Raw genomic sequence first — 92,143 nt, 5'->3', positions numbered from 1 at the left:
CAGCAGCATCGAGGGAGGCCCGCCCTTCTCGGCGGAGCCACACGGGTGGGGAATTTCGATGAGCGGCAGTGGGGAATTTCAGCGAGCGCGGTCACTGCAGTCAGCAGAGCCCGTTTCGTGACGGTACGCACGCCCCGCTGTCCGCAGCTGAACTCGCAATCCTTACCGCCGGCCCCATGGTCGGCGACCGTCACGGGAGGACTGGCGTCGTTCCGAACACCCATTCTCGGGCGACAATGGACCGCGGACAACCGTCGGGATCTACGGGCGTCGGGCTTTAGGACCGTTCTCGGTGTCTCGAGGTCACATGAACCTGCCGGCGTTGCGCGGACGGACTGCTGAGTTGAAGCGCGGTCGCGGTGCTGGATCGGACGGTGGCCTCGGGTCAGGGCGCCCTACTGGTCGTGTCGGGTGGGGCCGGCATCGGGAAGTCGGCCCTGATGTCGGAGATCTGCCGGGGAGCTGTGCATCGCGGCTACGGGGTCGGTGTCGGCAAGGCCGAGGAGTCCGATCAGATCGCCTCGATGGCGCCGTTGTTGCTGGCGAAATCAACCGACTCCGCCGCCGGCGCGGCATCCAGGACCTCGAAAAAGCCGACTTCACAATGGAGTCGGCAGCAGGTCCCGTCGTTCCTATCGGGTCGTGAGGATCCGAAGCGACACTGCGGCTGCAGACCGACATCGTGCGCACGCGGCGGGCAGGGTGGCTTATTGGCCTGCGGCTACCGACCGATACATCGTCATCGCGTGCGCTGACCGCTGTGTGACGTAGCCCAAGGCACGGCTCATATCCGCGGAAAGTGGATGGCCGGCATCAGACGCTTTTCCGAAGCACTGAGATTGCGGTGCGGATCTCAGCGGCATTGACGCATCCGTATCCGATGACCAACGCGGGACGAGCGAGGTCTGGAATCGTGCGGAACTCGTCGAGATCAGCGATGCGCAGACCCAGACGGCCCACCTTTTCGACGAGCCCGCCCGCACTGATGTTTGGATCGAGCCGCACGACGACGTGTAAGCCCGCATCGATGCCCTCGATCGCTGCCACAGCGTCGATCTGTGAGAGTTCACGAAGCAAGACTTCTCGTCGATCCGCGTATACCTTGCGTGCTCTGGCGATGTGACGTGTCAACGCACCACTGGTGAGAAGGTTCTCGGCTACGTGCTGAACAGGGGTGGCCACGGTGCAACCTAGCGCTTGTCGCACACGTGTCATGCGATCCACCAGTTGTGGCGGGACGCGAACATAGGCGAGACGTAGGCCGGGATCCATCGTCTTGGACATGGTGCCGACGTACACGGTGTCGGCCGTATCGTCCATCCCAGCCATGCTCGGAAGGGGGGCCACGCCGAATCGAAATTCGCTGTCGTAGTCGTCTTCAACGATCGCAATGCCGGTATCCGCGGCCCAGTCGAGGATGCGGCGTCGAGTCTCGAGATCGATGCGGTGCCCCAAAGGGTACTGATGACTAGGAGTCAGATACACCGCTGCCACACGCGAACCTAGTTGCGCCAGTAGGTCGGGCAACATGGTCGGACAGGAGCTGTCAAACGGCGTCCACTTGATGTCCGCGACTTCGAGGGTTCGACGGACGGGCGCATACCCAGGATCTTCGACTGCGACGGTACGACCCCGCCAGTTCAGCGCCAGCCCAGCCATGAGGATCGCCTCCGACGTGCCCGCACACAGGAGGATCTGCTCTGCAGAGCACGCCAGCCCGCGCGCGTTTCCGAGATAGGAGGCTAGCGCCGCACGCAGCGCGGGGGATCCTTCGGGCGGAAGAGGCTCATTGCTGGGCCTGACGTTTCTCCAAGCGCTGCGCCATAGAGTCGACCGCACGATCTCCGGATCGGGGACTCCCGGACGCATGTCGAGTACTGCCGGCGGATCCACGTCACGAAGTGACGCATTCTGATGACCGCTTCGACTGGATGAGTCGGACGAATAAGTGCTCGGTCGTTGAGATACGAACGTGCCTGCGCCTTGCACCGTCTCGATCCATCCTTCGCCTTCAAGTTCGAGATACACCGATGTCACCGTTGTCCGCGATGTTCCCAGTGACTTGGCCAGACTGCGTGTGGAGGGCATGGGGAAGCCAACAGGAAGCAGACGTCGGCCAATCGCGTCACGAAGCTGGGTTACCAGCTGACGCCGAATCGGAACCAGGCTTGCTGCGTCAAGTGATATCGGAATGTCGAGGCCGTCCATCATCACAGTTTGCGGTCACCAAGCGTTGTGCCAAAAATCGGGCGCTTAGCGTTACCGCAATGTTGCCGAGGTTTCCAGACATGTAACAAACTGGTCTAGTGCCAACCGTGCGCCGTGGCCTTTCCGTGACGGGTGCTCCCAGCCAGGATTCAGGGTATGACGACAAGCGATGTCGCGGCCGAATCCGCGCACGACGACGACAAGCTTCCCGATAAGCCGCACTTGCAGGTTCAGCGATACAAGCAGTTGCAGAGAGGCCGGGTGGCCGACTTGTACGACGTCCTCGACTGCGGCCTCATTGCCCACGTTGGATTCTCTGGCAACGCCGGAAAGCCGATGGTCATCCCCATGGCGTACGCCCGAGACGGTGACGCGATGCTCATGCATGGTTCGACCGGTGCGGGTCTCAGCCGGTCGTCCGGCGAGTCGCTACCCCTTACCGCGACTGTATCGATCTTCGACGGTCTGGTGTACGCGGAGTCGCTATTCGACTCCACCGTGAACTACCGGTGTGCGATGGTCTTCGGTTCTGCCGACCCCGTACCAGATGATGAACGCTTGGAATGTGTCAAGAAGATCTCCGATCATCTAATGCCGGGGCGCTGGAACGAAGTTCGGCCACCGACCAAACGCGAGCTGGCCGCGACCTATGTTCTTCGACTGCCTCTAGACAACGCCAGTGTGAAGATTCGTGCCGGCGCGCCGACCGGCGCACCTGTTCCGGGCCTATGGACGGGATACGTGCCGTTCAGCACCTCGATGGCATCCGCGGTGACGCAGGACGGAGTTGACGCGCCTCTTGCGGCATCGGTCGAGGTGTCACGCCAGTCCTGGGGTGGGCGACTGTCTCACGTGGGCCTGGCCAGCCGCTACCTGTCAACTGATTGAACGGAGCGCGAGGTCATCGACGGGGGAACTCAGTCTGAAAACGGTACTGCACTGCCGGCCGCTGCTCTCTGACGAACCAATGTCGTCAAGAGTCGGGCGGCGTCACACGATGTCGTGCATAGGCGCGATCGTTGAACCAGACCGATCTGTATTGGCGAGCGAAACGGACATAAACCCTTATTACTTCTCGAACCCTTCAACACGGCGAGCGTTACATATCAGTAATGCGCCGGACCGGGAATCCGCGAACCCTCGAGATAATTGAGATGGCTACTGGCTGAGCCGAACGGCGGATCCACTGTTCAGCCCCTGACCGCACCTCAAGGAGAAGCGATGACCAAGCCGGTACTGGTCTTTCAACACGCCGATGTCGAGCCCCCCGGGGCGTATCTACCTGCATTGGCATCGTTGGGCTCCGTACAGACGGTGCGGGCAGGCATAGACCCATTTCCCACTGGCACCGATTACTCCGCTGTGGTGTCCATGGGCGGCCCCATGGGTGTGGGTGACCGCCACCGGATCCTTTGGCTCGATGAAGAAATCGACTACATCCGTGCCGCGGTGCACGCCAGCGTCCCCGTCTGGGGAGTGTGCCTGGGCGCCCAGATTCTTGCTGCTGCGCTCGGCGCCACCGTTTACACCGGTGCGGCTCCTGAAGTCGGTATTCAACATGTCGAGCTGACCGAAGCTGGTCAAGTCGACCCCGTGTGGTCGGCGTCGCCGAGCGCGTCCAAACTTGAAGTTCTCCAGTGGCATTCGGACACATATACCCTGCCCGAGGGAGCCGCGCTGCTGGCATCCTCGCCCGCATACCCGAATCAGCTCTTCCGGTACGGTCGCTGCTACGGCGTGCAGTTTCACATTGAGGCCACTTCGGCGCTCGCGAAGGACTGGCTGACTCTCGAGGAGTACCGTGCGTCTTTGGCGATCGCTGCGGGCCCAGCGGCCGAGGAAGAGTTCCTTCATGAATTGGCGCTATCCGAACACCGTTTGACGGGATTGGCCGCCGTAGTGATGCGGCGTTGGATCGAAGACGTCGTTGCGCCGCCATGCACGCCACGCGCGTGAGTTTGGACGCCTCGCGATGAGCGTATTGCTTGCGCAGCAATACCGCTCGGCAGCTCCGCTGAATCCCTCTCTTGGAGGCTGCGGACCGCGCAAAGGTACATGTCGCCTTCGCCGCACGTCATGTAGGTGATGTCGGAACTCCACACGGCGTCGGGCCGGCCCTGATCGAATTGGCGCTCGACCAGATCAGCCGGGAACGATGCGGTGGATCGACGATGGTGGTGCGCACTTTGAACGTGCGCGGGCTGATCCCTGCGAGCCAGATCTCGGACATGATCTTGGCGACCGTCTTGTCCGACACACTCTCACCGGCAGCGCGAAGGTCAGCGGTGATCCGGGGCGAGCCGTACACCCCACCCGAGTCGCGATGATGGTCGATGATGTTCACGGTCAGGTCGGCCTTCCGTTGCCCTCGATCGCTTAATTCTGTTGTTGCCGAACGGTTCGCACGCTCGTAGTAGCCGGAGGTGACACCTCCAGCAGTCGTGCCATTCGGGCGATCGCGGTGGTCGCGCACTCTGCGGCCATCAGCTCGAACCGATCTACTTCGGTTGGCCGGCGGCAAAGTACGCGGAGGCTTTTGTCAGGAACGCGATGTCCTTCTCCCGCTCGGCGACCTGCTTGCGCAGACGCGCCAACTCGGTGCGCTCCGCCGGGGTTAACGGCTCGTCGTTACGGGCTGCCGCGGCCTCGACGCGGCGTCGCTCGTCGGCGACCCACCGTCCGAGCAGGCCCTCATTCACACCAAGCTCGCGGGCGACTTCGCCGATCGTGCGCCCGGAATCGATCACCCGATGAGCGGCCTCAACCTTGTACTCGGTCGCGAAAGACCGGCGGGTTCGGGACATGGTGACATCCTTCCAGCGGGACCATTCATCCCGCTATCTCGATGTCCACCGTTGGGGGGAGCCTCACTAGTGCCCTTGAGCACGGCGGAGGAGCATCTCTACGAGAACGTCATACCGTCGAGTTCTTCATACGAGCTACCAGTAACGGACCGCACCGCGCTCCTATACTCCTCCGGTGGGCAGTGAGAAACGCATCCAGTCGGTCGGCAACGCCACTCGACTATTGAAAGTATTGACCGAGGCCGGCGGTCCCCTTCGACTCAACGACCTGAGCTTCCGCCTAAATATGACTAAGAGCTCTGTCCACCTGCTGCTCGCGACACTAGCGGACGCTGGTTTCGTGGAACAGACGACTGAAGGTACATACCGGCTCGGCCTGGGCATCTTCGAGGTCGGCACTGCGGCGCTGCAGCAGTTAGGTCTTGGTGCGGTTCTCTCGCCTCCCCTGGAAGCATTAGCCGAGCGGACGCGTGAGGCAGTGACGTTGGGTGTACTGCATCGCAATGAAGTGCTCATGGTGCAGCGATTCGAGAGCGACCAGGTGCTTCGGGCGTCGATCCGAGTGGGACGTCGAATGCCGGTGCACAGCTCTGCCAGCGGAAGAGCCTTGTTGGCCTTCCTGCCTAAGGAGGATCGAGACGCACTGCTGGCGGCATCTGAGATCAGTGCGGCAGAGTTGCGCCGCGTGGTCCGCAGATTGCGTGACATCCGCGACGCGGGATATGAGATCCAGCGAGACGAGTGGGCAGCCGGCATTTCATCCATCGCAGCACCAGTGTTTGGAGTTACAGGCGCGCCAGTGGCCGCCGTCAGCATTTCATCTCCTTCGAGCCGATTCGACCCGCAGCCCTTAATCGAGCCGTTGCTGCACATCGCAAATGAGTTAGGACGCTTGCTGCTTCAGGTACAAGCGGGGCCGGGGCATCTAGCGCGAATGGCGCACTGATTCAGCGGCTCACTGTCAGCAGGAAGGCTCGGGCAAGCCGAACACCGATCTTGCGGCTAATGGCTTTCACTGAGCTCTCGCAGCATGCGCCGAACAAGCGTTAGTTAGCGGGCGGGAGCGGACTCTGGCGGGAATGTTCTATCGGGTCCCCCGATCGGACTTCTGATGGTTAGTGGAACTTGGCCGTCTGGAGCAGACCTTCCCATCACGGGTTGACAACGTGAGGTCATACTGCCCGCGCATATCTACCTGAGCGCAGGGAGCAACTCGTCCGCAATCAGGCGCAGCTGGTCTTGCTCGGTGCTCACCGGCGTGAGTACCAGACACTCGACGCCTGCTTCGCGGATCACGGCAAGACGATCTCTGATTTCATCCACAGTGCCGAACAGGTACGCCGCCTGTAGTTCGTCGGGGTCTCTACCCGACCACATCATGCGCCCAAAGGCGCGCAGCTGCTCCTCAACGATCGAATCCCGCTTTCCGGTAGGGACGACGTGCACGAACTGCGTGTGGCCGAACGTTATCTCCGATGGGTCTCGTCCTGCCCGCTCGGCTGCCTCCCGAATCGTCGCCCAATCGCTTCGTACGCCTTCCAGCGACCGGCCACTGGATCCGGACAGCCATCCGTCCGACTTGATGATCCGCTGCAGCACTGCGTTCGGCATGGTGCGCGCGCCCGCATCCGCCGTCGTTGCCGCCCCCCCGGCAACCCAGATCGGCGGTGCCGGCATCGTCGGCTGCAGAGATACGTTTGAGAATCGCGTGAATTGCCCGTCGAAGCTCGCGTTCGGCTCGGACCACAGCGTCTTCATCACGTCGAGGTGTTCGTCGGTTCGACGACCGCGCTCGCGCTTAGGGACGCCGAGCGCCTCGAACTCCGGCTCGTACCAGCCCGGTGCGACGCCGAGGATGATCCGGCCGTGCGACATCACCGACAGCGATGACACCTGCTTCGCGAGCATCACCGGGTCGCGATGAGGAAGGATGACGATCCCGGTCCCGAGCTTCACTCTGGTGGTGACCGCGGCAGCGTAGGCAAGCACCTCGAGTGGGTCGAGCCACGACGCGCTGTAGATGGGAGGCGCCACCAGGAGGTGCTCCAGCGTCCAGAGCGAATCGAAGCCGAGGCTTTCGATGTCTTCGATGTACGAACGAAGCCCACTGACCTCCGTGTCAGTCAGGTCAGAGTAGGTTGGAACACGAATTCCGACGTCCATGTGCGTCCTTTCTTTCTGGCCGGTTCGGCACCGCAGTGCAAGATGCAGGGAACCTAATCTGGTTCCCGCCCTTGGGAAGTGCCGCTACGGCCTCGACGTCTTGGTCAAGGCTCAGTAGGAGATGATCAGATTTCCTTGGGCGTCCTGCAACACTTTCTGTTCCGGGTAGATCACCGCGGTGGACCCCTCGCCCAGAATGACCGCTGGGCCGACAACCGTCTCGGGTAGCCTGCGATTGCCGGTCAACCGCCACAACTCACACGATTCGAGTTCGGGCTTGTCAAACGATGCCTGCCAGGGCTCCGATGTGGCCACCTGGTGACCGACCGTCGCCACTTGCAGACCGATCTGGTTCGTTCGTTTGGTCATGACGACGCGCAGATTCTCGATCTCCGAAGGGTGGTCCTCGAGCACGTACCCGTAGACGTCCTGGTACTCCTTCAGGAAGTCGCCGTGCGCGCGCTCGGTGAAGTCCTCGTCGTCGAAGCCGTGCAACGTGATTGGCAACGTCGAGCCCTGTCCAACGAAGCGCATATCCGCCCTGACCTTCGTGTCGAAAGCGCTGTGATCCGCTCCGTTCACAGGACTCAACGCCTTGCTGCACAGCTGTGCGACCAGACCGGACAGCGCGACGCCGTCGATTCGCGCGGTGAGGGTGAGCAACGAAAGGGATGATTCGTAGCGCTCTGGCGACCACACCGCACCCATGGCGCACAGCGCTCCTGCGAAGCGCGGAATGATCGTTCGGCGAACCCCGAGACTCCGACCGATGCTCGCGGCATGGAGTGGGCCTGCGCCTCCGAAGCCGATCAAGTCGAAGTCACGCGGGTCCAGACCGCGACGAACCGTGATCGACTCCAGCGCCTGCTGCATGGCGGCGTCAGCAATCTGCAGCACGCCCCTGGCCGCTGCCAAGACGGTGATGCCGAGCGGAGTCGCAAGGTTCTTCTCGATCGCTTCGGTCGCTGCTGTGACATCGATGGCGATGGTGCCACCAAGAGGCTCGTCGGCAACGAGGTGGCCCAAGACGACGTGAGCATCGGTGATGGTCGGCTCCTGACCACCATTGCCGTAGCACGCCGGCCCTGGGCTCGAGCCCGTGCTGCGGGGACCAACCCGCAACAGCCCCGCGCGATCGACCCACGCGACGGTACCCCCGCCGGCCCCAATCGAATTGACGTCGACAGCCGACAAGATGAAGCGAAAATCGGCCACCGCCACGACCGATGTTGTCTCCGGGACGCCGCCCCGGATGACGGTTACGTCGCAGCTGGTGCCGCCCATGTCCATCGCCAGCAGCCGATCGGCATCGGGTTGCTCCCGGCTCAGGGCCGCGGCTCCCGCGACTCCGGCGGCCGGACCCGACATCACAGTTAGCACCGGACGACGCCCGGCCGCACGCGCGGTAACGGCCCCACCGGTCGAGTCGGTGATGCGTACGGCGGCCGAGGGCAGGATGCTGGCTAGTGTGCGCTCCAACTGCTCGAGATAGTGCAGCATCGTCGGTCCGACGTAGGCGTTGATGCAGGTGACCAGGGTGCGCTCGTACTCTCGATACTGCTGCACGACATCGCAGGAGGCCGACACGTAGAGTTCGGGCAGTTGGTCACAGAGGTACTGTTTGAGCAGCCGCTCGTGACTCGGCTCGATGAAGGAATTGATGAGGCAGATTGCAACTGCCTCGGCTCGACACTCGCGCAGCTGGGCCACCAGCGTCGGGCCCTGCGTCTCCAGATCGGGTGCCGTCTCCACCGATCCGTCACTGAGGATTCGTTCGGTGATCTCGAACCGGCGAGAGCGCGGCACCAACAGCTTCGGGCTGGGCTGGTCGAGGTCGTACAGCTTCGCGCGGCTTTCCCTACCGATCTCCAGAACGTCACGGAAGCCCTCGGTCGTGACCAGGGCGGTGCGACTGCCCCGCCCCTCGATCACCGCGTTGAGCGCCAGTGTCGATCCCACCGTGATCTCCGAGATGTCCTGTCTCCCTGTGTCCGTCAGCTGTGCGAGGAGGCGGTCGATGACCGCAACGATCCCCTCGGTCGGATCCGGTCTCGTGGTTGGGCTCTTGGCGGACACCTGCTCACCGCTCACGGGAGAATGGAAGAAGCCGTCGGTGAAGGTGCCGCCGACGTCGATGCCGATGACGGCCATCGTGAGCCTCGCTTTCGTGCGCGCGCGTGCGCTAGTTGGTGGTGTAGCCCTGTTCGATGTCGAACGCGAGGGCGCCGGGTGTTCTCTCAGTGGGATCGCCATATCCGCCACCACCGGCCGTCTCGGCCACAAGGCGGTCTCCTACGCTGACGTCGACGACGCACTTGCTCGGTAGGCTTTGTCGCGAACCGTCACTGCGGACGATCTGATGAGCTGAACCGGCGGCCTCGCCGCCGCCCATCAGGCCCCAGGGCCGATTCACCGCTCGATCCGAGAGGATCGCAAGGGTTCCGGGCTCCCGGAATTCGTACTCCTTACGCATACCCAGGCCACCTCGGTACCGTCCCTGGCCGCCCGACCCGGGCCTGACCGCGACGGAGCGGACGATGATCGGACTCTCCCGCTCGATGACCTCTACGGGCCGGTTGGGGGTATTCATGAGGTTGGTTCGGCGCACCGAGATCCCGTCGTCGGTGGGCCTGGCACCTGAGCCACCGGAGAGGTTCTCACTGACGACGTAACGGGATCCGTCTCGGCGGATTCCGCCGATGGCGATGGTGTTGTGCGAGCCCATGCCTGCAGCCGGGATCCGTTCGGGCAGAAGTTGCGCGAAGGCGCCGAACAGCGTGTCGACGATACGTTGCGCTGTCTCCAGCGATCCACCCGCTACGGGAGCGGGATAGGCTGCACTGACAATCGAACCCGGCGGCGCAGACAATGAGATCTGGTCAAAGCAGCTCGAGGTCGTGGGAATCGATTCGTCGATGAGGCAGCGGACGACGAAGAACAGCGCGGACAGCGTCACGGCTTGCGACGCGTTGACGGGCGCGGGCAACTGCGGGTGCGTCCCCGCGAAATCCGCCCGGACGGTCCCGTCTTCCACCGTGAGCTTGACATGAATCGGCAACGGTCCATGGCCTTTGCCGTCGTCATCCATGACGTCCTCGAACTCCACGACGCCCGAGGGCAATTCGTGCAGCGCCAACCGGGTCAGCTCGGCAGAGTAGTCGAGGATGTCCTGACACATCTCGTGGAACTCGGCGTTCCCCAGTTCGGTGCTCAGCACGCGGATTGCACGCTCCCCTGCCCGCAGCGCCGCCACTTGAGCGAAGAGATCGGCTTCGAACTCGGTGCCGAGCCGGACGTTGGCCTTCAGCAGCGCCATGACTTCTGCGTTGAGCTCTCCGTCGCGGTAGAGCTTCAGCGGGGGAATGATGATGCCTTCCTGCAGCAGGTCGTCGGTGAGATGTCCGACGCCACCGGGACTGGCTCCTCCGATGTCGCCGTGATGGGCGATGACGGCGCAGTAGCCCAGAAGCTCGTCGCCCGCGGTGTCGTAGATGGCGGAGATCGCCGTGACGTCGGGTAGATGGGAGCCGCCGACGTAGGGGTCGTTGTGCAGACACACCTCACCGGGAAGCAGCGGTGAGCCCAGGTGCCGCAGTGCTGCGGGCACGATATTGACGAGCAGTGCGAGGTGAATCGGTAGGTGCTCAGCCTGTGCGACGAGCTTGAGATCACGGTTGAAGATGGCGCACGATCGGTCGTCGCGTTCCTTGATCATCGGCGACAGCGCAGCCCGGCGCATGACTTCGCCCATGTCCGTTGCCACGCCCTGCAGCCGATGCCTGAAGACTTCGAGTGCGATCGGGTCCGATGTGCGAGACATCAGGCGCCGCCGGCCTCGGCGATGACGTCGATCTCGACCATGTAGGCGTTGTTCAGCGCCACCTGCATTGCCACCCGCATCGGCGGCTGCGCTTGCGAGACGAACTTCTCGTAAAGAGTGTTGAACTCTGCCCAGTTCTGGATATCCCCGAGATAGACGTTCACTTTGACGAGCTTCTCCACCGACGTTCCTGCGGCCCCGAGCGCCGAGCTCAGATTGGCGAAGGTGAGTTCCACCTGTTCCCGAAACGTCTCCGGGATCCGGAGGGTCTCTGGCTCACGCGGAATGGCCGCCGTAAAGACGAAACCTCCTGACTCCACGACCGGAGAGATGAACGCAAGATAATTCGAGACCGGGTGGATCTTCACTGCTACCCCTCACAGGTGTTGGCGAGGGCCGCGGGTGCGACCCCCCTTGTGCCGCTTTCGTATTGAAGTGTCGAGCCCCTCCAGGCGGGCTCAAGTGAATGTGCTCCGTCGTCATCTCGCCCGGAACGCCGGCCCGACGACGGTATTACTATATCGAACATCATTCTACTCTGCCGAACTCTGCTCGGGCCTGTCAAGGTCTCCAATCGCAGGGCGGGCTGTCGCGTGCTCGACGGACTGGCCCTCAGAGCAGCCTCCGGCACGACCAGCGCCCTGCGGGTCGGTGGTACATGTCGACGAAGTACGCCAGAGTCGCGCCGCGCAGCGCGTTACCGCTCTGCCGTCGTTCGCGCCTCGATCCGGTCGCGATTTTCCGAGTGGTCATGATTACCCTTCCACGCCACGCTGGTTCGACATAGGCGAATTGTGTACGACATTATCCTCACCCGAAGGTGACGCAACCGTGAGGCGTTGTCAATGACCAGACGCCGCAGCGGCACTTCGACATGTGGCTTTGGCCGCCGCGGTGTCGTCGGTTCGTCGGGGGCGAGGAGAACAGATTCGACTGCGGCGCAGCACATTATCGATTTGTTGATACTCCGCGACAGGCAGCCGCGCCGAGGTGCCGGGGTCAAGCCGGTCGACGCGGAATCGATTGCAGTAAGGAGCTAACGCTGGCGGTCCGCCAGTTGATCTGCGATCTCGCAAAGTGCCTGCCGTAGCGCTCCCCGGCTGGCTTCGAGCTTCCATCGATTCCGGGGCAACGGGTGAGCGATCGCTTCCAGCTGGGCGACCAGAGCGCGGTCAGCGACGTCGGACAGCCGTTCAGCAGTCACTCCCTCGATGGCGTCCTCGACAAGCCCAAGGCGCACTGGCGTCGGTGCCATGCCTCCGAGTACGACGCGGGGGTCTCTGACGCGGCCTCCCTCGAGATCGGCGGTGATGGCCACCGAGCAGATGGCGAAGTCCCCTTGCCACAGCGCGAGCTTCTTGAACGACCCGCTTCGCCCGGACGCGGCTGGTGGCAGCCGCACCTGGATCATGACCGCGCCGGTCGGCAGTGTGTTCTCCCCGGGCCCGACGAAGAAGTCGTCGACGGAGACGCGAACCGGTTCACCTCGCTGTGGCACGTATTCGACCTGGGCGTCCAACGCCAGAAGGGTGGTGGCCAGGTCCGACGGTGTCACCGCCTGGCAACGGTGTGCTCCGATGGCGGCGTGTTGGAATCGGTGGTCTCCGGTGATCGCATAACAGGGGCTCAAGGTGCCGCCACGCTTGTAGCACTGGAACCCGTTGCGATAGAACCAGCACCGCTTCTCTTGCAGCAGATTGCCACCGAGAGTCGCGAGTTCCCGGACTAGCGGTGTCGCGATGTCTCGTGCCGTCTGGCTGAGCACGTGCGGGATGTCCTGTCCGCCCTCAGCCAGTTCGCTAAGTGTCAGGGCTGCCCCGAGCTCGGTCCAACCGTCGTCAGGGTTCGTCCTGCAGTTCCGCAGTTCCCGTACCTGCGAGAGCGACACCAACACCGGTGCATCGTTGAGGGCTTGCTGTCGTCGGGGCAGCAGATCTGTTCCGCCGGCCAGGAAGGCTGTCTCGTCGCTCGCCAGACTGCGTGCCTGCTCCAACGTCTCGGCGGTCCTGAATTCGGTGCTGGTGGGCACGGATCGCTTGCGGGAGAACTGCGAGGTGATCATCAGGGCGCGCTTGAGTCCCAGCGGGTAGAGCCGGCGGAATGCGTCGACCTGCCAGCGGGACGGGCGGCGCCAAATCTTGGGTCGGATCGAGCCGTTGCGTTGCAAAGCCTCGATGATTTTGTCCGGGGTGATCGGGAGCTCTCGGAACCTGATCCCGATGGCGTCGAACACCGCGTTCGCGACTGCGGGACCGGGAGGAAGGATCGGGATCTCACCGACGCTTTTCGCGCCGTAGGGACCGGCACCGTCCTCACCGTCGACGATGATCGCTCGCACCGCGGGTGCTTCGACGCTGCGGAACAGGGGGTAGTTGAGGAACGTCGGGTTGACCGGGCGCCCTCCCTCGTAGAGCACCTCCTCGCCGAGCGCTGCGCCCAGCCCTTGTATGGCACCGCCGCAGATCTGTCCCTCGACCATGGTTGGGTTTATTGCCCGTCCCACGTCATGCGCCGCAACATAACTCAAGATCTCGATGTGGCCCGTGGAAGGGTCGACCTCGACTTCGACTGCGTGTGCCGCGAAGCAGTAGCTGGCCGAGTAGTTGGCTCCTTCACCGATTCGCTCCATGCGGGGGTCGGTGTAGGTGGAGGTGTGCTCGTATTCGTCGGCAATCCCGAGGAGCGGCACGAGATCGCCGATGTCGACGAAGTCCTCGCCCGCCCAGGCGCGCCCATCGCGCAACTCGACGACGTCCGGTGTGGTCGCGAGCTTGACGGCGGCCTCGGCGCGGACCGCGTCCGCCACCTCGCTGCCGGCCTGACGGGCGGCATGCAGGCTCATGTGGGTACCGCGGGAGCCCCATGCACCGTAGTCGAAGGTCTCGGTGCTGTTCATGATCACACGAACGTCGGCCAGATCAAGGCCGAGTTCGTGAGCCAAGGCCTGGGTGATGATCGTGCGTTGTCCCGTTCCGGCGTCGGCTCCCCCGAATGTGGCGGTGGCGGTCCCGTCGGAGTGAAGGACGACCTTCATCTCGCTCTCGTTACCCCGGTCGTAGGCGTGGGTTCCACTGCCGTGGATGGCCGCGGCTACGCCGACTCCGCGAAACGGGGTGTGCTGTTTGCGTTTCGAGGTCCAGTCGATCTCGTCACGGACACGCTCGAGGCACTCCTTGAGGCGGGCGCTGCCAACCCGGATTCCGGAGCGAGCCGTCGTTTCAGGCTGGTTCGCGTTGGCGATGCGGAACTCGAGCGGATCGATGCCGAGCTTGTATGCGAGTTCATCGACGGCGCTCTCCAGCGCGAATGTCGTCTGGGTGCCGCCGTAGCCACGGAATTGGCCGCCCGGTGGCAGGGCTGTGTCGACGAGCCTGCCTTCCCACCGGACGCAGTCGGTGCGGTACATCGCCGCAAACTTGCCCAGGCCCCGCATGAGCACTGAGGGGCCGTAGTGGTTGTAGGCGCCGTTGTCGGCATCCACGTTCGCGTCGATGAGGTTGATGCGATTCGCGCTGTCGGCGTGGATCTCCACGTCCATGTAGAACGCATGGCGAGGTTTGGTGGCCCCGAACTCTTCCTCGCGAGTCAGTTGCAGCCGCACGGGCCGGCCGGCCTTATGCGCCAATAATGCCGCAATGACCTCGTGCTCACTGACGTGAGACTTTGAACCGAATCCTCCGCCAGTCGACACGTCGTGGCAGATCACCCAGTCCTGGGGAATGGCTAATGCGTTCGCGACCTCTTCTGCGACGAACCAGGGCGACTGGGACGACGTCCACAGGTGTAGCCGCCCGTTCTCGTCCCAGGCTGCGGTGGTCGCGTTAGTCTCCATCGGTGCGTGGCCCACCCGCGGGTAGACGTAGTGCTCGCGTACGTTTGCGGCGCTGGCGGCACGAGTCGACTCGTAGTCGCCCAGAACCGTGGAGCTCTTGAATGCGACGTTGTGCTCTCCCGTGGGTCGTGTGTGCAGCGGCCGGGAGCGGAGGTCGAGTGCGTCGGCGACCGTGAGGGGAGCGCGCTTCCTCCGGTATCGCACGGAGAGGGCTTGTGCGCCTTGACGTGCGAGGTCGGGGGTCTCTCCGGCGACTGCGGCGACCTCTTCGCCGACGTACCGCACGACGCCTCTGGCCAGGTGGGGGCGGTCTCGTAGGTCGCCGCCGCTGTGGATGTAGCTCTTCTGTCCGGGGATGTCGTCCGCAGTCACGATAGCGACGACGCCTGGGACGGCCAACGCGGGTTTCGCGTCGATCCCGCGAATCGTCGCGTATGGGTAGGGGGATCGGACGATGGCTCCGTGGAGGAGACCGTCCAACTGGACGTCTCCGGCGTATCGCTCGACTCCGAGTGTCTTGGATTCCCAATCCACTGGGCGCGCGCGGGTGCCGACCCAGTTCACTGATGCTCCCTCCTGTGGCGTTCGTTCGCGACTCGCGTGATCGCCGCCATGATTTGCGAGTAGCCGGTGCAGCGGCAGACGTTCCCCTGCATCTCGAATCTGATCGAGGTGTCGCTGTCCGCCTTGCCTGCTCGCAGGCAGGCCTCGGCCGCAACCAGTTGTCCTGGCGTGCAGTAGCCGCATTGGAACGCGCCGAGGTCGGCAAAGGCGGCACGTATGTCCGTGATGTCCTCAGCCAGCCCTTCGATGGTCGTGACCTCGCCTTGGATGTTGGCGGTCAGGGTCAGACACGATGGTTTTGCTCGGCCATCGACGAGTACCGCGCACGCGCCGCATTCGCCGCGGTCGCATCCGTGCTTGGCCCCGGTGAGGTGGAGTTCGTCCCTTAGGTAGTCGAGCAGGGTGCGGGCATCTGATGCGGCAATCGTATGATCGATTCCGTTGACGACCACTGTCTTGCAGGCCGTGTGGCCGTCGTGCATTGGCGGTTGGGACTTGGTCATTACTCGGGGAATACCAACGGCTTGATGCCTTCTCGGGCTGCTTGGCGCATGTTCTCCAGGTACTGCTTAATGTTGGCTTCGACGTCGTAAGGCTCCGGGGGGCCGCACGCCACCAAGACTGACTTCATCTGGTCTCCTCGTGGTTCGTCGCGGCCGCCTTGGCGGTGCTCGCCGACGTGGGCTCGACCGCGGCGAGCCGGGCGGCCTCGTTGGTCCCCGTGGCCCGTCGGTCGAGCACCAGCTCGCGCCAGAAGGCGATTGTGAGCCCGGCGATGATGACTAAGAAGGGCGCCGAGGTCACGATCACGGTGTTCTGCAGGGCGTTCAGTCCGCCTGCGAACATCAGCACCACGGCGGTGACGCCGGTGAGCACACCCCACAGGATGAGCACGGCCCGCCGCGGATTGAGGGTGCCGTCGCAGCTCATCATGCCGAGCACATAGGTGTTGGCGTCGGCGCCCGACACGAAGAACATCACCACCAGGATGATCGCGACCGCAGACGTCACCGTGGCCAGCGGGAAGTGATCCAGCGTGGCGAAGAACGCGCTGTTGATGTCGGCGGCGGTGCGCTTGGCGATGTCGCCGCCTTCGAACATGTCGACGTGGATGGCGGTGCCGCCGAAGACCGTGAACCAGCTGAAGAACACGACGCTGGGCACGACGAGCACGCCGACGATGAAGCCACGGATGGTCCGGCCCTTGGAGATGCGGGCCAGGAACACCCCGACGAAGGCACCCCAGGACACCCACCAGGCCAGCATGAAGTAGGTCCACCACTGCATCCACTCCAGGCCACCGAATGCGGTGCCCTGCAGGCTCATCCGGAAAAAGTCCGTGGCCCAGGTGCCGAGCGACTCGATGTAGAGGTTGGCGATGAAGACCGTCGGGCCGACCACGAGCATGAACACGAACAGCGCGGCGGCCAGCGCTGCGCTGCCCTGGCTGAGGAACTTGATGCCCTTGCTCACCCCGGTCACCGCGGACAAGGTGAAGATCGCGGTCACGGCGGCGATGATCAGCACCTGCGTGACGTTGGTGACCGGAACACCGAACAGCGACGCCAGCCCGTTGTTGACCTGCAGCGCACCGAGCCCCAGCGACGTCGTGGTACCGAACAGCGTGGCGAACACAGCCAGCACGTCGATGATCTTGCCGATCGGCCCGTTCACCCGGTCGCCGAGCAGCGGCACGAACAGCTGGCTGACCAGCGTGCGCCGGCCCTTGCGATAGGTCGAGTACGCGATGGCCAGGCCGAAGACCGCGAAGATCGCCCACGCGTGCAGGCCCCAGTCGAAGTAAGAGTACTGCAGGGCGCGCACCGCGGCCTGCGGCGTGTTCGGTTGGGCCACGCCGTGCGGCGGCTGCGCCAGATGCGAGATCGGCTCGGCGACACCGTAGGACACCAGTCCGATGCCCATCACGGCGCTCAGGATCATCGCCAACCATGAGATGGTGCCGAATTCCGGCCGGTCGGTGTCCTTGCCCAGACGGGTGTCTCCCAAGGGGCTGAAGGCGAGGAAGACCAGGGAGATCAAGATGCCGAGGGTGATCACCAGGTAGCCCCAGCCGAAGCTGGCGGTCAGCCAGTTCAGCGACCTCGTGGTGACGGTGTTGAGGTTCTCGGTGAAGACGACCGCCCACGCCACGAAGAGCGCGCAGACGCCGACCGAGGCGTAGAAGACCGTGCCCAGGCGGCCCTTAGACTGGTCACCGGCACTCTCGGGCATCGGCATGGTCGCCGGCTCGGGCGGGTGGTGTGCGGACGCGCCGGAGGCGTCGGGGCTGTCCAGGACGTCGGAGTCCGGACGCTCGTTCAAGTGGCTGGACATGTCACTCCTGGTACTCGGGGCGCCTGGTAGTCGGGACGCTGCGGTCGCGTCGCCTGGTCTGCAAGATGTCCGGGATGCGGATGCCGGCGTGGGTCTTAAAGCGCCGGTTGAAGCTGATCAGGTCGGTGGTCAGCACCTCGACTTGGTGCGCATTGCGGAGCTTGCCGCTGTAGAACCTGCGCGCCCCGGGGATGACACCGGTGAGGTTCTGCACCGGGTCGCAGGCCTCGCGGTCGTCACCCTCGCCGAGCACAAGAGATTCGGTATCGACCCCGGGGTCCTCGAGCTTGACCGCCGAGGCGTTGTGGAAGGCGGCGACCACTGTCGAGTCGCGCAGTAGCGCGGCCGCCTGTTGGGCGGCCGCCGACCCCTTCTCGACCTCGAGCACGAACGCCCCCCGCGTGTCGAAACCGGGAGGGTTGACACAGTCGATGGGGACCTTGCCCGCCAGGGCGTCGCCCAGCGAGCACAGCAGCTCGTCATCACTGTCCCAGGGCGCGGCCACGCTCACGACTGGGAGTCCGCCGTCGGCGAAGCGGCGAGCGAGCCCCCGTCCCTGGGGTCGGGTCCCGAGGACGGTGCCTCTCGAGTTTTGAAGTGACGGTGGCAAAAAGCCTGGCTGGTTCATATTGGCAACTCCCGCATGGTCTGATCGGCATGTCGAAACTCCCACCCTCGCGTGATGCTGGTCCTCACCTCTTGAGGCACGAGTAGCCGGCTCCGGCGGTCCATCGGTTCTGAGGATTCGACTTTGTCAAACAAGGTTCGACATGGTGCTTACCATGATGCGGCCGCAGCCGGCAAGGGGGAAATCACTTCGGTCAAGTCCCCTGTGGCCTCTCTGCAACTGCTTGTATCGCTGAACCTGCAAGTGCGGCTTATCGGGAAGCTTGTCGTCGTCGTGCGCGGATTCGGCCGCGACATCGCTTGTCGTCATACCCTGAATCCTGGCTGGGAGCACCCGTCACGGAAAGGCCACGGCGCACGGTTGGCACCAGACCAGTTTGTTACGTGTCTGGAAACCTCGGCAACATTGCCGTAACGCTAACCGCCCGATTTTTGGCACAACGCTTGGTGACCGCAAACTGTGATGATGGACGGCCCGGGATCGACACCTGGAACGACAACCCGCGACCCTACGTCTGGACCAAGACCGCCGACCAAATACTCGCCAGCATCGGCAGCTACTGCACCCGAATTAACGACTCAGGACACTGATATGAGGAGTGTCCCGAGCCTGAAATTCTTGCCATATATTTGGCGAGGGAGTCGAGGATCTCGTCGGCGGTTTTGGTCCAGCGGAAGGGTTTTGGGTCCGGGTACGCGGCGCGGCTGGAGCGGTTCGAGACCACGCTGCGGGCACTGCCGGAGAAGCAGCGCAACGCGTCACTCATCCCGCTGCTGCACAACTACCAGAAGCCCGACAACCCGATCAACGGGTCCCTCGCGCCGGCCGATCACTTCCGGGCGGCCGTGCAGGAAGCCAAGATTGGGCCCGACAAGGACATCCCGCACATCTCCGCACCGGTGATCGTCAAGTACGCCACCGATCTGGAGCTGCTCGGCTTGCTCTGAGCCCCACCCAAACCGCCCACCTCCGCGCGCGACCTCCACTCATCGCTCGGAGGTGGGCTCTTGGGCGGGTAGCAATCCCCGCGGGTCCACTGGTTCAACCACCGCCGCCTCTACTAGTACCGCGGTGCCATCCCACCGGCCGCTCTGGAGGTGCCCCACCACGCTCAACGCCGGAGGCCAGCCGTCGGCTGAGTCCTCAAATCAGAACTCACCGGGGCGGCTCACGTTTGTCTCACGAAAGTGGCGAATGTTCAGCCGCCCGCTGTGGTCGCGCTTATCGCCCCGCCACGTTCAGCAGGATCTTGCCGCCACGGAGGAGATGTTGCACCGCGTCCTGGATGTGGTCGAGGGGGTACACGCCCGCCACGGGGACGACGAGGGCGCCGTCGGCTACTAGCGGTGCCGCCTCACGAATGACAGGCACCACCTTGTCGCGGTAGTCGAAGTCGCCGACAAAGAAGCCGCGGACGGTGAGGTGCTTGCCGACTAGTGTCGCGGTGTCGACCCACATGGGTTCGTCCCTGGCCCAGGAATAGCTGACCAACCGTCCACCGTCGGACAGCAATTCGAGCAGCCGCGTCACACCTGGACCACCGACGGCGTCCACTGCCAGCGCCACTCGCGCGTCGCCGATCACTGCTCGAACATCGCCGACCGCGTCGGGGGCATCGACATGGACCACGTCGGCCCCGGCTGCTGTGAGCTCGGCGAACGTTGCGTCGTCACGGGCCAGGTTGATCGTCTTCAGGCCACGAAGTTTGGCTAGCGCGATCAACGACCGCCCCACACCGGAGTTCGCGGCGTTCTGAACCACCCAGTCACCGGGTTGTAGGGAGGCGTATTCACTGAGCATCAATCCTGCCGTCGGCGGGTTGCTGCCCAGCATCGAGTACTGCTCGATGTTGCCGGCGGCGGGTAGTGCGAATAGGCCGTCGGCGGGCACGACGAGCCGCTCACGCCACGCACCGGCATACAGGGGTAGCACCACCAGATCGCCGACTTGAAGTCCATCGACCTCGGCGCCAGTGGCAAGCACGCGGGCGACCCCCTCTGCGCCGGGTATGTGGGGCAGGGGTGGTCGCGTCAGCATGCCGGTGACAACCAGTAGGTCGTGTTTATTCAAGGGCGAGAGCTCAACGCTCACCAGAACCTCATGCGGGCCCGGTGGCGGCGGCTCCTCGATGTCGACGACGCGGATCACCTGTGCGGGGTTGCCGAACTGTTCAATCTGGATGGCGCGCATATCAATTCCTCTCCGTCGAAGGTTAGGCAGTTGTGTGATCCTGCCTAACGGATCCGTGATATTGGCTGGGCTGGTTTAGTTTTGACAGCGGTTATCGCCGAATTTCGGCGTCGCTGCGTGTCTCGATGGGTTTGACGCTGTGAACGAACGCCTTCCGTAATACGCCCTTGCCGATCGTTCCGAGTACGGCCGTCGGAAGCAGCTCCGAACGGCCCGGTCCGAAGTCGGTGAGCCCGGCGATGAACTGCTCCGGGGTAGATACTGTCGACCGGTGGAAATGAATCGTGGGCATCGCGTCCTCCTTACTTGATCGAGTTGATCTCTCGTCCACGGGAAGCGAATCGCCACCGATCGGAATTCCTGCTTGGACCGCGGCGGGCAGGCCCTGTTGATCCTGGTGTTACGAGGGACAGCCTTGAGATCGGGCAATGTTGACGACGGGCGCTGCTCGCTGAGATTAGCGTCGACTACTACCTGCGACTCGAGCAAGGCCGCGACCGGCACCCGTCCGCACAGGTGCTCGATGCGCTCGCCCGGGCGCTGCGACTAGACGTCAAAGCCACAGAACATCTGCATCGGCCGGCGGGCGGCGCATAGCCCTCGACCTATTGCAGAGACGGCGGCTGACGGTCTGGATCAATTGATTGACCAGATCTCGCTTCCCGCGATCGTCACCAACCGATAGCAGGATGTGTTGGCCGCCAAAGCGATTGATGTTAGTGACGTGTTCGTTGAGCACCGAAGCGGTGATCGACGGTCGTACTTTGCCCACTGGCTCTGAGCCGGGCCGCGGGCGTTGGGTCTTCCCTCGCTTGGCGAAGTAGTACGCGACTTGTGGGTGCTGGGCGGATTGCCGACGTCACCGAGTGGCACGAGCCGCAGCTCGGCGCGGGGTCACTTTCGGTGCGCGCCGCCTGGTGGCCTTCGGTGCCACCTTGACGACCGTCGTCCCGGATTGCTGCTGATCTTTGAGTTCGATGACCCCCTCGGCGTCACTCCCGACGGGTTTGGCGGCGCCTTCGAGCACCTCGCCGACCACGCGCACCGCCTTGGGCAGGGCGGTGTTGGTCATCGACTTGAAGACGGGTACGGCGGCGATGAACAGCGCCAACGGCGGCTCGATCATGCCAACCGCGACGGCGACCGCCAGGCCACCGAAATACCCCACCGACCTCGGCACGTCGACCTCCACCGTGCCGACCTGAACCTCCAGCACATTGCCTGGCACACCAAACCGAACCTGCACCACATTGTCGGAAGCCATCAGACCCTCCATATTTGGTACCGTTCCGCGTTGCCGGACTCCGGCAGGTGGCACCGCACGCCGGATCCGTTGGTGCCCGCTTGCGTACCCTCTGTTTCGAAACGCCAATCATTCGGTACTCCAAGGCGTTAGCGCAGCTGACTAGATGGATAACATGCAAAATCCATCACTCAACGAGCAGTGTCTTGCTGTGGGCGCGCGCTCATCGAAACGTACTGTGCCACTGCGGGAGTACTTGCCGGGGGCAGATGGCGCTATGACCACTAGGGACACATCAGCGCGATGTCACAGGCCGACTGCTCACGGTTTCAACGCTCGGGATCGCAGTAGGTCGGTGCGGGTGGACGGCATGCCGCTGTGACCGCGTGCATCGCACTTGACTGCCAGAATCTGGTTGACCCCGAGCCGGTTCGCCGTAAACCCTAGCGCTGAGCCGGCCATGAACAGGCGCCATACCCGTGCCCGGCCAGCGCTGCTGAGTGCGACCGCCTCCTCCCAGTTACCTTGCAGATTCGCCACCCAGGCGCGCAGTGTCAGCGCATAGTGTTCGCGAAGCGACTCGACGTCGCGTATCTCGAGACCGGCCCCCTCGAGCGCTTCTACCATCGTCGCCATCGGTTCAATTTCTCCGTCGGGGAAAACATAGCGATCGATGAACGACGTCTTGGAGAATCCCGCACGGTTGCCCGGTCTCCGCGAGATCGCATGGTTGAGCAACCGTCCCTGCGGACGCAGCAGCGCGCAGAGGTGGGCGGCGTACGTCGGCAACATCGCGACCCCTACGTGCTCGGCCATGCCGATACTCGAGATCGCGTCGAACGGCCCGTCGGCGACGTCGCGGTAGTCCTGCACTCGGATCTCGACCAGCTCACTCAAGCCTTCGACGACCATCCGTTTACTCGCGAACTCAGCCTGCTCGTGCGACAAAGTGACGCCCACGACATGAGCCCCGTAGTTGCGTGCGGCGTGCAGGGCGAAGGTCCCCCACCCGCACCCGACGTCGAGCACCCGCATGCCCGCGGTGAGGCCGAGCTTGCGCGCCACGAGATCGCATTTAGCGTACTGAGCCGCGGCCAGGTCGTCGCTGGGTTGAGCCCAGTACCCGCACGAGTAGGTCATCGACTCACCCAGCACGAGTCGGTAGAAGTCGTTGCCGACGTCGTAATGGTGGCTGATCGCGGTGGCGTCGCGCCGCTTCTCGTGCCGGTGCCCCCGCGCTAGTTTCGCCTCCTCCGTTGGCGGCTTGGGTGGCAGCCCGATAATCCCCAGCCGCAGCACCGCTTTGGCCAGCGCCTTCTTCGTCTCGGCGTCGATGCGCACACCCGGACCGCGGCTCGGGTCCGACATCTGCTCCAACACATCGAGCCCGGCGAGCAGGTCTCCCTCGATGTCGATGTCGCCGGATACATAGGCTCGTGCGAAGCCGAGTTCGTTCGGCGCCCACAGCAGCCGCCGCAGACCCCGCCGATTGACGAAGTTCAACTGCCACTGCGCGGACGCAGGTCCCGACCGGCTACCGTCCCAGCATCTGATCGTGACCCGCACATCCGGGCCCACAGCCGCGCGAACCAATGGCGCTAGTGTTTCAGCGATCGTCATTGCAGAGACCTCCGTGCACAACCTGACACCCGTCAGTATGGGCTAATCAGGTCCAGTTTAGTGCCGGTGCAGGCCAGAGCCGCTCTCGGTAGCGGCGCGGCGGGTAGCGAACGTGCGAACGATCTCGATTGGCCTCTGCGGCCTCGCCGACAAGTCAATTCGTCTGCCCCGCAACAGGATCGCGCACTCGCGTATGCGGGTCATGCCGATCGGGCAACGGTACCCGCGGGTGCGTGCAGGAATCGATTCGCAGGGCCGACTGAGGTTGCACTGCGCAGTCCTGCCGCGTCGCACAAGCGGCTACGACTTGCTCGATTTCTTGCCACCTTGCGACCCGCAGCCTTCTTCTGTGCCGTGTCGCCGCCGCTTCCGCTCCCGGAACTCTTGCTGCTCTGACTGCTTCCCGAACTCTTCCCGCCCCTGCTCGAGGCATCCGGGGAGTTGGAGATGGCCGCCGCCCGCGACTTGCTCATGCCCTTCTTCCGCAGGCCCTCGTATTGCTTGTCCTTCTTCACGCTCGATCCGTGATCCTTGGTCATCGTCGTTCCTCCTCCGGTACGTACGGCGTGAATACCCGGCGTGCCCTCCAAAGACACCTCATCCTTTACGCGTACGCAGCCACTTCACCGTGGCCAACTGGAAACTGAAAAACACGTACTGCGGGATTGGCCCGTCCCCCGGCGGACACCTCGCTGATCGTGTCGGTCAGGTGACGACTCGGAAGTGGTGCATCTTCGGATCGCTCGGATCCGGCAGCGTCATGCCGGCATCGGCTCCCGACCGCAGGTAGTCGATCACGGCGTCGTTCAGTTCCTCTCCCGGTACGACGGCGGGAACGCCCGACGGATACGGCGTGATCTGCTCGGCGGAAACCCGGCCCGCTGCCTGCTCGGCAGGAACCATCTCGGCGGCACCGAAGAAGGAGTCGCGGGGAAGTATGACGGTATCCAACTCGAGTTCGCCGGGGGACGGCAGCTCGATCCGGGGCGGCCTCTCGAACTCGCGAGCGGCCTGGCGCCAATCGCTCAGCGCAGTGATCAGTCGCTCCACCGTGTGGTCGTCATCGGCGAACGAGATCGTCGCCACCATCCGGCGGTGGTTCCTGACGTGCAGGTCGAGCTGGCGGTGCTCACGGATCCAGTCCACCCCCTGGTAGCCGGACGTACCGGTGGTTTCGATGTCCATGACGATCTGCAGGCGATCAAGGTCATGAGAGGCGTGCTCTCCCAACGGTTCTCGGTCGAGCACCTCGACGTCCGGGATTTCCTCGATGCGTTCGCGGACATCGTGTGTACGTGTCAGTGCAACATCCAACAGGTCGTGGCCTCGCTCGACCATCCGTCGACGCCACGCGTCCAGTGCGGCGTAGACCATCATCGAGTGGCCCATCGCGCTGGCAATCGCCGCCGGCCACGCCCTGGTGCAGAACCAGCACAACCGCGTCGCGCAGGAGTTCGGCGAGGCACTCGAAGACGCCTGATCAGCCTTGGCGCGCGACTACTTCGCCGCCCGACGGACACGCAACGCTGCGCAGGTTGATGCCCCACTTGTTCTTGACGATCGTCCCCTAGGCGATCAGGAGCAAGCCCAGGCCGAAAGCCGCGAGAAACGCAGTGTTGGCGTACTTTTCAACTTCCGATGCGATGTGTGCGTACTTTTCGGAGCTTCGAGCGGTCTCCCGGACTGGCTCCGCTGCCTAGTCACGGGTCGCCCGCCCGACTGCGAGCGGATGGACGATCGCCGGCATCCCACGCCACACGACTTCGTCGGCCTCGACCATGAAGCCGCAGGCGCGCATCAGCTCGAGAGTCGGACGGTTGCACACGCACCCGCCTGCGAAGCCACGCCATGGTCGCAGGAGTTTGTCTTGGCAGGCCGCGAGGAACGGCGAGCTTGCCCGGACATGTTCGATGAACAACAACTGACCATCCGGGCGGAGTACGCGCGCGATTTCGCGTAGCGCGCCTTCGGGGTCGGCCACGGTGCAGAGGACCAGCGTCGAAACCACGGTGTCCACGGACGAGTCGGCCAACGGAAGGCGCTCCGCGGGCGCGTCGATGATCCGGGCGACGCGTGCGTGTCGCTCGAGACGGCGAGCAAGTTTGCGTCGCATTCCGGGTTCGGGCTCGGTGAGGATGAGTTCGTCGACCGCGTCGGAATAGTGGGCGACGTTCAGTCCGGTACCAGCGCCGATTTCGACGACGAACCCATGTGCTTGGGTGACCAAAGTGCGCCGCCGGCACCGCATGCCGGCGACCTCGCCCAGCCACACAAACGGGTCGTACAGCACGGCCATCGCCTGCAACCACGCCGCATACGCCGATTTGGCCTGCGGCTCACTGCTTGTTTCGGCACGCGCGATCTCAGTCATGCCGCGAACATACGAGCGAGCGGCCAAGGAGCGCATCGCTCAGCACGGCCATCTTCCGCTGATGGCCCTTTTCGGCCATGTCACAGGACGGCTATGTCACAGGAGTCCGAGACGCGTGGCCTCGGCGACGGCGGCGGTCCGAGACGGGCTACCGAGCTTGCGGCGGATGTTCGCGACGTGGCGGTGCACGGTATGCGGACTCAGGAGCAGTTGCTCTGCGATCTCGCGATCGCCGAGACCGCGCGCCACGCTGGCGAGGATCTCGCACTCGCGACGTGACAACGGGACCGGCTGCAGCTCGTCCGGCTCGTAGGGAGACGACTGCTGCGGCGCTAGCGCCTGGCGGCACGCTCGAACGACGGAATCGACGTCGCCGTGCCACGGAAAGTGCGAACTGCCTTGCAACGGAATGAATGTCGCGCCGGGAATCGCCGCGGCGACCTCGCGCCCAAGCCGGTAGGGCACGGCACGGTCGTCGCGACGATGCACGACCGTCGCCGGTGCGCGGACGAGCGGAAGGTGGGCGCGGACATCGAGCCGATAGACGAGGCGCAGCAGGGCAGCGGCGGTCTCCGCGGTGGCCGACTCGCGCTGCAGCCGAGCGAAGCGCTCGTGTTCTGTCGCGTCGGCACCACCGAGGAAGATGTCGCTGAGCATCCGCGCACCGAGCCCCCAATGCGCATGGACCGCCGACACGATCGCGTCGGCCACGCCCGGAGGTGTCAGTTCATCGCCCTGTCGGTACGAGCCGTACAGCACCAGACGCTCGACGCGCTCGGGAAACGTCGCGGCGAATGCGACGGCCGTGCAGGTGCCGGACGAGCCGCCGACCAGTGACACGCGATCGAGCTGGAGTTCGTCGAGAAGTGCGCGCAGCATCGCGACCTCGCCGTCGAGCGTCAGATCGGAGTCGTGCACCGTGCGGTCCGACAAGCCCACACCGAGCCGGTCGTACCGGATCAGTGTGCGGTTCTCGGCGACGCCGTCCCAGAAACGCCGAACGCCCGGGTTCTCCCAGTCGAGTTCGAGGTGACTCACCCACCACGCAGGCGCGACGAGTGGTGGACCGTCCCCGCGCACCTCGTACGCCAAGCGACGGGCGCCAAGGGGCAGGAATCGGATCTCGGACGTGCCAGACATCGCCCTGAGCGTACGACGGCCCGAGCAGCAGCGGGAGCGCTCGGGCAAGGCATCCGCCCACCCGCTACGCGGACGGGCCAGGCACCGAATGCTGGATGTCTTCGATCCGACGGTCTCGACGCCGCAGACTGCGGCGACGGCTGATCGCGACGCCACCGAGCGCCAACGCGCCGCCAACGAAGCCGAGCAAGGTCGGCACTTCGCCGAGAAACATCCACGACAACAGGATGGCGATGGCCGTCGGCCCGACGCCCAGGTGAGCTCTCGGGTTGGTACTCATGGCGCCACTGCGGAAGCGATCTATCCGACGTCGCTGAATCTGCGGGCCTCGGGTTCGAGCGGTAGCAGCAGCGAGTTCACCAGATAACTCACGGTCCGGTACGTGCCGGCCAGCATCAGCAGCTCCATGATGGCCTCCTCGCCGTAGTGGCCACTGAGCTCTGCCCACAGATCGTCATCGACGTTGCAGCGACGTTGCAGGCTGTCGCAGAGCCGGATGAGGATACGGTCGGCGTCGCTCCAGCACGCGTCGTCGGCCCCGCCGAACGTCAACGACGCGATCTGGTCCTCGCTCAAACCGGCCTTGGCCGCGTACGTGGCTACATGGACTCCCCACTCGTACTCCGCGCCGCACGTCGCGGTGACCCGATCGATGACGATCTCGCGCTGCCGGATGGTGAGCTGACCGCGATCCAATAGACCGGAACTGAAGAATTTGAAGAACAGCCGGCGGTCACGGGCCATCGTGGTGAACAGGACGAGCGGCGGTTTGCCGCGCATGATCCCGTCGATGGCCTGTTGGACGTCGACGGGCAGCGGCCCGGATGCCGGGGCAATGCGGGCGCTATGATTTTTATAGCTAGTCATATTGGCACATTACCGCGTCATGCTACAAAATGTGAAGCATGGCGACACCGCGGATCGGATCGCCCGTACGGGGATCGGATTCCGGGCGGCCCATCATGGTCGCCCTCGATGGTTTGGGCCGCCGCGGAGCGCTGCGCGTGTTGTGGGAACTTCGCGGTGAGCCGTTGACGTTCCGCGCCCTGCAGGCGGCAAGTGACATGAATCCTGGCTCTCTCAACACGCGGATCAAGGAACTGCGGGCGATGCGCATCGTCGACCGTTCCGCCGCCGGCTATCACCTGACCGCGCATGGGCGGTCACTGACGGATGCCCTCGAACCGTTGCAGGCGTGGGCAGAAGATTGGGCACGCGACGCCGACCTCTGACATCACAGATCGCCGGGAATGCGGTTGCTCTCCACCTTCGACACGGATGGCCCTACCGTTGAGGTCATGACAGAACAGTCACCGGCGGTCTACCCCTCTCATCCACCCGAAGCGATGCTGCGTGTCGTCAGCCCGATCCTGGGATTCCTCCTGCGCACGCCGCTCACGGGTTCCGCGCTCAAGGCCTTCCTGGTGTTGCGGTTCAAGGGACGCAAGACGGGGCGGCAGTTCGCACTGACGTTGAGCGCGCATCGGATCGACGACGATCTCTACGTCCTTAGCGGCACACCGTGGCGGCTGAACTTCCGCGGCGGTGCACCCGCCGAGGTCGTGCATGCCGGGAAGACGACGACGATGCGCGGCGAACTCATCGAAGACGCGCCGGTCGTCGCAGATCTGTCCAAGCGCTTGGCCGAGTCATACGGCGTGAAGGCAGCACAGCGGGTGATGGGATTGAAGTTCCGCGATCCGCGAATCCCCACACTCGAGGAGTTCACCGAAGCCGTCGAGACGAATCACCTCGCCGCAATCCGGTTGACCCCCACCAAGTAGCAGTCACCTGGAGCTGCTCGGCGTGCTCTGAGCCCGAACGACACACGGCCCTCCCGGCAGGTTTCGCCGGGAGGACTGGTGCAGCAGCCAGGACGTCTGCAGATGGGGCCACTCAAGCGACCAAATCAAAACAAGGACTAGACACCTTCCAATGTCGCTCGGAGACGGGCACTTTGGTGCCACCCCGTGGCGAGGCGTGCTACCCCACGGGTTCGCGGTCTCGAGGCCGCAGGCTGCGGCGTCGGCTGATCGCGACGCCACCGAGCGCCAACGCGCCGCCAACGAAGCCGAGCAAGGTCGGCACCTCCCCGAGAAACATCCACGACAGCAGGATCGCGATGGCCGGTACCGCCAACGTGGTGGCGGCCATCTTCCCCGCGTCCGTGCGGTTCAGCGCATAGGCCCACGTGAGGAACGCGATCGCCGTCGGCCCGACGCCCAGAAAGACGACCCCGGCCAACGCAGTGGGCGGAGCCTTGGCGACCTCGTCGACGGCCTGACCGGCGAACGGCGCCGTGGCCACCAGGCCGACCGCACACCCGACCCAGGTAGCGGCGATGGCGTTCACCGTGCGCAGCGCGACCTTCTGCAGCAGCACACCGGCGGCGTAGAGCACCGCGGCCAGCAAGCCCAGTGCCACGCCGAGGAAGTCATTGACACCGACACCGGATCCGCCGAGCGCGATCAGCACCACTCCGGTGAACGCGATCACCAGGCCGACCACCAGCGGCCGGGGAAACCCCTCACCGAGGAAGAGTCCCGCGAACACGGCGACCAGGATCGGCGCGAAGTTGACCAAGAGCGCGGCCGTGCCGGCGTCGAGGTGCTGCTCCGCCCAGTTCAGCACCACGGTATAGGCGGCAAACCACAGCAGGCCGTAGCCGATGACCAGCGCCAGGCCACGTCCCCGCGGCCATGGTGGCCGATAGATCGCCACGACGGTGGTCAGGGCAATCGTGCCGACGCTCAGTCGGATGAACGCCAGTGCGCCTGGGCTGAATTCAGCGCCGCAGAAGCGGATCACGACGAACGCCGACGCCCACAGGAGAACCGTGATCGCCGCCGCGAGTACCGCGAGGCGATCGGGATGCGCCGATTTCACCGACCCAGTCTTCGGGGTGCCGCCTGCCGCAGGCAAGCGGATTTACGACACGGAGGTCGCAGATGCTGCCAATCTTGGTCGCCGGTGGCTCTAGTCTTCGCCGTACTCGAGCGCCGGCTCCGACGAGTCGACGTGCCCGTTGCTCAGGATGGTCAGCTCGTCGGGCCGCACTTGATAGTGGGCGCCGTCGGCCGGGTTCGTGGCGTCGAAGCCACCGTCGGTGGGCACCGCGTTGGCCAGCTGCACGTTGGCACCGTCGCGCAGGCGTTCACCGTGGTAGTAGTAGCTGCCCGGCGCCGTCTCGCACACCACCGCCAGTGACGACACGGTGCGGATCGCCGCCGTCAGCGTGCTCCCCGCATCGCAGCGCGCTGCATGACCGACGAAGCCCTGCGTGTCGACGTCCGAGAGGCCGGCGATGACGGCCGCGCTCGTGGACGTCGTGGTCGATGGCGTCGTGGTCGATGGCGTCGTGGTCGAATTCTCCGTGGGCGGCGCCGTCGTCGTCACGGTCGTCGTCGATGGAGGCGGCGCGGCGAGCGGGCTCGCAGGCCCCGTGCCGCTACTGCCGCCGCTGAACACCACCACCGCGGCCAGCACCCCCGCGAGCGCGAACATGCCGATCGTCCCGGCCAGCAACGCGACCTGCGCCTTGCTGAAGCGCGCCCTCTTGGCCGGCGCCACGGGCGGCGGGTACGGCACGTAGCCCGTCGCCGCAGGCCTCGGCTCCATCACCGGGAACTGCCGCGTGCTCGGCGGCGGGACGGGGGCAGGCGCGGGCCGTGCATGGGCGGCCGCCGCGGCGGCCCTGGCCAGCGCGCCCGCCGACGCATACCGGTCGGCGGGATCCTTAGCCATGCCCTTCGCGACGACGTCGTCGAACGCGGGATTGATCCCCCGGCGCATGGCGCTCGGCTGCGGCGGCGCCGAGAACACGTGCGCAATCATGACTTCCTGCAGGTCACCGCCCTCGAACGGCGCCCGACCCGTCAGGCATTCGTACAGCAGACACGTCAACGAGTACACGTCCGACGCCGGGCCACCGGCCTGGCCGCTCAGCCGTTCCGGGGCCATGTAGGCGCACGAGCCGATGATCAGCCCGGTCTTCGTCACGGTGGCCTCGCCTCCGCCGTGGGCGATGCCGAAGTCGACCAGGTAGGCGAAGTCATCGGGCGTCAGCAGCACGTTCTCCGGCTTGATGTCGCGGTGCACCAGTCCAGCGGCGTGCGCAGCGTCCAGCGCGGCCGCGACCTGGGCGATGATCGACATCGTCCGCGCCACCGGGAGTGCGCGGTCGACGCGCAGCTCGTCCTTCACGCTGGTGCCCTCGACCAGGCGCATGTCGATGTAGAGGACGCCGTCGATCTCGCCGAAGTCGTGCACCGGGATGACGTGCGGTTCCTGCAGCCGTGCGGCCACGCGCGACTCGCGCCGGAAGCGGTCCTGGAAGATGGGGTCCGCCGCCAGATCGGTCCGCAGCACCTTGATGGCCACCATCCGCTCCCGCACGGTGTCGTGTGCGCGGTAGACCTCGCCCATTCCGCCCATGCCGATCAGCGACTGCAGCTCATACGGTCCGAATCGCGTGCCCAAACGAGTGCCGCCGTTCGGGGAGCCCATATGCGTTCCTTCCGACCTTTCCCGACCGCTCAATGGCGACTGCGCAGGTCAACCCACGGTGTTGACGGTGTTCCGGCTTTGTGCGCTTGCCCAACCAGCTCCCCGCTGCAGGCCAAATAGGCTCCGACACCGAAGTCGAAGCAGCACAAGCCGATTGCTTAAGCAGCAAGGCTACACGCGATCACCGCGCGGAGTCAGATCAGTGGGCCAGTCCACACGTTCACGTAGCCAGCCCTTGGCAGCGCTCCGTTGAACGGCCTCGGGATCTCGTCCGCCTTCACCACGAGTTGCCCATCCTCAGGCATGGCCTGTTCATACCGCTGATGGAGGACGACCCGCAGATCTGGGCTGGCCTGCGTGATCACCCGCTGGGCACAGTCGCGGCAGCCTTGCGTCACACGTACGTGCGACCGGCGATCGAGTGCTGAAGAGACACAAGGACATTGCAGCAGTCAGGATTCGCTCGGTGGGTGTCCCGTAGATCCGTATCGCGGTCGCCGGTTCTAGGGTTTCGTTGATATGACTCCTGCGCAGACTCGACGGATCGATCATCCACGGCACGACGGCGACTGTTGGGCCGCTCTAAGCCAGCGCCGGAAATCCTCTGCCAGGACTGCGGGGTCCTCCAGGAGGTAGTTGGTTTTGAGCTGCGCCACGCCGATGTGCACGCGGATGAAGACCGGCCCGTCGGCCGATCCGGCCCAGGCAACAGCGGCGGCAAGCTCGTCCGCCGTTCGCACGTCGCGCCCGGTCGCCCATCCACAGGCCTCGGCGACGGCAACCATGTCCATGTCGCTGGCTGCGGTCGGCTGACCCCCTGTTGCCAGATAGACGTTGTTGTCCAGAAGGAACACGACCAGATTTCGCGGCTTGAGGTGGCCAACGGTGCTCATGACCGACAGGCCCATGATCAACGCGCCGTCACCCTCGATCACCACGAGCTTGTCGTTCGGCCGCTCCGCCTCCAGGCCAAGCGCGAGTCCCAATGCTAGAGAAACGGTTTGGCCCATCGCGTCGAGGCTGATGATGTGGTTTGGCTTTCTCCCTGCCACGGCAAGCATTTCCCTGGCAGTCCCGCCAAGGGTGAGCACGATCGCGGAGTCGGGAAACGCTGCGTCGACGAGCCGCAGTACGTCGGCACGCTCGATGGCCATCGCTCAACCGCCCATCAGATTTACGAGCACGAATACGGGACGATGGGTGGTCCGCGAGAACTGCCAGGCCCGCTCGATCTCAACTGCCCAGCGATCGATCGGCGTGCGGGTGTCGAGTTGGAACCACCGAACGCCCGCGGCGTCGAGCAGTGCCTCGGTGCGCTCACTGATCGTGTGAATCATCGAGTTGTACTCACCTAGACCACCTCGGCGCGTGACGACACCGAAGAGCGGCACGTGGTACGGCTGCGGAAGTGTCAACAGCGCGGTCAGCAGGTTGCCGATTCCGTTGTCCTGAAAGATCAAAACCGTCCGGGAATCGGCGAGCTCGAGACCGGTTGCGATGCAGATGCCCTCTTCCTCGCGAGGCATGGCGAAGACTCGGCGTCCGTCACGGGCGCCCAAGCCGCTGATGAAGTGATCGAGCACGATCTTCAGCGTGCTGCTGGCCAGATGCAGGACGAACGCGGGGTCGATCGCCTCGATGCCGGCTATCACAGCGCGGCTACGTCGGTCGAGAAGGTCTTCCTGCGAATCCGTCGCTGCGGGTGCGGCGAGTACGTCGTCGATCACAGCTGCACGCCGCGAGTCAGAGCCCCATCGACGACGAGGTTGGTGCCGCTGGTAAAGCTCGACACCGGGCTGGCCAGGAATGCCACCGCGGCCGCCATCTCGTGCACCGTGCCCATACGCCCCATCGGGATGAGGGCAAGGGTCTTCGCGAACATCTCGGGTCGGTTCCGCTGCGTGTCATCCCAGCTGCCACCGTCGAACAGGGTGTTGCCGGGCGAGACCGTGTTGGCCCTGATTCCCTTTGGGGCGAGGCGATAAGCCAATCCTTGCGTGTAGTGAACCAATGCCGCCTTGACGGAACCGTACGGTCCTTCGAAGGCGTCGATCTCCCGGCCCGACACGCTTGAGACGGTGACAATCGAGCCAGCCGAGCTTCGCTCCAAGTGAGGCAGCGCCGCATTGACGAGCCGAACGGATCCCATCAGGTCGATCTGCACGCACTTGGCCCAGGTCTCTTCATCATCCGCGCTCTGCATCGCGCTGACATTGGCGACGACGATGTCAATGCCGCCTAGGCGGCTGGCGGAGTCTTCCACCCAAGACGCCAACGCCGAGGCGTCGGCAACATCCAGAGCTGAGCCGATCACCTGCGCGCCACGGCCTGACAGTTCGCGTTCGGCGTCCGATACCGAGTCGGGGTTGCGAGCGCAGAACGAGACAGAAGCGCCCTCTTCGATCAGGGTTTCTGTGATCGCCCGTCCAATTCCCTTGGTGCCACCCGTTACCAGTGCCCTCAAACCGGCCAATTGCAGATCCATGCAGACCAAGTCCTCTCGATTGAATGAATACGTCCACGCGCACGATTCAGCGCGGCACAACGCATGTCAGGAAACCCGAACGCGGGCGTCCAGCACTGAATACAGGATGTCCACCACGATGTTGGCGACCACGACGAACGCCGACGCCAGTAGCACGAGCCCGATCACTGTCGGAAGATCCTGCTTCGACAACGCAGAGATCGCCAGCTCGCCAAGCCCGGGAAGCCCAAAGACGTTCTCGGTGACGATCGCTCCCCCGAGGAGCGTGCCGACGTCGATACCGAACTGGGTGACGACGGGAGTCAGGCCAGCACGCAACCCATGACGGTAGATGACTCTGCGTCGGCTCAAACCCTTCGCACGCGCCGTGCGGATGTAGTCCTCACCCAGGACGTCGAGCATTGATCCACGGGTGAGTCGGACGTACGTCGCCGCGGTGACCAACGCGATGGTGAACCAGGGCAGCAGCAGGTGTCTGGCCCACTCGACTGGGTCCTCGAGGAGTGATGTGTATCCCGCTCCTGGGAACAGATCGATGCCGATGAGATGCAGGCGGAAGAAGAGGAGCAGTAACAAGACCTCGCCGAGCAGAAATGTCGGCATCGAATAGAAGAGCAGCGAGAATCCTGTTGCCGTCCTGTCGATCACGGAACGTGGGCGCGTCGCGGCTAGAACACCGATGCCCACGCCCATGAAGAGCCAGAGGACCGCACCGCCGATCACCAGCGACGCCGTCACCGGCAGACCATTGCTGATCAAGCTCGTCACTGGTTCTGCATTGGTGTACGAGTATCCGAAGTCGCCGTGCAGCGCGCGCCACAGGAAACTGCCGTACTGCGCAATGACCGGTCGATCCAGCCCGAGGTTGTGCCGGATCGCCGCGATCGTCGCCTCACTGGCCTGCCGGCCGGCCAAGGTTCGCGCCACATCGTGAGGAGCGATGAAGTACATGATGAACACCGTGGTAGCGACCAACCACATCACCACAACGCCAAAGCCAACTCGGCGTAGCAGAAAACGCAACATGTCGGCGATCCCTACCGCTTGACTTCGGACCCGATGAACCGTCGGCTCCCGCCGGGATCGAAGGCGTCCCGCACGCAGTCACCGAGCAGATTGAACGCCATCGTCGTGATCAGCAGGGCCAGGCCAGGGAACGCGACGAACCACCACGCCACTCGGTAGTAGGCGATTGACTCGGACAGCATGTTTCCCCACGTAGCCGTGGGCGGAAGCACACCAATACCGAGGAACGACAACGTCGACTCGAAGACGATGGACAAGGGGATCAGCATCGTGGCGTACACGATTGTCGGTGCCAGGACGTTGGGCAGGATGTCGACGAACATGATCCGTAGGTGACTGGCGCCGACCGAACGTGCCGCCTCTACGAACTCGCGCTCCTTTATCGACAGCACCTGTCCGCGGACGATGCGGCCCACGGACGCCCACGAGAAGAAGGCGATCACCGCGACCGAGATCGTCAAGCTCGGCCCTAGCAGCGAGACCAGTGCAATCGCGAAGACCAGGTACGGCAGGGAGAGGACGACATCCATGAACCGGGACAACACGCTGTCGACCGGACCCCCGAAATATCCTGCGGTGAGACCGACGACCACTCCCACGACGACAGCAAGGCCGGAAGCCACTACACCTACCAGCAGCGATATCCTGGCGCCGTAGATCACGCGTACCAGCACGTCCCGCCCCAGGTCGTCGGTTCCGAACAGGAAGGTCGAACCGGGTCCGACAGGAATGCCTTGTGGGCTGAGGCCCGTCGTACGGAACTGCTCATTCGGGCCATGACCCACTAGGTGCGCTATCAGCGGGGCGAACAGCGCGAGCAGAACGATCACGCCAATCACGATCGACGACCCGACGGCCACCTTGTCGTGGCGCAGCCGTAGCCAGGCCAGCTGCCACGGACTACGACCCTCGATGGCCTCGCCGGCGGCGGGCGCACTCGGACTAAGGACGGCTTGTTCGAGGGCCACAGCCGGTGTCAGAGTCATTGCTGCTCCTGTCGTCCAGGCGTCAGGGCTTCGCCATCCTCGACGGGGAAGTGGCAAGCCACGGCATGGTTGTGGCCGCTTGGGTCTGGATGGCCCAGAGCGGGATCTTCGAGTTCGCACCGGCCCTGCGCCCGGGCACAGCGCGGATGGAACCTGCAGCCGGACGGCAGGTGGATCGGTGACGGCGGATCGCCCCTGAGAACGATCCGGTCGTCTCCGTTGACCAGGTCCGGGTCCGGCGTCGGAATTGCCGATAGCAATGCCTGGGTGTAGGGATGGCGCGGCCGACGGAAGAGCTCTTCGGTCTCCGCGACCTCGACGATCCGGCCCAGATACATCACTGCTATGCGATCACAGACGTGTCGTACAACGGACAGATCGTGGGCGATGAAGATGTACGTCAGTCCGAGCTTCACCTGCAGGTCGGCCAGAAGGTTGATGATCTGCGCCTGAATCGAGACGTCCAGCGCTGAGACCGGTTCATCACACACCACGAGTTCTGGGCGCAGGGCCAAGGCCCTGGCAAGACCGATGCGTTGTCGCTGGCCACCTGAGAATTCCGCCGGAAAGCGGTTGTAGTGCTCGGGATTGAGGCCGACCAGCTGCATCAGCTCCAGTACTTTGCTCTTGCGCTCGGCGCCCTTGGCCAACCCGTTGGCAGCAAACGGATCGGCGATGATCGATCCGACCCGGCGGCGTGGATTGAGCGAGCCGTACGGATCTTGGAAGACCATTTGCATCCGCTGGCGATATGGACGGAGTTCGCGCGCCGACAGGCGAGATATGTCTTGGCCGGCAAAGGAAACCGTGCCAGAGGTGAGGTCATGGAGCCGAGTGATGCATCGAGCCAAAGTCGACTTGCCGCAACCGGTCTCGCCGACCAGCCCAATTGTCTCGCCACGGCGAATCTGGAGGCTGACCCCGTCGACCGCACGCAGCTGCTCCCGCGCTCTGCGCACCAGCCCGCCCGAGGCGACCGGGAAGTGTTTGACGACGTCGGTCAACTGCAGCAACGTCTCCGTTGATGCCGAGAGGGCCGCTGTCGGCGTGGTCCGTGCTTTCAAGTTGACGCCGACTCATCGTGCGTCGAAGCCACAGGGATCCGCTCATCGTGACCATGGGCACGAGCGACCCGATGCCGGCGCATGACCACATCGGGTGCCGTGCCGACCGCATCCGGTGGGAGCCAGCAGGCCGACCGGTGATCGAGTCCCCCGGCGACCTCGACGATCCCGGGCTGCTCGACGCGGCAGAGATCCATCGCATAGCTGCACCGTGGGTGGAATGGGCATCCCGGCGGAACTCGCAACAGGCTGGGCGGCAGCCCCGGAATGGATTTCAGCGTGTTGCCGCGCCTTCCCCGCTGGGGCAGCGAGCCGATCAATCCTTCCGTGTAGGGATGATGCGGTTGGTGGTAGAGGGTCCGCTTGTCGGCGAACTCGCAGGGCTTCCCCGCATACATGACGACGACCCGGTCAGCCATGTCCGCGATGACTCCCAAGTCATGGGTAATCATGATCACGGCCGTACCGAACTCGTGCTGCAGCCGCTTGATCAGCGTCATGATCTGCGCCTGCACCGTAACGTCCAGCGCGGTGGTTGGTTCATCGGCGATCAGCAGTTTGGGGTTGAGCGCAAGCGCCATCGCGATCATCGCTCGTTGCCGCATGCCACCGGAGAACTGATGCGGATAGTCGTGCACGCGCTTGTCTGGCATCGGTATCCCGACCAGACCGAGCAGCTCTACCGCACGCTGTCGAGCCTGCTTCTTGGAAACCCGCTCGTGGGCCCGGATCATCTCGATGATCTGCCAGCCCACCCGATAGTGAGGATGAAGACTCGACAGTGGATCCTGAAAGATCATGCCGATCTCGGCCCCGCGAATCCGCCGCAGATCCGCGTCGGACATCCCGAGCAGTTCCTTGCCCTCGAATCGTGCGCTGCCCGAGACCCTCGCTCCCTGCGTCAACCCGACGATCGTCTGAGTCGACACGCTCTTGCCGGACCCCGATTCACCGACGATTCCGAGGGTCTCGCCCTGCTCGACCGCGAAACTGAGCCCGCGCACCGCCGATAGCACGCCGTCGGGCGTCGCGAATGTGACATAGAGGTCGTCTACCTCGAGCAGCGACATGCATTCTTCCCGGCCGACTCAGCCGGTCCTTCGGTTGACGGGCCCATCAGTTCTTCAACCAGACGTTGGTGATGTCGAAGTTTTCGTTGATGGGCAGGTACAGGGTGTTCATCAGGCGGGAGGACTTGTAGAGCGGGACATCGACGATCGCCAACGGAATGAACGCTGCGTCCGTCATGCTCTGCACCGAGACCTGATGCCACAGGTCGGAGACCTTCGCCTGTTCCGAGCTCGGCAGCGACAACGCCTGGTCAACAAGTCCGTTGGTGATCGGGCTGTTGTAGTCACCGTAATCAACGGAGTTCGGACCGTAGTTCGGGCCATCGGTCATGGGCTGCAAGACTGCTCGGCCGTTGTTGCCGAACCAGTCGGGCACCCACGACAGCAATGCGATGTCCCACAACCCTCGCTGACCGCTTGTCGGGTCGGAGATGTATCGAACCGTGAAATCGGTTTGGGTAGCGGATACCAGCTGGACCGTCACTCCCGCGGCCTGGAGATCCGCCTGCATCAGCTCGGCGATCTTGGGACTCTGAGAAGTGGTGGGGAAGAGCACCTTGAGCGTGAGCCCATTCGGATAGCCGGCAGCTGCCAGCAGCTGCTTCGCCTTTTCCGGGTCACCCTTGCTACCCGGTGTCGGATACAGATCGAATGGCTGGTACCCAACGTCGATCGGGGTGAGCATCTGACTTGTTGGATTGGCGATCTGGGTTCCACCCAAGGCCTGCGCGATGGCTGTCTTGTCGATCGCGTACTCCAATGCCTGCCGCACCTGGACGTTCTTCATCGCGGAGTTCTCGTTCGGACTCTGCTGATTGAAGACGGCGTAGTTCACCGCCGCGCTCGAATTGACGGACAAGTTGGGGTCACCGGTCAGCCCGGGCAGATCCGGGGTGGGGACGACCACGTCCCAACCCATGTCGGTGGTACCAGCCTGAATCTGCTGCTGAACTGCCTGCGGGGTCTGTCCCTGGTTGATCGTGATCTTGTCGACGTAGGCCTTGCGGAGCGGATCACTGCTCGCCTTCCACGCCGGGTTCCGCTCCAGGACCATCTGCGTTCCCGGGGTGTAGCTGGTGATCATGTACGGGCCGTCGGAAAGCAGGTGTGCTCGAAATTCCGGGCTGTTCGGGACGTACTGCAGGTACTCAACCGGTACGGCAGACGCGAACGGCTCCGCAATGATGTCGAGAAAGTCACTGGTCGGGTGGGTCAGTTGGAAGACGATCGTCTTGGGATCCGGCGCTGTCACGCCGGAGATCTCGTTTCCGTTGATGTAGCTGGAGATAGCGGCCGCAGTCCCGTCGATCTTCGCTTCGGCCGCACAGTATTCGGCCATGCCCTTGATCGTCTTGGTGAAGTAGCTCGGAGCACCTACCGGCGCAACCGGGTTGCACATCCGCTTGAAGCTGCGAACGAAGTCGTCCGCCGTCACCGCCCGCGCCGGGGACGAGTTCCACATCACGTCGTCACGCAGATGGATCGTGTAAGTGCTGCCGTTGTTGGAGATTCCACCGTTCGCATCCGTCGGCAGCTCGCTGGCGACGTCCGCGACCGGACTCTGAACGATCTTGGCGTCTGCGCTTGCCGGGTAGCTGAACAGCTGTCGAGTCCAGGCCCGCTCTTCGGTGTGTGTGTCGGTGTTGTAACCGGCGGTGGGATCCATGAAGTCGATGTCACCGAGGCCACCCAGGACCAACGATCCGCCCGAATGCGGGGCTGACTGGTCGGCTGACTTGCCGGAGCAGGCCGAAACCAGGAGCCCAAGGGCGGCAACCGCTGCGATGGCCGCGGTCACGCGGCGATTTCTGGGCACGGTCTCGGTGTCTCCTGTCTTCGGGTAGCTGCTGCCACCACAACCAGCGGGTACAGATATATCGAGGGATCGACCTACGCGAATTGCCTCGCCACGTTGCGGGACCCACCACGATTTGTGGGACGTTAGCCCAAACCGAGGTCAACAGCAGGTTCAAAAACCGAATGTTAACATTCGGAATGTTAGTGAGTTGACTCCATTGGGTCAAGGCTGGCCGCCGAGACGGCGACCCGATCCTGCATGAGGTCCGCAGCGTCGAACGGCTGGCCATCGTGCTCCTGGAGCCAGCCGCGTCGCCGTGGGACGTCCCGCCCGAAGTCCGTATCCCGCCCGGTTGCCACGCGAAACGTGACCGCAAGACAAGGATTGCGAAGGTAGGAAGAATGCTGTTTCGACATTCACGCGCCATCGAACGCGTGGCGCGTGCGTCCCTGCGGCCGGCCGGGGGAAGCCAGCCACCAGGCACGATCTCGCTTGCCCAGGGTGAGCCGGATTTCCCGACACCCGCGCCGATCGTCGATGCTTTGAACCAGGCGGTTCGCGACGGGTACACGCGCTACGGCGACATGAACGGTGACCCCGAGTTGCGCGAGGCGATTGCGGAGCACGCCAGCCGCATATCGCGGACGCCGTATTCGGGCGATGCTGTCCTCGTCACCCATGGTGGAGCGGCGGCGATCACCGCAGCAATCTTGGCAACCGTTGATCCGGGGGACCGCGTCGTGATTCCGGAGCCCACATATTCCCTCTATCCAGACGCCGTGGCACTCGCCGGCGGTCAACCCGTGTTCGTTCCCAGCCAGCCCGATCATCATTTGGACTTCGATCGCCTGGAAGCTGCGTTGGGCCAAGCCCGGATGATCGTTCTGTGCAACCCCGTCAACCCCACCGGCGTAGTGTTCGGTGCAACCGAACTCGAACGCCTAGGAGAATGCCTAGCTGGTACGGACACCCTCCTGCTCGCCGACGAGGCCTACGCCGACATCGTCTACGACGCTCGTCCGTTTACCTCGACGCTGGCCGTGCAGTCCTTGCGTGAACGGCTGATCTACGTTCAGACCCTGTCCAAGACGTATGCAATGACAGGCTGGCGCGTTGGCTACGTTGTCTCAGCCGAACCGATCGCGGCGTCGATCCGGCACGTGCACCGCACCATGAACAGCTCCGTGAATGCGGCAGTACAGCGAGCAGCATTGGCGGCGATCCGGCTCGGACCGGACCTTGCCGCTCCGATGCTGGCCGCCTACCAAGACCGACGCGACTACCTGATGGCTCGCATCTCGAGGATGGAGCGGCTCGACGCCTATCAGCCCGATGGTGCGTTTTACTACTTCACGCGTTACGCGAGTGCCTTACCCGCCAACGTGGTCTTGGAGCGTCTACTCGCCGGCGGCGTAGCTGTACGGTCGGGCGCAGAGTTCGGACCATCGGGTCAGGGCCACCTCCGCCTTTCCTTCGCGACGAGCATGGAGAACCTCGAAGAAGGCCTCGACCGTATCGAAGCGGTACTCGACACCCTCTGAGCAGGTTCGGACCGCGAATCCGTGGCGACGTCGGCTGGCCCGACGTTGCCAGGCGCTACCCGGCGCTTCTTCGAAGCGCGTCGTCTTCGAGAACGGCGTGCACGCCCCAAACGCCGTTCGCCACCTGCGTGATCCGAAGATCAACGACTGTGCTCGCCAACGCGAGCGCCTCACTCCGCGTGACTGCGAAGAGTCCTTCCATCCAGGTGAGCATCGCATCCAGCGCCGCGGCGGATGCGCTGTTGAGGTCGCGGTCGAAACCGAAGGTGATCCGGCTGCTCGGCGTCTTCGCGTAGGGCGTCGTCACCACTGGCGCTGCTTCTACGGTCAACTGGAGTTCGGCGGTGGTGGGGCACTCGATGGCGCTGCCGGAGACCTCTCCATCGCCTTGGCGTGCGTGGCCGTCGCCTACCGACAGCAGCGCCCCCTCGACGGAGACCGGGAGGTAGAGAACGCTGCCCTGAACCAAGTCCTTGCAGTCAATGTTGCCGCCGCAATACCGCGGTGGAGTTGTGGAGAACTCGCCAGCTTCTGCGGGTGCCAGTCCGATTACCCCGAGAAACGGACGCATATCGACGCTGAAACCGAGATTGCTGGTGGCTATCTGCATCTGCGAATCCAACCGCCACTGCAATGCGACCATCGGCGCGGTCGAGGTATCCAAATAATCCATGAACCTCTCTTTCCGGTCACCACCGATGGTCCAACCCCAGTCACCCGTCCTCAGGCTTACGAGATCGATGGCGAGCGCGGTGCCGGGCAGAGCGGAACGGACGAAGATCGGTCCGCACAACGCGTGTCCACGGGCGCCGGGAAGGAAGGTCTCACCGAATTTGCCTGGGGCCGTGGGTTTCTCCAGGTAACCACGAGCATCGAGTGATGTGACGGTGACGGTGTCGCCGGAATCGACGTGCAGGACTGGGGGGAGAGCACGGCTGAAGTAGTCGTGCACCGTGCCCGGGCCGGGCTCCAGAAAGTGATGGGTCAATCCGTGCCTTCGGCGCCGGGCCCTCGCCGAGAAGCGAACGCGAGGGATGGACAAGACCCACCCTAGATTGCTAACTTTCTGGATGTCAACAATTTGCAAAGAGTTGCGACGTGGGTAAAGAGGGGGGTGGACATGCAACCGGCCCGGCGAAGGGGTCTGACCGACGAAGTCGCGGAGAACATCCGCCAGGCGATCTTCGACGATTCGCTCCGACTCGGTGAACGCCTGAACGAGGTTGACATAGCGGACCGCCTACAGGTGAGCCGCGGACCTGTCCGGGAGGCCCTCGTCCAGCTCAAGCAAGAGGGCATCGTCACGATGGATTGGCATCGCGGCGCCTTCGTCGTGAAACTTTCGGCGACGGACTTCCGAGAGCTTGGGAGCCTGCGGACCGTGTTGGAAGTGTTCGCGATAAGGGAGGCCGCTGTTGCCGCCACCCAAGCTGATCTGGACAGTCTCGCCGCTGCGGTCAAGGCCATGTCCAAAGCCTTGGTCGATGAGAACGATTTTGTCCTGATCAAACTCGACATCGAGTTTCACGACGCGCTCTATCGAAGCGCGCACCATGAGCGCTTGTGGAACTCATGGAGCTCGATCAGATCACAAGTGCTGCTTTCGTTGCTGACGAAAAGGCATGCATCCAACGAGTACTACCGGGACGCTGTCATCGCCGAGCACGACGAGCTGCTGCAGGTCATCAAGGGTCGAAATGTCGAAGCCTGCGAAAGGGCAATCCGGATCCATCTGTCTGCCACCTACGACCGGCTAATCAGCAGTTTCGATGGCGCTGATGCACCTGTGGCGCCGCCCCACGGGGCCGGCGACGGCTGACCTGCATTTCTACCTCGACGTTCGCGCCGACCAGAAGACGTCACGTTGATTGTCCGGCGTCGGGTGTGCGTAGAAGTCCGGCACGCACGCCGCCGAGGCCGGCGGAGCGCACTGTCAGGGCCGTCCGACCGCGATGAGTTTCGCGGTGGACACCAGTCAGTACGTACAACACCGTCGACCACCCAAGAGGGGAACGAGATGACCGCCACCTACACCTTCGACGTCTTCTCCAGCCTCGACGGCTACGGTGCCGCAAGCGCACCCTGGACCGGTTACTGGGGCAAGCAAGGCCCCGAGCTGCTCGACAGGCGCCTAGCCCTCTACGACACGGAGCAGCGAATGGTGTTCGGTGCCAACACTTATCGAGAGTTTGCGCAAATGCTGGCCGATAGCACCGAGGCCTCTGACGTGCGCGACCCATGGGTGACCAAGATGTGGAGATCGCCGGCAACGGTCGTGTCGACGACGCTGGAAGGACCCCTCGACTGGCCGGACGCGACCCTCGTGAGCGGTGACGCCGTCGACGTCGTCGCCCGGCTCAAGGAGGAGTCCGACGTGCCGTTGCGCTCGCACGGCAGCCTCTCGATGAACCGGGCGCTGATGGCTGCCGGCCTGGTGGACCGCGTTCAAGTAACGCTCTTCCCGGTCATCACAGGTCAGACGGGGCTGAGTCCGATCTTCCAGGGTGCGCAGGATTTCGACCTCGAACTGATCGAGCACCGGACGCTGGACGGTCACATCCAAGAGCTCATCTACCGGCCCACCCTGCATTGACGCCCATCCGTGCATTACGACGGTTCGGACACCGTCATGCCGTCAGTTGCGCCGCGGACGCGACGATCCACGCCAGCTCCTCGTGAAAGATGTCGCTGTGCGCCCCGGAGGGCGGGTCGCCCTGCTTCACCACAGCAGAGGAATCGATGTTCAGGATCGCTCCCGTGCCGAAGGGATAGCTCGTACCGACCCGATCGATGAACTGCGTGGGACTGTTGAATGCGCCGAGGGACCCGATCGCGCGAAAGCGAAAGAGCGGGTCGTCAGCTCCCGCACTGTCATCACCCGACGCGGCCGACGCGAGCGGGTAACTCAAGCTCAGCGCCATGTCGTGACTCGAGAAGCACACCGTCAACGGTCCGTCGACGCGACTGAGCTGGCCCGCCAATGCGCCATTCGGGGGCACGGAATCAAACGGGAGTTCGTCGGTGAACGCGAACCGGGAGAAGGCACCTTCGAGCAGGGTGACCGATTTGACCGGCGGCGGGTCACCCAAAGGCAAGCCGGCCAACGCGAAGGAGACGACGCGGGCGCCGAAGCTGTGTCCCACCAGATGGATTCGCGGCGTCGGGAACTCGGTCGCGCTGGCGATCCGTCCGATCAGCGGGCCGACCCCGCGCTGCCCGACCACGCCTGCGCGATTCTTCATCTGCCAATAGGACACCCCGCGCAGCGCCTCCTTGGCGCCGTGGAAGAGCTTGCCGATTTGGTCGAATAGGCCCGCGCCGCCGCCTCCGCCGTTGGTGATGTCGACCCCCGAGGCGATCAGCGCATTGGCGTAGGCGCCGAAGACCTCGTTGGCGGTCTTGCCCTCTTGAAGCATTCCCGGCCGTTTGGACTCGGGAGCCTCACCGTCGGTGGACTCGACGGTCACTGCGTCGTTGAACCTCTGCATGGCGGCGAACATCTTGTCGGCGCGGTCCTGGTTCGGTTCGGCGGCGAGCAACGAGGCGATCTCGTCGAGTTCGGCGGCCCCCTGAGGGAACAGGGTTTGGAGGTCTTGCAGTTGTTCCGGGCTCAGGGCCGGCCCGTCCGCGACCGCAGTGGGGCTCTGGTTCAGTGCGGCCGCCCCGGGCGCGACTCCACCCGGCGTGGGGTCGAAGTCGGGGATGGGGACGTCGCGCCAGAGCTGCGAGGGCCACCGGATGCCGACGAATCCGACCTTCCGGTCGGCGCCGAGTTGGGCGTTCAGCAGGTCGAACCACTTCGCGTACAGCGCGGTTGCGGCCGCTTCGTCGTTGTTCCACCCGTGAGAGAACATCACCAGATCGGTGACCTTGCTGGCCGCGAGGTGATCGAAGAGTTGCTTCTCGCCGGCCGGGTCGACGTCGCCCTGCTCGTCGAACGAAAGGGCCCAAGGTCCTGGAACGGTAGGTGTGTTCATGTCGTCCTCTTCTCGGTGGTCATGGCGTCTGGAGTGCGCGCATCAGGTCGACCATTCCTGCGCCCTGGAAGCTCGGGTCGCGGTTCAGCGACGTGGCCGACGACGTGAAGATCTGCTTGATCTCGTCCGGCTTGCCTAGGTATTCGCGCTGCACCGACAGGAACGCTGCGACGGCACCCGACACGTGCGGGGCGGACATGCTAGTGCCGCTGTCCTCGATGTACACCGCGGCGCCGTCGTAGTCGGGGAACTGGGCTCTTTGGATGTTCTTCAGGTTCTGTCCGCCCGCGGCCGAGGTGATGCGTTCCCCTGGCGCCACCAGGTCCGGCTTGGGGCGGCCGTCTCCGGTCGGTCCGCGGGACGAGAAGTAGGAGATCCCGTTGGTGTGAGGCGAATCGCGGTGTGTGGAGCCCACGGTGATGGCCCGTTCGGCGTTGCCGGGATCGTTGATCGTGATGGCGGCGCTGAACTGGGTCACGTCCGATTGGCTCTCGTTGAGCGTGACGTAGCCGGAGTTGCCTGCCGCGACCACGACGACGACACCGGAGAGCACCAGTCGGTTCACCTCCAAGCACAGTGGGCTCTGTCCGCACCCGAACCAGTCGGCGAGGAAGCCGTACCCGAGGCTGAGGTTGACGCCGTGGATGCGGGCCAATTTCCCGCCGTCGGCATTCTTGTGGCGGACGTAGGCCAAGGCGGCCATCACGCGGGCGGTCCGCGCAGTGAGATCACCGAATTCGCTGAGCACCTTCAGGCTGACCAGTTTTGCCAGGGGTGCGACGCCGTTCAGGAGCTCGATGTCCACTGCGCGCGGCGCAAGGATGGGATCAGCGCCGCCGACGGCTCCGTTGTTCTTGCGCTTCTCTACGGCCAGTGCGTGGCGTGTGGGGTCGTCCCGATTCCACCGTTGCAGGCCACCGGCGATGATCCCGGCCACGTGCGTTCCATGCCCGTCGTCGTCGATCAACGCCTGAGCCGGATCGTCACTGCCGGAGACGAAGTCGCGATGTAGATCGGCCACCGACGGGTCGTCGAGCGTGTGGTCGCCCAGAAAGTGTGGATGATTCTTGTCGATGCCGGAGTCGATGACCGCCCATACGATGCCGTCGCCGAAGGCGGCGAACGACCGCTGCGCGGGTACGGCCTTGACCGTCGTACAGGACGCATCGATCTGGCGACGCACTTCGAAGTCCGGCCAGATGCGGAAGATGGCGCGCTTGGGCCAACCACCGGCGGCCGAGTCCGCCGTGGCGATGTTCTGCACTTGCCGCTTGGTCAGGTCACCCGACATGTACTGCTCGGCCACGACCACCGGTTCACCGTGGGCCCCGACCAGTTTCCACAACTCGTGCACTCGGATGATCGCACCGGCGACGCCGGTTGCTTGCGCCGGCTGCGAACCCACGCCGTACTGCAAGTTCAGCTCGATCATCACCGGCTCGGGTTCGTCGGTGTTGGCTTGATCGAGCGCCGCGGCGACGGTGCTGCCGACGGTGCGCACCCCTGGCCGGAGCCGGATGGAGTGCGAGGGCCCAACGAAGTCCGAGCTCGAGGTGTGCACCCGGGTCGGCGGCAATCTGTCTTGAAGCGGCGGCGTGACGACACCGGCCATCACGGGGCCCGCGGACGACACTCGTTCGGTGGTTGGCGTCGTGTCTTCGGCGACCCGCTCACCGAGCGCGCAGGCGGCCTCGGCTTCCTTGCGACCGGCGGCTGTGGTCGCCACCACGTCCTGACCGGCTGACTCGGTGCCGGCCCGGCCCTTGCGTCGACGCAGCAGCTTTCGGGTGACGAGTGCGGCCGTGGCCTCAACGACCCGCGCTTCCCACGACGGCCGCGCACCCTCGTACAACCGATCCCCCGGCAGGAACGCGGACGCGAACTTCGCGCCGACCATTTCCTTGAGCCGTGTCGGCGTCGCGGGCTGATCGATGGCCTCCAGTGCCTGCACCGCGCACAGCACTCTGGCCTGCCAGGAGACCTCCGGTGGCGGTGGCGGCGCGACGTCGCCGAGGTCCGGTTCGTCGGTCACGACGGCCTGCCCGGTGTCGTCACGTCGGGCCGGCCCAGTGGCCGCATCGACGAGATGCGCTCAATGTGAATGCGGTGTCGCATCTTTCGTGGCAGGCAGGGCCGCCAGATCGTCGCTCCCGGATGGCCCACGTGCGGTGCGCGGATTGCCATGATGTCATCCCCTATGCGACGCCGCGCCCCCTCGATGCGGCTACGCCGTTCGCAAATGCAAGGTACCTCGCAACGGCAGGCGCGCACCGTCGTTTGCGCGTTCATGACGCCGAAATCTGAGCATAGGACCGGACCGGCTGCGCTCATCCCTCGTTGCTACCCGACCGATCGGCGTGGGCATCGAGTACCGCACTACCCGTCTCTCGACCGATCTGCCGTGAGGCCAGACCTTCGGCGCGAGAGCTTCACCAAGATTCCGCCAAGAACGACACCGCATCCTTTCGGTCATCGGACATCACTACGTCCATCGAAAGGGGAACGACATGACCGAGAACTCGCACGACCACAGGGCCGTAATCGGCCATGACGCTCCGCGGTCGATCGCACGGCGACCTCGTGTGTACGTCTTCGCGCTTGCCGCGATGGCGCTCGCCGCGTGCGCACCGTCGACCGGCGCGAGCATGCCGCCAACCCCGAGGCTCACCCCCGTGATCTCGATGTCGACGGTGGCGCCACCCCCCGCGTCCCCTGCAACGCCGAGCACGACCGTGACCGTGACCGCACCACCGCCCGTCACCGTGACCGTGGCACCGACACCCGCGACGATCCCCGCCGGGCAGCACTTCACCGACGACGCCCCATTCCAGTCGCCCTCCGGCAACATCCAGTGCGCGACGTTCACCTACGGCGCCGGCGGCCACACCGTCCGCTGCGAGGTCGCCGACCACCAGTGGGTCGCCACCGAACCCGATGGCTGCCAAATGAACTGGGGTGACCGCGTCGGGTTGGAGGAAGGCTCCCCCGCAGTGTTCGGCTGCTACGGCCAGGAGATGCCCGTCCCCACCCACACGCTCGAATACGGCCAGATTCAAACCCTCGGCTCGCTGAGCTGCGACAGTGAAACCGTCGGCATCACGTGCATCGACACCAACACGGGGCACTACTTCTTCGTGTCGCGCGAGACTGTTCACCTCGGCTGATGGAGCTCCCCATGAGGACACGCAACGTCCTGATCGCACTCGTCGGTGCCACCGTCGTCATCGGCACGGCCGCCTGCGGCAACTCGAGCCCGAGCAAGCCGGGCCCGGCTTCGGAGACGGTAACGACACCACCGACGACGTCGGCGGCCACTACGACGTCACCGACGTCGACCCCGACCATCATGACTTCCGCGTCGTCGGCCTGCTCCGACCTCGGAGGAACGGTTGGCGCCGACCAGGTGTGCGCGGTGCACACCCAGACCCCCGGTTACACGATCGACATGAAGTTCCCTGCCGACTACCCCGACCAAGGGACCCTGTCAGACCTGCTCACCCGGGAGCGCGACCAGTTCGTGGAGGCGGTCAGCAAGCCGCCCCAGCCGCCATATGCCAAGGAACTCGACATCACGCCGACGACCTACCGTTCAGCGGCCGACGACGGCACGGAAAGCCTGGTGCTCGAGGAGCATGCCGACTACGGAGGCGCGCATCCGGTGACCTTCTACAACGCGCTGAACTACGACCTCGGCAAGAAGGCACCGATTACCTACGACACGCTGTTCAAGCCGGGCACCGACCCCGTCGCGGTGCTCGATCCGATCGTCAAGGCCGAGTTCGAGAAGCGGTTGCAAGGCACCCCCATCGACGACAACATTGGCGGCGCCAGGAACTACCAGAACTTCGCGCTCACCGACGACGCGGTCATCTTCTTCATCGGCCAGGGCGACTGGGCCTTCTCAGCCGCTGGGCCACAGCAGTTCTCGATACCTCGCAGCGAACTCGCGTCGATCCTGGCCTAACGCCGCGCGTCCTACCGGTGCGGAGGTCTTGGGTTTCCGCGCGGCGGACCGGGTGGCCGGAAGCGGGTGGTGGGCGGTTCGGACGGTCCGGGTCCACGGGTACGCCCTCGGGGGTCCGGGGCAGCCGGGCGCGGACGCATGGGCGGGGGCGATGGCCGCGGCGGCTGGGGCGCGCTCCTCAGCGGCTGGGGCGCCCTGCGAGGCGGACGCATCCGCATCGCCTGAGTCTCATCCTCCGTCCAATCCCGTTGCACCAGAACGTTTTGCGAGATGCGATCCAGCGCCTCTCTGACCTGGCCGTGATCCGGTCGGACCTGAAGGCCTGCGGATTGGACGAGCCCTCTGGTGAGCCACGCCATCGTGTCCGCGCGCACGACTTCCACCTGGTGCGCCCCAGCCGGGGTCAGCCAGAATACCTCTCCGCTTCGCTCGGCGTAGCCGGTGGCGGCGAGGCGGTCGAATGCAGGCTCGAGGATCTCCCGTGGCACCCTGACGTGCTCGGCGATGTCGCCGAGCCTGGCCTGCCCTGCGGCTTGCCCGAACCGGAAGACCTGCAACAACGCCCACAGCCGGCCGATGTCGAGCTTGCTTCCCGGACGTTCCGCGATCGCGCGCAGCTGCGTCCCGGAGCCTTGGCGAATCAGCCGGCCGACGGCGTTCTCCAGCAGCTGGTCCGGTGAGTCGGTCGTCGGCATCGCGAACCCCTCGCCCAGATTCGCCGCAGTGCTGACGTCGTTGTTGCGCAACGGAACCTGTTTGAGCGTCAAGGCCAACACGAAGCCGACCACTGCCACCGGCGCTGCACACAGGAACACCAGGTCCAGGGCATCGGCGTAGGCGGCCGCGATCGGTGCGGCTACCTCCGGGGCCAACCGGTGCAGCGCATCGGGAGACTGCGCCGCCTCCGGTGGTGCGCCGCTCTTGGCGATGGCGTCCGCCACTCGGCTGTGCAAGAAGTTGTTGAACAGCGAGCCGAACACTGCCGCGCCGAAGGAGCTACCGATGGTGCGGAAGAACGTGACACCGCCCGTCGCCACGCCAAGATCGGCGAAGTCGACGGTGTTCTGCACGATCAGCACCAACACCTGCATGCTCATGCCGATCCCCGCGCCCAGCACCACCAGGTACAGCGACTGCACCAACGTCGACGTGTCCGGACCCATCCGGGACAGCAGCACGAAACCGATTGCCATCACGGCTGTTCCGACCACCGGGAACAGCTTGTACTTCCCGGTGCGGCCGACGATCACACCGCTGCTCAGCGACATCGTCAGCATCCCGACCACCATCGGCAGGGTGTGCATGCCCGACGTGGTGGCCGACACGCCGTCGACGAATTGCATGAACGTCGGCAGGAAGGTCAAGGCGCCGAGCATCGCGAAGCCGACGACGAACGACAGCCCGCAGCAGACGGCGAAGACCGGCTCGCGGAACAGTCGCATCGGCAGAATCGGTTCGGCAGCCCGCAGTTCGACGGCGATGAAAGCGCCGATGGCGACCAGGGATCCGACGAAGAGCCCGATGATCATTGGCGAACCCCACGCGTAGGTGGTGCCGCCCCAACTGGTGGCCAGGGTGAGCCCCGTGGCGCCAAGACCGACCAGGACGATCCCGGCGTAGTCGATGACCGGGCGCGCCATCTTGCCGAGGTTGGGGATCGCGATGACGGCGACGACGAGCACGACGACCGCCACCGGCACGTTGATCCAAAACGCCCAACGCCAACTCAGGTGGTCGGTGAGGAACCCGCCGAGCAGCGGACCGATGACCGTCGTGACGCCGAACACGGCCCCAAGGGCGCCCTGGTACTTGCCGCGTTCGCGCAGCGGGATGACCTCGCCGATCACCGCGGTCGCGGTGACCATGATGGCCCCGCCGCCGATGCCCTGCAGGGCGCGCGCCGCCACCAGAACTTCGAACGAGCCGGCCAGCCCGCACACCACTGAACCGGCCATGAAGAACAGCACGGCAGCGATGAAGACGGTCTTGCGGCCGATCAGGTCGCCGAGCTTGCCGACGATCGCCGTCACGACGGTCGAGGCCAGCAGATAGCTGGTTACCACCCACGCCTGGTGGCCGGCGCCACCCAGGTCGGCCACCACGGTGGGCAGCGCCGTCGCCACGATGGTCTGGTCAAGGGCGGCCAGCAGCATCCCCAGCAGCACGGCCGTGAAGATCAGGTTGCGCCTCGGGGCCGCGACCTCGGCGTCACTGTGCTGCGGTTGGGGCGGACCGGTCATCGTTGCCGTCATGTGCGTCCTCGCTTGATGTCTATGGACAGTCGCCCTCGTATAACCGTTCTACGGGTCGGATACGCCTTTACGGGTTCGACACCCGGGCGACCGGCTGACCTCGCAGCCGACCCACAGCTTGCACGCGGCCCACGTCGCACCCAATTCGGGCAGGCTGGCTCACGCCCACCGTTCGAGGAAGCCGACCAGAACCTGCGCCATCTCACCAATGGCGTCGCGTCTGATCACTTCGTACCCGTGGGTGCTCAGCGTCGGCAGGCACAACAGCCCGGCCCGCGGCGCGAGCGCGCTGGCCTTCGAGTGGGAGGCGTCTGATTCGAAGGCGCCGAGCACCGCCGCTTGGGGCGACATTTCACGCTCGGCGGCGACGGCCATCAATGAGTCGGCGACGGTCTTGTCGTACACGCACTCGGCATCGCTGTACGCGATGATCGGCCCACCGGCGCATGTGGTCTGGTACTCGGCCTCCGTCGGCCCGACCTCCAGTGCGATCGTGAGATCGCCAGGCAGGCAACGGCTTGCGTAGGAGCCACCGACGCCGCCGACCTCTTCATTGGCGGTGAACACGAAGTAGACGTCGCCGGCGAGCGGACTGACTCGACTGGAGAGCCGCTGGGCTGCTTGCAGAAGCGCGGTGACTGCCGCGCGGTCGTCCATGAAGTAACAGCCGAGATAGTCGCCGAACTCGATCAGCGTGCGCTTGCTGTGGTGGATGCATACCCGGGTGCCGGGATGAACGCCTGCCGCAGCCAGCTCCTCCGACGAACGGCCGGTAAAGACGTAGACGTGGTGCCAGTCCATCGCCTTGTCACCCTGATCCGGCTTGGTCTCCCAGATCCGTTGACTGTCGTTGGTCGTATGTTCGGACCCGAGAGTGATTACACCGCATAAGATTTCGTCGTCTCCCAGGATCGAGACGGGGCCGAGCCCGAAGTTGCCCGGATACATCGTGCCCAGCTGTGCCACGTGCAGCGTCCCGTCGGGCTCGACGCGCTTGACGATCATCGACAGTTCGTCCATGTGCGCCATCAGCGGGACTGCCGGCGCGTCACCGCCGCGAAGGACACCCACGAGGTTGCCTGCTGGATCCACGGACGTCTCGTCGACCAACGGCTCGAGCTCGCGTCGGCACACGTCGCGAACGGCGTCCTCCTGGCCGCACGGGCCGTAGGTGGTCAGAAGTTCCCGCAACAGACCGTGTGCCTCGTCGACCATGGGTTCCTCTCGTCGATGGGCGCAGAACGTGCGCCGCCACTCGAGGGTTCCCGGTTCGCCGCGAATTGAATCGCCGCTGCTCGTCGCCTTCGCGGTCACCGACCGGGCTTCGGCTTCGGTCCTCTCTGGCCATTCGAATCTCCAACTGTTTGAAGTGTGGTGACCCGGGTACCAGTGGATATTCGACCAGGAGGTGCCCGATGCCGGCGAGACCGGTGCCGAACGCCGCAGTCAGGACGGATCAAATGACGAAGGAGCTCGAAAGTGACGGTACGACGGTTGGTCCTGTTGGTGGGCGCGGTGCTACTGGTGGCTGGAGTGATTGGGCTGTTGGTGCCCGTCTCCATCTCGAGCAGTGACGGTGCGGGCATCGGCTGTGGAAATGCGGTGGCGGCGGACACGTCCAACGCCCAAGCCGCCAACGACAAGTACGTGGTGGCAGAAATCCCGATTCTCAATCAGATGGTGCCGCATCGGGATTACGTGAGCGAATGTAAGTCTTCGATCTCGAGTCGACGAACCTGGACCATCCCGCTGACAATCGTTGGCGCGGTCGTCGTCGCAGCATCTTTCATGCTCCGTGGATCCCGAAGAGTCGGTGCCGAAACGCTCTGAACACCTCACCCCCCCCCCGCGGCGCGCGTGGTGGCACTCAAGGATCATGACGTCGCGACCGAACCGGATCCGCAAATCGTCGGATAGTCCTACGGTTGAGGGCATGACAGAACAGTCACCAGCGGTCTACCCCGCTCATCCACCCGAAGCGATGCTTCGTGTCGTCAACCCGATCCTGGCATTCCTGCTGCGCACCCCGGTCACGGGTTCCGCGCTCAAGGCCTTCTTGGTGTTGAAGTTCAAGGGACGCAAGACCGGGCGGCAGTTCGCACTGACCTTGAGCGCCCATCAGCTCGACGGCGACCTCTACGTCCTTACCGGCACGGCATGGCGGCTGAACTTCCGCGGCGGTGCCACCGCCGAGGTCGTGCACGCCGGGAAGACGACGACGATGCGCGGCGAACTCATCGAAGACACTGCGGTCGTCGCCGACCTGTCCAAGCGCATTGCCGAGTCCTACGGCGTGAAGGGCGCGCAGCGGGTGATGGGATTGAAGTTCCGCGATCCGCGAATCCCCACCCTCGAAGAGTTCACCGAGGCCGTCGAAACGAACCACCTCACCGCAATCCGGTTGACGCCAAGCTAGTAGTAGTCACCATCGCGGCCTCCGCCTCATACTTGATCGGGAGGACGACGTGGAGCCATGGACCGCCAGACTCGCCAATGCGTTTGAGGCCGTTCGACACGCCGCGAGTCAGCTCGGCCGGGGCAAGAAGATCAAGCCGACACCATTCGACGAGAAGAACCGCGGGGCGCCGTTCAACGCCTCAGGCGTCGCGCAGGTGGGCCCACACCGATTCGTCTTCATCGACAACCGCGATCCGTCATCGCTCTTCGAACTCGTCCTCGATGACGACGACGCCGAAGCCGAGCGCATTGCGCGACGTCCACTGGCCGGCGTCGCGGACGGGCAGCTGCGCGACCCCGAAGGCCTCGCCCGTGTCGACCTGAAAGGCGAGATCCTTCTCGTCCTCACATCGTCGCTCTGCGCCGCCGGCACCACTCGGTCCGACGGATTGGTGCGGTCGCGTTACACCCCTCACGGCGCGCTGCACGCGGAACCGATGGACGGATTCCGGGCCTGGCTGCTGGATCACGAACCTTCGCTGGCGAAGGCCGCCGAACGCGAACCGGATGCTGACGGGCTGAACATCGAAGGGCTGGCGTGGGATCCGCACGAAGGTGCGCTTCTGTTCGGCCTCCGCGGGCCGGCAGATCCCGGAGAACTCGCCCTGATCCGCGTTCCCGTCGACGTGGCCGCCGCGTCGTGGACTACGTCGTCGCTCGGCGCACCATCCATCGTCCGGGTCCAGGTCCCAAAGTCGACTGCGAGACAAGGAATCCGTGACCTCTCCTACGACGAGGACACCGGGGACTACCTGATTCTGCTCGGGCGCTCGACCAGCAGGAGCGACGCGCCGTTTCAACTCAGTACCTGGAACGGCAGCAACGACAAGGTCAGGCTGTTGGACATCGCCTTCCACCGATCGATGAAACCCGAAGGCGTCACCACGTTTTGGAGCGGCGACGAGAAGAAGATCCTCGTCATCGACGACGGCGGCGGCTACGCAGTGGTCGACTATCCCGAGAGGGCTCAGTAGAAGTAAAGGTCGGACCCGGGCAGCTCCTGGTGCACCCGCGCCCTGCCACTCGGTGTGAGGTCGAGCCCGAACTTCGCCATCTCATTCGTCCGCGCGCTGACCAGGTTGAAGTATCCGGTGTACGCGAAGCGGCCCGGCGGGTTGGCGACGTCCGTGATGGGAACGGGTACGGGCGCGATCGTGAACTCCTCGGCATGTTCGCCGTTGCTGGGTGCACACGTGTAGAGGTACTTGTGCCCCTGCGGCGTGACTTGGGTACCGCTGGCGTGCAGATTGCGGTTGAAGGCCGTGTTGGTCAACGACTTTCCGACCCCGAGGTCGTTGAGGGCCCACAGGTCGGTCGGGTCGTTGTCGTCGCGCAGCGGCTGGTGGTAGACCTCGAAGTTCGCCGGAGCGGGGATGCCCGGCGGGATCGACTCGGTATTGCTGGCATGCAGACAGGCACTGGTGTCGTGTTTGAGAATGTAGACCGGTTTGGCGGCGCTCGGGAGACCCGCACTGATGTATCCGGCCGATTCCGCCAGCCGTAGTTGTTGCCGCACCGAATCGACCTTCGCCACGGTATCGGGCACGCCGAAACCCGTGAGCAGTGCCTGCATTTGGTCGATCAACGGTTTCAGGACCGTCTGCTGGTGCTCGCGGCTGAACAGCGTGTCCCGATAGGCCCGGATCTGGTCGAACAATCGTTGACGACGGGTGTCGTCGTTGCGCACCAGCTGGGCGATCAGCCCGTCGCGGCCCAGCTTGAACGGCCGGTCGGGCTGCAATGTCTGGTCGATGCCCCACGGGATCAGCTTGAACTTGACGTTGCCCACGCCAGGGGCCGCGACGGCCGCCACGTCGTTGTAGACGTAGGTGTTGTTGGTGTTGTCGGCGTAGCCGTCCCAATGCTTGAGGAAGAACTCCATCGCATAGACCTTGAGGTACTGCTCCATGTCGAGCACCTGGTCTGCACCGGCCAGTCCGTTCGCCTTGATGTGACCGATCGCGAACTTCAGATCGGCCTTGTCGTCGAACTTGGAGAGGTCCTCGACGCCGATGAATCGCACCCTCTCGTCGAGGAAGTCATCGTGATGTTCGAGTTCGTACAGGTTGCCCTTCAGGTTGCCGTTGAAATTTCGCTCGATGTAGCGCTTCATCACCGGCTCGGCATTGACGTAGATGCCGGGGCTGTTGACGCTAACGCCGCCCTGGCCGATCGGGGTTCCGTTGACGAACACCCGGGCGTAGTTGCATCGCGAATGGGGCAGCCCGGCCATCCCCAGCAATCGGTAGCCGAGCGTCTGTTTGACGTAGGACTCGTCCTGAATGGAGTTGTTGAGCGTCACGTACCGCGACCCGATCAGCGCTTCGATGCCGGGGACGTTGGCCCCGTCGAACTTGCCGAAGTCGACGTGCAGGCACGGCTTGTTGCTGTCTATCGAACCGCAGAATGACTTCTTCTTGACGCCAACGCGTGCGAACGCGGCCGTCGCGGGAAACTTCGTTCCGGATATCTCGACCGAGGTCGCTTCGCGCCATTTGTACCTCGCACCTTCGGTCCATTCGAAGTTGCACCGACCGCCTTGAGGCTCCTCGTTGCGCACCAAATCCCACTCGCCCTGCGGCATCGTGATCTTGACCGTGACCACGTTGTCGAGCGCATAGAAGGAGTCGAGTTTTTGTTGCTGCTCGGCGCTCATAGCGATTTCCCCTCAAGCCATGGTTCGTGGCCTGTCTACAGGGTGCGCCGGGCGCCGCCGATCAGCGCGCGTATTGCACTACTCGACCTAGCTGCCCGAGGGAGTGGCGCGCGCACGCCAGCCCAGGCATGGATGCATCTGTGAATCGCCTGCCTGAAAAGGTGTGAATCTCCTGGTAACTGTGTGATCCCGTTCACATTTCGAGCCGATTGTATGCAGTATTCAGTTGGCACCGGCGTGATCCAACTGTCCGACTCCCGAGTCGACGTCCACCGCTCACCCCTGCTGGGCGACACGAACGAGGACAAGGACAGGTCGATCCCGTGACCGGCACACCGTTAGAACGAAGGGATACAGTTCGATGAAATACCCATTGATGACCGTGTTGTTGGTCGCTGCAGCCGCTTTGGCCGGTTGCGGAGGTGGAGGTGGAGTTAGCAGTAGCGCTGCCCCGACACCGACACCGCCCAAGCTGCTGACCAACATTGCCGTGCCCAATGCGTCAGCCCCACCATTCAGTTCCGACATCGGCTACGTGGAGGCCGGCAAGTACTTTCTTGCCGACCGGAACAACAAGGCCGTGGATGTCGTGGACACCAAATCGAACAAATTGATCGCGCAGATCCCCGGGCCGTTCACCGGTGCTGGCGCAACGACGGACGAGTCCGGGCCCGATGGAATCGTCGGCATCACCGGCACGCATACGATCTATGTCGGCGACGTCGACTCGATCAAGGTGATCGACACGGATGCGCAAAAGACGGTCAACACGATAGCGATCAGCAATTCCGGGTCACGGGTCGATGAAGGCTGCTACGACCCTGACGATCATCTCGCGATGTACGCGAGTCCCGGAGACTCGCCGCCGTTCGCCACTTTCATTTCGACACTGACACAGAAGCCGGTCACCAAGCTCGTCTTCAACGGTTCGACGGGACTGGAAGCATGCGCATACGATCCCGTCTCGAAGAGTTTCTTGATCAACAATGACGGGACTCCCGCCAATCCCGATGGCCAGCTCGACGTCATCACCGCAAGCTCGGTTACGAGTGGGAAACCTGCTGTTAGCCAATCGTTTCCGCTCGGAAAGTGTGGACCGACGGGAATGGTGCTTGGCCCGAACAACGACGTGCTCATCGGATGCGATCCGCCAGCCGGGGACCAGCTCATGACCCTGATCATGGATCGTGCAAGTGGCGCAATCCGCGCCACCGTGCCGTTTGGCGGAGTGGACCAGGTCAATTACGATCCGACTTCCAACCGCTATTTCCTGCCTGCGCGGCACTTCGTGACGGGTGGCACCGCTGCCGCTAAGGGATTCACCCCGCAGATGGGAGTCGTCGATGGAACGACGCGGCAGCTGCTCTTCACGATTCCCGTGGGCACGGGCGCGCATTCTGTCGCCATCGACAGCACGCTCGGGCAAGTCGAGGTGCCCTTTCAGGCCGGCGCGGCGGGATTCCCCAACGGCGGCATTTCGGTGTTCTCAACGCGCTAGTGGTCGTCATTGTCGACGCGACTCGCCAGCCCAGAATCCTGCGCACGCAGGCCTCGGTGACGAACGCGACGTAGGCGAACCCGACCAGGTCGACACGTAGCTGAGATCGGCCACCCAGAGCCGGTTGGGCGCCGGCGGGGCGAGACGGCGCTGCGGCACCGCCCGCACCCCAGGCAGGGGTGCGGGCGGCACGGATCGCTTGGATGTGGTGGGCAGCAGGCTAGGGCGCGTCGGGCCCATTGCCGTTGTCGGCCCCAGGCGTGAGTCCCTTCACGGCCTGCCCGGGTTGAATGCCAAGGACATCCGGCTGGGACCCGGGCAGCTTTGCAAGCCCACTAAGTACCGAGCCGGGAGGGACCGGCTTATTCCCCGGCCCACCGATTGCCCCGGGGACACCCCCGGAGCCGATGCCGTTACCGTTGCCAACCGGCGGCGTCGGCACCGTCGTCGGCGTGGGCGTCGGCGGCGGCGGCACCGTCGTCTCCGTCGGCGGCGGGTCAACCGGCGTCTCCGTCGGCGGCGGGTCAACCGGCGCCGGCGGCGGGACTTCGTCGGCGAGTGTTATGCCGGCGGGTGCCGCCAGCACCATCGAGCCGGCGCCTACCACCATCGCGCCTGCTGCCAGCACACCACCGATGACGGTGCGCGCCCGTATCGAGCGGGGTGTTGTTTGCCTGTGTTGCGCCATGACCTTTGTCCCTTTCCTAACTGATGATCGATAGAACGTAAGGTCGCGGCCGGAGTACGTCGCGAGTAGTCGACTACCTGTTGGGATGAGAAGCGCCGATGCTTCGCACTCTTCACGACTACGCGTCCGCGGGATGATGGTGGAACCATCGGAGGTGACCGACATGGACCTGTACTTGATGCAGCATGGTCAGGCGACGACCGAAACAGAGGAACCGGAGCGACCCCTCACGGATACCGGTCGAGCGGCGGTGCAGCGTGTCGCCAAGAGAGCCCGGGCTGCTGGCGTTCGGATCAGCGGCTGCCTGCACAGCGGAAAGCTGCGCGCAGAGCAGACTGCGCAGCTGCTCGTGAGGGAGATCGGCGTGGAGCCGAGCGTCGAGGCTCGACCGGGTCTTGCGCCGAATGACCCGGTGGTACCGGTCGCGCAGTGGCTTCGAACGGAGACCGAGCACCAGTCGCTTGCGCTCGTCGGCCACATGCCTTTCATCGGCAGGCTTGCCTCGTTGCTGGTCGTAGGCGACGAGCAGGCCCAGGTGGTCGGCTTCCAGATGGGTGGCCTGGTGAAGCTGATACCGAAGGTCGATCGGGACGGGTTCTCCGTGGCATGGGCGCTTCCGCCTGACCTCGTCTGACCATGCACAAAAAACCTGGACGGCGCCATGCATCACCGAGAAAGGTGCCGCGATGATGGCGACCAGTCCAACTAGCACGGGTTTTTGCAGGCCTCGCACGGCCAGCGCCCGCTCTCTCTCCGCTGAATCTGCGCGTGTAGTTGGTGCGTGTGGATGCACGGATCGGCCGGCGTGTCAGTAACCGGTGACGGGGTGGGCGTGATGGCTTCAGCGCCGACGGTACCGACGCCCCTCGACCCGCTCGGGTTGCTCTGAGCGACAGTCGAATTGCCGCCTACGGGAGTACGGCCACCGTCGTCACCGGCGCCTGAATCACCGGGGCTTGCTGGACTGGGGCCTGCTGCACCGGAGCCTGTTGGATCGGCGCCTGCTGAACCGGAGCTGGTTCCGGGGCGACGGCTGGCGCCGTGTACACGGGCTCCGGCGCGGGCGTGTACTCCGGCTCCGGTTTCGGTGCCACCGGTTCGGGTTTCGGCGCAACAGGCACAGAGGACGGCGGCGCCGTGAACTCGATCGACGACGGCGGTGACGAGGGTGGAGAACTCGGCGGCGAAGACGGCGGTGACGAGGGTGGGGACGACGGCGGTGTCGAGGGTGGCGTCGACGGTGGCGTGGACGGTGGCGTCGAGGGAGGGGTCGACGGTGGCGTAGTGGGAGGGGTCGACGGCGGCGTGGTCGGCGGAGAAGACGGCGGCCAGGACGGTGGCGACCACGGCGGGTAGATGACGATCGGTGGGATCGGAATCGGGATGAACGACGGAATGACCGGGGCCGGAGGAACATCCGCCGGCGGCGGTGGTGGCGCCTCGACCGGCGGCTGCTCGATCGGCGGACCGGCAGGCGCATTGTCGACGACCGGCCCGTTGTTGGTCCGCGGGCTGACGTACGGCTTGGGCGCAGGCGGCAACGGCGGCGGGGTCAACACGGCGACCGGCTGGGCCACCGGGTCGGGGTCGTGCGGAACCGGTGGCAGATAGCGTCCAGGCACCGTGTCGGACTGCACCGGGGGCGACGCCAGATCGCTGGTGGACGCCGCGGGCCGGACGTTGATCGCGACGGTGACGGCCAGCGTGGCGAAGCTCACGATGAGGAACGCGACCGCGCTGCCCATCAAGATCATCCGCTGATGCACCGGCGCAACCACTTCGGTGTACGTCGTCGGGTCGTCGTCGCGCTCCGGGATCAGCTCGCTGAGCGGATCCGTCGACATCTCGTAGGGGGCGTCGTCGTAGCCGCCCATCTCCATCGGCAGCGGGTCGGGGTCGGCCATCGAGTAGGCCAGCTGGGGCTCGGCCGCCGCGCGGAGCCCGGTGACCGCATCGGCGGCCGTGCTCACTACGGGCGCCAGCTGCGTCGCCGGCGCCACGGCTGGCGCCAATTGCGTCGCCGGGCCCGCCGGGTCGACGAGCGCCCAACCCACGGTCTTCGCTGCTCCCCTGGCGATCGCGAAACTCGCATCGGTGGGCAGTTCCACCGGCACCGGCGACTGCTCCCGAATGCCCGCGGCAACCGACTCGAGGTCCTCGCGATTCGACACGAGCATGACCTTGACGGGCGCTTGCGGCTGCGCTCCCATCCCCGCCAGCACCGCAGCGCACGCAGCGGCGGCGCCTGCGGCGCCGATGGGCACCGACGCGAGCACCGCCGACGTCATGGAATCCGTGCCGACGGTCGTCAGCGTCGCAGTCTCGTCGTCTACCAGCAGCAGTGCGGCGCGGTCATCGACGCTCCTGACCAGCGCCGTTGCCGCCTCGGCCTCTGAAACCACCTCGACGTCCTGCACCCCGGCACCCAGCAGGACCTGCCGCAGAGTGTCGGCTTCCGCGAATTCGTCGAAGTGCAGCCGGATCGCCGAGAGCCGATTGCCCGAATCGGTCACGGCACGGTAGGTGCCGACGATGGTGTCGGCCAGGTCGGTCATTGCGTCTTCGGGCAGGTCAAGGGCGTATTCGTCGTATACCTGGTCACCGTCGGCGGGTCCACCGACCAACGCCAACCGGGCGACCCGGCCAGTAACCGCCACCCCGAGGACTACGTCCACCGGTCCACTCCTTGCCTCGCGTGTCCTACGCATGCCCGCTGAGCTCCCGCTCACCACACTGCGACCGCCACCCCGACGCGCCGAGCCTCGCGATTCGACACTTTCACGCTACCTCACAGCCTTGGAGCATCCTTGGCGTCGGGGAACGCCTTGTACATCGCGCCGATAATGGGAACAGTTACTGCTTCAGCAATAGTTCGCCTCGACCACCAGCGGAAAGGACTCGCCCGTGAGCCAAGACCAGCACGCCGCGACGACCCAGGTGGCGACCGCGGCCGTGTCCGGCGCGGCTCGCGTCGGCTACGTCCCCACCCGCACCAACCGAGTGCGCGACGGGCTCGCCGTGGCACTGCTCGTCGTCGCCCTGCTGCTCCCGTGGAGCATCGTCTTCGGGGTCGGCGTGCCCGGCAGCAACGGCCTCCTGTTCGTGCCCGTCGCCGTGGTGACGCTGCTCGCCGTCGTCGCCGCGCTCGCGCCGCACGTCGGACCGTTGCGGCTCACCGCACCGCAGCCCAACCTCGGCCGCACCATCCGCATCCGGTTCCTGCTCACCATCCCGTACCTGCTCTGCGTGCTCGGATTCATCGGGTTCCACGTCGTGGAGACCATCCGCTTCGGCGGAACCGGTGCCGTGCCGCCGGGCGCGGGGCCTGGCATCTGGCTGGGCGTCGCAGGCGCATTGCTCGCCGCGCAGCCGCCGATCACCAGTATCACCATCGAGGACAACGGTTTTCGCCGCTGGTATGCGGCGGCCCGGCTGATCGGCGTGGCCTCGATCGTGCTCGCGGCGTGGGCCGTGGTGTTCAACCTGTTCTGGCGGCTGCGCTATCTGTTCGTCACCACGGGGACCATCGCCGGCCACGACGTCGCGGTCGTCGTCACCACCCTGCTGTACGGCGGGGTGGCGATGGTCGCGTTGCTCATCGGATCGGGCTGGCTGCTGCAGAAGACGGCCGCCGCCCGGCTCGCGACGACGGCACTGGGCGTCTCGGCCGGAATCGCGGGCGTGCTGGTGTGGGTCTTCAGCGTCGGCCGCGACGTCGACGCGTTCCACGGCATCGCCGAGAACACGTCCACCGCAGCCGTCGGGTACGAGGGCTACCTGGCCTGGGCAGCAGCGGCCGCGATCGTGGCGCCGACGACGCTGTACGCCGTCTTCCTCGTCAAGCCGCCGACCATGGCCGTCTACCGCGGGGCGGCGCTGAAGTGCTTGACGCTCATCGCCTTTTGGACGTTCGCCGCGGCGGGACTGCGCGTCACCGACTTCCTCATCGCGCTGACGCTGGACCTGCCGCGGTCCCTCTACGACAGCTTCGCGCTGATGGCGTTCAACGTCGTCACCGGATGCATCGCGGTGTGGCTGCAACGCCAGCTCGCCAAGGGTGGGCTGTCGTCGGTCGTCATCGCCGCGTTCAGCGGTTCGCTGTTCGTCTTCACCGCCGCACAGCTGGTCATCGGCGTCGCCCTCGCCCCGCGGTACGCCGACCCGACGCCGCGAAGCCCCGACGCCATCTATGGCAACGACCTGGCTCAGCAGATCACCAGCATGTTCGACGTCGTGATCTGCGTGCTGAGCCTGGCCATCGCAGTCGCCGTCGTCATCACAGGACCATTGGCGGGCTACCTGACGCGGCGCCGTGCACCTCGCGAGGCCGCCGCGGCGCCCGTCGAGTCGCCGACGACCGTCGTGCCGCGGCCCCAGCAGACCACGATGCCGAAGATCGTTCGGCTCAAACAGGATTCGACGACGGTGCTCGCCCCACCCACGCAGGTCGTGCCGACTACGGAGGTACCGGTCGCTACGACCGCCCTGCGAATTCAGCGGCGACCGGAGCCGCCGTCGCGTCACGCGGCTCCCGATGGACCGACGGTGCCGGCCAAACGCCCGTTCGCCGCAGGGGCTCCCTCGGAACCCCTCCCCGAGGTACGCGATCCCGGCGAGCGTAGGGACTAGTACCTCCGCGGCCCGTCAACATTTGATGACGACTTCCGACAGGGTGCCTACCTACGGGCAGAAGTGCAGCAGCCCCAAAGGCCCTGTGACGCAACCGCCACCGCCGTACCCGCCATAGCCGTAGCCATAGTCCGGTGGAGGCGGCGCCCACCCCGGTCCTCCGCCCCAACCGCCGCCGTCCCAGCCGCCCGGCCGCCAGGGGCCGCCCGGTCCGTGGTCACCGCCCCAGCCCCGGTCCTGAGCCCAGCCCGCCCCGTTCACGACCGGAGATGGTGCTGCGTTCGCCACGCCAGAGCCGACGCCGAGGGCAGCGAGCCCAAGCGATCCGGCGATGACGGTTCCTGCTGCGATGGTCTTCAAGTGGATCATGCGAAATCCTGCGATTCTCGTCTGGCAATCGTGACCCTGAGCAGTCCATTCGGCCCAAAGTCGTTCCCGGAGAAGGAAAGACGATTCCTCTCCTGCGATCGACGGTACGCCGGAGTGGTTATGAACAGGCTGTGCAGACGATATGCGTTTCACGACCCCGCAGGCCGTGCCGCTACTGCGGGTATTGCGGCTAGTGAAAGCGGCCGATGATCGGGATGTGATCGAGGATCCGATCGCGGAGCCGCGGTTGCGGGGGCGGCGCCGGAACGTAGGCGGGCGGAGGTACGTAGGCCTGCACGGGCGGCACGTAGACGGGCGCAGGCGCCTGATACACCGGCGGCGGCGCGGCGGGCGGTTGGTACACCGGTGCGGCCTCGGGTTGGGGCGCCGCCGGTTTGGCCACCACGATCGTCTGCGCCACTGCGGCGGCCGCCTGACGCAGGGACGCGGCAGGCCGCGGGGTCGACGGTGCTGCGGGCGCCGCGGCGTTGACGTTCTGCGGTTCCTCCATCGCCGAATCCGGGGCGGGTCGGAAGCCGACTGCGACCGACAGCGAGACGATGAACGTCAGCACTGCGGCACACAGGACGCCCGACAACACGCCGACTCTGGACGTGACAACCGGCGCCACCCACGCGATAGGCACCTCGGCTTCGTTGACCTCGCGGGCCGCTGCCAATGCCGTGCCGCGGGCCAGCGCCAGATCGGCCTCGGCGGCGGAGAAGACCTGCGCGTCGGAGATCGCCTCGAACGAGGACACGATCCCCTCGACGTCGTCCGAACCGACGACGAAGACCGCGTTGGGGGGCCGGTCGGTGGAATCCAGCAGCGCGATCACGCCGCTGGTCGGCTCGAGTTCGTCGTCGCCGTCCAGTGGCCGGTCGATGCGCTCGACCTTGACGTCGCCGGCGTGCACGCGCGCGAGGAGTGCCACGTCGGGCTCGACGACGCAGACGGCGAAGTCGTCGTACTCGGTGATCTCGGCGATGCCGAACGCCAACGCCCCGGCGGCGTCGGTGTCCGGGACGACGACGACGTTGCGCACCCCACGGTCGGCCAGGGCGTCCAGCACTGCGCCGGCCGACACCGCGGCCTCACTGCTCCAGGTCACGCCGACCGCGTGCACCCGGTTCTCGGCGACGACGGCCCGGTCCAGGAGAACGTCGAGCAGGAAGTCGGCGTCCAGCCCGCCGACGAGGAACTCTCCGCGGTCGATGGGCACACCCTCGCCGGTCGCGCCCTCGACGAGCACCCAGCGCACCGAGGTAGACGTCACCGACAGACCAACCACCAGGTCCATGTGCACGCCCCCGATCCGACTGCTCTCGCTTCTCAGGTTACCGATGCACGCAAGCTTTGCATTATGGGTAACCCCCAGATGAACAACGCATTCAGATCCGCCCGGATAGCAGTTCGGCGGTTGAATGGATCCGAAGGACCCTCACGGCATAGGAATGAGTATTGCGATGACCGCAGTGACCGCGACCTGGCGCTCGACCGACCTGAGCCCGTTGAGCGACGACACGCTCGCCCAGTTGGACGGCTGGTGGCGAGCTGCGAACTACCTGTCGGTCGGCCAGATCTACCTACTGGACAATCCGCTCCTGCGGACATCGCTGTCGCGTGAGGACGTCAAGCCACGCCTGCTCGGCCACTGGGGGACCACACCCGGTCTGAACTTCATCTACGCGCACCTGAACCGGGCCATCAAGGACCGCGAACAGTCGACGATCTACGTCACCGGTCCCGGGCACGGCGGTCCCGGCCTGGTCGCCAACGCCTACCTCGACGGCACCTACTCGGAGGTCTACTCCGACATCACCCAGGACGCCGAGGGCCTGCGCCGTCTGTTCCGGCAATTCTCCTTCCCGGGCGGCATACCGTCGCACGTCGCTCCCGAGACGCCAGGCTCGATCCACGAAGGCGGTGAGCTCGGCTACGCGCTGTCGCACGCCTACGGTGCCGCGTTCGACAACCCCGACCTCTTGGTGGCCGCGGTGGTCGGCGACGGTGAGGCGGAGACCGGAGCACTCGCGACCAGCTGGCACTCCAACAAGTTCACCAACCGCGCCAACGACGGCGTCGTCCTGCCGATCCTGCACCTCAATGGATACAAGATCGCGAATCCGACCGTCCTGGACCGTATTCCGACAGAAGACCTGCGCAACCTGATGCTCGGCTACGGCCACAACCCGTACTTCTTCGAAGCACTCGACCACGCCGACCCGGCCGACGCGCACCGTGCCTTCGCGGTGCTGCTCGACACCGTGCTCAACGAGATCGCCGCGATCAAGGCATCCGCCGACGTCGACGGGGAGTTGACCCGCTGGCCGATGATCGTCTTCCGCTCCCCCAAGGGCTGGACCGGCCCCGCCTACATCGACGGCAAGAAGACCACCGGATCCTGGCGCGCACACCAGGTTCCGCTCGCCAACGCCCGCGACACGCCCGAACATCTGCAGGTGCTCGCCGACTGGCTGGCGTCCTACCACGCCGAGGAACTGTTCGACGCAGACGGCAAGCTCGACCCGAGCATCGCCGCGCTCGCACCGTCGGGTCATCTCCGGATGAGCGACAATCCGCACACCAACGGCGGCCAACTGCTGAAGGATCTGCGGCTGCCCGACTTCCGCAAGTACGCCGTCGACGTTCCCGCACCGGGGGCGACGATCGCCGAATCCACCAGGGTGCTTGGCAACTGGCTCACCGACGTCGTGCGGCTCAACCCGCACAACTTTCGGATCTTCGGCCCCGACGAGACGGCGTCGAACCGCCTGCAGGGAGTCTACGACGTGACCGACAAGCAATGGAATGCCGAGTTCGTCGACCCCGAGGTCGACGAGCACCTCGCTCGCGCCGGCCGCGTCATGGAGATGCTGTCCGAGCACCAGTGCCAGGGGTGGTTGGAGGGATACCTGCTCACCGGGCGGCACGGTCTGTTCAACTGCTACGAGGCGTTCATCCACATCATCGATTCGATGTTCAACCAGCATGCCAAGTGGCTCAAGGTCACCAACCACATTCCGTGGCGACGACCAGTCGCCAGCCTGAACTACATTCTGTCCAGCCATGTCTGGCGTCAGGACCACAACGGCTTCAGCCACCAGGACCCCGGCTTCATCGACCATGTGGTGAACAAGCGCGCCGAGGTAGTCCGCGTCTACCTCCCGCCGGACGCGAACACGCTGCTGTCCACCTACGACCACTGCCTACGCTCGCGCCAGTACGTCAACGTCGTGGTGGCCGGCAAACAACCGAGCCCGAACTTCCTGACGATGGAGGAGGCGATCGCACACTGCACGCGAGGGCTCGGCATCTGGGAGTGGGCGGGCAACGAGGTGCTCGGCAAGGATCCGGACGTCGTCATCGCGACGTGTGGCGACGTGCCGACGCTGGAAGGCCTCGCGGCCGTCGACCTGCTGCGGAAGAACCTGCCCGACTTGAGAATTCGCTTCATCAACGTCGTGGACCTCATGCGGCTGCAGGACGAGGGGGAACACCCCCACGGCCTGTCCAACCGCGAGTTCGACATGCTCTTCACCCGCGACAAGCCGGTGATCTTCGCCTACCACGGCTATCCGTGGCTGATCCACCGCCTCACGTATCGCCGCGCCGGCAACGAGAACCTGCACGTGCGCGGGTACAAGGAGGAAGGCACCACCACGACGCCGTTCGACATGGTGATGCTCAACGATCTCGACCGCTACCACCTGGTGATCGACGTGATCGACCGGGTGCCGTTCCTCCAGTCGACGTGCGCGACCCTGCGCCAGCAGATGGTGGACAAGCGGATCGAGGCCCGCGAGTACACCCGCGAGCACGGCGACGACATCCCCGAAGTGCGCGACTGGCTGTGGCCCGCCGCACACGGCGCCGCGTTCACGTCGAGTGTCGCCGCGACGGTCTCGACGGCGGGCGACAACGAGTAGGAGCTCTCCCTCACAGTGAGCAGCCGCAAGCTTCAATGGCCATGTGCGGCTTCTTGCGGGATACCGCAGAGAGTGGCTCATCAACCAGGAACTGTTGGCGGAGTTGCGTTCTCGTGCAACTGACTTGGTGGTATCCCTCCTCGATGAGTGCAGTCACCGCGCCTATCGTTGCCCGCAACGTGCCTCCATCCGATGCAGCGATCCGAACCGCCCATCCAGCCTCGTTCGGCAGGCCGCTTACCGCAGCGTAGACACGCCTGTCCCCCGTGAACACAGTGAGCGATTCGAGGTGCGGCGACAGCGCCGTCATCGTTGTGTCGAACCCAGCACCGACGACGTAGACAGTTCCGAAAGCTGTTGGGGCCCGCCGAACGCGCGGCATCGTCTCGAGAACCTGCGCATCGAGTGCGAGCAGCGTTCCGTCCGGGGCGACGATCGCGACGCTGGACTCGTAGCTGCCGAATGCCTCGTCCGTCAGGTCGGGGTGGAGCACGACGGCGTCGACGATCACCGCCCGTCCACCCGGCTCGACGCACACCTGCGTGCGCTGGCGATAGCGCGCGTGCGCGGTGAGGATGCGCGGCGAGAGGTCGAACAGCAGCCGACCGCTCGCGTCCACCCGAAGGCGCGTGTCCTCGACCGCAGGCTCGCCGCCGCGAACGCCGCTGACGGTCGTCGCGCCCTGGCCGCGAACCACCGCCGACCCGCCGTCGATCACCTCGATCCGCTGCCTGACGACATCACCGGGAATGACGGTGCCCGCACAGTTCTGGATGGTCACCGACCCCACGCCGGGCCGTGCCGGGTCGGTGAAGACCCGCCCGATCATCAGTGGCCACCGGTAGCGGCGCCGGGTCAGGGCGGTGCGTCCGCCGACGCGGCCGAACACGAGGTCTAGGGCGTTGCCGGAGCCGGCGCTCATACGAACAGCACGTCCCTTTCGAGCACGTCCATCAGCGCCTCGATCCCCTCGCCGCTGCTGGCGTTGGTGGCGAGGACGGGCCTGCCGCTGCGCACCTCGTTGGCCTCCTTCAGCATCAGGGGAAGGTCGACGCGAACGTAGGGCGCGAGATCAATCTTGTTGACCACCAGTAGATCGCACCGGATGACACCCGGTCCGCGCTTGCGCGGGATGTCGTCACCCCCGGCCACGTCGATCACGAACAGCCAGTAGTCCACCAGGTCCCGGGAGAACGTCGACGCCAGGTTGTCACCACCGGATTCGAGCAGAATCATCTCGGTATCGGGGTAGGCGGCCTCCAGCGCATCGGCCGCGGCGATGTTCAGCGACGGGTCCTCGCGGATCACGGTGTGCGGGCAACCGCCGGCTTCGACGGCCCGTACCCGCTGCGGGTCGATCAGCCCGGAGCGGCGGATCCGCTCGGCGTCCTCGGCCGTCACCAGATCGTTGGTGATCACGCAGACCGAGCGTGCGCGGCCGGCGAATCCAGCGAGCAGTGCCTCGATGAGCGCGGTCTTGCCGGATCCGACCGGCCCACCGATGCCGATGCGTGCGGCTCTCATCGCAGCATGTACTTTCTCGAAAACGCCACGGTGGCAGCTGGTTCGGCGGTGAGCAGCTCGCCGTCGGCGCGGACCTCGAACGTGCGGGGATCGACCTCGACGTGGGGCAGGGCGTCGTTGCGCACCATGTCCTTCTTGCGCAGCGCACGCACCGACGTGATCGGCAGCACGTTCTTGCGCAGCCCCAGCTCGTTCGGTACGCCCGCATCGATCGCAAGCGAGGACATGAACACGAACCCCAGTTCGGCGGCCGCGTCGCCAAGAGCACCCCAGTTGGGGCGTTGGATGATCGGCTCCGACGAGGAGATGGAACCCGCAGCGTCGCCGAGTGCCGCCCACGCGATGATCCCGTTCTTGAGTACCGCCCTGGGTTTGGCGCCGAAGAATGCAGGCTGCCAGATCACCAGGTCGGCCACCTTGCCAGCCTCGACGGAGCCAATGTGCGCGTCGGCGCCGATCGAGATGGCCGGGTTGATGGTGAGTTTCGCGATGTAGCGCTTGACGCGTTCGTTGTCGGCGAAGGCCGTCGTCTCCTCCGGCAGCCGCCCGATGCGCTGCTTCATCACCGCGGCGAGCTGCCAGCAGTTGGTGATGTTCTCGGCGAGCCGGCCCATGCCCTGCGTATCGCTGCCGAAGATCGAAATGGCTCCCATGTCATGCAGGAAGTCCTCGGCGACCATGGTAGGTGGCCGGATTCGGGCTTCGGCGAACGCGATGTCCTCGGGCGCTTCCCAATTCATCAAGTGGGCGATCATCGTCATCGGCACACCTTCGTCGAGCCCGGTGACCGTGTAGGGATTGGTCGGGTTGGTCGTGCCAGGAATGACGTTCTCGTAGCCGACGCACCGGATCAGGTCGGGGGCGTGTCCTCCGCCCGCGCCCTCCACGTGATACATGTGGATCGTCCGGCCGCCGATCGTCGACAGCGTCCGTTCGGAGAACCCGAACTCGTTGATCGAGTCGGTGTGCAGGTGTACCGCGAAGTCGGCGGAATCGGCGGCCTGCAGCGTCTTGTCGATGACGGCCGGCGACGCCCCCAGGTCTTCGTGGATCTTCACCGCGCCTGCGCCTGCGGCCACCGACTCCAAGACTGCCGCTGGATCGGAGGAGCCGCGGCCGAACGCGACGAAGTTCATGGGTGTGTACTCGCCTGCCTTCAGGAACATCCCGAGGTTGCGGGGGCTTCCGGTGGCGACTTCGAACGTCGGTCCCAGCGACCCACCGATGAGGGTCGTGGTGCCGGTCGACAACCCATGCTCGACCTGCTGCGGCGAGATCAGGTGCGCGTGGGTCTCGATCGCCCCGGCGGTCACGATCATGCCCTCCGCGGGAATCGGCGTCGTGCTGGTGCCGACGACCAATCCAGGAGTGACGCCTGGCATGGTGTCCGGGTTGCCTGCCTTGCCGATGCCGACGATTCTTCCATCTCGGATACCAATGTCCGCCTTGATGATTCCCGCCACGGCGTCGATGATGACCGCATTCACGATGACGTAGTCGAGGGCCCCGTCCGACGGCTTCGACGACGGGCGGTATCCCTCGCCATCCCGCACGGACTTGCCTGCGCCGGCGAGCAGCTCATAGCCGGGCACCGTGTCATCCCGTTCGACCTCGACGAAGAGGTCCGAGTCAGCGAGGCGGATCCGGTCCCCCTTGGTGGGGCCGAACATGCGGGCGTAGGACTGCCGATCGATCGTTGTCACTGTTCCTTCAGCCTTCGCGCTGTGCGGCAAGTGCCGCTTCGAGGGCGCCGCCTGCGTCGAGTGGCCCGTTGACCACTCCCGAGAAGCCTTGGGCGACACGATCACCGGCGATCGGGACCAGCTTCACCTCCACGGGGATGCCGGGTTCGAATCGCGCTCCGGCACCGGAGGCCACGTCGAGCTTGTGGCCCCATGAAGCGCGGCGGTCGAACTCGAGCACTGGGTTGGTTTCGAAGAAGTGCGACTGGCTACGCACCTGGATGTCCCGGTCGCCGCGGTTGACGACGGTCAGTGACAGTCGCTCGGCACCGGGGAACAGGTGGACCGGCTCGTCGCCGACGATGATCTCACCTGGGCGGATGTCGTTCTCCCCAGCGATGATCGGGTCGATCAGCGTGACGAGCTTGGTGCCGTCCAGGAACGGAGCGTCGAGCGCCACGATGCGTACCATGTCGGGCACACCCGGTTCGCACTGGTCGGCCGAGAGCAACGACGCGGCGTGGTCGATCACCTCGTCGTAGGCCATGTTCTTGCGCGCCGCGAGCATCACCTCGTCGGCCAGCAGAGCGACCGCTTCTGGGTGGCTCAACGGGATGCCTTCGCGGAGATTGCGTCGCGCCAGCTCGGCGGCGTTGAACACGACGAGGCGCTCGATCTCGGTGGGCGTCAGGTTCACACGATCTCCTTCACATACGGGTTTTCAGCTGGCGAACAACCGCACGCCATCGTCGTGGCGCTGGGCCGCGATGTCGGCGTAGGCGGTGAAACCGGCGGGCTCGGCGGGCGGCTGGCGTTGCAACAGGTCGAGTAACAGCGGGGTCATGTTCGTCGCGATCCGCTGGGCGCCGAGGTGCCCGTGGATTCCGAGACGCAATGCGGCACCTGTGATTCCGGAGACTACCTGCCATGCTGCTACGGCCTCTGCCGTTTCGAGGGTCAGGCCAGCGGCACGCAAGCAGACCGCCTGGGCCACCGCAAGGTGGCCGGGGACGACCCCCGCGAGTACCCGGCCGCGGTAGTCGACGACACCAGAGGCGACGACTGCGGCGAACGTTGTCAGGGTGGCGGCGCCAGCGCGGCGGGAGGCCTCCCGCAGCACCGACATCGTCGTGCTGGCCTCGGCGAGATTGTCCACCGCGGAAGGGTCCGGCTCGGCCCAGGCCCGGCGCAGCAGGACCCGGTCGCGCCGATGCCAATTTCCCTCGAGCTGCTCGGCGACGAAGGCGCTGACATCGCCCTCGTCCTGCACCATTCCGTCCCGGTAGGAGCCCTCCAACCCCGAGGAGAAGGCGAACCCGCCGGACGGGAATGCGCTGTCACCGAAACGGATGGCGGCGAGCAGCTGCCCAAGATCAGTCATCGAGCGACTCGACCCGCCCACTCTCGAGCAGCTCGACGATCCGGGCGGTGTAGTCGGATTCGGGTCCCTCCAGGTGAACCACGACGGTGTCGTCGCGCTGGTCGGCCTTCCAATGTAAGTGGCCGGCAAGGAAGCCGAGCCGCAGTGCAGCCCCGACATCGTTGGCCCGCAATGTCATCGTCCGCGGCGCCCCGGACCGCACGACCACCGCGCGATCGGGCTCGAGCAGCAGCACCGCGCCATCGGCGAGTGCGCTGTCCCGCGGCAACACGATGGCGTAGTCGGTGCCGACATCCGATGTCGCGCGCAGCCGGCTGCGATCGAGGTCGTGAACATCGAGGTGGAGGTACTCGACGGCCTGCTGGTGGTGCAGTTCGTGCAGACGATCGGCGACGGCCTGGTCCGTCACCCAACCGACGATTTCGTCGAGGATCCGCAGGCCGACGCGGGCGCCAGTCACTGCGTGGCCTTTTCGAGGACCGGTGCGATCTTGCCGACCACGTCGGTGTTCTGCTCCAGCGCGTAGCCGAACTGCAGGATCTCGGGCTCTGCGAACGGCTTTCCGATGATCTGCACCCCGAGCGGAAGCCCGCCGGCGGTGAACGCCGCCGGAATCGACAAGGACGGCAAACCCGTGACGTTGGCCGGCGCCGACAGTCGCACGTAGGCGCCGGTCGCACCCTCGACGGTGCCGTCCGCCCACCTGATGAAGGGATCCGACCGCAGGGTCGCGGCCGCGACGAGGGTGGGCGCGAGCAACACGTCGATCGAGGAGAACATCTCCTTCCACGCCGCCTGGATCAACGTCCGCAGCCGCAGCGCGTTGACGTAGTCGACGGCCAGCACCGCGGCACCGGTCTCCAGCAGCGTGCGGGTCTCGTCGGTGAACTTCTCCGGGGAATTGCGCAGGTAGTCCAGGTGATAGGCGGTGGCCTCCGGCATCATGATCGCCCACTCGGTCGAGATGATGTGCTCGGCCATCGGGATCTTCACCTCGACCAGCTCCGCGCCGAGCGCCTCCAGTGTGGCGGCGGCCGCCCTGGCTGCCTGGGCCGCCTCCGGGTCGAGCTGTTCGGTGTAGTAGTTGGTGGGGATCCCGATCTTCTTGCCTGCCACACCGGCGTCGATCCCGGTCACCATGTCGGGCACGGGCACGTCGACCGTGCCCGGGTCCCGACGGTCGTAACCGGACATGGCGGCCATCACCAGCGCGGAGTCGATCACGTTGCGGCTGAGCGGTCCCACATGGTCGAGCGACCACGACAGCGACGCGACTCCGACCCGTGACGCGCGCCCGAACGTCGGCTTGAGACCGACGGTGCCGCACAGCGCCGCCGGGATACGGATCGATCCGCCGGTGTCGCTGCCGAGCGCCACGTGCACGACGCCGCTGCCCACCGCGGCACCAGAACCGCCGCTCGATCCACCCGGGGTGCGGTCGGGTGCCCACGGGTTGCCCGTGGTGGGGGTCGTTGCACCATAGGCGAATTCGTGGGTGTGGGTCTTGCCGATCAGGACCATGCCGGCCGCGTACAACTTCGCCACGGACGCCGAATCGGTCTCCGGCACGTGGTCGGCGCGTTGCGCAGAGCTCGAGGTGGTCTTGATCGCGGCAGTGTCGTAAAGGTCCTTGACTCCGAGCGGAATACCATGCAGCGGACCCCGGTAGTTGCCGTCGCCGATCTCCTTCTCGGCGATCTTTGCCTGTTCGAGCGCGAGTTCCGGTGTGGTGGTGACGAATGCGGTCAGCACTGGTTCAACCTCCGCAAGGCGCGCCAGCGACGACCGGGTGACCTCCACCGGCGAGACCTCTTTGGTGCGGATCTTCTCGGCGACCTCGAGCAAGGAAAGTTCGTAGAGTTCCATAACGGTGTGCCTTTCTCGTCAGTTTCCAGTCAGTCCCAGCTAGCTTTGAAACCGACGGCCGGGACGGTTTCACCCAGACCCGTAACCGAGGCCTGGCGAATCAGTGCGAGCGTCGACGAGTAGACCTCGTAGTTCGCCGCCAGACGATCGGGCGGAATCGTCAGCCCGGCATAGTCGAACACGGCGGACACCAGCGCTTCCGAAGTCACGGAATCATTGTCGGACACGAGATCTCCTAGAGTTGGTTCTCACAGGGCGGGGGTTCTGTCTACCCAGCCGACGAGTGTTTCGAAGGCCCGTCCGGCGCCGAGCACAGTTGCGTCGGCGCCTCGGGCGCCCATCAACTGCAAGCCGATCGGCAGACCATCGGCGCCGAAACCCGCCGGCACTGTCAGCGCCGGCATCCCCGTCACGTTGGCCGGTACGGTCAATGCATTGATGGCAGCGAGGATCGGGACCGTTACGCCGCCGAGTTCGGCCTCCGTCGCCCCGTATGGCGGAGCGGTGATCGCGATGGTCGGCGATACCAGCAAGTCTGCGCCCGAGCCGAACATCGCCTCCATTCCGGCGATGACAGCGTCGCGGGCCCGTCGGGCTGCGAGATAGTCGACACCGGTGTACGCCGCACCGACACGCAGTGCCTCCTGGACATCGACACCGAATCTCTCCGGGGTCATCCCGGTTTGCATCGCATGCCAGGCGGCGGATTCGACCCCGCATACGACGTCGACCACCTGGGGGCATAGTTCGACATCGGCGAACTCGACCTGCTTGATCGTGGCCCCAGCGCTTTCCAGAACGCGCACGGCTTCTTCGAATGCGGCGGCCACATCGTGTGCGAGCCGATCGCAGAAGTAGTTCTCCGCGACGCCGATCGTCAAACCTTCGAGGCCGCGGTCGAATTCGGTGCGGAAGTCAGGTACCGGACCGGCCGAGCTGTACGGGTCGCCAGGGTCGTGTCCAGCGATGGCCTCCAGCAGCGCCACTGTGTCGTCGACGGTGCGCCCCAGTGGCCCGGTGTGGTCCAGGGTGGAACTGAGAGCGCTGACGCCGCGGCGGCTGACCAAGCCGAACGTCGGCTTGTGTCCGGTGACACCACACAGCGCAGCGGGGATCCGGATCGAGCCACCGGTATCGGTACCGAGACCGGCTGCCGCCACGCCCGCTGCGATGGCCGCGCCCGTCCCGCCGCTGGAACCGCCAGGAATCCGGTCGAGCGACCAGGGATTGCGCGTCGGCGGGGTATTGACTCCGTAGGCGTATTCGTGCGTGGCGGTCTTGCCGAGGATGATGGCGCCGGCCACCCGCAGCCGCCGCACCGACTCCGAATCCTGAACAGCCAGATGCTCCGGGGCGCCCAGGGATCCGTTACCGGTCCGGTAGCCGGCAACGTCGTAGATATCCTTGACCACGACCGGAATCCCACACAGCGGACCCTGCGTCGTGCATTGATCCTGCTGCTGCTGCGCGACGGCCAGCGCCTCGTCGGCGAACACCGCGGCGAACGCCTCGATCTTCTCCTCGGTATGGGAGATCCGCGCCAGCGCGCTACGCACGAGATCGACCGGGTTGAGGTCGCCGCAATCGATCCCTGCGCGCAGCTCCGGGATGGTGGGGTTGGTCCGTACTCCAGTCATCGGTTCCCCTTCACCTGGCTGCGCCGGCCAGTTCCGGTTCCAGCACGGCGTCGACGAGCTTGCGGGTGATGGCGGTGCCCGGGTTCGACAGCAACCGATCCACTGGTCCCACCTCGACCAGCCTTCCGTCATCGAGCACCCCGGCGTGCTCGCACATGTGCTCGACGAGTGCGAGGTTGTGCGTGATCAACAGCATGGTGAGCTTGCGTTCACGCTGAAGGTCCTTGAGCAGGTTCAGGATCTGCGCCTGAACCGACACGTCGAGCGCGGCCGTCGGCTCGTCGAGCACGACGAAGTCGGGGTCGTTTATCAGAGCCCGGGCGATGCCGAGACGCTGCCGCTGCCCACCGGAGAACTCGTGAATGTAGCGGTCGTAGTGCGACGGCAGCATGCCCACCCGGTCGAGTAGGTCAAGCGTCTTCTTACGGGCGTCGGCAGCAGACGCTGCCTGAAAGTGCTTGAGCGGATAGGCGATCTGGGCGCCCACGCTGCGTCGCGGGTTGAACGCCGAGCCCGAATCCTGGAAGACCATTTGCATGTGGTGACGGTATCGACGCATGTCGAGGTCGGAGAGGTCCACGAGTTCGTTGCCGTCGAAGGTGACCGATCCCGATGTCGGCTTCTCCAGCCCCAGCACCATGCGGCCCGTCGTCGTCTTGCCGGAACCGGATTCGCCGATCAGGCCGAACGTCTCGCCGCGCTCGATGGTGAAGCTTATCGAGTCGACTGCGACGAACTCGCCGCGCTTGCCGTTCTCGTCGCGCACGGCGAACACCTTCTTCAATTCGGAGACCGCGATCAGCGGATTGTTATGCGACATCGGCGTTCTCCTTCGTCGTGTCATCGCGGAAATCGAACAAGCGCCGGTCCGCGCGCGGAACGGATCGGGTGGCGTCGTTGAGGTGCAGCCGTGGCACTGCCCGCATGAGCCCCTGTGTGTAGGGGTGCTGAGGCCGGTTCAACACCTGTTCCACCGTCCCCGACTCGAGGACATCGCCCCGGCGCATGACGGTGACGTCGGTGCACACGTGCGCGACCACGCCGAAATCATGTGTTACCAACAGGATCGAGGTACCGAGTTCGGAGTTGATGGTGATCAGCAGATCGAGAATCTGCTTCTGAACGGTCGCATCGAGCGCGGTCGTCGGCTCGTCCGCCAGGAGCAACTCAGGCCGGCAGGACAGCGCAATCGCGATGACCACCCGCTGACGCTGCCCCCCGGAAAGTTCATGGGGATAGGCCTTCATACGACGTTTCGGGTCAGGAAGCGCCACCAGCTCGAGCGCCTCGAGGGCCTTGGTTCGGGCCGTCGCCTTGTCCACTCCCTGATGCACCCGGATCACCTCGATCAGCTGTGCACCGACCGTGAACGAAGGATCGAGCGCCGACAGTGCGTTCTGCGAAACCAACCCGATATGCGGACCGCGAATAGCGCGCATTTCTTTGTCGGACTTGGTCAGGAGGTTTTCACCGCGGAACAGGATCTCGCCGCTGGTGATCCTGGCCCGGCTGGTGCCGAGCAGACGCAGCACGGCCAGGGAGGTCACGGACTTTCCGGAGCCGGATTCGCCTACCAATCCGAGGATTCCGCCTTCGCGGACGGAGATGTTCGCGTCCTTCACCGCGTGGACGACCCCGCTGTCGGTGTGGAAGTCGACGGATAGATTCCTGACGTCCAGTGCGTTGTGGACGGTCATCAGCTGGTCTGCTTTCGTGGGTCGAGTGCGTCACGGACCCCGTCGCCGATCAGGTTGAAAGCGAGCGAGACGACGAGGATCAGAAGACCGGGAATGGTGGCGACGTGGTAGATGCCCTCGAGCAACACGTTCCTGCCGTCGGCGGTCATGATGCCCCAGTCCGGAGTGGGCGGGATGACGCCGACACCGAGAAAACTGAGACCGGCCGCGACCACGATCATCAGGCCGCACAACGTCGTTGCGTACACCAGCAGCTGAACGACGACATTCGGCATGAGCTCGCGGAACATCAGCAGCAGCGGATTGGCGCCGTAAGCGCGGGCCGCCTCCAGGTAATCCTTCGACGATTCCTGCACGGTGGCGGTGTACGCAACCCGGGCCATGTACGGGATCAGCGTGATCCCGATCGCGAGCATCACGTTGCCAAGGCCTGCACCCAACACGGCAGACAGGGCGATCGCGAGCAGCACTAGCGGAAACGCGAACAGTACGTCAAGGACCCGCATCAGGGTTTCACCAGCCCTGCTGCGCTGGAACCCGGCGAACAAGCCGATCAGCAGAGCCAGCGGAAACACCACGAGAACCGGGACCACCGCCACCATCAGAGAGTTGCGTCCGCCGTAGAGCAGACGGGTCCAGATATCGCGCCCCTGGCCGTCCAGACCGAGGAAATGACCGTCGGTGCCGACACCGGCCAGGCGTTCGACCGGGTCGCCGGCAACCGGGCTGTAGGGCGTCAGTAGCGGGGCGAAAATCGCCGCCAGAGCCACTAGCACCAGGATGATGAGCGACACCACCGCCATCTTGTCCCGGCTGAAGGCTCGAACAGCCAAGCGCCACTGCGGCTTCGGCTCGTCTGTCTCAGCAGTACCGGGTCCGTCGGCCCGGGACCGGTTGGCTCTGAGAAGTGAGCGGCCCGCGTCGACCGCCTCGGTGACTACGCTCATGCCTCGACTCCCCCTCGCTCCGGTCCTCGCTCGTTCCTCGCTGCGATCCTCACTCGCGGTCGTCTTCGGAGGCTCATGCTCCTGCGCTCCTTCTGGTGCGGGGATCGAGCAGACCGACCGCCACGTCGGCAAAGAGGTTGATGATCACGAAGGCCAACGCGATGAACAGCACACCGGCCTGGACCACCGGGATGTCGCGCTGGGTGATCGAGGTGTAAAGCTGCTGACCGAGGCCCGGCCAGCCGAACACGACTTCGACGAATACCACACCGCCCAGTAAGTAGCCGACCTGCAGGCCGATGATGTTGACGATCGGCGGCAGCGCATTGCGCAGGGCATGCCGCCAGAGAACGGAAGTCGTGGCGAGCCCGGACGCACGCAGCGTGCGGATGTAGTCCTGCTGGAGGATGTCGATCATCACGCTTCGCGTCATCCGAGCGATCACCGCGAGTGGCACCAGCGCCGCGGCGATGGCCGGCAGGATGAGGTGCGCCGAGAGATCGCCCACCCCGCCGGGGAAGCGGGGGTTGTACATGCCGGACGTGGGCAACCAACCGAGACCGATGGCGAAGATGCCGATCAGCAGCAACCCGAACCAGTAGACGGGAACGCTCGCGCCGGCCAGCGAGATCATCATTGAGGCTCGGTCGAAGATGCTGTATTGCTTGTGGGCCGCGATGACCCCGAGCGGAACGGCGACAAGGATGCACAGCACGAGCGCCGCCGCCGTGAGGATCAGCGTGTTCGCGAAGCGGGGCAGCATGATGTCGGTGACCGGAGTGTTGATGGTCAGGGAACGGCCCAGATCACCCTGGAGCAATCCACCGAGATAGTCGAAGAATTGCACCGGCAGTGACCGGTCCAGGCCGAGCTCGGTTCGCAGCGCGGCGACGGTCTGGGCGGTCGCGCCGGACCCCAGGATGGTGACGGCCGGATCGCCCGGCACCATCTGCAGCAACAGGAAGACGATGAGGCTGACGCCGAAGAGCACGAGAATGGTTGAAAATAGCCTACTTCCGATGGCACGGGTCATTGATTGAGCCTCACGTGGGTCAGGTCGTACCACTCTTCGCTCGCCGAGACGAACCCGGAGACGTAGGGGGCCAGGATGTAGGGGGCTTTGTCGTTGACGATGGGGACCAGGGCGCTGTCATCGGTGACTATGTTGTTCGCTTGGCGCCAGAACTTGGCGGCTTCCTTGGGGTCCAGCGCGGTGATCGCGTTGTCCATCGCTTTGTCGAGGGCGGGGTTGGCGTAGTACCCGACGTTCGGGCCGTTGGGTGCCTGAAGCTCAGATGAGGTGGCAATGTAGAGCCAGTAGGGGCTGGTCATTCCCCAGGACATCTGCGCCATGCCGACGCCGTCCTGCATACCCCGGGCCCACACGCCCAGGTATGAGATCCATTCCTGGGTCTGAATTTTGAGGTTGATGCCGATCTCCGCGAGGTTCTGCTGGATGAACTCCGCCATCTGCGCCGGCATGATCTGGCCGGAACCGTCGGTCGAGGTGATCAACGTCGTCTCGAACCCATTCGCCAGGCCCGCCGACGCCAACAGCTGCCGGGCCTTGTCGAGGTTGCGCTGGTAGGCGTCTTTGCGTTCGACGTAGCCACCCGCCGACAGTGCTTGGACTCCCAGCGCCGGATTCACCGAGCCGCGCAACAAGTCCTGCGCCATCCCCTCGCGGTCGATCGCGAGGTTGATTGCCTCACGTACTTCGCGTTTCGAGGTGTACTTGTCCTTCATGTTGAAGGACAAGTACCAAATGTGGGGCGGGATGCCCTCGGAGAGTTGATATCCCTCGTTCACCAGGTTGTCGATACTGTCCGGGTTCGGCACCGCGATCATGTCGACGTCCCCGGACCTCAGCGCGGCCGTGCGTGCCGATGGGTCGGGCAGGGGCCGGAAGACCACGCCGTCGATCGATGGAACCGTGCCCCAGTAATCATCGTTGCGCACCAGGTCGATTCGCTCACCGCGGATACGTTCTTTGAACTTGAACGGCCCGGTGCCCACCGGATGGTCGGCGATGTCCTCGCCGTAGGTCTTGAGTGCAGTCGGGCTGATGATCGCAGTCGAACCACTACCGCCTTGTGCCAGCATCCGCAGAAACTCGGAGAAGGGTTGTTTCAACCGGATTTTCAGGGTGTGGTCGTCGACGGTTTCGACCGAGTCGAGGAACTTCCAGACGAATGTCGTCTGGCCGGCCGCCTTGACCGAGTACTGCGGAGAGTTCTTGTCCCACATCCGGCGGATGTTGTATTCGACCGCTTGCGCATTGAGCGGTGTGCCATCGTGGAACCGCACCCCGCGTCGAATGTGAAAGGTGTACTCCAGGCCGTCCGCTGAGATATCCCACGACGCGGCCAGCCCGGGTCGCAGCGGCGGAACCGTGACTTCCTGCGAAGGTTTCGTCAGATCCTCGTCGACAAGCGGTTCGAACATCTGCCGGTTGATTCGCCACGTCACCCAACCCCCAGCCACCTGCGGGTCGAGTACGTCGGCCTCGGACTCGATCGCGATCACGAAGACATTTCCGGTACGCACTGGTCCCCGCGAACAGCCGGCGAGTGCGGAGACACTGAGAAGCGCGATGAAGCAGACCGCGACTAACCGCAATGACAGGCGCCGCTGCGTCCTTCGGGGTCCGTGCGTCATCGGTGGATCCTCTGGTCTGATGAAGAAGCTCATCCAGGTCTGCACTGCGCCACGGCGCGCAGTGGTATCAGGCGATGTAGGTACACGGTATGGAATTCGTTGCTCCGACGAAATACGTCATCCGACGTATTTGTCACGAATGATTCTGATTGGCAATCGAATACAGTCCCGCCGATCGGCGCAGCGCGAACACGCGGAAAGACCGGATGGCCATATTCGGCTGTCCGGCGTACCGGCGCCGACGGTCAGAGCCCGGCCACTCGATTCAGCGGCGGCCGCGGCGCCGACACGACGACGCGCTTCTGATCGAAGAGTTCCAGTTCGGTGGCGTGCACAGCCGCCGCTACCCGGTTGGCCACGCCGAGCTTTCGCAGCACGCGTTCGACATGGGTGCTGACCGTGCGTGGCGACAGGAACAGCCGATCACTGATTTCGGTGTTCGACAGGCCACCGCGAAGCAGCGCAAGAATCTCCTGCTCTCGGGGGGTCAGCCGGGCACGTGCTTGCTCGCGCATCCGGGTGACGTACTTCGTGAACAGCGGACGGACCGACTCGACCAGACAGCGACTTCGCGGCGAAAACTCAGGATGCTCCATGTTGGCTTGACACAACCCGACCACGTCTCCGGCGCCATCGTGCAACACCATCAGGAAACCGTTGGTAAAGCCTTCCGGACGCAGCACCTTGGCGCCACTGTAGGAATCGGAGAACTCAGGTACGTCGTCCCAGTCCCAGACCCGACTCTGGTCGGCAAACTGCCTGGAGAACTCCGGCATCGCCTGGATGTCCGACGTCAGATGCCCGGCGACCGCATCGGAGTACCCGACCGAGTTGACCAGGCTGAACCCGATCGCTCGAGGCGTCTTGTAGGCAAGGAGAAAGGTGTCGCAGCGAGCCTCGATGCGAAGAAAGTCGACGGCACCACGAATCCGTACCTCGGTGTCGGTAGACACCATGTCGGCGGCAATCGAGGTGAAGTCCCGAGTTTCGTGCCCCGCCGCAGCCATCTCGTTCTCCGTCTCGGCTCATGTCCACTGATCTGCGTACCACCAGTCGACTATGTGCGAACGTCAACGAGGTTCGGGTCCTGTTTCCTCGCCGTTAAGACACGAGTGAGATGGCCCACACTGACTTGCAGCGTCGAATCCGGCGGCAGCCAGTCCGGTGAGCAGTCCTGGATCGAGGAGCGGGATCGTGCCGGTCCGGTGCAGCAGCGCCCACACCAAAGTGCTCCGCGTATGACCAGCCGGGCGGCTGAGCACGACGAAAGTGGCTGTCCCGTAGTGCACCAGGGCGAGGTTGGGCGCCACGGCGGTGACGCAGGTACGGTCGCCATCGAGCGTGCCGGCGATGGCCGACGCTGCCCGCAGCGGAGTGTCGAGCCAATTCCCGGGTACCAATCGCAGACCGGTCGCGACGACCTCCGAGTCGTCCGGTGAGGGCGTAACGGCGATCGGAAGCGGTGGCGGCTCGGTCATCGTGACGTTCACGAACAACAGCGAACCCCACTGTGCGAGAGGCAGTCTGACGGTCCTGCGTCCGTCGCCGAGGAACTGAGCCCTGGACGCACCGCTCGGATCGGTCCTGCTGTCGAGCACGTCGCCGTCTTCGCTGAAGGCACAGGCCAAGTGTGGGCACCTGACATTGCGGGTGCTTCCGCAGTGCACCGGGATCGACACGCATCCGCCGAACGGCCTAGCGTTGATCGCGGCCATCAAACCGTCGTCGGTGCGCCGCACATGGGCACCGTGATACCCGACCGTCGCAGGCAGCACCGCCCCGACCTCGCTGAGTTGCTCGGCCAGCCCCACACATACCCAGGTGCCGGTCCAGTCCGCGGTCTCCGCTGCTGGGTGCTGCCCCGTCGATGCCGGCCGCAGCAGCAGATTTCTGTGTGCCACAGTGGGGGTCATCCGCTACCGACTTCCTCGGGCAGGTGGTAGTTCAGCGCTGGGGTCGACTCGAACCTGCCCCGCGTGCGGATCTCTGAGGCATCCGGTGCGGGTAGTGGTCCGTCCTGGGCGAAGCGGTTGAGCACGTTCGCGGTCAACGTCGAGATGTTGTTGTCGTAGTTGTTGTGCGAGAGGCTGCCGCAGTACGAGATCGAACTGAACGACCACACCCCACCGCCGTTGGGCGTCTCGTGGAATGCCATGTCGGCGCGGATCCTCGGGTGCTGGGTACCGGTGTGTCCGGGAGCATTGGTCAAGATCAACTCTGTCACCGTCAGATAGGCGTCGGTGTGCAGTCCGGCTGACGTAGCAACCAGCAGAGTGTGCGGCGGCGAGCCCAGCGTGGTGTCGACGTTGTCGAGCTCAGCGCCAGCCGCGCCGCCCCCGACCAGACCGAAGTCACCGAGCCGTTCGCCGTACTCGATGCCGTCGAAAGCCCACGCGACCCGGGGATCGTCGCTCTCCGGTGTGCGCTTGAAGTATGTCGAGACGTCAAAGCCCTGCGCCACCATCGACGTTCCACTCACCGCGGCCATATCACGGCCGAGGAACCGCCACATACCGCCGAGCTTGCCGTCGCTCTGGTGGTAGTACTCGCCGGGCTGAGCCTGCCAGGGCCGGATACCCGACTCGCAGCGGCGCATCTCGGTGATCTCGCCCCGTCCGTACCCGGAGTGGAATGTGTGCCGCCAATAGAAGCCGTCTCCACCCATGTACATGAACCGGCCGCCGCGATCCTTGTAGGCGTGGATGGCGTCGAGGTACCGGCCGTCCTTGTGCTCGGGGTGCGACCCGGTGAGCAACACGTTGTAGCCCTCGATCCGCTCCAGGCCGTCGTAGCTGATGTCCTCGTCGGTGATGACGTCGAAGTCATAGCCCAGCTGGATCAGCCAATCGATCAGGTGCAGGTCCGCGTTGAACTGCCACGGTGCCTGCGTGATGACCGAGTCGCACTTGGGCCGGAAGTTGAGCACCGGCCGCAGCCTCGATGACATGTGCACTCCGGAACCGTCACTGTGGGTGTCGTACAGCGAGTAGCCGTATTCCCGGTGCACGCTCAGGAAGATGTTCTGCGGCGCCATGATAGGAGTGCGATAGACCAAGGCCTCCAGGCTGCCGAAGTTGCTGGCCTGATGCTCGTTCGCGTACGCCATGTAGTCGGTGGTCGACATGATGACGGCGATTTTGGACTGCGGCGCACCGAGCGGGGTACGGACCATGAAGGGGATGTAGTCCTCGTCGCCCTCATTGGTCGTGAGCTTCACGGCGTAAACGGCGCTGGGCAGATCGGCGGGCACCGTAACGGTGAAATCGACTGTCCAACGCGCGTCGTCGACATCATCGTCGTGGAAGTGGATGGCGCCGTATTCGCGGTGATCGGCGCTCCACGACATCTGGGTGCCGCTCCAGTTGTGGCCGGTCATCCCGCGGGCAGGTAGGCCGACGAGTTCGCCGTCGAGCCGGTACGGCCCGCTGTCGACGATCGTGCGGGTCGGTATCTCCAGGTTGAAGTCCCAGGCGGCCACCATGGCGGCGCCGAGCTCCGCGGACGGCCCGACACCGCGCCGCTCATCCATCCCCGCCGCGGATCCGAGCTTCATGGTCTCGATCTCCAGGCGGGTCAGGGCCCGCGAACACAGCCGTGCGGCGTCGATCTTGCCGTTGTAGTGGTCAGTCATCACCCAGCCGTGCGGCTGCAACGACGTACCGTCGGGCTCAGTGTGACTCGGATGGGCAGCGAAGGTGAACGGCACCGCAGTGTGTGCGGCGCGTTCGGTGAACACCGCCTCGTCGGGTTCGGGTTTGGGATCAAGCGCGTAGCGGATCTGCGGCTCGTGATACAGGACAGCGCAACCGGTTTCCGCGTCGAACGTCGCCGCGATGAAGTGCCAGGCCCGGTCGCGAACCGGTTCGGCGGCCGTGAGCGTCTGGCCGTTGATTCGCAGACACACCCGACCATCCAGGTCGAGGAACAGCCCGTAACCGCGGCCGTCGGCCCACTTGCCCATGATCATCTGCTCACCGGGCGACCAGTAGCCGTCTACCTTGGTGGGCATCGTCGGCCAGATCCAGCACTGCATGGTCAAGCTGTCCACCCGCATCGGGCGGCGGTCGAGCACCACGGCGTAGGAACCGGCATGGATGGTCTGGGGCTGACCCGGATAGGTACCGTTGAGCGGCGAGTCGATGACCTCTTCCTTGACGCCCGGCCCGCTCGGGTGGGTATCGCCGTGGATCAGTTTGACCAGTTCGGCACGGTAGGAGGCGGGGCCGTCGCAGTTGACGAAGAAGTCGATGCTGTCCCCTTGCTCGACCGACCACTTGCTACCGTACCCGGTCAGTCGCAGCAGCGCGGGGTACATGTCCGTCACGCCCAGTTCTCCCCTCGCGCCTTCCACGCCGGTGTGCAGTGCTCGGGCATCCCGTCCTCGGCGGGGTACTGCTCGAGCCGCATCGCGAAGATCTCGGCCTGCGCGGACTGTTCGTCGGCGAACACGCGGGTATCGATGAACTTCGGTGGGACGCCGCGGATCCCGGACAGCCTGGCGATGCGCCACTCCTGCTCGAGTTTGGTGCAGACGATGATCAGCTTGCCGCCGAAGGCGCCCGTCGGCTGCATCCGCATCCGGGTCAGCACGCGCTCGAGTCTCACGTCGTCCTGGATGCCGGCGTGCGCGCCGATCGCGCTACCCGGCCTTTCGGTACGCAGAACGGAGAACCCGGGCACTCCGCGAAAGTCCTCGACGCTCGCTTGGATCTCGTCGAGCATCTGCTGTCGCGTGGCGTCGTCTTGCGGAATCGGGATCATCTACCGGCTTCCTTCGCATCTGTGTGCACGACCAGGTCAACTGGGCTGTTGGATTCTTCCGACGTTATCGACTCCAGGCTCGCGACACCATCGGGTAAATGACGGATATTGACGCGAATGTGCTTGCACCAGTATTGATTTACGAAACCTGGCGGAAACTCCTTGTCAGCATTCGTAACATTCGGCCGGTGATCGGGCTTGGTGCGGACGGTAGCGAGGATGGATCTCGGGCGAACAGTATTGGCGCGCTTGCGGTTTGAGACTTAAGCGTGGTCTTTACAGACGGGAAACGGGAACTTAACTTCGGTGCCGCCGAAGTTCGTTGACCCCTTCTCGAGCGTTCTGTCAGTGTTCAAGCATCGACTTTGATCTGTGTTCCGTGGATTGAGCGGACCGTTGTGAGGGAGCAAACACGTGCGCGTCTGGAGTTTAGTGCGCTTGATACTGGTGGCCTGTGTCTTGGCGCTGCTGGCTGGATGCAGCAACCCGCCTGCCGGCGCGCCGGCAGGCGGAACTTTGCGGGTGGCAATCAATCCGGGGTTCGTCCCCTTCGAGCAGATCGAGAACGGGCAACTGGTGGGGTTCGACGTTGATCTGGCGAACGCGCTGGCTGACAAGCTGGGCAAGAAAGCCGCCTTCGATCAAATGCCGTTCACCAGCTTGCTTGCAACGGTCACGTCTGGACGTGCCGACATCGCAATCTCCGGCATTCTGGACACCCCCGAGCGGCGCAAGGAAGTGGCCTTCTCGAAGGCCTATGTCCGCGACTCGTTCGTCTTGACCGTCAATGAGTCGAACCAGTCCGTCAAAGACCTGGCGGGTCTGGCAGACGCCAAGATCGCCGTTCAGGTGGGCACCGTACCTGAGTCCTTCGTTCGCGAGAAGCTGCCCGCGGCGCAGTTCGTCACCGTCCAAGACACACCGTCGGCATTTCAGCTGGTGGCCCAGGGCCGGGCCGACGCCGTCGTCACCGACGCTCCGGTAGCCGGCTACTACGTCAAGAAGGTCGGCGGACTGAAGCTTCTCCCCACACCGCTGAACACCGCACAGCCCATCGCCGCCGTGGTACCGCTGAACAGCCCCTTGCTGCCAGAGGTCAATTCGGCCCTAGACGCCTTGGATGCCGACGGCACATTGGCCAAACTGCGCCAGCAGTGGTTCGGTGACACCACCACGCAGAACGGCGCATGAATGGACGCCATCATCGACAACCTGCCCTACCTGGCGACCGGTTTTGCCACCACGCTGGGCTGCGCCGCCGGGGCTCTCGTACTGGCACTGATCCTCGGCGGCATTCTCGGGACGTTGGACTACGCCGCGCCCTTCCGGCCGCTGCGCTGGGCAATCCGGGCTTTCGTCGGGTTGTTCCGCAACACGCCGTTCCTCGTGCAGCTCTACGTCTGGTACTTCGGCCTGCCCTACATCGGCGTGCAGCTCTCCCCGCTGGCCGCCGGGCTGGCCGGACTGGGCCTCTACGGCGCCAGCTACGTCACCGAGATCGTTCGCGGCGCAATGACCGGTGTCGGACGCGAGCAGGAAGAAGCCGGCTTGTCGGCGGGTCTGGATCGGTGGGACGTCACCATCAGGATCATCTGGCCGCAAGCCTTCACGGGCATGATCCCGGCCCTGACCAACGAGATGGTGGCGCTGATCAAGAACACCTCGTTGTTGGGCTTCATCACGATCACCGAGCTGACCCTGCGTACCCAACAGGCGATCAGCTCCACCTTCGCCTCATTGCCGTTGTATCTGACCGCCGGGGCGATGTACCTGGCGGTCAACGTTCTACTGACGACACTGGCCCGTCGTCTGGAGAAGAAGCTGGCGCGCACCGGTCGCGGCAGCGCGCTGCAAATGGCATCACGAGAAGAGGTGACGGCCGGTGCCTGAGATCGCACTGTTGGAAGAGACCGCAACGCAACCGGTGCTCGACATCCAGGGCTTGGGCGTATCCATCGGCGGCACAGCGCTGCTCTCCGACATCACATGCCAACTGCACCGGGGCCACACCCTCAGCGTGGTGGGCCCCTCGGGCTCGGGGAAGAGCACCTTCCTGCGGTGTCTGAACAGGCTGGAACTCACGTCGGCCGGGACAGTGCTCCTCAACGGCGTGCCGACGGACTCGCTGCCGGCCAAGCAGTTGCGAAGCCGCGTGGGCTTGGTGTCGCAGAAGTTCGCCCTGTTCGGACATCTCAACACGTTGTCCAACGTGGCATTGCCGTTGCGGCGAGTGCGTGGCATGGCCAAACCCGCGGCGGACGAGCTGGCGGCTGTCTGGCTGGAACGGGTTGGACTGGCCGGGCTGGAGCGGCGCCGACCGCACGAACTGTCCGGCGGTCAGCAGCAGCGGGTCGCGATCGCTCGCGCGGCGGCGCTGGAGCCCGACGTTCTGCTGTTCGACGAGGTCACCAGCGCACTTGACCCCGAACTGGTCGACGAGGTGGAGAACGTGATCCTAGAGCTGGGCGCCGCCGGGACCACGTTGATCGTCGTGACGCATGACATCCCATTTGCGGCGAAGGTCGGCGACACCATGATGATGCTGGACCGCGGGAAAATCATCGAGTATGGCACTGCCCGCGAGGTACTGAACAGCTCACAGCCAAGGTCGCAGCGGTTTTTCCTGCGGCACCTACGGGGACTGCCCCTCGACACCGACACACTGACGAGCCGCTGATGACGCCCGATGCATCAGTGGCCGTTCGCCATGGTTTGGCGCACTACCAAGCTGCCGTCAGTTTCGTCGCCGGGCCTGCCTGTGCGCCAGGTCGCATGATTGAAGACGTGCCCGATAAGCGTGGACTCGGTAGAGGCGCCGAACGTCCTGACGCGTCCTCGGGTGTGCGTTCCCTGCGCAGGGGCCTGGAGGTGCTGCAGGCCATCGCCGACGCCGGAGGCGAGGTCAGTCTGCGCGAGCTGTCCAAGCGCCTGCAGCTGGCGGAGTCCACCGTGCACGGGTTACTGCACACGTTGGTGCTCAGTGGACACGTTGTGCGCACGTCGGAGCGCCGTTACGGGTTGGGTCATGCGCTGATCCAGCTCGGTGAAGCCACGAACCGCAAATTGGGCGTTCAGGCCACTGCTGCCCTGCAACAGGTCGCGGCGCTGACCGGCGAGAACGCCGACCTGGCGGTGCTGGAGGGAGCCGACGCAGTCTACATCGCACAAGCGGTCATGCCGGGTTCGACGAGATCGGCCCGCGAGGTCGAGCGCCGACTGCCGGCTCGGGCAACGGCCGCGGGACGGGCACTGCTGAGCCAACTGACCCCCAGCGAACTCACGGTTTTCATCCAACGTCATCTGCCGCGAGCCAATCCCCTTCCCCCCCAACTGGTTACCGATCTGGCGCACGTGCGTCGACGCGGATATGCCTCAGAAACGGATGAAGTGGAGCTAGGAATCTCTTGCGTGGCCGTGCCCGTGGCCGCAGGACCAGTGCCGCTCACGTTGACCGTCACAGGGCCGTCCGATCGTCTGACGGCTGAACGCATACCCGCCCTGGCGCCACATCTTCGCCGCATCGCTGAGCAACTCGCCTCAGATCTGCGCCGCTCGCTGCAGCCTTGACTGCGTCCAAATCCCATCCACCGCCGGCCATTACGCAACAGTGGCGCGTCGTCATAACCGAAGGGTTTGCTTTGACTAGGACAACCGAAATGCCCAGGTGTGACCTCGCCGCGCGACTGCTCGGGGGCACCGTCATGGCGGCCAGCGACGAGGCGTTCGGGGAGAAGGAGAACCTGCTCAACCCGGAACCGGTGCACTTCGTTCCCGGCTCGTTCAGTGCCCGCGGAGAAATCGTCGACGGCTGGGAGACCAGGCGACGGCGCGACCCCGGGGTCGATTGGGCGTTGGTTCGGCTGGGCGCACCCGGCATCATCCGCTCCATCGATGTCGACACCACATCGTTCACTGGCAATCACCCGGTGGGCTGCAGGATCGAAGCCTGCGGCGTCGAAGGCTATCCCGGGCCTCAGGATCTCACCCACGCCGACTGGCACGAAATCGTCCCCGATTCGCCTCTGACCGCCGACGAGTCGAACCTCTTCGGCGTCGACGGTGACACGCGGTTCACCCACGTTCGCGTCACGATCTGGCCCGACGGCGGAGTGGGGCGTCTGCGGATCTACGGCCACCCCGTGCCCGATCCCCGCGATTTCGACATCGGTGCCCAAGACCTGGCCTCACAACAGTGCGGTGGACAAGTCATCGACAACAGCGATGGGTTCTACAGTCCCGCAAGAGCACTCAACCGACCAGACATGGCTCGCTCGATGGGCGAGGGATGGGAGACTCGGCGCAGCCGCGGACGAGAACCTGACTGGGTGATCATCAAGCTGGCCGCTCGTGCCCACGTCCACGGACTCGTGGTCGACACCGCCTACTTCCGCTACAACGCCTCCGCCGCCGTGTCACTTGACGGTGCAGACGACGATCTCACCGACGGCACCACCACGTCAGATCCGATCTCGTGGTCGTGGAAAGAGCTGTTGCCGCAGACGACCCTGCAACCCGATACCCGCCACACCTTCTGGCTAACCGACCTCAACCCCGCCTCCTATCTGCCGCCGGTAACCCATGTCCGCCTCCAAGCGCAGCCCGACGGCGGCTTGTCGCGGGTGCGCGTCATCGCCACCCCCGACAGCGAGGGACGCTGGGTGCTCGCGCAGACGTGGTGGAACTCGCTGCCCGCATCCCAATTGACGCAAATCCTCACTGGAGCAGGGATTTCCGCAACAATGGCCAATGAACTGATTGCGCGCCGACCCCTTCTGGACAGGAACAACTCGCGGCATCCGGACGACGATTCGGGTATCGAGTCTGCGATGTCAATCATCATTGACCGATTGCTTCTCGGCGTCGCCGGCTGAAAGGGCGGGCACCAGATCATGCAGATGGACATCTGGACCCAAACGTTGAGACTACGCAGCCCGCTGCGGATATCGCGTTCGCTAACCACCGCAGTCGACAACGTGTTCGTCGCGATCACAGCAGGAGGACAGACCGGCTATGGTGAAGCCGCGCCAGGGCCGTGGCGCGGCGAACCCATCGACGCCATCCTGTATTACCTACACCAGGCAGCGCCGCTGCTGGGCGACGATCCCTTCGCCAGCGACGCCATTCTCAAGCGACTCGATCAGCACCTGCCCGACGTCCGAGCCGCCCGCTCGGCCGTGGACATGGCCCTGGCCGACCTGGTCGGCAAGCTAGTGGGCCAACCACTGTTCCGGCTACTCGGGCTCGATGCCGACGCCACCTGCGAACTGTGCTTCACCATCGGCCTCGACCGCGTCGACTCCATGGTCGCCGCCGCCGTCGACGCCGCCACGAAATACCGCGCTCTCAAGATCAAGCTGGGCTGCCCGGAGGACGCGACGATCGTGCGCGAGATCGCCGGGGCCGTCGACGTTCCCCTGCGGGTGGACGCCAACGGCGGCTGGACGGCCAAGTACACGATGGAACTCATCGACGACGTGCTCGTCCCATGCGGGGTCAGTCTGCTCGAACAACCCGTGGCCGCCAACGACTTCCACGGTTTGGCTGAAGTGCATGCGGCGTCACCCATCCCCGTCATCGCCGACGAATCAATCACGGACCTGGCCTCGCTCCGCCCACTCATCGACATCTGCTCAGGCATTGACATCAAACTCACCAAGTGCGGCGGACTGACCGAAGCAATGCAGCTCATTGCCGCAGCACGCGCCGTAGGACTGTCCGTCATGATCGGCTGTGAAGTCGAGACCTCCCTCGCCATCACCGCCGCCGCCACGCTCACGTGTCTCGCCGACTACGCCGACCTTGACTTACACCTATGGCTCGACGACGACCCCTATGACGGTGTGCAGTTAAAGGAAGGACGATTCGCCCTACCCACGCATCCAGGCCTCGGAATCCGAGAAGCGGCTCAAAGCGCCAGGACGCCTCAGTAGAAGATGTCGAGATGCAACGAAGATTGACCGGAATCGCCGGTGTAGTTTGACCAAATCTCGGCGTGTCGCGGAAGGCTGTCAATCTTCGTTGCAAAAGTCCAGGTAAAAGCGGTTCCGCAGTCGACCTTCGCAGAGCGACGCAGCGCATCAGTGCATCAGTGCATCAGTGCATCAGTGCATCAGTGCATCAGTGCATCAGTGCATCAGTGCATCAGTGCATCAGTGCATCAGTGCATCAGTGCATCAGT

At 64.9% G+C, this 92,143-nt stretch carries 85 protein-coding genes and 4 pseudogenes; 27 read left to right on the top strand and 62 right to left on the bottom strand.

Annotated features, from left to right (window positions below):
* Positions 1-813: 813 nt before the first annotated feature.
* Entirely contained in the window at positions 814-2,208 is a 1,395-nt protein-coding gene (locus HNP02_RS36815) for a PLP-dependent aminotransferase family protein (protein ID WP_221318427.1), read from the bottom strand.
* Between the two features lie 156 nt (positions 2,209-2,364).
* On the opposite strand from HNP02_RS36815, the gene HNP02_RS36810 reads away from it, so the two are divergent.
* Together HNP02_RS36810 and HNP02_RS36805 are read left to right on the top strand one after the other, a co-directional pair.
* Complete coding sequence (locus HNP02_RS36810; RefSeq protein ID WP_184445584.1) at positions 2,365-3,096, top strand: pyridoxamine 5'-phosphate oxidase family protein; 732 nt, start codon at positions 2,365-2,367, stop codon at positions 3,094-3,096.
* 333 nt (positions 3,097-3,429) lie between these two features.
* Positions 3,430-4,164, top strand: coding sequence for a type 1 glutamine amidotransferase (locus HNP02_RS36805; protein ID WP_184445583.1), 735 nt, complete (start codon positions 3,430-3,432; stop codon positions 4,162-4,164).
* Positions 4,165-4,282: 118 nt separating this feature from the next.
* Here the strand turns inward: HNP02_RS36805 and HNP02_RS36800 are convergent, their stop codons facing one another.
* Positions 4,283-4,681 carry an IS3 family transposase gene (locus HNP02_RS36800; protein ID WP_221318426.1) on the bottom strand — a complete coding sequence of 133 codons (399 nt, stop codon included), beginning with the start codon at positions 4,679-4,681 and terminating at the stop codon, positions 4,283-4,285.
* 25 nt (positions 4,682-4,706) lie between these two features.
* Positions 4,707-5,012 carry a transposase gene (locus HNP02_RS36795; RefSeq protein WP_184445581.1) on the bottom strand — a complete coding sequence of 102 codons (306 nt, stop codon included), beginning with the start codon at positions 5,010-5,012 and terminating at the stop codon, positions 4,707-4,709.
* 175 nt (positions 5,013-5,187) lie between these two features.
* Here HNP02_RS36795 and HNP02_RS43900 point away from each other — a divergent pair, with 175 nt between their 5' ends.
* Positions 5,188-5,958 (top strand): IclR family transcriptional regulator, encoded by a 771-nt coding sequence (locus HNP02_RS43900; protein ID WP_184445580.1) that lies wholly within the window; start codon positions 5,188-5,190, stop codon positions 5,956-5,958.
* A 245-nt stretch (positions 5,959-6,203) separates the two neighbouring features.
* Here the strand turns inward: HNP02_RS43900 and HNP02_RS36785 are convergent, their stop codons facing one another.
* From HNP02_RS36785 to HNP02_RS36745, 10 genes are all read right to left on the bottom strand, one after another.
* The gene (locus HNP02_RS36785; protein ID WP_184445579.1) at positions 6,204-7,175 is read right to left on the bottom strand and encodes an LLM class flavin-dependent oxidoreductase; all 972 of its coding nucleotides are present in this window, start codon (positions 7,173-7,175) and stop codon (positions 6,204-6,206) included.
* A gap of 111 nt (positions 7,176-7,286) precedes the next feature.
* On the bottom strand, positions 7,287-9,326 hold the full coding sequence (locus HNP02_RS36780) for a hydantoinase/oxoprolinase family protein (RefSeq protein ID WP_184445578.1): 2,040 nt from the start codon (positions 9,324-9,326) through the stop codon (positions 7,287-7,289).
* Between the two features lie 31 nt (positions 9,327-9,357).
* Positions 9,358-10,995 (bottom strand): hydantoinase B/oxoprolinase family protein, encoded by a 1,638-nt coding sequence (locus HNP02_RS36775; RefSeq protein WP_184445577.1) that lies wholly within the window; start codon positions 10,993-10,995, stop codon positions 9,358-9,360.
* Positions 10,995-11,363, bottom strand: a complete 369-nt coding sequence (locus HNP02_RS36770) for a RidA family protein (protein ID WP_184445576.1) — start codon at positions 11,361-11,363, stop codon at positions 10,995-10,997. Before HNP02_RS36770 ends, HNP02_RS36775 begins: the two co-directional genes overlap by 1 nt.
* A 244-nt stretch (positions 11,364-11,607) precedes the next feature.
* Positions 11,608-11,748, bottom strand: a complete 141-nt coding sequence (locus HNP02_RS36765; protein WP_184445575.1) for a hypothetical protein — start codon at positions 11,746-11,748, stop codon at positions 11,608-11,610.
* 283 nt (positions 11,749-12,031) lie between these two features.
* Complete coding sequence (locus HNP02_RS36760) at positions 12,032-15,391, bottom strand: molybdopterin cofactor-binding domain-containing protein (RefSeq protein WP_184445574.1); 3,360 nt, start codon at positions 15,389-15,391, stop codon at positions 12,032-12,034.
* Positions 15,388-15,873, bottom strand: coding sequence for a (2Fe-2S)-binding protein (locus HNP02_RS36755; protein WP_184445573.1), 486 nt, complete (start codon positions 15,871-15,873; stop codon positions 15,388-15,390). The genes HNP02_RS36760 and HNP02_RS36755 overlap by 4 nt, the downstream gene beginning before the upstream one ends.
* 20 nt (positions 15,874-15,893) lie before the next feature.
* Positions 15,894-16,022 (bottom strand): hypothetical protein, encoded by a 129-nt coding sequence (locus tag HNP02_RS43290; protein ID WP_255507394.1) that lies wholly within the window; start codon positions 16,020-16,022, stop codon positions 15,894-15,896.
* Complete coding sequence (locus tag HNP02_RS36750; protein ID WP_221318425.1) at positions 16,019-17,725, bottom strand: BCCT family transporter; 1,707 nt, start codon at positions 17,723-17,725, stop codon at positions 16,019-16,021. The genes HNP02_RS43290 and HNP02_RS36750 overlap by 4 nt, the downstream gene beginning before the upstream one ends.
* Position 17,726: 1 nt before the next feature.
* Entirely contained in the window at positions 17,727-18,236 is a 510-nt protein-coding gene (locus HNP02_RS36745; RefSeq protein ID WP_221318424.1) for a hypothetical protein, read from the bottom strand.
* Between the two features lie 581 nt (positions 18,237-18,817).
* On the opposite strand from HNP02_RS36745, the pseudogene HNP02_RS36740 reads away from it, so the two are divergent.
* Positions 18,818-18,943, top strand: a pseudogene (locus HNP02_RS36740) (IS630 family transposase); the annotation flags it as partial.
* Positions 18,944-19,045: 102 nt separating this feature from the next.
* Positions 19,046-19,300: pseudogene (locus tag HNP02_RS36735) on the top strand (hypothetical protein); the annotation flags it as partial.
* 274 nt (positions 19,301-19,574) lie between these two features.
* On the opposite strand, the gene HNP02_RS36730 reads toward HNP02_RS36735, so the two are convergent.
* Together HNP02_RS36730 and HNP02_RS36725 are read right to left on the bottom strand one after the other, a co-directional pair.
* Positions 19,575-20,543, bottom strand: a complete 969-nt coding sequence (locus tag HNP02_RS36730; protein WP_184445572.1) for a zinc-dependent alcohol dehydrogenase family protein — start codon at positions 20,541-20,543, stop codon at positions 19,575-19,577.
* 91 nt (positions 20,544-20,634) lie between these two features.
* On the bottom strand, positions 20,635-20,835 hold the full coding sequence (locus tag HNP02_RS36725) for a hypothetical protein (protein WP_184445571.1): 201 nt from the start codon (positions 20,833-20,835) through the stop codon (positions 20,635-20,637).
* A gap of 152 nt (positions 20,836-20,987) precedes the next feature.
* On the opposite strand from HNP02_RS36725, the gene HNP02_RS43285 reads away from it, so the two are divergent.
* Positions 20,988-21,140, top strand: coding sequence for a helix-turn-helix transcriptional regulator (locus HNP02_RS43285; RefSeq protein ID WP_309241825.1), 153 nt, complete (start codon positions 20,988-20,990; stop codon positions 21,138-21,140).
* A gap of 262 nt (positions 21,141-21,402) precedes the next feature.
* Here HNP02_RS43285 and HNP02_RS36715 read toward each other — a convergent pair whose 3' ends face one another.
* From HNP02_RS36715 to HNP02_RS36680, 8 genes are all read right to left on the bottom strand, one after another.
* Positions 21,403-21,807, bottom strand: a complete 405-nt coding sequence (locus HNP02_RS36715; RefSeq protein ID WP_184445570.1) for a hypothetical protein — start codon at positions 21,805-21,807, stop codon at positions 21,403-21,405.
* 300 nt (positions 21,808-22,107) lie between these two features.
* Positions 22,108-23,406 carry a cyclopropane-fatty-acyl-phospholipid synthase family protein gene (locus tag HNP02_RS36710; RefSeq protein WP_184445569.1) on the bottom strand — a complete coding sequence of 433 codons (1,299 nt, stop codon included), beginning with the start codon at positions 23,404-23,406 and terminating at the stop codon, positions 22,108-22,110.
* 200 nt (positions 23,407-23,606) lie between these two features.
* Complete coding sequence (locus HNP02_RS36705) at positions 23,607-23,945, bottom strand: hypothetical protein (RefSeq protein WP_184445603.1); 339 nt, start codon at positions 23,943-23,945, stop codon at positions 23,607-23,609.
* A 166-nt stretch (positions 23,946-24,111) separates the two neighbouring features.
* Positions 24,112-24,309 carry a hypothetical protein gene (locus HNP02_RS44205; protein WP_375373754.1) on the bottom strand — a complete coding sequence of 66 codons (198 nt, stop codon included), beginning with the start codon at positions 24,307-24,309 and terminating at the stop codon, positions 24,112-24,114.
* A gap of 793 nt (positions 24,310-25,102) precedes the next feature.
* Complete coding sequence (locus tag HNP02_RS36695) at positions 25,103-25,777, bottom strand: class I SAM-dependent methyltransferase (protein ID WP_184445567.1); 675 nt, start codon at positions 25,775-25,777, stop codon at positions 25,103-25,105.
* Between the two features lie 96 nt (positions 25,778-25,873).
* On the bottom strand, positions 25,874-26,917 hold the full coding sequence (locus HNP02_RS36690; RefSeq protein WP_184445566.1) for an alpha/beta fold hydrolase: 1,044 nt from the start codon (positions 26,915-26,917) through the stop codon (positions 25,874-25,876).
* A gap of 64 nt (positions 26,918-26,981) precedes the next feature.
* Entirely contained in the window at positions 26,982-27,197 is a 216-nt protein-coding gene (locus HNP02_RS43280; protein ID WP_255507393.1) for a hypothetical protein, read from the bottom strand.
* Positions 27,198-27,217: 20 nt separating this feature from the next.
* Positions 27,218-27,784, bottom strand: coding sequence for a carboxymuconolactone decarboxylase family protein (locus HNP02_RS36680; RefSeq protein ID WP_184445565.1), 567 nt, complete (start codon positions 27,782-27,784; stop codon positions 27,218-27,220).
* A gap of 38 nt (positions 27,785-27,822) precedes the next feature.
* On the opposite strand from HNP02_RS36680, the gene HNP02_RS36675 reads away from it, so the two are divergent.
* A complete protein-coding gene (locus HNP02_RS36675) occupies positions 27,823-28,149 on the top strand; it encodes a helix-turn-helix domain-containing protein (RefSeq protein WP_184445564.1) in 327 nt (108 codons plus the stop codon).
* A 66-nt stretch (positions 28,150-28,215) separates the two neighbouring features.
* Positions 28,216-28,701, top strand: a complete 486-nt coding sequence (locus tag HNP02_RS36670; RefSeq protein WP_184445563.1) for a hypothetical protein — start codon at positions 28,216-28,218, stop codon at positions 28,699-28,701.
* Positions 28,702-28,900: 199 nt separating this feature from the next.
* Here the strand turns inward: HNP02_RS36670 and HNP02_RS36665 are convergent, their stop codons facing one another.
* The 10 genes from HNP02_RS36665 to HNP02_RS36620 all read right to left on the bottom strand — a co-directional run bounded on the left by HNP02_RS36665 (position 28,901) and on the right by HNP02_RS36620 (position 39,852).
* Positions 28,901-29,803, bottom strand: a complete 903-nt coding sequence (locus HNP02_RS36665; protein ID WP_184445562.1) for a DMT family transporter — start codon at positions 29,801-29,803, stop codon at positions 28,901-28,903.
* A gap of 90 nt (positions 29,804-29,893) precedes the next feature.
* Positions 29,894-31,423 (bottom strand): serine/threonine-protein kinase, encoded by a 1,530-nt coding sequence (locus tag HNP02_RS36660; RefSeq protein WP_184445561.1) that lies wholly within the window; start codon positions 31,421-31,423, stop codon positions 29,894-29,896.
* A 548-nt stretch (positions 31,424-31,971) separates the two neighbouring features.
* A complete protein-coding gene (locus HNP02_RS36655; protein ID WP_184445560.1) occupies positions 31,972-32,577 on the bottom strand; it encodes a thiamine pyrophosphate-dependent enzyme in 606 nt (201 codons plus the stop codon).
* A gap of 3 nt (positions 32,578-32,580) precedes the next feature.
* Entirely contained in the window at positions 32,581-33,150 is a 570-nt protein-coding gene (locus tag HNP02_RS36650) for a hypothetical protein (protein ID WP_184445559.1), read from the bottom strand.
* Entirely contained in the window at positions 33,147-33,908 is a 762-nt protein-coding gene (locus HNP02_RS36645) for an SDR family NAD(P)-dependent oxidoreductase (protein WP_184445558.1), read from the bottom strand. The genes HNP02_RS36650 and HNP02_RS36645 overlap by 4 nt, the downstream gene beginning before the upstream one ends.
* A 66-nt stretch (positions 33,909-33,974) precedes the next feature.
* Complete coding sequence (locus HNP02_RS36640; RefSeq protein WP_184445557.1) at positions 33,975-34,934, bottom strand: ABC transporter permease; 960 nt, start codon at positions 34,932-34,934, stop codon at positions 33,975-33,977.
* 11 nt (positions 34,935-34,945) lie between these two features.
* Complete coding sequence (locus HNP02_RS36635) at positions 34,946-35,920, bottom strand: ABC transporter permease (RefSeq protein WP_184445556.1); 975 nt, start codon at positions 35,918-35,920, stop codon at positions 34,946-34,948.
* On the bottom strand, positions 35,917-36,984 hold the full coding sequence (locus HNP02_RS36630; protein ID WP_184445555.1) for an ABC transporter ATP-binding protein: 1,068 nt from the start codon (positions 36,982-36,984) through the stop codon (positions 35,917-35,919). Before HNP02_RS36630 ends, HNP02_RS36635 begins: the two co-directional genes overlap by 4 nt.
* Entirely contained in the window at positions 36,981-38,054 is a 1,074-nt protein-coding gene (locus tag HNP02_RS36625; protein ID WP_184445554.1) for an ABC transporter ATP-binding protein, read from the bottom strand. Before HNP02_RS36625 ends, HNP02_RS36630 begins: the two co-directional genes overlap by 4 nt.
* Positions 38,055-38,100: 46 nt before the next feature.
* Positions 38,101-39,852, bottom strand: a complete 1,752-nt coding sequence (locus HNP02_RS36620) for an ABC transporter substrate-binding protein (protein WP_221318422.1) — start codon at positions 39,850-39,852, stop codon at positions 38,101-38,103.
* A gap of 401 nt (positions 39,853-40,253) precedes the next feature.
* Between HNP02_RS36620 and HNP02_RS36615 the strand changes: the two genes are divergently transcribed.
* A complete protein-coding gene (locus HNP02_RS36615) occupies positions 40,254-41,393 on the top strand; it encodes a pyridoxal phosphate-dependent aminotransferase (RefSeq protein ID WP_184445552.1) in 1,140 nt (379 codons plus the stop codon).
* Positions 41,394-41,448: 55 nt separating this feature from the next.
* Here HNP02_RS36615 and HNP02_RS36610 read toward each other — a convergent pair whose 3' ends face one another.
* Positions 41,449-42,381 (bottom strand): acetamidase/formamidase family protein, encoded by a 933-nt coding sequence (locus tag HNP02_RS36610; RefSeq protein ID WP_184445551.1) that lies wholly within the window; start codon positions 42,379-42,381, stop codon positions 41,449-41,451.
* Positions 42,382-42,513: 132 nt separating this feature from the next.
* On the opposite strand from HNP02_RS36610, the gene HNP02_RS36605 reads away from it, so the two are divergent.
* On the top strand, positions 42,514-43,212 hold the full coding sequence (locus HNP02_RS36605; RefSeq protein WP_255507403.1) for a GntR family transcriptional regulator: 699 nt from the start codon (positions 42,514-42,516) through the stop codon (positions 43,210-43,212).
* A 198-nt stretch (positions 43,213-43,410) separates the two neighbouring features.
* The gene (locus HNP02_RS36600; protein WP_184445549.1) at positions 43,411-43,986 is read left to right on the top strand and encodes a dihydrofolate reductase family protein; all 576 of its coding nucleotides are present in this window, start codon (positions 43,411-43,413) and stop codon (positions 43,984-43,986) included.
* 34 nt (positions 43,987-44,020) lie between these two features.
* On the opposite strand, the gene HNP02_RS36595 is transcribed toward HNP02_RS36600, so the two are convergent.
* Together HNP02_RS36595 and HNP02_RS36590 are read right to left on the bottom strand one after the other, a co-directional pair.
* A complete protein-coding gene (locus HNP02_RS36595) occupies positions 44,021-45,370 on the bottom strand; it encodes a serine-threonine protein kinase (RefSeq protein ID WP_184445548.1) in 1,350 nt (449 codons plus the stop codon).
* A gap of 19 nt (positions 45,371-45,389) precedes the next feature.
* Entirely contained in the window at positions 45,390-47,402 is a 2,013-nt protein-coding gene (locus HNP02_RS36590) for a S8 family serine peptidase (RefSeq protein ID WP_309241823.1), read from the bottom strand.
* 475 nt (positions 47,403-47,877) lie between these two features.
* Here HNP02_RS36590 and HNP02_RS36585 point away from each other — a divergent pair, with 475 nt between their 5' ends.
* Both HNP02_RS36585 and HNP02_RS36580 read left to right on the top strand, forming a co-directional pair.
* The gene (locus HNP02_RS36585; RefSeq protein ID WP_184445547.1) at positions 47,878-48,534 is read left to right on the top strand and encodes a DUF6636 domain-containing protein; all 657 of its coding nucleotides are present in this window, start codon (positions 47,878-47,880) and stop codon (positions 48,532-48,534) included.
* 11 nt (positions 48,535-48,545) lie between these two features.
* Positions 48,546-49,334: an esterase gene (locus tag HNP02_RS36580; RefSeq protein WP_184445546.1), complete on the top strand. Its 789-nt coding sequence runs from the start codon at positions 48,546-48,548 to the stop codon at positions 49,332-49,334.
* 11 nt (positions 49,335-49,345) lie between these two features.
* Here the strand turns inward: HNP02_RS36580 and HNP02_RS36575 are convergent, their stop codons facing one another.
* Positions 49,346-51,586: an MDR family MFS transporter gene (locus HNP02_RS36575; protein WP_184445545.1), complete on the bottom strand. Its 2,241-nt coding sequence runs from the start codon at positions 51,584-51,586 to the stop codon at positions 49,346-49,348.
* 159 nt (positions 51,587-51,745) lie between these two features.
* Positions 51,746-52,801, bottom strand: a complete 1,056-nt coding sequence (locus tag HNP02_RS36570; RefSeq protein WP_184445544.1) for a M42 family metallopeptidase — start codon at positions 52,799-52,801, stop codon at positions 51,746-51,748.
* 264 nt (positions 52,802-53,065) lie between these two features.
* Here HNP02_RS36570 and HNP02_RS36565 point away from each other — a divergent pair, with 264 nt between their 5' ends.
* The 3 genes from HNP02_RS36565 to HNP02_RS36555 all read left to right on the top strand — a co-directional run bounded on the left by HNP02_RS36565 (position 53,066) and on the right by HNP02_RS36555 (position 55,017).
* Positions 53,066-53,416, top strand: a complete 351-nt coding sequence (locus HNP02_RS36565) for an aminopeptidase (RefSeq protein ID WP_184445543.1) — start codon at positions 53,066-53,068, stop codon at positions 53,414-53,416.
* A 103-nt stretch (positions 53,417-53,519) separates the two neighbouring features.
* Complete coding sequence (locus HNP02_RS36560) at positions 53,520-54,002, top strand: hypothetical protein (protein WP_184445542.1); 483 nt, start codon at positions 53,520-53,522, stop codon at positions 54,000-54,002.
* A 49-nt stretch (positions 54,003-54,051) separates the two neighbouring features.
* The gene (locus tag HNP02_RS36555) at positions 54,052-55,017 is read left to right on the top strand and encodes a hypothetical protein (RefSeq protein WP_221318421.1); all 966 of its coding nucleotides are present in this window, start codon (positions 54,052-54,054) and stop codon (positions 55,015-55,017) included.
* On the opposite strand, the gene HNP02_RS36550 is transcribed toward HNP02_RS36555, so the two are convergent.
* Entirely contained in the window at positions 55,011-56,699 is a 1,689-nt protein-coding gene (locus HNP02_RS36550; RefSeq protein ID WP_184445541.1) for a CotH kinase family protein, read from the bottom strand. The genes HNP02_RS36555 and HNP02_RS36550 overlap by 7 nt on opposite strands.
* Before the next feature lie 535 nt (positions 56,700-57,234).
* Between HNP02_RS36550 and HNP02_RS36545 the strand changes: the two genes are divergently transcribed.
* Positions 57,235-58,197, top strand: a complete 963-nt coding sequence (locus HNP02_RS36545) for a YncE family protein (RefSeq protein WP_221318420.1) — start codon at positions 57,235-57,237, stop codon at positions 58,195-58,197.
* 1 nt (position 58,198) lies between these two features.
* Here HNP02_RS36545 and HNP02_RS36540 read toward each other — a convergent pair.
* Together HNP02_RS36540 and HNP02_RS36535 are read right to left on the bottom strand one after the other, a co-directional pair.
* Positions 58,199-58,347, bottom strand: a pseudogene (locus tag HNP02_RS36540) (IS3 family transposase); the annotation flags it as partial.
* A gap of 70 nt (positions 58,348-58,417) precedes the next feature.
* Positions 58,418-58,885, bottom strand: coding sequence for a hypothetical protein (locus HNP02_RS36535; RefSeq protein WP_184445539.1), 468 nt, complete (start codon positions 58,883-58,885; stop codon positions 58,418-58,420).
* 163 nt (positions 58,886-59,048) lie between these two features.
* Between HNP02_RS36535 and sixA the strand changes: the two genes are divergently transcribed.
* Positions 59,049-59,519: a phosphohistidine phosphatase SixA gene (sixA, locus tag HNP02_RS36530; protein WP_184445538.1), complete on the top strand. Its 471-nt coding sequence runs from the start codon at positions 59,049-59,051 to the stop codon at positions 59,517-59,519.
* A 274-nt stretch (positions 59,520-59,793) separates the two neighbouring features.
* Here the strand turns inward: sixA and HNP02_RS36525 are convergent, their stop codons facing one another.
* Positions 59,794-61,560, bottom strand: coding sequence for a hypothetical protein (locus HNP02_RS36525; RefSeq protein ID WP_184445537.1), 1,767 nt, complete (start codon positions 61,558-61,560; stop codon positions 59,794-59,796).
* Positions 61,561-61,789: 229 nt separating this feature from the next.
* Here HNP02_RS36525 and HNP02_RS36520 point away from each other — a divergent pair, with 229 nt between their 5' ends.
* Positions 61,790-63,514: a hypothetical protein gene (locus HNP02_RS36520; protein WP_309241822.1), complete on the top strand. Its 1,725-nt coding sequence runs from the start codon at positions 61,790-61,792 to the stop codon at positions 63,512-63,514.
* A gap of 51 nt (positions 63,515-63,565) precedes the next feature.
* Here the strand turns inward: HNP02_RS36520 and HNP02_RS36515 are convergent, their stop codons facing one another.
* Positions 63,566-63,883 (bottom strand): hypothetical protein, encoded by a 318-nt coding sequence (locus HNP02_RS36515; protein ID WP_184445536.1) that lies wholly within the window; start codon positions 63,881-63,883, stop codon positions 63,566-63,568.
* Between the two features lie 190 nt (positions 63,884-64,073).
* A complete protein-coding gene (locus HNP02_RS36510; protein ID WP_184445535.1) occupies positions 64,074-65,183 on the bottom strand; it encodes a hypothetical protein in 1,110 nt (369 codons plus the stop codon).
* A 166-nt stretch (positions 65,184-65,349) separates the two neighbouring features.
* Here HNP02_RS36510 and HNP02_RS36505 point away from each other — a divergent pair, with 166 nt between their 5' ends.
* Positions 65,350-67,812, top strand: coding sequence for a phosphoketolase (locus tag HNP02_RS36505; RefSeq protein WP_184445534.1), 2,463 nt, complete (start codon positions 65,350-65,352; stop codon positions 67,810-67,812).
* A 106-nt stretch (positions 67,813-67,918) separates the two neighbouring features.
* On the opposite strand, the pseudogene HNP02_RS36500 reads toward HNP02_RS36505, so the two are convergent.
* From HNP02_RS36500 to HNP02_RS36415, 18 genes and pseudogenes are all read right to left on the bottom strand, one after another.
* Positions 67,919-68,734 (bottom strand): annotated as a pseudogene (locus tag HNP02_RS36500) (urease accessory protein UreD); the annotation flags it as partial.
* The gene (gene ureG / locus HNP02_RS36495) at positions 68,731-69,336 is read right to left on the bottom strand and encodes an urease accessory protein UreG (protein WP_184445532.1); all 606 of its coding nucleotides are present in this window, start codon (positions 69,334-69,336) and stop codon (positions 68,731-68,733) included. The gene ureG and the pseudogene HNP02_RS36500, both read right to left, overlap by 4 nt.
* Entirely contained in the window at positions 69,333-71,039 is a 1,707-nt protein-coding gene (gene ureC, locus HNP02_RS36490) for an urease subunit alpha (protein ID WP_184445531.1), read from the bottom strand. The genes ureG and ureC overlap by 4 nt, the downstream gene beginning before the upstream one ends.
* Positions 71,040-71,046: 7 nt before the next feature.
* Complete coding sequence (gene ureB, locus HNP02_RS36485) at positions 71,047-71,715, bottom strand: urease subunit beta (RefSeq protein ID WP_184445530.1); 669 nt, start codon at positions 71,713-71,715, stop codon at positions 71,047-71,049.
* A gap of 24 nt (positions 71,716-71,739) precedes the next feature.
* Entirely contained in the window at positions 71,740-72,399 is a 660-nt protein-coding gene (locus tag HNP02_RS36480) for an urease accessory protein UreF (RefSeq protein WP_184445529.1), read from the bottom strand.
* Entirely contained in the window at positions 72,392-72,859 is a 468-nt protein-coding gene (gene ureE / locus HNP02_RS36475; protein ID WP_309241821.1) for an urease accessory protein UreE, read from the bottom strand. Before ureE ends, HNP02_RS36480 begins: the two co-directional genes overlap by 8 nt.
* Positions 72,856-74,265 (bottom strand): amidase, encoded by a 1,410-nt coding sequence (locus HNP02_RS36470; RefSeq protein WP_184445528.1) that lies wholly within the window; start codon positions 74,263-74,265, stop codon positions 72,856-72,858. Before HNP02_RS36470 ends, ureE begins: the two co-directional genes overlap by 4 nt.
* A 29-nt stretch (positions 74,266-74,294) precedes the next feature.
* Positions 74,295-74,474, bottom strand: a complete 180-nt coding sequence (locus HNP02_RS36465) for a hypothetical protein (RefSeq protein ID WP_221318436.1) — start codon at positions 74,472-74,474, stop codon at positions 74,295-74,297.
* A gap of 39 nt (positions 74,475-74,513) precedes the next feature.
* Positions 74,514-75,902: an amidase gene (locus HNP02_RS36460; RefSeq protein WP_184445526.1), complete on the bottom strand. Its 1,389-nt coding sequence runs from the start codon at positions 75,900-75,902 to the stop codon at positions 74,514-74,516.
* 10 nt (positions 75,903-75,912) lie between these two features.
* Positions 75,913-76,722 carry an ABC transporter ATP-binding protein gene (locus tag HNP02_RS36455; protein ID WP_184445525.1) on the bottom strand — a complete coding sequence of 270 codons (810 nt, stop codon included), beginning with the start codon at positions 76,720-76,722 and terminating at the stop codon, positions 75,913-75,915.
* Entirely contained in the window at positions 76,712-77,599 is an 888-nt protein-coding gene (locus tag HNP02_RS36450) for an ABC transporter ATP-binding protein (protein ID WP_184445524.1), read from the bottom strand. The genes HNP02_RS36455 and HNP02_RS36450 overlap by 11 nt, the downstream gene beginning before the upstream one ends.
* Positions 77,599-78,546, bottom strand: a complete 948-nt coding sequence (locus tag HNP02_RS36445; protein ID WP_184445523.1) for an ABC transporter permease — start codon at positions 78,544-78,546, stop codon at positions 77,599-77,601. Before HNP02_RS36445 ends, HNP02_RS36450 begins: the two co-directional genes overlap by 1 nt.
* A 73-nt stretch (positions 78,547-78,619) precedes the next feature.
* Entirely contained in the window at positions 78,620-79,579 is a 960-nt protein-coding gene (locus HNP02_RS36440) for an ABC transporter permease (RefSeq protein WP_184445522.1), read from the bottom strand.
* Positions 79,576-81,204 carry an ABC transporter substrate-binding protein gene (locus HNP02_RS36435; protein ID WP_184445521.1) on the bottom strand — a complete coding sequence of 543 codons (1,629 nt, stop codon included), beginning with the start codon at positions 81,202-81,204 and terminating at the stop codon, positions 79,576-79,578. Before HNP02_RS36435 ends, HNP02_RS36440 begins: the two co-directional genes overlap by 4 nt.
* Before the next feature lie 245 nt (positions 81,205-81,449).
* A complete protein-coding gene (locus tag HNP02_RS36430) occupies positions 81,450-82,211 on the bottom strand; it encodes a response regulator transcription factor (RefSeq protein ID WP_184445520.1) in 762 nt (253 codons plus the stop codon).
* A 63-nt stretch (positions 82,212-82,274) separates the two neighbouring features.
* Entirely contained in the window at positions 82,275-83,117 is an 843-nt protein-coding gene (locus tag HNP02_RS36425) for a hypothetical protein (RefSeq protein WP_184445519.1), read from the bottom strand.
* Positions 83,114-85,519 carry a LamG domain-containing protein gene (locus HNP02_RS36420; RefSeq protein WP_221318432.1) on the bottom strand — a complete coding sequence of 802 codons (2,406 nt, stop codon included), beginning with the start codon at positions 85,517-85,519 and terminating at the stop codon, positions 83,114-83,116. The genes HNP02_RS36425 and HNP02_RS36420 overlap by 4 nt, the downstream gene beginning before the upstream one ends.
* Before the next feature lie 5 nt (positions 85,520-85,524).
* The gene (locus HNP02_RS36415) at positions 85,525-85,965 is read right to left on the bottom strand and encodes a N,N-dimethylformamidase, small subunit (protein ID WP_255507391.1); all 441 of its coding nucleotides are present in this window, start codon (positions 85,963-85,965) and stop codon (positions 85,525-85,527) included.
* 98 nt (positions 85,966-86,063) lie between these two features.
* Between HNP02_RS36415 and HNP02_RS36410 the strand changes: the two genes are divergently transcribed.
* The 7 genes from HNP02_RS36410 (at position 86,064) to HNP02_RS36380 (ending at position 91,895) form a co-directional block, all read left to right on the top strand.
* The gene (locus HNP02_RS36410) at positions 86,064-86,225 is read left to right on the top strand and encodes a hypothetical protein (protein ID WP_184445518.1); all 162 of its coding nucleotides are present in this window, start codon (positions 86,064-86,066) and stop codon (positions 86,223-86,225) included.
* A 262-nt stretch (positions 86,226-86,487) separates the two neighbouring features.
* Positions 86,488-87,156, top strand: a complete 669-nt coding sequence (locus tag HNP02_RS36405) for an ABC transporter substrate-binding protein (RefSeq protein ID WP_184445517.1) — start codon at positions 86,488-86,490, stop codon at positions 87,154-87,156.
* Positions 87,157-87,855, top strand: a complete 699-nt coding sequence (locus HNP02_RS36400) for an amino acid ABC transporter permease (protein WP_184445516.1) — start codon at positions 87,157-87,159, stop codon at positions 87,853-87,855. It begins immediately after the preceding gene.
* Positions 87,848-88,642 carry an amino acid ABC transporter ATP-binding protein gene (locus HNP02_RS36395; RefSeq protein ID WP_184445515.1) on the top strand — a complete coding sequence of 265 codons (795 nt, stop codon included), beginning with the start codon at positions 87,848-87,850 and terminating at the stop codon, positions 88,640-88,642. The genes HNP02_RS36400 and HNP02_RS36395 overlap by 8 nt, the downstream gene beginning before the upstream one ends.
* A 107-nt stretch (positions 88,643-88,749) precedes the next feature.
* A complete protein-coding gene (locus HNP02_RS36390; protein WP_184445514.1) occupies positions 88,750-89,532 on the top strand; it encodes an IclR family transcriptional regulator in 783 nt (260 codons plus the stop codon).
* An 89-nt stretch (positions 89,533-89,621) separates the two neighbouring features.
* Positions 89,622-90,836 carry an allantoicase gene (gene alc / locus HNP02_RS36385; protein ID WP_184445513.1) on the top strand — a complete coding sequence of 405 codons (1,215 nt, stop codon included), beginning with the start codon at positions 89,622-89,624 and terminating at the stop codon, positions 90,834-90,836.
* A gap of 24 nt (positions 90,837-90,860) precedes the next feature.
* Complete coding sequence (locus HNP02_RS36380; protein ID WP_184445512.1) at positions 90,861-91,895, top strand: dipeptide epimerase; 1,035 nt, start codon at positions 90,861-90,863, stop codon at positions 91,893-91,895.
* The last annotated feature ends 248 nt before the right edge of the window (positions 91,896-92,143 follow it).

The sequence above is a fragment of the Mycobacterium sp. AZCC_0083 genome, assembly GCF_014202335.1.
Classification (GTDB): Bacteria; Actinomycetota; Actinomycetes; order Mycobacteriales; family Mycobacteriaceae; genus Mycobacterium.
This window is presented reverse-complemented; position numbering and strand designations above follow the sequence as displayed.

Bases quoted from the DNA above. Each gene is read 5' to 3' on its own strand.
- HNP02_RS36680 (WP_184445565.1), bottom strand. From the start codon at position 27,784: ATGACTAGCTATAAAAATCATAGCGCCCGCATTGCCCCGGCATCCGGG.
- HNP02_RS36780 (WP_184445578.1), bottom strand. From the start codon at position 9,326: ATGGCCGTCATCGGCATCGACGTCGGCGGCACCTTCACCGACGGCTTC.
- HNP02_RS36450 (WP_184445524.1), bottom strand. From the start codon at position 77,599: ATGACCGTCCACAACGCACTGGACGTCAGGAATCTATCCGTCGACTTC.
- HNP02_RS36615 (WP_184445552.1), top strand. From the start codon at position 40,254: ATGCTGTTTCGACATTCACGCGCCATCGAACGCGTGGCGCGTGCGTCC.
- HNP02_RS36510 (WP_184445535.1), bottom strand. From the start codon at position 65,183: ATGGACCTGGTGGTTGGTCTGTCGGTGACGTCTACCTCGGTGCGCTGG.
- HNP02_RS36570 (WP_184445544.1), bottom strand. From the start codon at position 52,801: ATGGTCGACGAGGCACACGGTCTGTTGCGGGAACTTCTGACCACCTAC.
- HNP02_RS36600 (WP_184445549.1), top strand. From the start codon at position 43,411: ATGACCGCCACCTACACCTTCGACGTCTTCTCCAGCCTCGACGGCTAC.
- HNP02_RS36505 (WP_184445534.1), top strand. From the start codon at position 65,350: ATGACCGCAGTGACCGCGACCTGGCGCTCGACCGACCTGAGCCCGTTG.
- HNP02_RS36575 (WP_184445545.1), bottom strand. From the start codon at position 51,586: ATGACGGCAACGATGACCGGTCCGCCCCAACCGCAGCACAGTGACGCC.
- HNP02_RS36470 (WP_184445528.1), bottom strand. From the start codon at position 74,265: ATGGAACTCTACGAACTTTCCTTGCTCGAGGTCGCCGAGAAGATCCGC.
- HNP02_RS36455 (WP_184445525.1), bottom strand. From the start codon at position 76,722: ATGTCGCATAACAATCCGCTGATCGCGGTCTCCGAATTGAAGAAGGTG.
- HNP02_RS36435 (WP_184445521.1), bottom strand. From the start codon at position 81,204: ATGACGCACGGACCCCGAAGGACGCAGCGGCGCCTGTCATTGCGGTTA.
- HNP02_RS36810 (WP_184445584.1), top strand. From the start codon at position 2,365: ATGACGACAAGCGATGTCGCGGCCGAATCCGCGCACGACGACGACAAG.
- HNP02_RS36635 (WP_184445556.1), bottom strand. From the start codon at position 35,920: ATGACTCTGACACCGGCTGTGGCCCTCGAACAAGCCGTCCTTAGTCCG.
- HNP02_RS36750 (WP_221318425.1), bottom strand. From the start codon at position 17,725: ATGTCCAGCCACTTGAACGAGCGTCCGGACTCCGACGTCCTGGACAGC.
- ureG (WP_184445532.1), bottom strand. From the start codon at position 69,336: ATGAGAGCCGCACGCATCGGCATCGGTGGGCCGGTCGGATCCGGCAAG.
- alc (WP_184445513.1), top strand. From the start codon at position 89,622: ATGCCCAGGTGTGACCTCGCCGCGCGACTGCTCGGGGGCACCGTCATG.
- HNP02_RS36660 (WP_184445561.1), bottom strand. From the start codon at position 31,423: ATGGGCTCCCCGAACGGCGGCACTCGTTTGGGCACGCGATTCGGACCG.
- HNP02_RS36655 (WP_184445560.1), bottom strand. From the start codon at position 32,577: ATGGCCATCGAGCGTGCCGACGTACTGCGGCTCGTCGACGCAGCGTTT.
- HNP02_RS36410 (WP_184445518.1), top strand. From the start codon at position 86,064: ATGACGGATATTGACGCGAATGTGCTTGCACCAGTATTGATTTACGAA.
- HNP02_RS36795 (WP_184445581.1), bottom strand. From the start codon at position 5,012: ATGTCCCGAACCCGCCGGTCTTTCGCGACCGAGTACAAGGTTGAGGCC.
- HNP02_RS36380 (WP_184445512.1), top strand. From the start codon at position 90,861: ATGGACATCTGGACCCAAACGTTGAGACTACGCAGCCCGCTGCGGATA.
- HNP02_RS36640 (WP_184445557.1), bottom strand. From the start codon at position 34,934: ATGTTGCGTTTTCTGCTACGCCGAGTTGGCTTTGGCGTTGTGGTGATG.
- HNP02_RS36710 (WP_184445569.1), bottom strand. From the start codon at position 23,406: ATGACGATCGCTGAAACACTAGCGCCATTGGTTCGCGCGGCTGTGGGC.
- sixA (WP_184445538.1), top strand. From the start codon at position 59,049: ATGGACCTGTACTTGATGCAGCATGGTCAGGCGACGACCGAAACAGAG.
- HNP02_RS36605 (WP_255507403.1), top strand. From the start codon at position 42,514: ATGCAACCGGCCCGGCGAAGGGGTCTGACCGACGAAGTCGCGGAGAAC.
- HNP02_RS36400 (WP_184445516.1), top strand. From the start codon at position 87,157: ATGGACGCCATCATCGACAACCTGCCCTACCTGGCGACCGGTTTTGCC.
- HNP02_RS36580 (WP_184445546.1), top strand. From the start codon at position 48,546: ATGAGGACACGCAACGTCCTGATCGCACTCGTCGGTGCCACCGTCGTC.
- HNP02_RS36415 (WP_255507391.1), bottom strand. From the start codon at position 85,965: ATGATCCCGATTCCGCAAGACGACGCCACGCGACAGCAGATGCTCGAC.
- HNP02_RS36785 (WP_184445579.1), bottom strand. From the start codon at position 7,175: ATGGACGTCGGAATTCGTGTTCCAACCTACTCTGACCTGACTGACACG.
- HNP02_RS36730 (WP_184445572.1), bottom strand. From the start codon at position 20,543: ATGCGCGCCATCCAGATTGAACAGTTCGGCAACCCCGCACAGGTGATC.
- HNP02_RS36715 (WP_184445570.1), bottom strand. From the start codon at position 21,807: ATGGCTTCCGACAATGTGGTGCAGGTTCGGTTTGGTGTGCCAGGCAAT.
- HNP02_RS36460 (WP_184445526.1), bottom strand. From the start codon at position 75,902: ATGACTGGAGTACGGACCAACCCCACCATCCCGGAGCTGCGCGCAGGG.
- HNP02_RS36725 (WP_184445571.1), bottom strand. From the start codon at position 20,835: ATGCCCACGATTCATTTCCACCGGTCGACAGTATCTACCCCGGAGCAG.
- HNP02_RS36675 (WP_184445564.1), top strand. From the start codon at position 27,823: ATGGCGACACCGCGGATCGGATCGCCCGTACGGGGATCGGATTCCGGG.
- HNP02_RS36595 (WP_184445548.1), bottom strand. From the start codon at position 45,370: ATGAACACACCTACCGTTCCAGGACCTTGGGCCCTTTCGTTCGACGAG.
- HNP02_RS36425 (WP_184445519.1), bottom strand. From the start codon at position 83,117: ATGACCCCCACTGTGGCACACAGAAATCTGCTGCTGCGGCCGGCATCG.
- HNP02_RS36550 (WP_184445541.1), bottom strand. From the start codon at position 56,699: ATGAGCGCCGAGCAGCAACAAAAACTCGACTCCTTCTATGCGCTCGAC.
- HNP02_RS36690 (WP_184445566.1), bottom strand. From the start codon at position 26,917: ATGTCTGGCACGTCCGAGATCCGATTCCTGCCCCTTGGCGCCCGTCGC.
- HNP02_RS36445 (WP_184445523.1), bottom strand. From the start codon at position 78,546: ATGAGCGTAGTCACCGAGGCGGTCGACGCGGGCCGCTCACTTCTCAGA.
- HNP02_RS36645 (WP_184445558.1), bottom strand. From the start codon at position 33,908: ATGGATCTGCAATTGGCCGGTTTGAGGGCACTGGTAACGGGTGGCACC.
- HNP02_RS36670 (WP_184445563.1), top strand. From the start codon at position 28,216: ATGACAGAACAGTCACCGGCGGTCTACCCCTCTCATCCACCCGAAGCG.
- HNP02_RS36440 (WP_184445522.1), bottom strand. From the start codon at position 79,579: ATGACCCGTGCCATCGGAAGTAGGCTATTTTCAACCATTCTCGTGCTC.
- HNP02_RS36420 (WP_221318432.1), bottom strand. From the start codon at position 85,519: ATGTACCCCGCGCTGCTGCGACTGACCGGGTACGGTAGCAAGTGGTCG.
- HNP02_RS36515 (WP_184445536.1), bottom strand. From the start codon at position 63,883: ATGATCCACTTGAAGACCATCGCAGCAGGAACCGTCATCGCCGGATCG.
- HNP02_RS36805 (WP_184445583.1), top strand. From the start codon at position 3,430: ATGACCAAGCCGGTACTGGTCTTTCAACACGCCGATGTCGAGCCCCCC.
- HNP02_RS36585 (WP_184445547.1), top strand. From the start codon at position 47,878: ATGACCGAGAACTCGCACGACCACAGGGCCGTAATCGGCCATGACGCT.
- HNP02_RS36775 (WP_184445577.1), bottom strand. From the start codon at position 10,995: ATGTCTCGCACATCGGACCCGATCGCACTCGAAGTCTTCAGGCATCGG.
- HNP02_RS36430 (WP_184445520.1), bottom strand. From the start codon at position 82,211: ATGGCTGCGGCGGGGCACGAAACTCGGGACTTCACCTCGATTGCCGCC.
- HNP02_RS43290 (WP_255507394.1), bottom strand. From the start codon at position 16,022: ATGAAGTCAGTCTTGGTGGCGTGCGGCCCCCCGGAGCCTTACGACGTC.
- HNP02_RS43280 (WP_255507393.1), bottom strand. From the start codon at position 27,197: ATGAGTACCAACCCGAGAGCTCACCTGGGCGTCGGGCCGACGGCCATC.
- HNP02_RS36480 (WP_184445529.1), bottom strand. From the start codon at position 72,399: ATGACTGATCTTGGGCAGCTGCTCGCCGCCATCCGTTTCGGTGACAGC.
- HNP02_RS36815 (WP_221318427.1), bottom strand. From the start codon at position 2,208: ATGGACGGCCTCGACATTCCGATATCACTTGACGCAGCAAGCCTGGTT.
- HNP02_RS36755 (WP_184445573.1), bottom strand. From the start codon at position 15,873: ATGCACGACGGCCACACGGCCTGCAAGACAGTGGTCGTCAACGGAATC.
- HNP02_RS36705 (WP_184445603.1), bottom strand. From the start codon at position 23,945: ATGACCAAGGATCACGGATCGAGCGTGAAGAAGGACAAGCAATACGAG.
- HNP02_RS36695 (WP_184445567.1), bottom strand. From the start codon at position 25,777: ATGACTGAGATCGCGCGTGCCGAAACAAGCAGTGAGCCGCAGGCCAAA.
- HNP02_RS36560 (WP_184445542.1), top strand. From the start codon at position 53,520: ATGACAGAACAGTCACCAGCGGTCTACCCCGCTCATCCACCCGAAGCG.
- HNP02_RS36765 (WP_184445575.1), bottom strand. From the start codon at position 11,748: ATGACCACTCGGAAAATCGCGACCGGATCGAGGCGCGAACGACGGCAG.
- HNP02_RS36535 (WP_184445539.1), bottom strand. From the start codon at position 58,885: ATGGCGCAACACAGGCAAACAACACCCCGCTCGATACGGGCGCGCACC.
- HNP02_RS36625 (WP_184445554.1), bottom strand. From the start codon at position 38,054: ATGTCGCTGCTCGAGGTAGACGACCTCTATGTCACATTCGCGACGCCC.
- HNP02_RS44205 (WP_375373754.1), bottom strand. From the start codon at position 24,309: ATGGTTCCTGCCGAGCAGGCAGCGGGCCGGGTTTCCGCCGAGCAGATC.